The following is a 111,655-nucleotide window of genomic DNA, read 5'->3' as shown; positions in this document are numbered from 1 at the left end:
AACGGGAGCGGCGGCTGACCGACCAGATCGCGGCGTTCCGGGTCGAGAAGGAGACGATCAAGGCCACCTACACCGCCTCGGCCGCGCAGGTGCGCGCCAATGAGGCGGTCGCGGGCCTCAGCGCCAACATCGACGACATCGGCACGAGCCTCGACCGCGCCCGTGACCGGGTCGCCCAGATGCAGGCGCGGGCCGCGGCCACCGACGAGCTGCTCTCGAGCGGCGTGCTCAAGGACCTGACGGCGGCGCCCGACGCCGACATCGAGCGGCAGCTCGCGGCGATCACGGCGCAGGCCGAGGTCGAGCGGCGCCTGCAGTCGATGCGGGATGCCACCGGCTCGGACGCGTCCGGATCGGTCGACCGTGCGGACCAGGGGCCCGACGGCTGGCTGAGCATCGGACAGGGGCCGACGACCTGAGCCCGCGTACGGGCTGAGCTCAGGAGGGCTCGGGCGCGCCGCCGCCTGCTCCGGCCGCCGCCCGGGCCGCCGCTGCCGCCTTCTCGACCCACTTGGGCGTCGCGCCGTACTGCTGGAACGGCACGAGCCGACCGGTCGCGCTGTGCTCGAGGAGCTGCGACATCCGTCGTTCTCGCGTGGCCTCCTGCTTCGCCGACAGCACCCAGTGGACGACGATCTTCCGGTAGCTCGGCGTCGCCGCCTGCCAGAACGCGGATGCCGCGGCATCCGCCTCGAGCACGGCCGTGAACTCGGGCGGGAGCGCTCCCTCGGGGTTCTCGAACGAGTAGATCGCCGAGCGGTCGTCGCTGCGGCGCTCGTACGCCGCGACGCCCGCCGGCCGCATGCGCCCCTCGGCGGTGAGGCGTTCGACGTGCGCGATGTTCACCGCCGACCAGTTGCTCTTCGGCTTGCGCGGGGTCCACCGCTGGCGCCGAGCGACGTCGTCGATGCGCTGCGACACCGAATCGATCCAGCCGAAGCAGAGCGCCTCGGGCACCGCCTCCTCCCAGGTGAGCCCGCGTTCGGGCGCGCCCTTCTTGTACAGGCCCATCCAGAGTTCGGTCTCGGTCTCGTGATTGGCCTCGAGCCAGGCCCGGAATTCGGCGGGGCCGGAGAAGAACAGTGCCGGTCGATCGGGCGTGCCGCCCGGCGTGCCGATGGAGCCGCTCATGCCTCGAGTCTGGCAGGGGCCACCGACGTCCGCGGCGCCGCGTCCCGATCGGGAACCGGCTGCGGGTCCGCGCCGATCGTCCGCCGTGGCATCCGCTGAACGTGCAATTCGTCCCGACTACTTTTGACATTGTTGACGCGAAAGTTGCCTGACCGATAGACAGAGCCCACGCTCGGCCCGGTCCGCACCCGCGGCCCGGGTCGGCCGGCCGGGACGCGGGGACGGCGACGAGACATGCGAACCCCTCCGGCGCAGGCTCCATCTCAGGGTCACCGCAACGAGGGGGAAGACATCGATGTCCACGACCAGACGCAGGGTGCTCGGAGGGTCGGCGGCATTCGCCGCGCTCGCCGGGCTCATCCTCACCAGCATGACGCCCATCAGTCCGGCGAGCGGCACCGAACCGGTGCCCGACCTCGTCCGGAACGCCGGTGACGAGGTCGCCGTCGTCGAGGTGATCGTCGCCGACACTGCGGAGCTCGACCGCCTGGTCGACACCGGCGTCGACCTCGACCACGCCGCGCACGCGAACCCCGACGGCACGATCACGGCTCACGCCGTGATCAGCGACGACGAGGCGGAGGCGCTGCGCGCTCGCGGGTTCGCGGTCGGCACATCCCTCCACGACGAGGACGACACCGCCGAGGTGCTCGCCGAGCGCGACGCGACGATCGCCGAGGCCGTCGCCGCGAACGCGGAGTTCGCCGAGGCAGCGGAGGCCGCCGACGTCTCCGACGTCAAGATCATCCGCGCCGACTACTACACCTCGTTCGGCGTCGGCTACCTCTCCGTCGAGGCCAAGTGGGCCGACGGCCAGACGAACTCGTCGCAGCTGACGGTGGAGCGCGACAGCGGAGCCGGCACCGACCTCGGATCGGGCGGCACGCAGAACATCAGCCGCTTCGTCGACGCGGGCGTCTACCTCTACCACCGGGGTGCCGCCGTCGTCGAGACGCGACCCGACACCATCCGCATCGTCAGCCCGACCGGCGACGTCGCCACGGCGAAGGTGAACGACTGGCTGCCGATCGACGGCGACGATGCGTACGGGCCGAACTACCAGTCCGACTTCATCACGTCGTACCTGACGCCGACGGAGCTCTACGACCGCATCAAGGACCTGGCCGCCGAGTTCCCGCAGATCTCGGAGATCGTCGAGCTGCCGCACAAGACCAACGGCTACCGGCGCCTCGCGCAGGCCGTGCTCGGTTCCGGCAGCAGCACCCGCGTCGCGGTCGACTCGATCGCCTGGGGCCACGAGGGCGGCAACGACCTCAGCATCGTGACGGTCGATCCCGGTGCGCCGAACTCGCCGCTCTCGGTCGCCGTCTCCGGCGACGAGATCACGGTGTCGCTCGCGACGGACTCCTCCGGCGTGGTCACGAGCACCGCGGCGCAGGTCGTCGCGGCGATCAACGCCTCGCCCGCGGCATCCGCCCTCGTCGTCGCGTACACGTACCGCGGCAACGCCGGGTCGGGCGTCGTCGCTCCCGCCGCGGCGGACCTCACCGACGACCTGTCGGCACCCGAGACCGTCTCGCGCGACCCGCACCCCGTGTACGCGATCCGCATCGGCAAGGTCCGCGACGGCTCCAAGCCCGGCGTGCTCGCCTATGCGCAGGAGCACGCGCGCGAATGGGTGCCGCCGCTCGTCGCCGTCGAGACCGCGGAACGCATGCTGCGCAACTACGCGCAGGATGCCGAGACCAAGCGCCTCGTGAACAACCTCGACATCTGGATCGTGCCGTCGGTCAACCCGGATGGCGGTCACTACTCGTTCTACGACTTCAACTCGCAGCGCAAGAACATGTTCAACCACTGCGAGCGGACGGGCAGCGCCGACTTCCTCGCGAGGGACAGCTGGGGCGTCGACAACAACCGCAACTACGACACCTACAGCCTCTTCGACGGGTACAACGGCGCGTCGACCTCGTGCACGAGCAGCACGTACGCCGGCCCGAGCGAGCTGAGCGAGCCGGAGAGCGCCAACATCGACTGGATCGCGGCCGAGAACCCGAACATCGAGTTCTCGATGAACCTGCACAGCTCGGGCAACTACTTCATGTGGTCGCCCGGTGCGTACATCACGCCGGGACGCATCTCGGCGCCGCGTCCGACGGTCGAGGACGAGGCCTACTTCTGGGGCGCCTCGTCGCGGATCCTGTCCGAGATCAAGCGGTACCGCGGCATGTCGGTGACGCCGGCGCGCACGGGCCCCGTCTCCGACGTGCTGTACTCGGCGGCCGGGAACTCCGGTGACATGCTCTGGTACAAGTACGGGATCTACGCCTGGAACTTCGAGGTCGGCACGCAGTTCCAGCCGCCGTTCGAGAGCGCGAACCCGTCCGGGGCCTCGGCCCATGCCGAGTCGCAGGAATTCGCGAACGGCCTCGTCGAACTCATGCGCGTGGCGTACGACTTCGACAAGGACTCGCAGCGACCGTCGAGCTCGATGGTGGTCTCGGCGAGCGCCGAGGCGGGGATGGTCGACCTCGTGTTCGAGACGTCGGAGCCCGCATCGGTGTTCTACACGATCGACGGGTCCAAGCCGACGTTCGCCTCGACGCTGTACGCGTCGGCGGGCATCCGCGAGGCCGGCGAGACGGTGACCGTGCCCGCGGGCACCGTGGTCAAGTGGTTCTCCGTCGACGCCGCGGGCAACGTCGAGAAGAACTACAAGCCCGGTGGCGGCGGGTCCAACTTCAGCACAATGACGGCCGTCGCGCCGAGCTGATCCGGCCCGACCCGAACCGGCTGCGGCCGCGGCGTCCGAACGGATGCCGCGGCCGCGGTCGTCGGCGTAGGGTGTGCCCATGTCCGACACCGCCATGCCCGACGCCATCCGGGCGTTCGTCGACACCACCAACGCCGGTGACTCCGCGGGGTTCGTCGCCGCCTTCACCGAGGACGCCTACCTCAACGACTGGGGGCGGGAGTTCCACGGCCGCGACGGCGTCGCGAGCTGGAACGAGACCGACAACATCGGCAAGCAGTCCCACTTCGACGTGCACGGCATCAGGGCCGGGCGGATGCCGGAACAGTACCTGCTGACGGTCACCGTGTCGGGCGAGGGCTACAACGGTCCCGGCACCTTCACCTTCGACCTCCGCGACGGGCTGATCGCGCGGTTCCTCATCGCATGACCCGGCCCTGAGCCTGCCGCGCGGCGCATGCACGCGAGGTGAACGGGTCTTCACATCGTGACATCGGATGCGCGGCCCTGCCGTCCGCGGTCGCGAACTCCGAGCGCCGCCCGCGCGATCTGCTCGCGCCGGTCCTTCGGCCTGACTCGGCGGACGTCCGTTGCAGCGGTCGGCGTCGCTCCCGGCGTGTCCATCAGCGCAGATTACTGCAGCAGGTCGGCGCGTTCGCGTGAACGCACGTTCACAAGAAGTCTCGGTCGCGATTCCCTGCGCTTGCACAGGGCGACTCGACGGCGCACACTGCATCCATGACCACTGAAGCCGATGAACAGCAGGCCGTCGAGCACGTCGTCGCCCGCCTGCTGGAGCGCTTCCCCTCCCTCGCCGAGGATCACGTCCACGCGATCGTCGACGAGGAGCACCACCGGTTCGACGGTCGACCGGTCCGCGACTTCGTCCCCGTGCTCGTCGAGCGGGAGGCGCGCAAGCGCCTCGCCGCCGAGGCGCCGAGCGTCCGCGTCGATCCGGATGCCGCGGAGCTCGCGGCCGCGGACCAGGTCCGACGGACCGGCGGAGCCGAGGCCGATCCGTCGGAGGTCGCCCGTCGGAGCGACGTGGAGGGCAGCGACTTCCTGTTCGGCGACCTGGGCGGCCGGGCTTCCTGACCGCCCGCTCGCCGAAGGCCGACCGCACGGTCGGCGGGCTCCGCGACGGGACCTTCCGCCGGTGGCCCGACGCCCCCGGACGTACCATGGCAGGACCACGCCCCGACCCGCAGACGGGAGTCGCCATGGTCCAGGTCCGCGTCCTCGGGATCGCGCTCGACGCGGCCCGGCAGCACATCGTGCTGCTGAAGCCGCTCGGCGAGGAGGCGGCCGAAGGGCGCGTGCTGCCGATCTGGATCGGCGAGCAGGAGGCGACGTCCATCCTGATCGCGCTGGGCGGCGACCACGCCCCGCGTCCGCTGACGCACGACCTGATGGTCACCCTCATCGAAGCCGTGGGCGGCAGCATCGAGCGCATCGACGTGACCCGCATCGAGGAGGGGACGTTCTACGCCGAACTGACGCTCGTCACACCGACGGGCCCTCTCGTGATCGACTCGCGGCCGTCGGATGCGATCGGCATGGCCGTGCGCGTGGATGCGCCGGTGTTCGTGGCGGAGGCCGTGATGGATGACGCCGGCATCCCCGCCGAGATGGTCGAGCACCACGACAGCGAGGACGAGGAGAAGCTCGAGGAGTTCAAGAAGTTCCTCGAGGACGTCGACCCGGAGGACTTCCAGGGCTGACCCGTCGCCCGTCGCGATGCGCGACGACGTCGGCTGCGGCGCCCTCGTAGCATGGGCGCGTGAGCGTGGTGTCGGTCGTCGCCGGAGTGGTCCTCATCGGCATGGGCCTCAACGAGGTCTTCCACACGGTGCTGCATCCGACCGGTCGCGGGCGGCTCTCCCACGTCGCGGCGAGCTCGACCTGGGCCCTGACCTCGCGGTTCGGACGACGAGGGCGCACGGTCGCGGGGCCGATCGCCGCCGTGGCGGTCGTGACGGTGTGGGCCCTCCTGCAGATCACCGGCTGGGCCCTCGTCTACCTGCCGTTCGTTCCCGACGGCTTCGCCTACAACGAGGGGATCGACCCGGAGTCGTACCCGCCGATCATCGAGGCGCTGTACTTCTCCGTCGTGAACATGTCGACGCTCGGACTCGGCGACGTCTACCCGACCGACCCGTGGCTGCGCGTCTTCGCGCCGTTCCAGGGGCTGATCGGCTTCGCCCTGCTCACCGCCGCGGTCGCCTGGTTCCTCCAGCTCTACCCCGACCTGGGGCGGCGCCGCACCCTCGCGCTCCGCATCGCGCTCATCCAGCGCGCCGACACGGCCGGACACCTCCTCAACATGGAGTCGGCGAGCTCGACCGGCCTGCTCGATTCCCTGACCGCCGATCTCGCGCAGTCCCGTGTCGACGTGTGGCAGAACTCCGAGTCGTACTACTTCACCGAGTCAGAGGCGACGGCGTCGCTCGCCGCGCAACTGCCCTACGCACTGCACCTGGCCCGGCTCGCCCGGAGCTCGTCGGACCGGACCGTCCGCAACAGCGGGCAGATGCTCGAGGAGGCGATCGACGACTTCGCCGACGTGCTCCGCGATCGGTTCATGCCGTCCGCCGGCGACACCGCCGCGGTCCTGCGCGAGTACGCGCGGCAGCACCGCCAACAGCCGACCGTCCCGGAGGGACCCGCCGGACCGCCGCGCGACTGAGGGCGAGCCCACGACGGCGTCGGCGCGGCAGAATGGCCGACATGGATGCCGCGTTCCCCGCCCTGACCGACATGCCCGCGCCGCAGTTCGTCATGTCGGGCGAGGGGCGTCGGATCGCGACCTACTCGTGGGGTGAGGAGGATGCGCCGACCGTGCTGTGCGTGCACGGCTTCGCCTCGAGCTGCCGCGACAACTGGGCGAGCACGGGCTGGATCCGCGACCTGCTGCGCGCCGGCTACCGGGTGCTCGGCGTCGACCAGCGCGGTCACGGGGCCAGCGACACGCCGCACGAGGCATCCGCCTACGGGATGGACGCGTTCGTCGGCGACCTCGTGACGGTGCTCGACACCTACCTCGTCGACACCGTGCGCTACGTCGGGTACTCGCTCGGCGCCCGGGTCGGCTGGCAGGCCGCCGTGCAGGTGCCCCAGCGGATCGAGCGTGCGGTGCTCGGCGGCATCCCCGACGGCCGGCCGCTCGCGCGGATGCAGATCGAGCAGGCGCGCGCGTACGCCGAGCGCGGCACGCCCGTCGACGACCCGGTCACCCGCAACTACGTGACGCTCGCCGAGCGCGTCGCGGGCAACGACCTGCTCGCGCTCGTCGCGCTCGCCGAGGGGATGCGCGCCGGCGACGCCGACCCCGACCCGACGAACCCCCCGCCGCAGCCGATCCTCTTCGCGACCGGCACCGAGGACGCGATCATCGAGCAGTCGCGCGCACTCGCCGCGGCCACGCCGAGCGGGTCGTTCGCCGAGATCCCGGACCGCCACCACTTCAACGCGCCGGGGTCGCGCGAGTTCCGTCGCGCGGCGATCGAATTCCTGTCGGCCTAGGCCCGCCGTTCGGGCTCCGGCTCGGTCGGCACGGCCCGTCAGCCCTCGGTCTCGAAGTACAGGTGCGTGTGCAGCCGGCAGCCGGGGTTGAAGGCGGCGGCGCACTCGGGGCACGCCTCGACCTCGAGGTAGGTCGCGATGGGCAGCTCGGCACCGCAGGCGCCGCAGAGGACGGCCCGTGCCCCGCGCTCGGCGAGCGGCCACTGCCGAGCCGGATGCCCGGCCGATTCGGCATGGCAGAGATGGCACGGGTAGTACTCGCCGCAGCACGCGAAGCGGATCGCGACGATGTCGAGCTCGGTGCGATAGTGCACGCAACGCGTCTCGTCGTCGACGACCGCGCCGAGCACGCGCGGTCGGGCCGGAGGAGCGGTGCGCGTCATGTGATCCATCATCGCCGATGCCGCACCCCGCGAGCCCCCGAGGCTCACCCGCGGAACACGAGGATCGGCAGCAGCACGAACGCCGACCAGAACAGGCCCGCGACGAGCACCGTGCCCGTGAGCGCCACCAGCACCAGCCCCCACGGCCGCACGCGCAGCGCGCCGACCACGAGCACGATCGCGCCGGTCGCGACCTGCATCCACCACCACGCCGGGCTCGTCGTGTCGGCCACGACCGTGAGCCCGTAGATCCCCTCGCCGATGAGCACGCCGGCGAGCACCGACGTGCCGAGCGCGAGCTGCATGCCCCGGCGCCGGAGCGCGTGCGCCGCACACCCGATCACGGGCCCGGCGAACGCTCCCACGATCGCCCAGGTCGTGGGGTCGAACGCGATGCCGCGCCATCCGGATGCCACGCCGTAGCCGAGCGTGAGCGCGATGAAGCCCGCACCGCCCGCGATCGCGGCCTCGGGGTACCCGCGTGCGAGCAACAGGACGAGGATCGCGGTCGGGATCGTCCAGCCGCCGGCCGAGTTCGCCAGCGACGCCGTCTCGGGCGGCAGCAGGAGCTGACCCCACGAGGTGAGTCCGCCGAGCACGAACGCGACGGCGGCGACCAGCAGGATCCGGCGCGCGGCCGAGAACCACGGATGCCGCGGGGCGCGGACGAGCACGGAGGGGGCGCCGGTCGCCCGCGCATCGACGGGCACCGCGTGCGCCCCCGGGACCACGCCGCCGGGGGCGACCATGCCGGGGACTCCCGCACCGGCCGGACCCGGTCGAGGCGCCCGACGTGTCGTTCGTGCCATGCACCGCACGCTAGACGCGAAGCGGCCGCCCCGCGTCATCCGCTCGGCTGACTCGCAGCAGGTCGTGACCGTGCCGTGACCGAGGCGACCGACCAGCCCGCGCTGCGCGCAGGCGGATCCCGTCAGGCCCGGAGCACGAGCAGGCTCGTCAGGTAGGCCAGGTACGCGACGACGAACAGCCCGCCCTCGATCCGCTGCATCCGCCGTCCGGTGAGGAAGACCGGGATGCACGCGAGGGTCGCCGCGACCATGACCGGCAGGTCGACCGTGAGGATCCCCTGGTCGACGTCGATGCCGCCCTCGGGGATGAGGCTCGTCACCCCGAAGATGAACAAGATGTTGAACACGCTGCTGCCGAGCAGGTTGCCGACGGCGATGTCGCGCTCGCGTCGGATGGTCGCGACGATCGCCGTCACGAGCTCGGGCGACGACGTGCCGATCGCGACGATCGTGAGGCCGATCACCGAGACCGGGACCCCGAACCCCTCGGCCAGCGTGACGGCGCCGTCGACGAGCCAGTCGGCCCCGAGGACCACGATGACGACGCCCACCGCGAGCTCGATCGCGTCTCGGACGGCGCGGGTGCGCGCTGCCGCGACCGGGGCGCGCGGCTCGCCGAACTCGCGCGCGAACTCGGCTCGGGCGGCGAGGCCCTCGCGGTGCGCCGCGCGGACGATGATCGCCGTGTAGACGACGCCGAGCACGATGAGCAGGGCGCCGTCGAAGGGCGTCACGACGCCGTCGGCGCAGAGCAGCAGCAGCGTGACGGCGGCGGCGACCATCGCCGGCAGGTCGAGCCTGATCGCGTGGGACCTGAGCGTGAGCGGCCTGATGAGCGCGGCGATGCCGAGGATGAGCAGCACGTTCAGCGTGTTCGTGCCGACGATGTTGCCGAGCGCGAGCGAGCCGGTGCCCTGCGCGGCCGCATCGATGCCGATCGCGAGCTCGGGCGCGCTCGTGCCGAGCGAGACGACGGTCACGCCGATCACCATGGGCGAGACGCCGAGCCGGGCCGCGAGGCGCGTGCCGCCGCGGACGAGCAGTTCTGCGCCGCCGATGAGGGCGAGAAGGCCCGCGACGACCAGCCAGCCTCCGGTCATGCCGATCCCTCCGCCGCGCCCGGTGGTCCTCCCGTCGTTCGACAGTAGGGCCTTTCGCAGCGGATCCGCAGGTGCGCCGACGGCATGAGCGCTTACCGTCGAAAGCATGGCAGAGGCAGGTCGGGGCGCCGGAGCCGACGCGGGGCGCCCGCGCTGGAGCCCCCTGCGGCGTCGCGACGAGGAACCCCCGGCGTGGACGCGGGCGCTCGCCGAGGGCGAGGACGCCGGGCTCTTCGGGCCGGGCAGCGCCGTGTGGGCGGTCAACGGGGCCCTCCCGACGCTCGTCGCGGGCATCCGGGCGCTCCTCCTGCAGACCCTGCATCCCGGGGCGATGGCCGGCGTGCACGACCACTCCCGCTATCGCGAGGATCCGCTCGGACGGCTCGACGGCACGGTGCGCTGGGTCGCGACGACGACGTTCGGCGACCGGCGGGCCGCGGCGGCCGCCTGCGCCGCCGTGTCGCGCCTGCACGAGCGCGTGACCGGCACCTACGTCGACGCGCGCGGCGAGCTGCGCCCGTACGCCGCCAATGACGAGGACCTGCTGCGCTGGGTGCACGACGCGTTCACCGAGGCCTTCATCGGCGCGCACGAACGGTGGGGCGGGCCGATCCCGGGTGGGGCCGACGCGTACGTGCGCGAGTGGGCGGAGGTCGGCCGTCTCATGGGCGTGCGCGAACCGCCGACCTCGCTCGCCGGTCTGCGCGCCGAGCTCGACGGCTTCCTCGGCGACGCCCGGCCCGACGAGCGGGTCGCCGAGGCCGTGCGGTTCCTCCGGCGCCCGGGACTGCCCGGAGTGGTCGGCCGGATCTACCCGATCCTGTTCGGCGGCGCCGTCGCCTCGCTCGGCGCCCGCGAGCGCGACCTGCTCGGCCTCAGGCGGCCGTGGTGGCCGGCGATCACGCTCACCCGTGCGGTGCTCGCGATCGGGGTTCGCAGGTTCGGCCGGATGTCGCCGAGCGAGCGCAACGCGCGAGCGCGCATCGCCCGGCTCGCGGGCGCGTCGGAGTCGGCGTCACGCACCTGACCTGCGCCGACCGACCCGGGCTCAGCCGCTCGGGTCTGCTCGCCGGTGCAGGCTCGGGTCGCCCCCGGGCTCGACCATGGCGCCGAACTCCTCGGCGGCGAGGGTCGCGATCACGCCGGTGTCGGCGCGCCCTTCATCGTCGACGGCGCTGCCGGCCGCGACGCGCGCGGCCGCGCCCGCGGTCGGACCCGCGCCTGTCCCGCCGGGTCCGGCAGCGGCGGCGCTCGCCGCCGCCCGCTCGTCGGCCGCCTCCTGGAGGGCCGACTTCGCCCGCAGCGGCGGCGTCCGGAAGAACAGCGACAGCACGAACGCGATGAGCACGACGACGAGCGCGACCCAGTACACCTGGACGGCGGACTCGTTGAAGCCGACGAGGAACGGCTTCGTCAGCCGCGGGTCGGCGCCCGTGAGGAACGACGTGTCGTCGAGGGCGCCGGTGCCGACCGAGGCATCCTCGCCCTCGCCCGACTGCGCCTCGTCGAAGGCCTGCTGCACGGCCGGCAGCGCCTGCTCGACGACCTGCTGGCGCGCCGCGTCGTCGCTCAGGTCGACCTGTGGCGGCAGGTTCGCCGTGATGGGCTCGACGATCGGGGCGTAGATGGTCGCCATGATCTCCGCGTTCGCGGGCGCCTCGGCGACCGTCGGATCGAGGGCGGCGTCGAGTGCGTCCGACAGGGTCGCCTCGTCGGCGAGCGAGCCCGTGACGTTCGAGGGCACGAGGGTGAACAGCAGCGACAGCAGCACGGCCGTGCCCGCCGTGCCGCCGATCTGGCGGAAGAAGGTCGAGGCGCTCGTGGCCACGCCCATGTCGCGGAGCCCGACCGAGTTCTGGCTGGCGATCGTGAGCGTCTGCATGAGCTGGCCGAGCCCGAGGCCGATGAGCACCATGGCGCCGGCCATGACCCAGTACGACGAGTCGTACTCGAGCGTCGTGAGGTCGAGGAACCCGGCCGCGAGCATGGCCGTGCCGATGATCGGGAAGATGCGGTAGTGGCCGGTGCGCGCGATGATCTGCCCGCTGAGGATCGACGCGGTCATCAGGCCGAGGATCATCGGGAGCATCTGGAAGCCGCTCTCGGTCGGGGTCGACCCGAACACGAGCTGCAGGTAGAGGGGGATGGTCAGCATCGCGCCGAACATGCCGAATCCGACGAAGACGCCGATGATCGTCGCCATGGAGAACGTGCTCGAGCGGAAGAGCTTCAGCGGGATCAGCGCGTCGTCGCCCATGGCGCGCTCGACGAGCACGAACGCGGTGAGGCCGGTCACGCCCACCGCGTAGCAGGCGATCGCGAGCGGGCTGGTCCAGCCCCAGTCGCGGCCCTCCTCGGCCACGAGGAGGAGCGGCACGAGGCCGATGATGATCGTCGCGGCGCCCCACCAGTCGATCCGGACGCCGGGTCGGGCGTGCTTCGGCAGGTGCAGGAAGCGCAGCACGATCGCGAGGGCGACGATGCCGATCGGCACGTTGATGAGGAACACCCACCGCCACCCCGCGATGCCGAGGATCTCCTCCGCGCCGGCGAACAGGCCCCCGACGAGCGGACCGATGAGGCTCGAGATGCCGAACACGGCGAGGAAGTAGCCCTGGTACCGGGCGCGCTCGCGCGGGGCGAGCATGTCGCCCATGATCGCGAGCGGCATCGACATGAGGCCGCCGGCGCCGAGGCCCTGGATGGCGCGGAAGGCCGCCAGCTCGAGCATCGACGTCGAGAACGTCGCGAGGAGCGAGCCGACCATGAAGATCACGATCGCGGCGATGAAGAGCGGGCGGCGGCCGAAGATGTCGGAGAGCTTGCCGTAGATCGGCGTCGAGATCGTCGAGAGGATCAGGTACGCCGTCGTCACCCAGGCCTGCTGGCTGAGGCCGTTCAGGTCGTCGCCGATGGTGCGGATCGCGGTGCCGACGACCGTCTGGTCGAGGGCTGAGAGGAACATGCCCGCCATCAGGCCGAAGATCACGAAGAGGATCTGCCTGTGCGACATCAGCGGCGTGGATGCCGGAGCTGGATTCGTCATGACAGGTCGATGCTAGCCCTCAGGGAGATCCCTGTTGCCGGCACGGTCGCGGATCGCTAGGTTCGGCCCTGCACGGCAGCATCATGCGTTCCAGCCTTGTCGAGGAGGCCTGCGATGCTCTCCACTCACAACGTGCCCGCCGTCCAGGCACCCGATCGCCGCCGCCTGCGCGCGTTCGCGTTCGACCCGATGAGCTCGCGGCTCAGCGGCCAGTTCCTCACGGTCGACATCCCGTTCGAGACCGGCCTCCGACCGGGTCCCGACGGCGAGCTCGTCCAGGTGGTCGACTACGACGCCACGCGGCGCCGCTGGTACCACCCGGTCGACCTCGACGATCCACCGGTGCTCGCGCAGGATGGGCTGCGCCCGTCGGAGAGCGACCCGCGCTCGCACCAGCAGATCGTCTACGCGATCACGATGAGCGTCATCGAACGGTTCGAGCGGTTCACCGGGCGCCGGTTCCGCTGGCGCGGCGAGGACCGGCTCCGGCTCGTGCCGCACGCGTTCTACGGCCGCAACGCCTACTTCGATCCGGACCGGCGCGCGGTGCTGTTCGGCTACTACCGCGCCGACGACTCCGACTCGCAGGCGAGCCTGCCGCACCAGCTGATGTTCACGTGCCTCTCGGTCGACATCATCGCGCACGAGGTCACGCACGCGATCGTGCACCGCATGCGACCGATGTTCACGATCGCGACGAACTCCGACGTCTTCGCGTTCCACGAGGCGTTCGCCGACCTGGTGGCGCTGTTCCACCACTTCCTCTTCACCGACATCGTCGAGGACTTCGTGGCCGGCTCGCGGAGCGAGTTGGCGGATGCCACGGCGCTGCTCTCGCTCGCGGACGAGTTCGGGCGGTCGACCGGCCGCGGCGGGCCGTTGCGCTCGGCGGTGGGCTCGGCGCCCGACCCGGCCGACTTCCAGTCCGCACGCGAGCCGCATCGCCGCGGGGCGATCTTCGTGGCGGCCGTGTTCGACGCCTACCTCGCGACCTACCGATCGCGGATCGCCGACCTCCGCCGACTCGCCACGGGCGGCTCGGGCGTGCTCGCCGACGGCGAGCTCTCGCCCGACCTCGTGAGCCGCATCGCCGGGGAGGCCGTGAAGAACGCCGACCGGATCCTCGGGATGGTGGTCCGCGGCTTCGACTACCTGCCCGCGGTGGACGTCACGTTCGGCGACGTCGTCCGTGCCGTGATCACCGCCGACCGCGACCTCTTCCCGGACGACCGGATCCACCTCCGCGGCCACCTCGTCGAGGCGCTGCGGCGTCGCGGGATCTTCCCGCCCGGCGTGGTCTCGCTCGCCGACCAGGCGCTGCTGTGGCGTGGCCCCACCGCGCCCCTCAGCCTCACCGCGGGCGAGGCGACCGTCGACCTCGGGCAGTTGATCCTCGACTCGACCATCAAGCTCGACCCCTCCGCCTCGTCGGTCACCGCGGCCGGCAACGCGGCACGGGAGCGCTCGCGCGCCGTCTACGCACAGACCGTGAACTGGGCGAAGGCGCATGCCGTCGAACTCGGCCTCGATCCTGACGCCGGCCGGATCCGGGTGCTCGGCATGCACGTCGGGTTCCAGACCGGAGCCGACGGGCAGCCGCGTCCGAGGATCTTCATCCAGATCGTGCAGCGCCGCGAGGACCTCGAGTCCGGTGCCGATCGCGACACCCGGACCCGGATCCACGCGGCCTGCACCGTGATCGCGAACGTCGACGGGCGGGTCGCCTGGCTCGTCCCGAAGCCGTTGCCGTTCACGCGACCGGAGGCGATCGCGAAGCTGCCGGAGCCGCTTCGGGCGCAGGGCCGAGAGCAGCATGCGGCCGGGGGCGCGCGGCTCGCGGAGATCCGCGAGTGGTTCGGCGAGGTCGAGGACGGCGATCCGCTCGCGATCTGGCTCGACGAGCCGGCCGTGGGTCGGTTGACCTTCGCGAGCCTGCACGCACCCGAGGAGGGCTGAGCCGTGTCCGAGGCGACCGTGACGATCAGGATGTACAACCCCGGGTTCGGCGACTGCTTCCTGGTGACCGTGGCCGACGACACGGCGACGTGGCGACTGCTCGTCGACTGCGGCGTGCACAGCCACGGCCGGGCGCGCGTGGGCGACGTGCCGCGCAAGATCGGCGACGTCGTCGACGCCGTCATCGGCCAGCTCACCGCCGAGAGCGCCGACGGGACGCCGAGGCTCGACGTCGTCGCGGCGACCCACCGGCACTCCGACCACGTCTCCGGGTTCGCCGACGACGCCTGGGCCGCGGTCGAGGTCGGCGAGGTATGGGTCTCGTTCGTCGAGGACGAGCACGATCCCGACGCGATCGGACTTCGTCAGGGGCTCTCGGCCGCCGCGACGACCCTCCAAGGGCTCGTCGAGCAGGCGGCGGGCGGGCGGCCGATCGAGTCGCTCGGCCGCTCGATGGCGCTCGCGATGGACTTCGCGGTGAACTCCGGTCCGAACCTCGAGGCGGCGAAGCGGCTCGTCGACGGCGGGTTCAAGGGCGGCGCCGAGCATCACGACGTCAGGTTCCTGCCCCGGCGCGAAGCCGCGGAGAACCGCGTCGAGCTTCCGGTCGAGGGCGCGGTCGTCCACGTGCTCGGCCCGAGCCGCGATCCCGACGACCTGAAGCGCATGGACCCGCCCGCGGCGGTGCACTGGCTCGAGGAGGCGGCCGCCGAGAACGGACGCGACGAGGAGTTGGACATCTTCGACCGCATGTACGAGGTGCCGCGCGACGAGGTCTCCGGCCGGATCCCGATCCAGCTGGTGCGCGCCCGGGACGCCATGCGCCTCGGCCAGCTGGCCCTCGACGAGGAGGCGCTCCTGCGCGCGGCATCCGTCCTCGAGCGCTCCGTGAACAACACGAGCCTCTTCTTCGTGCTCGACGTCAGGGGCACGAGGTTCGTCTTCGTCGGCGACTCGCAGCAGGGCGCGTGGGACCACGTGCTGGGCGATCCCGAATCACGGGCGCTCGTCACGGGCGCCGCGTTCTACAAGGTCGGCCACCACGGCTCGCACAACGCGACCCCGAAGCCCGTGGCGCACGAGCTCGTCCGCTCGGGCGGCGTCGCGATGGTGCCGGTCGGCACGGTGAAGGCCTGGCAGGAGACCATCCCGAAGTCGGAGATCCTCGAGGCGCTGCACGAGAGCGGGGCGCACGTGATCCGCGCGGACGATCCCGCCGCCGATCCCGCGGGCGATGCCGACCTCGACTTCGAGGTCGGCCCGGACGGGCTCTGGAGCGAGGTGCGCTTCCGCGTGCCCTGATCGACGGGCCCGAACCTCGGGGCGTGCGCGCCTAGCCCGGCCGCACCGTCGCCCAGTCCTCGTCGACCCACGTCGCGTCGGCGGGCAGGCGCGGTCGGTAGTCGGTCGCCGACATCCGGTCGCGCACGCTCGCGTGCACGCGGACCCCGGGTGGGATCGGACGGCGACGCGGGACGAGCAGGCCCCAGACCGCTCCGTTGCGGTGCGCCGCACCGGCGGCGTGGGCGGGGGAGAAGCCCTCGAACGCCTTCGCGGTGCGCTTGGCGTCGATCTTCAGGCCGTGGTCGAGCGCCCCCTCGAGCACCCACTTCAGCGCGATGGTCGAGAGCTTCGGGTCGTCGGCGAAGGTGCCGCCGACATCCGAGTGGATGCCCGCGAACCACGCCTCCTCGAGCGTCTCGGGGGCCTTGGTGCGCACCTCGTACTCCCGGAACGGGCGTCGCCGCTCGTCGATCGAGATCGCGTGGCGGATGTGCTGCGCGTTGGGCAGCTGCCGCGTGTAGGGCCAGTCGGGCGCGACGCGCACGACGCCGAGCGCCTTCACCGTGTCCCACAGCCCGAGGTACTCGACCGGGATCGTGCTGCGGCCGTCGACCTGCTGCGCGAACAGCCGCGAGAAGCGGTGGATCTCGTCCCACGGGATCCGAGCCTCGCCGCCCCGGCGGGCGTACTCCGCGACGGCGTACTGCAGCTGGTTCTCAGAACCCGGCCGCATGAGCCCGATGAGCCGGAGCATCCCGGTCAGCGCACGCGCGGTGAACGCCCCGCGGCTGAAGCCGAACACGAAGATCCGGTCGCCGGGCCGCCAGGTCTGCATGAGCCAGGCGTACGCCTCGCCGAGGTTCTGCCGCATGCCCGCGCCGTAGACCAGGCCCCCGAGACGCGACAGCCCGCGCGCGAGCGGCGTCCACGCGCCCGGCGACGCGAACGTGCCGACGCCGGGGTCGTAGTACGCGACCTGCGCGGCCTCGTCGTCGAGATCGAGCAGGTCGTAGAGCCGCACGCAGTTCGAGTCGCCCTCGCCCCGCACCCGGCCGGCCGTCCCATCCAGGCAGAGCACCAGATTCCGCGCCATGATCGCGTCCCCCCGGACGACACGGCCCCCGCCGGTCCGCCCGAACGTCACGGTACTCCGATGCGCGCTCCTCGCGGAAGGGCGGGCCGGGCGCGTCCTCGACCCGCGGTCGGCCGGGCGGATGCCTCGTCGTCGCCGAGCCCCCGGAACGCGCCCCGACCGGCCGACCTCCGCGAAGTACGCACTGCCAGGAGGTCGGGGACGGCGAACGAGTCCCATGCGCAGCCGCCCCACCAGAGCATGCGCTCGCCCATGGCCGAGAACCCCAGGTCGATGCTCGCGAACGGGTGGGCCATCACGATCCGTCCGGGTTACGCCGGGCCGGCGCGCGGGTGCGGCCCCCGAACGGGTCGCGGGACCGATGGCCCGGGTTCGGCGCGCGGGTGCGCCTAGCATCGGGCGCGACGGTCGCCCGCCGGGGCCGTCGGCACCGCACGAGGGAAGGGCCGCAGCATGAAGATCGTCGTCGTCGGAGGGGTAGCGGGCGGAGCCTCCGTCGCGGCACGTGCACGTCGCCTCGACGAGTTCGCCGAGATCGTCGTGCTCGAGCGCGGCGACTACGTCTCGTTCGCGAACTGCGGCCTGCCGTACCACATCGGCGAGGTCATCACCGATCGCAGTCGGCTCCTGCTGCAGACGCCCGAGAGCCTGCACGAGTCGCTCGCGATCGACGTGCGCGTCGGCGCCGAGGTGACGGCGATCGACCGCGCGGCGAAGACCGTGACCGTGCGCGAGGCCGCCTCCGGTCGCGAGTACGTCGAGCCGTACGACCGGCTCGCGCTCTGCCCGGGCGCCGATCCGCTCCGGCCGCCGCTTCCCGGGATCGACCTGCCCGGCGTGCACGTGCTCCGCAACGTCACGGACATGGACGAGATCAAGGCGCAGCTCGACGAGGCGCTCGCGGCCGCGGCATCCGCGCCCGGACGGACGGGTGCCCCCGTGAGGGCGGTCGTCATCGGCGCCGGCTACATCGGCGTCGAGATGGCCGAGAACCTGCAGCACCGCGGCGCGTCGGTGACGATCGTCGAGCTCGCCGACCAGATCCTGCCCCCGCTCGACAAGGAGGTCTCGGTGCCCGTCGAGCAGCACCTGCGCAGCCGGGGCGTCGAGCTGTTCCTCTCGACCGGCGCGGCGGCCTTCTCGGAGCGCCGCGGCGGCGGGCTCACGGTCGAGCTCACGAACACCCGGTTCGTCGACGCCGACCTCGTGATCCTGTCGGCCGGCGTACGGCCGAACGTGGGCCTCGCGGCGGATGCCGGCCTCGAGCTCGGGCCGCGCGGCGGCATCCGGGTCGACACGCACATGCGCACGTCGGACCCGTCGATCTGGGCGGCGGGCGACGCCGTCGAGACCCCGCACACGGTGCTCCCCGGGTCGTGGATCACGCCGCTCGCCGGCCCCGCGAACCGCGAGGCGCGCGTCGCCGCGGAGAACATCTGCGGGCGCGACACCGAGTACCGCTCGACGCAGGGCACGTCGATCGTCAAGGTGTTCGACATGGTCGCGGGCGGCACCGGAGCCACCGAGCGCCAGCTCGTCGCCGAGGGCATCGAGTACCGCGCGATCCACATCCACCCCTCCGGGCACGCCGGCTACTACCCGGGCACCGCGCAGATGCACCTCAAGCTCCTGTTCTCGCCGGTCGACGGGCGGATCCTCGGCGCGCAGGTCGCCGGGTTCGACGGCGTCGACAAGCGGCTCGACGTGCTCGCCACCGTGATCCGGCTCGGCGGCACCGTGCACGACCTCGAGGAGCTCGAGCTCGCCTACGCGCCGCCGTTCGGGTCGGCGAAGGACCCGGTCAACATGGCCGGATTCGTCGCCGGCAACGTGCTGCGGGGCGACCTCGTGCTCTGGTACGCGAGCGACTGGCCGGAGCGGGTCGAGGGCGCGCGGCTGGTCGACGTGCGCACCCCCGAGGAGTTCGGGATCTGGCACATCCCGGGCGCCGAGAACGTGCCGCTCGCCACGCTGCGCGCGGCGAGCGAGGAGTGGGACCGGTCCATCCCGGTCCGCCTGTACTGCGCGGTGGGGTTCCGCAGCTACCTCGCCTACCGGCTGCTCGTGCAGCGCGGCTTCGCGGATGTCGCGACGCTGTCCGGAGGCTCGAACACCTTCCGCTTCCGGCACGAGGTCGAGCCCGCCTCGACCGTCGCGCCGCCGCCCGAGATCGCCTACGCCGAGGCCGTCGACCTCATCGCGGCGACGAAGGGGACCGGGAAGTCGGTCGACCTCGACTGCACCGGGCTGGCGTGCCCCGGCCCGATCATGCGGCTCTCCGCGACGATGGGCGACCTCGCCGCGGGCGACCAGGTGGTCGTGCGCGTCTCCGACCCGGGCTTCGTCAGCGACGGCCCGGCCTGGGCGGCGAGCCACGGGCACGAGGTGCTGTCGATGACGCCCGACGGGCCGGGCTTCGTCGCGGCGTTCCGCAAGGGCGGCGCCGCGGCCTCCGGGACCACGGCCGTCGTCGAGCGGAGGAACCAGACCTCGTTCGTGGTGTTCTCGGGCGACCTCGACAAGATGCTCGCCGCGTTCATCATCGCCAACGGCGCCCTCGCGATGGGGCAGCAGGTGTCGATGTTCTTCACGTTCTGGGGGCTGAACGCGCTGCGGCGCGACCACGCGCCGAAGCGCGACCACAGCGCGCTCGAGCGGATGATGGGCATGATGATGCCCTCCGGGGCGGATCGACTGCCGCTCTCGCAGATGAACATGGCGGGCGCCGGCCCGGCGATGATCAAGCACGTCATGAAGGAGCACGACGTGCAGTCGGTGCCCGAGCTGATGAGCGCCGCCCGCGAGGGCGGGGCGCGGCTCATCGCCTGCACGATGACCATGGACCTCCTCGGCATCGCCGAGACCGACCTGATGGAGGGGATCGAGTTCGGCGGCGTCGCGACCTTCCTGGGCGAGGCCGAGAAGTCCGGCACGACGCTGTTCATCTGAGGCGGCGGGTGCTCGACCCCCGAACGGGGTCCGGAGGGCGTTCCCCGTGTTCTCCCGCGTTCGGGGCATCCGCCCCTAGCATTGGCGCATGAGTGCGCCCGCCTCAGCACCCGACACCACGACGAGCACGGCCCGTCGCAAGGTGCGCCTGCGCCGCGGATCGAGCGACCGTTCGGCGGCCGCGCTGCTGCTCGTCGGCACGATCCTCGCCATCGTGTGGGCGAACTCGCCGTGGGGCTCGACCTACGAGGCGTTCTGGGAGGCCGAACTCGAGATCGGGCTCGGCGGGTGGCAGGTCCACGCCACGCTGCACGACGTCGTGAACGACGGGCTCATGACGCTCTTCTTCTTCGTCGTCGGCCTCGAGGTGAAGCGCGAGTTCACGATCGGCGAGCTCACCGACCGATCGCGCGCCATCGTGCCGATCGTCGCGGCGATCGCCGGACTCGTGGTCCCCGCGCTGCTGTTCGTGGTCATCGCGCTGCCGACCGGCGAACTCGCGGCCTGGGGCGTGGTCATCTCCTCCGACACGGCGTTCCTCCTCGGGGCGCTCGCGATCATCGGCCCGCCGTTCCCGGCACGGCTCCGCACGTTCCTGCTCACGCTCGCCGTCGTCGACGACGTCGGCGCGCTCCTCGCGATCGGCATCTTCTACAACTCGGGGCTCGACCCGGTGCCGCTCGCGGTCGCCGCCGTGCTGATGGTCGCGATCGCGCTCGTCCGCTACCTCCGAGCGGGCCGCGGCCTCGCGTACGGCGTGCTCGGCATCGCGCTCTGGATCGCCATCGCCATGGCCGGCATCCATCCGACGCTCGCCGGGGTGGCGGTCGCGCTGCTCATCCCGGTGTTCCCACCGCGCCGCAGCGAGGTCGAGCGCACCGAGGAGCTCACCCGCGCCTTCCGCGAATCGCCCAGCGCCCAGTACGCGGCGGCCGTGAACCGGAGCCTCCGCGAGTCGCTGTCGATCAACGATCGGCTGCAGGCCGAGTGGGGCCCCTACATCGCCTTCCTCGTGCTGCCGATCTTCGCGCTCGCGAACGCCGGGGTGCACCTCGACGCCGAGACGCTGGCATCCGCGTTCACGTCGCCGCTCACCTGGGCCATCATCGCCGGACTCGTCGTGGGCAAGTTCGTCGGCATCACCGCCGCGACCGCGATCGTCCGCGCCACCGGCATGGGCAAGCTGGCGCCCGGACTCGGCATGCCGCGGGTCGCGGGCGGCGCGGCCCTGTCGGGCATCGGGTTCACGATCTCGCTGTTCATCGTCGGCATCGCGCTCACCGATGGCGAGTCGCAGGACCACGGACGGGTCGGCGTGCTCACAGCCTCCCTCATCGCATTCGGGCTCGGCTGGGCGATCTTCGCGATCGCCGATCGGCTGAGCCCTCCGCGCGCCGTCGGCAAGGTGCTCGCGAGGCCGTTCGATCCCGACCGCGACCACTATCGCGGCCGCCCCGACGCGCCGTACCAGATCGTCGAATACGGTGACTTCGAGTGCCCGTTCTGCTCTCGCGCGACCGGCTCCATCGACCAGGTGATCCGCCGGTTCGGCGACGAGGTGTGCTGGGTCTGGCGCCACCTGCCCCTCGAGGGCCTGCACCCGCACGCGAAGCTCGCCGCCCAGGCGTACGAGGCGGCGGCCCTGCAGGGCCGCTTCCTCGACATGGCGCGCACGCTCTTCCAGCACCAGGACTCGCTCGAGACCGACGACCTGTGCCGGTATGCGGAGGAACTCGGCCTCGACGTCTCGAGGTTCCTCGAGGACCTGCGATCGCCCGCGGTCGTGCGACGGGTCGAGGACGACCAGATCGACGCCGAATTGATGGACCTGCACTCGACGCCGACGTTCTTCGTCAACGGCCGCCGTCACATCGGGCCGTGGGATTCGCGAAGCCTCATCCGCTCGCTCGAGGCGTCGGTCGCGACGCCGCCGGAGACTGCAGCCGAACGCTGACCGACCGGGCCGGTCGGGTCACCGGGCGCCACCGCGCGACGCCGGCTCAGCCCACGGCGGTACGGTGCCGGGCGACGCCCAGGACGACGAGCGCGGCGCCGATCGCGGCGTAGACGACGAGCGCCACCAGGTCGCCCCAGCCCGAGCCGACGCCGAGTCCGGCGAGCAGCAGGCTGTGACCGGGCCCGGTCGGGATGAGGTTCGCGGTGCCCGCGATCACGGCGGGAACGGTCGAGGACACGCCGGCGGCCAGGCCGATCACGCCGGCGATGGCGGCCGCGGTCCGTCCCGGCCCGCCGAATCCGGCCGCGAGGCCGTGGTTGACGAGCGCGAACACCGTGCCGACGAACACCGCGGCGGCGGCGAAGCCGACGCGCGCGGCGACGTCCGCGTCGAGGGCGGGTTGCAACGCGAGGCCGACGAGCAGCCCCTGGCCGGCCCCGAGCGCCGCACCGGGCCAGATGGAACGCCCCGTGATCGACACCGTCGATGAGGAGGTGAGCAGTCGGCGCTGGGGCACCGCGCGGCGTGCGAGCGCCAGCACGATCGCGCCGACCCAGAGTGCGAAGGTCGCGAACAGCGGCACCGACTGGGTTCCGCTGGCCGGAACCGCGATGTCGGTCCGTGCCGGCTGGGCCACGACCGACGAGAGCGTCGAGATGTCGGAGTCGGAGTAGGTGGGGATCTGCTCGACCGCCTGCGCGAGCCCATCGGAGAGCTGCGCGGCGCCGGATGCGGTCTCGTCGGCGCCGGATGCCACCTCTTGGGCGCCCTCGTTCACCTGCTCGCCGCCGGCGGCGCTCTCGGCGGCACCGGCGGCCACCTCGTTCGCACCCGCCGCCGACGCGTCGACCCCCGCCACGAGACCGGGCATCCCGGCGGCGAGTTGCGCGTTGCCCGCGGCGACCTGGTCGGCCCCGGAGGCGAGCGCATCGATGTCGCCGTCGACCGCCTGCACGCGAGCGAGCACGCTCCGCGCGCGATCGCAGGCAGGTCCGGGGCGAGCCGCGCACAGGTCGTCCACCACCCGCGCGACGTCGGCGGTCGCACCGTCGAGCGCTCCGGCGATCGCGTCGAGCGCCGCGGCGACCTGGGCCGAGCCGGCCGCCAGCTGGGCCGTGTCCGACGGCAGCGCCTGCACCGACGCGTCGAGCTGCGCGAGGCCCGCGGCGAGCGCTGCGGCCCCGGCGTCGAGCGAGTCGAGCCCGGTCGCGAGCTGCGAGGTGCCCGCCGCGAGCGAATTCGCACCGCTGGCGAGCGAGGACGCGCCCGACGCGAGTTCGGCGGCGCCGTCGGCGGCCTGGCCGATCTGTTCGTTGATCGTGTTGAACCCCTGGTAGACGTTCCCCAGGTAGCGCTCGGTGAGCTGGGCGTTGAACGTCGCCACGGCCGCCTGCGTGATGACCTCGGTGAGTGCGGGGTCGAGGTAGGCCGACGAGGGCGTCGTCTGCACGTGCAGCGTCGCGTGCACGGCATCCGCCGCCGGCCCCGAGATCGAGGTCGCGTCCGCCGAGAACGACGGCGGGATCGTGAGCACCGCCGCGTACCGGCCGTCTCGGAGCCCGGTCGCGGCGTCGCCGTCGTTCGTCAGGATCCACGTGAAGTTCGGTCCGCTCGGGGCGGGCGTCGCGGTCGCGTCGGCCCCGGGGTCGTCCGGCGCGCCCTCGCCCGCGATGCCGCCGATGAGGCCGGCCGCGAACTCGCGGCCGAGGGGCACGGTCTGGCCGTTCAACTGCACGGGCTCGTCGTCGTTGACGATCGCGGCCGTGACCCGGTCGAAGTCGCTCACCGGCGCGGCGAGCCCCCACGCGAGCAGGCCTGCGATCGCCAGCGGAAGGAGCAGGACGCCGACGATCCCGAGGGCGCCGAGCCGCTCGGCGCCGTCCGTCGACGAGAACGAGGGATCGGTCACGTGATCGCCCCCGTCGTCGTCGTCGTCGCGGTGCGGCCGGATGCCGCGGGCTCGAGCACCGTCCGACCCATGCCGTTCGGCAGCACGGCCTCCGCGGCCTCCGCGTGCTCGCATGAGACGAGCACGGTCAGCGGATGCCCCGTCCGGCGCTCCGCGCCGCCCGCGGCGCCCGTGAGCACCTCCCGGAGCTCCTCGCGGGACGCCGGGTCGGCGAGCAGGTCGACCCCGTCGATCGCGAGAAGCCCCGGGCCGTCGGCCGCGGCATCCACCACGGCGGCGATGGGATCGCGGACCGCCGCGACCTCGACGACGGCGCTGTCGGCGCGCACGCTTCGAGCGCGCACGGGCAGCACCAGGCCGAGGCACTTGAGCCGGCCGTCGACGACGGGGCGCCGGCCCGTGAGGGCGAGCAGCATGGCGCGGCGCTCCTCGGGCGTCCCGCCGGCGACCACGAGCGCGCCGCCGGCCGGCACGCGCACGTCGATTCCGACGAGGCGAGGCTCCCGCCGCACGGCGACGCCCTCGCCGACGATCGCGTGCGCGTCGCCCGGTTCCGGCCAGTCGGCCAGCTCGTCCTCGCGAGCGAGCCCCTCGCCCTCGACGTCGAAGTGGGGGAGCACCCGGTCGAGCCCGGCCGGGAACCACCACGCGTGGCGCCCGAACCATGCGAGCACCGCCGGCGTCAGCGTCATCCGCACGATGAACGCGTCGATCGCGACGCCGGTCGCGAGCCCGAACGCGATGGGCTGCATCGACGCCTCGCCGTTCAGGATGAAGCCGCTGAAGACCGTGAACATGATGATCCCGGCCGCGGTCACGACGCGCGCGGACGCATGGAAGCCGCGCTCGATCGACGGTCGCGGTTCGCCGCTCTTCAGGAACTCCTCGCGCATGCGGCTGACGAGGAACACCTCGTAGTCCATCGCGAGCCCGAACAGCACGCCCATCACGATGATCGGCATGAAGCTCGTCACCGCCCCGACCGACTCGACGTTCAACGGGCCGGCGAGGAAGCCGTCGACGAACACGAGGCTCGTCAGGCCGAACGCCGCGCCGATCGAGAGCACGTAGCCGAGCGCCGCCGTGATCGGGACCACGATCGACCGGAACACCATGGCGAGCAGCACGAGCGAGAGCCCGACGACGAGCAGCCCGAACGGCAGCAGTGCGCTGCCGAGGCGTTCGGAGATGTCGATGCCCAGTGCGGTGTAGCCCGTCACGGCGAGGTCGACCGCGTAGTCCTCGAGGAACACGTCGTGCATCGCTCGCAGCCGCTGCACGAGCTGCTCCGTCGCCTCGGAATCCGGCGCGCCGTCGGGGATCACCTGGATGACCGCCGTGTCGCCGGTCTCGTTCGGCGTCGCGAGCGGCACGGCCGCGACGCCCTGCACGTCGGCGACGTCGGCGCCGATGTCGTCGACGAGGGTCACCGGGTCGGTGCTCTGGATCACCGAGCCCGTGAGGATCAGCGGCCCGTTCGCCCCCGCCCCGAAGTACTCGGCGATGAGGTCGTAGGTGACGCGGCCCGGAGCGCCCTCGGGCAGCGACCCAGAGTCGGGCAGGGCCAGTCGGAGGTGCGCTGCGGGCAGCGCCGCGAGCGCGAGCACCGCGGTGATCAGGACGACGGTCACCGGTGGCCAGCGGATGGCGCCGCGCACCCAGTGGCCGAAGAACCCGCCGGGTCGGGCGGGCGCCTCGCGATCGGATGCCGCGGGGTCGGATGCCGCGGGGTCCGCGACCTCCTCGTGGGGCGCATCGGCCGCGCCCGGGTCATCCGCCCGGCCCGAGGCCGTCGCGTCCGCCCGGTCGGCGTCTGCGGCGTCCGCTCGGTCGCCCGGGGCCTCGCCCGAGGCATCCGTCGTGCCCTCGGGTTCGCCCTTCCCGTCCGCTCTCGCCGCCGCGTGCCCCGGGCGGTACCGCTTCGGCACGACGTGCCAGCCGGCGAAGGCGAGCAGCGCGGGCGTGAGCGTGAGGGCGACGAGCGCCGCGGTCGCCACCGCGAGCGCCGCGCTGATGCCGGTGATCGTGAGGAACGGGATGCGGGCCACGCTGAGGCCCAGGAGCGCGATGATCACGGTCGTGGCGGCGAACATCACGGCCGACCCGGCCGTCGCGACCGCGCGCGGCGCGGACTCCTCCGGCGGCATGCCGCGCTTCACCTGGTCCTGGTGGCGCGACACGATGAAGAGCGAGTAGTCGACGCCGACGGCGAGCCCGAGCATGACGGCCAGCAGCGGGGCGGTCGAGGTGACCGTCAGCCAGCGGGTCGCCGTGAGCACGACCGCGACCGCGGCGCCGACGCCGACGAGCGCGGTCGTGATGGGCATGCCCGCGGCGACGAGCGAGCCGAAGGTGATCACGAGCACGCCGAGCGCGATGAACACGCTCGTGAGCTCGCTGAGGCCAATGCCGGGGTTGACCTGCGAGTAGAGGGCGCCGCCGACGCTGACCTGTGAGCCGTCGGGCAGGTTCCCCTGCAGGGTCCGCCCCTCCGACTGGAGGGCGTCGGAGGTCGACGGGAGGACGTCGACCGCCTCCACCGTGAGCTGGATCGTCACGAGCACGGCCGCGGAGTCCGACGCGATGTCGAACGACGACGTGTCGTCGTACGGCGAGCTGACCCCGGAGACCTGCGGGATGTTCCCGATCGCCGTGATCGCGTCGTCGACGGCCGACTCAAAGTCGGGGTCCGTGACGTCGCCGCCCTTCGGGGCGACCGCGATGAGCTGCGCCGACGTCCCGGAGAACTGGGGGAACGTGCGCGCCAGCGAGTCGAGCGCGTCCTGCGACTGCGTGCCGGGGAACGCGTACGTGTTGTTCGGGCCCGTGCCGAGCAGGCCCGCGAAGGCGAACAGCACGGCGAGGATGCCGACCCACAGCAGGACGACGAGGAGGCGGGCGCGGTAGGCCCATCGACCGAGCGCATGCAGTGCCGAGGACACGTCCCACACACTCCCCCCGAAGCGGAGTCGAATATCCCTCAACCTAGCCACGTCGCCTTGCGGCGCGCAACGATCCGGACGGCGCGTGCCCGGATCGTGATGCCGAGGAATCGGCGCCCGATGGGCGAGCGGGTACAGTGGCACGTCGGCCCGAGCCATCCGCTCGGCCGATCCGGCCCACGACGGCCACGCGCGACGGGGCGCCCACTCGACACCCACACGGCTCGAGCCGAGCCCGCCGAACGGAGACCCCCATGTCCGCGCCCGCGCGCCCCGACGCCCAGACCGACGCCCGCGAGCGGACCCGCGACCAGCCGTCGGTGCTGACCGCGCTGCGGACACCGCGGCTGCTCACGCGCGAGGTCCTCGCGGGCCTCGTCGTCGCGCTCGCCCTCATCCCCGAGGCGATCTCGTTCTCGATCATCGCGGGGGTCGACCCGCGCGTCGGCCTGTTCTCGTCGTTCGTGATGGCGGTCACGATCGCGTTCCTCGGCGGGCGGCCGGCGATGATCAGCGCCGCCACGGGCGCCGTCGCGCTCGTGATCGCGCCGGTCGCCCGCGAGTACGGCATGGACTACTTCATCGCGACCGTGATCCTCGCCGGCGTGTTCCAGCTCGTGCTCGGAGCGCTCGGGGTGGCCAAGCTCATGCGGTTCATCCCGCGCAGCGTCATGGTCGGCTTCGTCAACTCGCTCGCCATCCTGATCTTCGCCGCCCAGCTGCCGCACCTCATCGGCGTGCCGTGGCTCGTCTACCCGCTGGTCGTGGCCGGACTCGTGATCATGGTCGGCGTGCCCCGGCTGACCAGGGCCGTGCCGGCGCCGCTCATCGCGATCGTCGTGCTCGCGGTCGTCGTGGTGGCCACCGGCTGGCAGGTCCCGACGGTCGGCGACGAGGGGGAACTGCCGGAGAGCCTCCCGGAGCTGTTCATCCCGAACGTGCCGCTCACATGGGAGACGTTCGCGACGATCGCGCCGTTCGCGCTCGCGATGGCACTCGTCGGCCTCCTCGAGTCGCTGATGACGGCGAAGCTCGTCGACGACCTCACCGACACCCGCTCGGGCAAGACCCGTGAGGCGCTCGGCCAGGGCGTCGCGAACATGCTCTCGGGCCTCTTCGGCGGCATGGGCGGGTGCGCGATGATCGGCCAGACCATGATCAACGTGAAGGTCTCGGGTGCGCGGACGCGCATCTCGACGTTCCTCGCCGGCGCGTTCCTGCTCATCCTCGTGGTCGGGCTCGGCGACCTCGTCGCGATCATCCCGATGGCCGCGCTCGTCGCGGTCATGGTCATGGTCTCCGTGGCGACCTTCGACTGGCACTCGGTGCGCTGGTCGACCCTGCGGCGGATGCCGAAGTCGGAGACGACCGTCATGGTCGCCACCGTCGCCGTGGTCGTCGCCACCCACAACCTCGCGATCGGCGTCATCGTCGGGGTGCTCGTGGCGATGGTCGCCTTCGCGCGTCGCGTCGCGCACTTCGCGACCGTGACCCGTCGGCTCGCGCTCGACGAGTCGGTGCCGACCGCCCACTACACGGTCGACGGCGAGCTCTTCTTCGCCTCGTCCAACGACCTCACCACGCAGTTCGAGTACGCCGACGATCCGGAACGGGTGGTGATCGACATGTCGGGCTCGCACATCTGGGACGCCTCGACCGTCGCGGCGCTCGACGCGATCACGACGAAGTACGAACGACACGGCGCGCGCGTCGTCATCGAGGGGCTGAACGAGGCGAGCTCGGCGATGCACGCGCGACTCGCGGGGCAGCTCGGCGCGGGCCACTGACCGTCCGGCCGCGAGCCCCTGCAGCGAACACGACGAGAGGCGGATGCCACGCGGCATCCGCCTCTCGGCCGATTCAGGAGGTCAGACGCTCAGGTCGACGTCCTTCGTCTCCGTGACCATCGAGACGCCGATCAGGGAGATGACCGCGGCGATCGCGATGTAGAGCCCGATCGTCCACGACATGCCGGTCTCGCCGAGCAGGGCCGCGGCGATCATCGGGGCGAACGCGCCGCCGAGGATCGCGCCCAGCGCGTAGCCGATCGAGACGCCCGAGTAGCGCACCTTCGCCGGGAACATCTCGGCGTAGAGGGCCGCCTGGGGGCCGTAGGAGAGGCCGAGGCCGAACGTCATCAGGAACAGCGCCGTGAAGTACCAGACGATGTTCCCGGTGTCGATGAGGAACCACATCGGGATCGCCCAGAGCGCGAGGAACACGTAGCCGATCTGGAAGGTGCGGATGCGGCCGAGGCGGTCGGAGAGGCGGCCGCCCCACAGCGTGAAGACGAGCCATCCGAACGACGCGAACGTCGTGGCGAGCAGCACCGACGGGCGGTCCATGCCGAGCGCGGTCACGGCGTAGGTCGCGAAGTAGGCGATGAGCAGGTAGCCGGCCGCGTTGTTCGCGATGAAGATGACCGCGGTGAGGATCACGTTCTTCGTGTTGCCCCGGAAGAGCTCCTTGAGCGGCGCCGAGGACTCCTGCTTGCGCTCCTGGAGCTCCTTGAAGACCGGGCTCTCCTCGACCGCGCGGCGGATCAGGTAGCCGACGACGATCAGGACGATCGAGAGCATGAACGGGATGCGCCAACCCCACTCCATGAACGCCTCGGGCGACATGGTCGAGGTGATGATCCACAGCGTGAAGGTCGCGAGGATCATGCCGACGGGCACGCCGATCTGCGGGAACGCGCCGAAGAAGCCGCGCTTGCCCTTCGGGGCGTGCTCGACCGACATGAGCGCCGCGCCGCCCCACTCGCCGCCCGCGGAGAAGCCCTGCAGGATGCGGAGCAGGATCAGCAGGATCGGCGCCGCGATGCCGATGGCGGCATAGGTCGGCAGGAAGCCGATGAGCGAGGTCGACAGGCCCATGAGGATGAGCGTGAAGACCAGCATCCGCTTGCGTCCGAGCTTGTCGCCGAGCCAGCCGGCGACGACGGCGCCGAGCGGGCGGAAGAGGAACGAGATGCCGATGGTCGCGAAGGCGAGGACCTGCGCGAGCGTCGGGTTCGACTCGGCGAGCGGGGCGAGGAAGAGCGGCGCCAGGACGAGGCCGGCCGCCTGGGCGTAGATGAAGAAGTCGTACCACTCGATGGACGTACCCACGAGGGTGCCGGCGAGGACCTTGCGTTCCTCGGGGGACATCGCCCCGGCGCGCTTGGTTTCCTGGACGGTTGAGGTCATGCGAACTCCGTTGTTCTGTGCAGGGTGTGGAACGGGGGGGTCGGCGCGGGGGTGGTGCGCCGTTGCGGGTTTACCGACCGATCGTTCGGTTGGAAACTCGACCATAGCGCACCGGCGGCGTCCGGCGGTAGCCCCCGTGCGATGAGCGGCGGTTCCGGCGCGACGAACGGATGCCTCGCGCGTAGGGTGTGCGGCATGCCGACGCCCGACTTCGTCCTCGACCTCCGCCGACATGTGGGAACCGCCCCCCTTCCGCTCGTCGGCGTGACCGCGGTGATCCTCCGGGGCGGACGGGTGCTCCTCGGCCGCAGGTCGGACACCGGCGCGTTGACGCCGATCACGGGCATCGTCGACCCCGGCGAGGAACCCGCCGTCGCCGCCGCCCGCGAGGCGGTCGAGGAGGCGGGCGTGCGGATCAGCGTGGACCGGCTCGCGTGGGTGCACCAGGTGCCGCGGGTCGTCTACGCAAACGGCGACCAGGCCGACTACCTCGACCTCACGTTCCGATGCACCTGGGTCGAGGGCGAGCCATACGCCGCAGACGGGGAGATGACCGACCTCGGATGGCAAGACCCCGACGACCTCGGCGAGATGGGCGACGAGCACCGGCGCCGCGTCGAGGCGGCGCTCGCGGCCGGCGACGGACCGGCGCGGTTCGAGGTCAGCTGACGGCGAGCGACGAGAGCGTCGCCGGCGCAGGCGCCCCGGGGCGCTCAGCCCTCGAACGCGAGGAGGGCGGCTCCCACGAGCGGCGCGTCGTCGCCGAGTCGCGCCGGGACCACGCGCACCTCTCTGGCCGCGGGCAGCACGGCGGACCGGTGCGCCGCCGCCTCGACGAGCGGGAGGTAGTCGTCGGCGACCCGCGAGAAGCCACCGCCGATCGCAACGGTCGTGATGTCGAGCAGCGCGCCGAACGACGCGATCGCCTGGCCCACGCCCTCCGCCGAGCGGTGCACTGCTCGCACCGCGACCGGGTGGCCCGCCCGGTAGTCGGCCGCGAGGGCGGGCCCGTCGGCACCGGCCCACCCGTGCGCATTCGCCCACCTGACCGTCGCCGGGCCGGATGCGACCGCCTCGACCGTCGCCGCGACCGGATCGTCCGGCGACGGCTGCCGCACCCACGACTGGCCGACGTGCCCCGCGTTGCCGGTGTCGCCGCGGATCACGCGGCCGTCGACCACGATCCCGCCGCCGATCCCCGTCGACACGACCATCGCGATGCCGTTCCGCACCCCGCGGAGCGCGCCGTACCGCACCTCGGCCAGCGCGATGCACGTGCCGTCGAGTGCCACGTGCACGGGCACGCCCCCTGCGAACCGCTCGATGGTGGGCACGAGCGGCAGGTCGCGGATCCCGGGCATGTTCAGAGGGGAGACGTGAGTGCCGTCGCCGAGGAGCGGACCGGCCGTGCCCAGGCCCACGCCGACGAGCCGATGCGCCGGCCCCGCGGCATCCGTCGCCCGTTCGCACACCGACCCGATCGCGACGGCGAACGTCTCGGGGGTCTGGCCGGCGCCGGTCGGGGCGCGGTGACGACTGCCCGGGACGATGCGGCCCTCGGCGTCGACGAGGGCCGCATCGACCTTCGTGCCGCCGATGTCGACGGCGAGGGCGACGGGGGTCTCGGGTGCTGCGGGAGGCATGCGTCGATCATGCCGCGGAGGGCGGGTCGACGCACGGCGACGCGGCCCGCCCGGTCAGGCGTCGGGCGCGAGGTCGACGACCACCGTGTGCAGGTCGCCCCCGAACCGGAACGGCACGTCGTAGTCGCGGACGACGGGCGTCCCCGAATCCTCACCGACGTCGAGGGTCTCGTCGGCGGAGTAGCGAACCGGCACGGTCTCGTCGATCCGCCCGCGCGCGACCTCCATGCCGTCGAGGACCAGCACGGCGGTGCCGCCGCTTCCTGGAGCCCCGCCGTCGTAGTCGAAGTCGAGCACGAGCTCGTGCTCGCCCGGCGCGACCGGATCGGGCGCGGCCACCACGTACTTGTGCTCGGGGTAGTGCGAGCGCGCGTACGCGAAGGTGGGCCGGCCGTCGCGCAGGTACAGGGCGTAGCCGCCGAACCACCCGCCGTGCGTGATGAGCATGCCCTCTGCGGCGCCTTCGGCCACCGCGAACCTCGCGGTGATGCGGAACGAGGTGTTCTTGGTGTCGGGCGCCATCCCCTCCGTGATGCGCGACGTGCCCGGGTAGTAGGTGAACGAAGTCCGGCCGGCGTTGTGCTGCGGCCGGTTCTCGGGACGCACGCGCTCGATGTACCGATCATCGAGCGGAAGCACCTGGTTCCGGCGTGCCTCGTCGAGGAAGATACCGCGGAGCTCCTCGAGCTTGTCGGGATGCTCCTCCGCGAGGTTCCTCGACTGCGTGAAGTCCTCGTCGAGGTGGTAGAGCTCCCACTCGTACTCGTCGAAGGGATCGGCGGTGGACTCGCCCATGCCGACCCAGGGCAGCCGCTTCGGCGCCGTGTTCGCCATCCATCCCTCGTGGTAGACACCCTGGTTGGCGATCACCTCGAAGTACTGCGTCGTGTGGTGTTCGGGCGCCGTCGCATCCTCGAACGAGGCCGTCAGGCTCGCACCGTCGAGCGGCACCTGCTCGATGCCGTCGATGGTGTCGGGCATCGGGATGCCGGTCGCCTCGAGGATCGTCGGGACGACGTCGGTGATGTGGGTGAACTGGCTCCGGAGTCCACCGGCGTCGGCGATGCGCTTCGGCCACGACACGACCATCGACGTCCGGCTGCCGCCGAGGTGGCTCGCGATCTTCTTGTCCCACTGGTAGGGGGAGTTCATGGCGTGCGCCCACCCGTGCGAGAAGTGGTTCTGGAACCAGCGGCCGCCGAACTCGTCGATCTGCTCGACCATGTAGTCCTCGCGGTCGACGACGCCGTTGACGAGCGTCGCGATCTCGCTCGTCATCCCGTGGCCGGTCGGATCCTCGGCGCTCGAGCCGTTGTCGCCCTGGATGTAGATCACGAGCGTGTTCTCGAGTTCGCCGAGCTCCTCGATGGCGTCGACCACTCGACCGATCTGGTGGTCGCAGTGCGCGAGCGCAGCGGCGTAGCACTCCATCTCGCGCGCGCAGACGCGCTGCATCTCCTCGCTCAGGTCGTCCCAGCGCCGGTAGTGGTCGGGCGTCGGGTTGAGCACCGCGTCGGCCGGGATGACGCCGAGCTCGCGCTGGCGGTCGAACGTGCGCACGCGCTGTTCGTCCCAGCCGTGGTCGAACGCGCCCCGGAATCGCTCGATCCATTCCTTCGGCGCGTGGTGCGGCGCGTGCGCGGTGCCCGGCGTGTAATACGCGAAGAACGGCTTGTCGGGGGAGATCGCCTTCTGGCGGCGGATCCACGAGATCGCCTTGTCAGCGAGGTCGGCGTCCAGGTGGTAGTCCTCCTCGCGTCCGATGTAGGGGTCGACGGGGATGGTGCCCTCGAAGACCGCGGGCCGGAACTGATGCGCGTCGGCGCCGAGGAAGCCGTAGAAGTACTCGAACCCGAGCCCGGTCGGCCAGAGCGTGAACGGCCCGGCCGGCGTCGTCAACCAGTCGGGCACGTTGTGGTTCTTGCCGAACCAGGCGGTGCCGTAGCCGTTCGCGGTGAGGACCTCGCCGATCGTGCCGACGCTCTTCGACACGATCGAGTGGTAGCCGGGGAAGGGCGTCGAGAACTCCATGATGATGCCCGTCGACGCCACGTGATGGTTGCGCCCGGTGAGCAGTGCGGCGCGGGACGGCGAGCACAGCGCGGTGGTGTGGAAGCGGTTGTACCGCAGCCCGCCCTCGGCGAGTCGGGCGTACGTCGGGGTCGGGATGGGGCCGCCGAAGACCTCGCTCGCGCCGAAGCCGACGTCGTCGGTCATGACGAGGAGGACGTTCGGCGCCCCCTCGGGGGCGGCGACCTCGCGCGGCCACTCGACGGGGTCGGACCCGGCGACCGTCCGGTCGATCCTCCCGACTCGCTGGTGCGGCTGGATGGGGAGTCGGGTGCGGTCGGGCCAGGTCGCGTCGTGGTCGGTCACATGGTCATGCCTAACCCCGCGGGGTGGATCGCGCAATGCGCCACGTCGATGTCGGAGCGGGTGTTCAGCGCAGGTCGAGTCGCATGAGGATGCGCGGGAACCCGTTGAGCACGCTGGTCGTGTCGGCGGCCTTCTCGAAGCCGGCGCGCTCGAACGCTGCACGGGTGCCGACGTAGGCCATGGTGAGGTCGACCTTCTCGCCGCGGTTGTCGACCGGATAGGCCTCGACCATCGGGGCGCCGTGTTCGCGGGCGAACGCGACGGCGCCACCGATGAGGTGGTGCGAGATGCCCTGCTTGCGGTGCCCGGGCCGGACTCGGATGCACCACAGCGACCACACGTCGAGGTCGTCGACGTGCGGGATCCGCCGATTCGTGGCGAAGCTCGTGGCGGCGCGCGGGTGCACGGCCGCCCAGCCGACGGGTTCGTCGCCGTCGTAGGCGATCACGCCGGGCGCGGGCTCCTGGCCGCAGAGTTCGCGCACGCGGTCGCCGCGGGCCGGCCCGTGGAGCGCAAGGTTCTCCTTCGACGAGGTGAGTCGGTAGCTGAGGCAGAAGCACACGTTCGCGTCGGGACGCTTCGGCCCGAGCACCGCCGCGACGTCGTCGAAGTCGGATGCCGCCCGTACCTCGATCGCCATCGTCAGTCGATCGAGGCGGGGTCGGCCCATCGCAGCACGCGCATCGCGCGAAGCGTGTTCCACGGGCTGGGTTCGCCCTCGGGAGCGTCGAGCTCGTACCGGTTGCCGCCGGGCCAGCGCCGGCCCGCGCGCCAGCGCCCGTCGTCGTCGCGCTGCTCGAGGACGAGGTCGAGCGCGGGTCGAAGACGCGAGTCGGCGCGACCGCCCGCCGCACGGAAGTGGTCGAGCGCACGGAGCACGTCGTAGAACCAGTACGTGGGGAAGGAGAAGTTCGTGTACCGCGGCTTCACGAGCTCGCCCGTCGACTTCCGACGGAAGAGGCTGCGCTCGAGCAGGTACTCCTCGCCGCCGCGTCGCGCCTCGGTCACCGCGGCATCCGCCGACCCGGTCGCTCGCTCGTACTCGAGGAGCCCCTCGAGTACGCACAGGGTCGAGTCGAACGAGGAGCGCTGGGATTCGTCGGCCGGTTCGCAGTTCCACCCGCCGTCGGGCAGCACCTCGTCGAGCAGGCGCGCGATGATCCGGTCGCTGCCCGCGCCGAGCACGCCGAAGTACGCGGCGTTCGCCAGGACGCCGCCGTTCACGCACTCCTCGACCTCGCCGCTGAAGTACGGTAGGTCATCGAACTCCGCCCAGACCACGCCGGCGACGACGCGGTCGATCGCCGCGCGCACCGGCTCCGCGTCGGGCGGCGCGCCCAGGTTGCGCAGGACCTGCAGGGTCCACATGACCGAATCGCGCTCGCGACTCGGCCCGTAGACCTGGCCGCCCCAGCAACCGTCGTCGGCCTGCTCGGACAGGAGCCGGGCGCCCCAGCCCTCGGTCGCGACCCGGGCGCGCTCGGTCGCGACGGCGTCGTGGGGCGCGTCGTGCAGGTCGCGCATGACCTGCCAGCGCACGCTCGGGTCGCCGTTCAGAAGCCAGGTGATGACATCGTCGCGCATGCCGTCATGCTCGCCCATGCCACCGACGCGGGCGAGGGGTTGACGGACGCCGCCGTCGGGTCCGCCCCGGTGACGGTCCGCGGCGACGACCTCAGCGGTCGGCGGCCTCGGGCGGCCAGGCGACCTCGAACCGCTCGAACACCACGTCGAGGTCGTCGTGCCACTCGACCCCGATTCCGGGGCAGACCCGCTGCCAGTACCTCCGATGGTTGTCCTGCCAGGATCCGAGGGTCCGGTCGTCCTCGCCCTCGTCGTACGCGAACGCCGCGTCGACGCTCGAGAACGGCCCGATCCGGAGTTCGGTGCTGCGCAGGATCGCACGAGGGCTGCCGGACGAGTCGCATGCGATCCAGTGGCTGCCGACACGGGGGAGCGGCTGCCCCTCGTGGCGGAACTCGGCGACGAGCGAGGCCGTGGCGCGCTTCGTGCCGTCGAGGACGAGCCCGAGCAGTTCGTCGGTGAGCGCCGGGTGGTCGCCGAAGACCTCGACGCTCGGCGGCTCGATGTCGAGCGCACGATCGGGGCGGGCGGCTCGGTACTCCTCCCAGAGCGCCGCCGCGGCGGTCTGGTCGACCGGTGCGTTCCCGGCGCTCATGCGCGCCTCGCGAGCAGGCTGCCCGCCCAGCCGTGGCCGGTCGGCACGTACCCGGCGGGGAAGGCGCCCGTGCGGGCGAACTCCGCCCACGCCGCGCGGAGCGCAGCGCCCGCGGCGACGAGGTTCCGTGCGCCGTCGGGCGCGAGCAGCGGCGCGCCGCTCCAGGCCTCGGTCGCGGGGAACAGCAGCGCGACCTCGATCGCGTGCGCCGACCCGATCCGGCTCCCGTCGGGGTGCCCGTCGAACTCGGCGACCCGCACCTCGGCGCCGCCCTGGCCGACGACCCGGGCGAATCGACGTGCCCCCGAGCGGTACACCGCGTCCGTCGTGCGCGACACGATCAGCCGGCGCAGCCACGACCCGACGACCGGTCGTGCCGCGAGCGCCGCGAGCTTCGGGTCGACCTCGAAGAAGAACGCCGTCTCGTCGCGGTTCCAGGTGACGAGCACGTCGAGGCCGGCGGCGTGCTCGCGCCAGGCCGCCTCGATGCGGTCCTCGGGCGGGAGCGGCGCGGCGCCGGCGCGCGGCCCGAACGGCATGGCCGAGCGGAGTCCGGACCCCGCGGCGGCCTCCTTCGCCCGCGCCTGCGCGGCGAACACCTCCTCGAGCGGGGCCTCCCGCGACAGGCTCCCCACGGCCTCCGCCATGCGTCGCTGCATGTCGGCGCGACCGGTGCGGATGCCGAGCGGCGCGCTCTGCAGGATGACACGGTGGAACAGCCCGCGGGCGTCGTCGGCGGCGATCAGGTGCGCGAGCGCGTCGCCGCCCGACGACTGGCCGACGGCGGTGACCCGGTCGGGGTCGCCGCCGAAGGCGGCGATGTGCTCGCCGATCCACCGGAATGCCGCGATGAGGTCGAGCAGGCCGAGGTTCGCGGGGTGCGCGGCATCCGTCGGGTAGCCGAGCAGCCCCAGGCGCGAGGTGACGGACACGACGACCACTCGCTGCTCGCGCACGAGGGCGGCGGGGTCGTAGCCCGCGAGGTCGCCGGCGCCCGAGACGTGCGAGCCGCCGTGCACCCAGACGAGCACCGGCATGGCCTCGTCGGGCGCGCCCGACGGCACGGTGATGGAGAGCCGGAGGCAGTCCTCGTCGAACAGGGCCCCGCGGAGCGGGCGCCCGAGCAGTTCGTCGCTCGGGCTCGGCGGCTGCGGGCACGCGATCCGGCGGTCCTGCAGGGCGGACGCCTCGTCGGGCCGGATCTCGGCGGCCACCGGCTCCTCGAACCGACCGGCCGTCGCGTAGCGGACGTTGCGCACGCGCACGACGCCGTCGCCGGCGACGGCCGGGAAGGTGCCGAGCGGCGTCGCGAACTCCGTCGGTTCGCCGAAGGGCGCGGCATCCGCGTGGTCGGTCGGGTCGGTCGGGTGCAGGTCGGTCGGGTTCGGGTCGGTCGGGTTCGGGTCGGTCTGCGTCATGGGGTCGACTCCAGCTCGTCCCGCCCGGACCGTCCGAGCGGGGTGCCTCGCCAGCGTAGCCGGAGGGCCGGACGGGGACGGGGTCGTCGAGGCACCGACCCCGCCCGATCGATCCCGCCGGGCCGACGCGGTCGCCGTGGTCGGTCGGGTCAGCGGTTCGGGTTCGTCGCCGCCCCGTCGAGCCAGAGCTCGTCGGTCGGGTCGCTGTGCGTGCCGCCGCTGTCGACGTGCTTCGCACTGATCTGCGGGCCCTTGGTGATGACGTGGACGAGCGCCATCGCGTGGCCGCGCCCGAGGCCGTAGTCCTCGGCCAGCCACTGCACGATCGGAGTGGCCTTGGTGCCGGGCCCGAAGCCCCTCTCGTCGGCGAGCGCGACGAACTGCCGCGGGGTGATCCCGGTCTTGGCCTCGATGTTGTCGAGGTACGCCTGGAACGACATGGTCTTCTCCTTCGATGGTGGGGACGGTTCAGTCCTCGTCGGCCCAGGTCTGGACGATGACGGCGGACGCGTGGATGCAGAGCACCTTCAGCCGACCCTCGCCGACGTTCTCGAAGCGGTGCCAGACTCCGGCGGGCACGGTCGCGGTGTCGCCCGCCGCGGCGACCAGGCGGCGCTCGCCCATGGTGATCTCGGCGGTGCCCTCGAGCACGACCCACGTCTCCGTGTAGGGATGCCAGTGCAGCCCCGGGCCCTCGCCGGGCTCGTTGTCGACGAAGAAGTACGAGATCCCGGCGCCGTGGTCGAGCCCGACGAAGCGGCGGGTCCGGCCCGTGCCGATGCGCAGGGCGTCGGCTGGGACGATCCCGGCGTCGGGCGACGTGGCGGTGGTCGGCTTCAGGGTGATCTCGGCGGCGTTCATGGGTCCCTCGTTCCGTGCGGGCGGTGCGGATGCCGCGACTCGCGGCGTGCGGCGGATGCCTGCCGACAGCGTGCTCCCGCGGCATCCGTTCGGGGAACTGTTTCGACGGAGATCGAAACGCAGGACGCCATCCACAGCTCAGGGCCCGCCCCGACGCGGGCGGTGGCCGACGTCGCTATGGTGCCGAACATGCGCCCGAACGCTGCCGTGGGCGCTGCCACGGCCACCCTGCTCGTCCTCGCCCTCTCCGGGTGCACGTTCGCCGCAGCCGATCCCGCGCCGTCGCCCACGGCGCCGCCGACCGCTCCGGCCGCCGAGCCGACGACGGCCGACGCGCTGGACTGCGACGGGATCGTGCCGACGAGCCTAGTCGCCGACGCCCTGCAGGGCGCCGCGGCGGAACCCGTCCCGCCCGTCCGGGCGACCCACTGGGACCACGATGCCTTCGAGGCGATCCTGGTCGAGGGCCTGGGCGGACTGGACTGCTCGTGGCGCGTCGGCTCCGGCATGCCCGTCTACAACGACCCGAGCGACTGGGCGTACCTGCGCGTCGCGGTGCTCCCGGACGCCGCCGACGAGTGGGTCCCGCTCGCGACGTACGAGAACAGCCCGTCGACGATGACGCGCCGGATCGGCGGCCTCGACGCGTCGTTCGAGGGCGGCGACCTGGGGTGGACGTACTCGGCGCCCGTCGGTGACGACTGGGTGCTCGTCACCGTGCGCGCCGCGGGGCTGACCGCCTGGGGCGGCCGCTTCCGGGGCATGGACATCGGGATCGAGCTCGACCGGATCGACGAGGTCGCGGCGGCGGCGTTCGCGAGCGTCGCCGCCGCCTTGCCCGGCGAGCTCGGCACCCCGCTCGTCGAGGTCGGCGACCGGCGTGCGGAGTGCCGGGGCGGGCTGGATCCGAAGGGGCTCGCGATGGCGACGGGCGCCTCGGTGGAGGACGTCACGGTGAGCGAACCGAGTGCTCCGGCCCGCTCGTTCGAGGAGGCCGTGGCGCTTCGCGCCGGCCTCTTCACCTGCACGGTCGACGGAGGCGAGTGGGCGAACCGGATCACGACCGTCCGCGGCTTCGATGCCCTCATCGACCGCTTCACGGAGCCCGACACCGATGTCGCCTTCTCGCCCATGCAGCTGGACGCCGTTCCGGAGGGTCACGAGGTCACGGCCTACGTGGCGAACGATGCCGAGGACCCCGCTCGGTACGCCGTCCTCGCCATCCCTGGATCGCTGTACTGGATCGACGGCGAGGACCCGGGGGCGATCGCGCGGGCGATCGTGGCGCAGACGTACTGACGGGGTGTGGCAGGGTGTCGACGTGACCCTCGCGACCCTCGAGGCATCCGATGCCACCTACACGCTCCGCCGCGCTCGCAAGACGGACGTCGACGCGCTCGTCGCGCTCATCGCGGCCGACTCGCTCCGCGCCGCCGAGTTCGGCTTCGCCGAGGCCGACCTCGCCGGCTACCGCCGCGCGTTCGCGGCCATCGACGCCGATCCCGCGCAGCTCCTCGTCGCAGTCGACGACGCCGAGGGGCGCCCGGTCGCCACGATGCAGCTCACGTTCATCCCCGGGCTCTCGCGCGGCGGCGCGACGCGCATGCAGGTCGAGGCCGTGCGCGTCGCCGAGTCCGAGCGCGGACTCGGACTCGGCTCGGCGATGATCGCCTGGGCGATCGAGCACGCGCGGGAGCGCGGTGCCAGGCTCGTGCAGCTGACCTCCGATGCGCGCCGCGACGATGCGCACCGGTTCTACGAGCGCCTCGGGTTCCAGGCGTCCCATGTCGGATTCAAGCAGTACCTCTAGGAGATCGCGGGTGGAGCGCGGTACGTCGACTTCCGTCTCGCGCCGGGCGACGTCTCGGCGATCCGCTTCGGCGTCTCGCCGGGGCACGAGGTGTGCCACGCGGTGCGCGTGCTGCAGCGTCCGGCGGAGCATCCGCTCCAGTGGGGCTGGCTTCGCGGCGTGCGCGACCGCGTGCCGCGCGAGGCGTTCGAGCTCGTCGCCGTGCTCGTGCGCGAGTCGGGCTACTTCCCGGATTTCTTCACGACGACGCCCACGTGGGACCTGGAGCCCGCCGACGAGGCCGCGCGGCTCCGCGAGGTGCCCGACGAGCTCATGCGCGTCGACCTCGGCAAGGTCGTCGTCCGCTCCACGGGCGCGCGGCGGCAGGCGGTGCTGCGCATGCTCGACGACCTGCCGCGCACCCGCGACCTGATCGCCGAGGCCTGGCTCGAACGGTGGTCGGCCCTAGTCGAACCCGTCTGGCTCCAGCTCGAGCGGATCCTCCGCGCCGACATCGCGGTCCGCGCCCGCCGCATCGCCGCCGACGGGATCGCCGAGATGGCCGCGGGCCTGCACCACACGGTCGAGTGGCACGAGGGCGCGCTGCGCGTCGAGCTCACCCAGCACGCCGAGGTGCTCGACTGCCGGGGCTCGGGCGTCGTGCTCGTGCCGTCGGTGTTCTCCGGCGGCAGGTGCATGGTGCTCACCGAGCCGCCCGCGCAGCCGACCCTGTTCTACCCCGCGCAGGGCGTCACCGAGAACTGGGCGACGGATGCCACGGCGCTCGCCGAGGCGCTCGCGTCGCTCCTCGGCCCGGCCAGGGCCGGCATCCTGCTCGCTGCGCACGAGGCGCGGACCACCTCGCAGGTCGCCGCCGACTCGGGGCTCGCCATCTCGACGGCGTCGCACCACCTCACGGTGCTCCGCGACGCGGGCCTCGTCGCGAGCCGCCGCGACGGTTCGCAGAGGCTCCACCAGCGCACGCCGCTCGGCGAGGCGCTGGTCGGGGCCGCGATCTGAGCCCATGGGGCGCGGGCAACCCCTGTCCGCACCGTCGGCGGACGGGTAGGTTATCCCGCATCGACGCCCCCTCGCCCCCGATCCTCGGGCGCACCGACGAGCTCGAACGGCTCGGTGCCCTGCTCGCCGGCGCGCGCAACGGGCACGGCGGCGCCCTCCTCATCCGCGGCGAACCGGGCATCGGCAAGAGCACGATCCTCGACGGGGCGGTGGGTGCGGCGCGCGGTCTGCGCGTCGTCCGCGCCGACGGCTACGAGGCCGAGGCGGCCATGCCCTTCGCCGGGCTGCAGCGGCTCACGGCGCCGCTCGCCGGGCACCTCGCCTCGATCCCGCCGCGGCAGGCCGAGGCGCTCCGGATCGCCGCCGGCCTCGACCGCGGGGCACCGCCCGACCGCTTCCTCGTCGGGCTCGGCACCCTCTCGCTGCTCGCCGCGGCAGGGGAGGACGAGCCGCTCGCCTGCCTCGTCGACGACGCGCACTTCCTCGATCCGGAGTCCTTCGACGTGTTCGCGTTCGTGGCCCGGCGCCTGCAGGCCGAGCGTGTCGCGCTCCTCCTCGCGGCGCGGGCTGACGCGCTTCCGGAGGCACGGACCGCGGGTGTGGCCACGCTGCGGCTCGATGGTCTCGCCCCGCTCGACGCCGTGCAGCTTCTGACGCGCTCGGCCGACGAGCCGATCGACCCCTACCTCGCGGTGAGGATCGCGGCGGACACCGGCGGCAGCCCCCTCGCGCTCGTCGACCTCGGGCGCGAGCTCACGGCCCGCCAGTTGATCGCGTCGTCGCTCTCGGAGGAGCCGCTGCCGATCGGCGAGCGACTCGAATCCCACTACCGGGAGCGCCTCGCCACCCTTCCCGGGCCGACACGGCTCTGGCTGCTCGCGGCGGCGGCCGAGTCGACCGGGGATCGAACCGTCATCGATGCCGCGGCGCGCGGGCTCGGTCTGCCGGGCGACGCCTCGACGGCCGCAGAACAGGCCCATCTCGTCTCCGTCCAGGACACGATCCGGTTCCGTCACCCGCTGGTGCGGCTGGCCGCCTACCACGGCATGCCGGCCGCCGACCGACGTCGGGTGCACGAGGTGCTGAGTTCGCTGCTGGCCGATCGCGGTCGCGAGGACCTCGGCGCGTGGCACGCAGCATCCGCCACGCTCGGTCCCGACCCCGAGGTCGCGGCACGGATGGAGCGGGCGGCCGATGCCGCCGGTGGCCGCGGAGGCATCGTCTCGCGAGCACGGCTTCTCGCGCGCGCGGCCGAGCTCACACCCGATGGCCCGGAACGCGACCTCAGGCTGCTCGCCGCCGCCGAGACCGCCACGGCCGCAGGTGCCGCGCAGCTCGCGGCCGAGCTCGTCGGCCGCATCGACGTGGACCGTCTCGACCCCGTGAGCCAGGGACGCCTGCTCATGCTCCGCGTCGGGATGGCGCTGTTCCTCGGCGACGCCGAAGGCGTCCTCACTGCGTCGGCGACCATGCTCCGCGCCGCGGAGCTCTTCCACGGCCTCGTCCCGGACCTCGAGCAGCGCGCGCTGCTCGCGGCGTTCGAAGTCCTCCTGACGGCCGAGTGGGCGGCGCGCGACGTCACCCTGCCGGACCTCGGGCGCCGCGTGACCGAGGGGGCCGAGCTCGTCGACGGCCCGCGTGCGATCGCCCTGCGCGCCATCGGCGCCCACATGCTCCTGCCGTATCCCGACGCCGTCCCGATCATGCGCAGGGCGGTCGACCTGCTCGTGGACGCCGACGACGCCGAGCTGCTCGAGTTCGGCAACTTCGGCGTCGCCCTCACCATGGGGCTGTGGGATGTGGAGACCTGCGTGCGGCTGCTCGAGCGGACCGCGGAAGCGGCGCGCGATGCCGGCGCGATCCAAGTGCTCGACACGACCCTCTGGCTGCTCAGCCTGCTCGAACTCATGCACTCCGGGCCGGCGGCGTCGGCGCAGTACACCGCTCAGGTGCGCGATCTGCGGCATGCCATCGGCTACGACAGCGAGCAGGTGGTGAACGTCTCCTACCTCGCCTGGTCGGGTGCCCCCTACGACGTCGTCGAGCAGGTGGCGCAGGAGGCGCTCGGGGCGGGTTTCGGCGGCGTCTGGTCGCTTGCGATGACCGGTCTGGGCATCCGGGAGATCGCCGACGGGCGGTACCGTGACGCCTTCCATCGGTTCGAGCCCATGGTCGCCCGGGCGTTCCTCCAGGTCACGTACCAGCAGCTCCCCGAATTCGTCGAGGCGGGCGTGCGCGCCGGTCGCCCCGACGCCGTGCGTGCCGCCGTCGCACGCCTGCAGCTCTTCGCCGCGGAGAGCCGTACGCCCTGGATCCTCGGCGTCGCCGAACGCAGTGCGGCGCTGCTCGCCGGCGACGACGAGTGCGAGCGCCACTACCTCGCGGCCATCGAGCATCTCGCCGAGTCCACGGCCCGCGCCGACCTGGGCCGCGCCCACCTGGTCTACGGCGAGTGGCTGCGTCGGATGAAGCGCCGTCGCGAGGCGCGCGAGCAGCTGCGCATCGCGCTCGACCTCTTCACCCGAATCGCCGCCCCGGCGTTCGCGGCACGGGCACGGCGCGAGCTGGAGGCGACCGGCGAACACGTGCCCCACCGGGAGCCCGGCGGCTCCGCTGCGGAGGCGCTCACCCCGCAGGAGGAGACCGTCGCCCGCATGGCGGCCGAGGGCCGGACCAACGCCGAGATCGGCGCCACCCTCTTCATCAGCGTGAACACCGTCGACTACCACCTGCGCAAGGTCTTCCGGAAGCTCGGGGTCACGTCGCGACGACAGCTGGCCGATCGCCTCCCATCGACCTGAGCGGTCACGACTACGCGCCGCACGTGGTTCGGACGCGTGGGCGCCGGCGGGAGCATCGAGGCATCCGCTCGTCTCGACGCAACGAGCTCGATGCAACCGGGAGGCCGCCATGCCCTACGTCACCGCCGATGACGGCGCCGAGATCTTCTACACCGACTGGGGGAGCGAGGGCACGCCGGTCCTCCTCAGCCACGGCTGGCCCTTGAACTCGGATGCCTGGGCCGCGGCGGCGCGGTTCCTCGCCGAGCACGGGCACCGGGCGATCGCGCACGACCGGCGCGGCCACGGGCGTTCGAGCCGCACCTGGAACGGCAACGAGATGGACACCTACGCCGACGACCTCGCCTGCCTCGTCGACCACCTCGACCTCACGGACCTCGCGCTCGTGGGCCATTCGACCGGCGGCGGCGAGATCGTGCACTACCTCGGCCGGCACGGCAGCGCGCGGGTCGCGAAGCTCGTGCTCGTCTCGGCCGTGCCGCCGCTGATGCTCCGCACCGCCGACAACCCGGAGGGCCTGCCGATCGACGTGTTCGACGGCATCCGCGCCGGCGAGGCATCCGATCGGGCCCAGCTCTACCGCGACCTCGCCGACGGGCCGTTCTTCGGCCACAACCGCAACAACGACGTCTCGCAGGGCACGCGCGACGCGTTCTGGCTGCAGTCGATGGCGTGCGGGCACCGTGCCGCCTACGAATGCATCGCGGCCTTCTCGGCGACGGACTTCCGCGACGACCTGGCGAAGGTCGACGTGCCGACCCTCGTCATCCACGGCGACGACGACCAGATCGTGCCGTTCGAGGTCGGCGGCAAGCGCTCCGCCGCCATGGTCGACGGCGCCACGCTCCTCGTGTACGAGGACGGCGCGCACGGCCTGCCCGACACCGAACGCGACCGGCTGCACGCCGACCTGCTCGCGTTCATCGACTCCTGACGCGGATGCCGCGGCATCCGCTCGACTCCGAACACCCCCGACCCACGGAAGGACCGATCATGACCGACCAGACCGCCCCCGACCCCGCCGCCCCCGACACCGTCGTGCTCGTGCACGGCCTCTGGATGACCCCGCGAAGCTGGGGGAACTGGAAGGAGCGCTTCGAGGCGAAGGGCCTCACCGTGATCACGCCGGCCTACCCGGGCTTCGAGATCGAGGTCGAGGCGCTCCGCGAGAACCCCGACGTCATCGCGAAGCTCACCGTGCCCGAGACCGTCGACCACCTCGCGGGCGTCATCGAGGCGCTGCCGAGACCGCCCATCATCATGGGGCACTCGTTCGGCGGCACGCTCACGCAACTGCTCCTCGCCCGCGGGCTCGGCGCCTCGGCGGTGGTGATGGACTCCGCACCCACCGAGGGCGTTCGCGTCAGCCCGCTGTCGCAGGTGAAGTCGCTCTTCCCCGCACTGAAGAACCCCGCCAACCGGCACAAGGCCGTCGGCTTCACGCCCGAGGAATTCCACTACGCGTTCGCGAACACGCTCTCGCGCGAGGAGTCCGACGCGGTGTGGCAGGAGTTCGCGATCCCCGCACCGGGCAACTGGGTGTGGGCGTACGGCCTCATCGCGAACTACAAGCCCGGGCGCCAGGAGACCTGGGTCGACTACGCGAAGGACCGCGCTCCGCTGCTCTTCATCGGCGGCGAGAAGGACCACATCATGCCGCCGGCGGTCAACAGGTCGAACGCGAAGCACTACGCGAAGTCGCCCGCAGTGACCGAGTACGTCGAGTTCCCCGGCCGTTCGCACTGGATCTGCGCGGAGCCCGGCTGGGAGGAGGTCGCCGACCACGCCCTCGAGTGGGCGCTCGCCCACGCCCGGCCGGTGACGGTGCCCACCTCGTAGGCGGGCGTCCCCCGGCCCGGCGAGGCTAGTCGGGCCGGTTGCCCGACTCGGGCCCGATCGTGAACGGCGTCGTGACGCCCTCGTACATGACGTGTGTGATGAGGCCGTCCACCGCGTGCTGCAGCGTGTGGCAGTGGTCGCTCCAGATGCCGGGGTTGTCGGCGAGGAACGCGATGTCGTAGCTCTCACCGGGGTGCACGTCGAGCGAGTCGACGATCCACGGGCTGCCCGAGGTCGCGACGCCGTCGCGCGCGAGCACGACCACGTGGTGCCCGTGCAGGTGCATCGGGTGCACGTCGCCCGAATCGTTGCGGATGCGCATCGCGACGACGTCGCCCTCGGCGACCTCGAACATGGGCACGTCGGGGAACAGGCGGCCGTTGATGGTCCAGAAGTACCCGGGCCGGCCGTCGATGATGCCTGGACGCCTGGCGATGACGTACTCGTAGCTGCGGTCGGGCGCGGCCGGGTCGAAGCCGATCGCCGCCGGGTCGGGCGTGCCGTAGTCGAGCAGGTCGAGGCTCTCCGAGGGTTGGGGGGCGGATGGCGCGGCGGCGCCGGGATCCCCGATGAGGAGGCTCCGGGCACCGCCCGTGCGCAGGCGCACCACGGTGCCGTCGGGCGGCGCGGCGACCGCGACATCCGCTCGGCCGCCCGCGGGCACCAGCAGTCGCTCGCCGTCGACGTCGGTCGGTCCGTTCACCTCGCGACCGTCGATCGCGACGACGCGGAACGGCGACGACGACCAGACGGCCGCCGTGCCGGAGTCGGTGTTGATCACCCGGACGCGCACGGTCGAACCGGGCTCGGCGGCGACGCGCTCGTCCCGGACGGCGCCGTTCAGCGTGTGCTGCCCGCCGTAGACGTGCAGCACCGCGGTGACGTCGAGGTCGGCCGGGGCGGCATCGGCCGGATCGGCCGGGTCGATCACGACCGCGCCCAGCAGGCCGCGGACGACCTGGTCGTGCGAGACCTGGTGGGAGTGGTACCAGTAGGTCCCCGCGTCCTCCGCGACGAAGCGGTACGTGAACCGGCCGCCGACGGGCACCGCGTCCTGCGTGATGCCCGCGACGCCGTCCGACGAGTTCGGCACGTCGATGCCGTGCCAGTGCAGCGTCGCGCCCGCGGCCACCGACTCGTTCTCGAACGTCACCTCGACGAGGTCGCCCTGCGTCGCGCGGATCTCGGGTCCCGGCGACGTGCCGTTCACGGTGAAGCCCTCGATCGGTCGACCGCCGGCGACGTCGATGCGCTCGGCGCGCGCGACGAGGTCGACGTGCACGTCGGCCGGGCGGTCGGGATCCGCCACGAGTTCCGTCACGTCGACCTCGCCGCCGGCTTCGAGGGCCGAACCGGTGCCGGATGCCGCGGTGCCGTGCGCGTGCGCAGCATCGCCGGGTCCGCCGGCACCCATGTCCATGACCGAGTATTCGCCGAGCAGCGTGGAGCTCCACGCGAGGGCGCCGGCGCCGAGCGCGGTCACGACCGCGACGGCGACGGCGCCGCACCGCACGAGGTCACGCCGCGACGGCATCCGACGTCGCCCCCTCGTGGGTGGTCGGCGCGGCGGCGGCGGGGCTTCCGCGCCGGACGCGCAGCGCCGCGATCGACGCGGCCGCGACCACCGCGAGCGCGTTCGCGCCGTGGATGAGGCCGAGGTACGGCACGTCGGTGATCGAGAACCCGAGCACGACCTGCAGCGCGACGAGGCCGAACGTGATCGCCGCCCACAGCTTCGCGCCGCGCACGCGGACGAAGAACGAGACGACGAGCAGCACGAGTGCCACGAGCGGGATCACCATCCCCCCGACGAGGCCGTGGATCATGAAGCCGGCCTCGCCGACCCCGGCGGCCTGGAAGCCCTCGAGCAGCGCCTTGTCGACGACGCCGCCCTCCGAGACGAGGTTCAGCATGCCGCCGAACGCGAAGGCGATCGCGGAGGCCTGCACGACGACGGCGCCGGCGATGGTCCAGGCGAGGCCGGTGTAGAGCTTCTGCATGGTCCCACTCCCTGTTCGTGCGGGCCGCCGGATGCGGCATCCGCTCGAGGGACAGGGTCGCGCTGCCGGTCGTCCGCCGGATCGAGGCGAACCGGAGCCTGCCACGCGGCGGCCCGCAGGACGTGTGGGGGCCAGCCTCCAAGGGCGCATGCGGAGGACCCCCTCCCACGGACGGGCCGACAGGAGGACCATGGAGGCGTGGAGCGCAGGTGGGTGTGCCTGGCCGTACTCGGCCCGATCGGGGTCGCGTCGCTCGTGTACGTCGTCATCGTCCGCGGGGTCATCGAGGCGAACGTCGATCACGGCCTCGGCTGGCCGCTCATCGGCATCCTGCCGTTGTTCGTCTTCGGGATGTGGCTGCTGACGGTGTCGTCGTCGCGAACGGCCGTGTTCATCGCGCTCGCCGCGACGGCGCTGCTCGCGGGGTCGGCGTACGAGACCTTCGTGCAGCGGAACACGGAGGTCATCGCCGAGGACTGGTTCCCGCTGTTCAACGTCCTCGGGCTGACGGCCGACGGCGTGGCGACGGCGGCATTCCTCGTCGTGTTCGCGACCTTTCCCGACGGCGTTCCCGAGCATCGGTGGCAGCGCGCGGTGATGCCGCTGCTGTGGCTGCCCGCGTTGGCCGGCCCGCTCACGCTCCTGACATCGCCGTACGTCGTGATGTCGCCGTACCTCGGCCTCGGCGGCGAGGCGATCCCGAACCCGTACGCGGTGCCGTGGCTGGAGTGGGCGGCCCCCGTGGTGCTGGTCGCATCGGTCCAGGCGTGGGTCGCGATGGCGCTCGGGCTCGCCGTCATCGGGACGCGCGCGCTGTTCGGAACCCCGGAGGTCCGCGCCCGGACCCGTGTCATGGCCCTCACCATCGCGGTCTCCGTGGTCGCATTCGCCCTCTGGGCCTTCGCGCCCTGGATCCCCGGCATCGAAGCGCTCGTCTACGCCTCGCTCATCGCCCTCCCGATCGCCGCGATCCACGGGATCCTCCGCTACGGCGCGTTCGAGATCGCGCCCGGCGATCGCGGGAGGCTCGTCGAGCGCTCCTCCAACCTGCTCATCACCGTGGTCTATGCGGCCGCGGTCGCGACCCCGGCGGTGCTGCTGACGCCCCCGCTCCGGACGATCCCGGCGATCCTCCTCACGACGGGGGTCGCGGTCGCGCTGCTCCCGGCCCGCACCTGGCTCCGACGCCGGCTGCACCGCGTGCTGTTCGGCGACCGCGACCGCCAGGTCGCGATGCTCGCGGAACTCGGCACGCAACTCGAGCACGCCGGCGAGCCGAGCGACCTGCTCGCCAGGCTCGCGGAGGCCGTGCGCACGGGGCTGGACGCGACGTGGGTGCGCATCCGCACGTCGGCGACGGATGCCGCAGCCGCGCCGGTCGACGGGATCGCCGCCGGCGACGACATGGCCGACCTGCCCGACGTCGTCGCCGGTCGCCTCGACGCCGCCGCGCCCGACCCGGTCGAGTCGTGCGACCTGGTCCACGGCGACGCGGTGCTCGGACGCATCGAGCTCGGACCTCGTCGACGCGGCGACTACTCCGACGACGAGCGGACCCTGCTGCGCACGGTCGCCGGCCAGGCCGCGGCCACCGTGGCGACCCTGCGGCTGACCGCGCAACTGGCCGCGCAGCTCGACGAGTTGACCGCGTCGCGCCAGCGCCTCGTGGCGGCGCAGGACGACGAGCGGCGTCGGCTCGAACGCGACCTGCACGACGGCATCCAGCAGGACGTGGTCGCGCAGATCGCGGGCCTCCGGCTCGCACGCAATCGCCTCGGGCGCGGCGAGCTGACCGCGGCCGAGCTCACGGAGCTGCAGGACCAGGCCCGTGCGACGCTCACCGACCTGCGCGAGCTCGCCCGCGGCATCCACCCGCCGGTGCTCAGCGACAACGGCCTCGTCGCCGCGGTCGAGTCGGGCGTCGCGCGATTCCCGATCCCGCTCGCGGTCGAGGCGGATGCCGCGATGCGGGCCGAGCGGTTCCCCGACGACGTCGAGACGACGGCGTACTACGTGGTGCGGGAGGCCCTCGCGAACACCGCGAAGCACGCGCACGCGACGCATGCGAGCGTCGCCCTCACGCGTCGGAACGGCACGCTGCGCATCGCCATCAGCGACGACGGTTGCGGGATCGACGAGGCGGCGGGCGAGGGCGGCGGGGGCTCTGCGACGGCGGTGCTGAGCGCGTCGCACGGCGGGCTCGCGAACATCCGCGATCGCGTCGCCGCGCTGCGCGGCACCGTGCGGGTCGGTCCGAACTCGCCGTCGGGCACGCAGGTGCTCGTCGAACTGCCCGTGGTCGCACCACGTGGACCGGGTGATCCGCGTGGATGAGCGCCAGACGCTGCGCGTCGTGATCGCCGAGGACAACTACCTCGTGCGCGAGGGCGTGCGGCGACTGCTGGAGGATTCGGGCGAGGTCGATGTCGTCGCCTCGGTCGGCAACGGCACTGAGCTCCGCGATGCGGTGCGTCGGATATCGCCCGACGCGGTGCTCACCGACATCCGGATGCCGCCCGGCCACCACATGGAGGGCATCGAGGCCGCGCACGACATCCGGGCCTCCTCGCCGGAGACCGGCGTGGTCGTGCTCTCGCAGCACGCCGACGAGAGCTACGCGATGGCGCTGTTCGCGAACGGATCGGCCGGGCTCGGCTACCTGCTGAAGGACCGGATCGGCGACCTCGAGGACCTGGTGCACGCCCTGCGCGAGGTGCGTGCGGGCGGTTCGGTGATCGACCCGCAGATCGTCGACACGCTCGTGCGGCGCCGCAGCGCAACGGCGTCGAGCCCGATCTCGGCCCTGTCGCCGCGCGAGCTCGAGGTGCTGCGCGAGATGGCGCGCGGTCGCACGAACGCCGGCATCGAGCAGGCGCTCTTCCTCTCGTCGTCGACCGTCGAGAAGCACGTCAACGCGATCTTCACGAAGCTCCGGCTGCCCGAGACGGGCGTGCACCGAAGGGTCGCGGCCGTGCTGGCGTTCCTGCAGGACGGCGGCGAGTCGGACGTCTCGCCGTAGCGGACGCCGCGCCGGGCTCAGCCGGCGAGGACCGCGGCGAGGCTCTCGCGCACGATCGCGAGGCCGCGACGGAGCTCGTCCTCGGTGATCGTGAGCGCGGGCAGGAACTTCAGCACCTCGTCGTGGGCGCCCGAGGTCTCGATCACGAGGCCGCGCTCGAACGCCGCCTTCGAGATGCGACCCGCGAGGGTGCGATCGGCGTCGCAGGCGATGCCCTGGAAGAGGCCTCGGCCGCGGACGACGAAGCCGAGGTCGGCGTGCTCGGCGGCGATCGCGTCGAGCTCGGCGCGGAGGAGGGCCGACTTCGCGGCGACGTCGTCCATGAACGCGCCGTCGGCCCAGTAGGTCTCGAGTGCGACGCGCGCCGACACGAACGCGAGGTTGTTGCCGCGGAAGGTGCCCGTGTGCGCGCCCGGCTTCCAGACGTCCACCTCGGGCCGGAGCAGGACGAGCGACATCGGCAGGCCCGACCCCGAGATCGACTTCGAGACCGTCACGATGTCGGGCACGATGCCCGACTCCTCGAACGCGAAGAACGCGCCGGTGCGGCCGACGCCCGCCTGGATCTCGTCGAGGATGAGCAGGATGCCGCGCGCCTCCGTGATCGCGCGCAGGCGCTGCAACCACGCGGGGCTCGCGACGTTGATGCCGCCCTCGCCCTGCACCGCCTCCACGATGACGGCCGCGGGCAGGTCGAGCCCCGAACCGGGGTCGTCGAGCATCCGCTCGAACAGGTCGAGCGTGTCGACGTCGGGGCCGAGGTAGCCGTCGAACGGCAGGCGGGCGACGTCGTCGAGCCCGACGCCGGCCGCGGCGCGGTAGTGGCTGTTGCCCGTCGTGGCGAGGCCGCCGAGGCTCAGGCCGTGGAACGCGTTCGTGAACGCCACGACGTTGGAGCGACCGGTCGCCTGGCGGGCGACCTTGAGCGCCGCCTCGACGGCGTTCGCGCCGGTCGGGCCCGTGAACTGGAGCTTGTGGTCGAGGCCGCGCGGCGCGAGCACGAGTCGCTCGAACGCCTCGATGAACGCCTTCTTGGCCGAGGTGGCCATGTCGAGGCCGTGGATGATGCCGCCGTGCTCGAGGTACTCGATGAGCGCGCTCGTGAACGCGGGGTTGTTGTGCCCGTAGTTCAGCACGCCGGCACCGGCGAAGAAGTCGAGGTACTCGCGGCCGTCGGCGTCGACGAGCGTCGAGCCCGACGCCCGGTCGAACACGGTCGGGAAGGCGCGGACGTAGCCGCGCACCTCGGACTCGCGACGGTCGAAGACATCCAGGGCGGTGGCGCTGCTCATGACAGGGCGACTCCTCTCGAGGAAGGGACGGTGAGATGAGACTACGTCCTCAGGCCGGGAGTCCCGTGCACGCCGCATCCGTCGCGATTCAGCGGGAAGTGGGCGCCTGCCATGGGTCGCCGGGGCCGAGCAGCATGCGCCAGAGCCAGCCCGCCGCGGTCTCCACGGACGGACGCGGCTCGCGCGCGAGCCAGGCCTCGATGACGCCGAGGGCCGAGCCCGCGATGCCCGCGCCGACGACGTCGAGGGGGAGGCCCTCGAAGGCCGGGGGGCTCGTCTTCGCGATGCCCTCCTGCACGATCGACTCGAGGCGGCCGCGCAGCCGGGCCATGACGACCGCTGAGCCGTGCGGGCCGAGCACGCGGCGGTACACCTCGGCGTTCTCGTCGAGGTGGACGAGGTAGTCGAAGAGTGCCTGCGGCGGGTCCGTGAGGGGTTCGGTCATCTCGGGCAGGTCGGCGTCCACGAGCTCGGCGGCTGCGTCGAGCGCGTCGGCGAGCAGCGTCTCCTTGTCGGAGTAGTGCTGGTAGAAGCTGCTGCGGTTCACGCCCGCTCGGGTCGCGATGTCGGCGACCGTGACGTCCTCGAGCGGATGCTCGCGCGCGAGCGCGAAGAGTGCCTCCTGCAATGCGCGCCGCGTGCGCTCGACCCTGACGTCCACAAGTGGGATTCTGCCAGCCGTCATCCGCGGGGTCCTGCGAGTTCACCGACGAATGTCGGATTTCCGACATACGTCGGTTATTCTCGAGGCGGCTCGACGGTGCGCCGATCTATTCACGCGACCCGAAAGGCAGCCCGGCATGGCTGAACTCCTGTACCGCCTCGGCAGGTTCTCCTCGCGGCGATCGTGGACCGTGATCACCGGGTGGATCGTGGCGCTCGCACTCGCCGCCGGCGCATTCCTCGCGTTCGGTGGCACGGTGACCACCACCATGAGCATTCCCGGCACCGAGACCGAGCGGGTGAACGCCCAGCTCACGGACGAGCTCGACGGCCTGGGCGGTGCGGCCGGCACCGTCGTGTTCCGGACCGAGGACGGCTCCGCCTTCACGGATGCGCAGGTGGAGCAGATCGGCGAGCTGCTCGGCGACCTCGCCGGAACCGACCGCGTCGACGACGTCGTGAACCCGTTCGACGCGGCCGCCGACCGCGCCGACCAGGAGCAGCAGCTCGCCGACGGCGTCGCCCAGCTCGACGCCGCCGAGCGGCAGGTCGCCGACGGCACGGCGCAGCTCGACGCCGCCGAGGCGCAGCTCGACGCCGGACAGGCCCAACTCGACGCGGCGATCGCGCAGGCGCAGGCGGACGGCACCTACGCGTTCGCGGAAGCGCAGTTCAGCGCACAGCAGGCCGAGCTCGACCGGAACCGCGCCGAACTCGACGCGCAGCGCGCCGAGCTGGAGGCCGGGGCGGCCGAGCTGCCCGACCAGCGCGCGCAGCTCGAGGACGGCCAGCGGCTCGTCGACGCGGCATCCGAGATCCGGACCGTCTCGACCGACGGCGCGACCGCGACCGGCGTCGTGATGTTCGAGGACGACCTCTTCGCGCTCCCCGCCGAGACCAAGGCGGCCGTCGCCGAGGCCATCGACGCCGCCGGCATCGACGGGGTGCAGGTCGACTACTCGTCCGAGATCGCCTCGAACATCGACGGGCTGCTCGGCCCCGGTGAGATCGCCGGCGTCGTGCTCGCGCTCCTCGTGCTCATCGTCATGTTCCGTGCGCTGCTGCCCGCGGTGCTGCCGATCGTCTCGTCGATCATCGGCGTGGGGGTCGGCGTGGCCGGCTCGCTCGCCTTCTCGGGTCTCGTCGACATGACCTCGGTCACCCCGGTGCTCGGCGTCATGCTCGGGCTCGCGGTCGGCATCGACTACGCGCTGTTCATCATGAACCGCCATCGCAGCCAGGTGCTCGCCGGCATGGAGGTCCGCGAGTCGATCGCGCTCGCCAACGGCACGTCGGGCAACGCGGTCGTGTTCGCCGGCTCGACCGTGCTCGTGGCGCTGCTGGCACTGAACATCACCGGCATCCCCTTCCTCGGCGTCATGGGCACCGTCGGCGCGGCGTGCGTGCTCATCGCCGTGCTGCTCGCGGTGAGCTTCACGCCCGCCGTGCTCGGGCTCCTCGGCATCCGGATCGTCAACCGCCGCGCCCGCGCGCAGGTCGGCCACGAGGCGCACGCGCGGCCCGACCTGAAGCCCATGAAGACGGGGCGCGCGCTGCTCCGCGCCGCCCTCGCGATCATCGTGCTGCTCATCGTCGCGATCCCCGCGCTGTCGATGCGCCTCGGCCTGCCCGACGGCTCCTCCGAGGCCACGGACTCGACGCAGTACCGGGCGTACACGGCCGTGGCCGACGCGTTCGGCGCCGGGCAGAACGGTCCGCTCCTCGTGACCGCCGCCCTCCCCGCGGGGGTCGCCGAGGACGACGTGCTCGCGACGCAGGCGGACCTCGCCGACCTGCTCCTCGAGCAGGACGGCGTCGTGGCGGTCGTGCCGGTCGGCGTCTCCGACGACCGCGACTTCCTCGCATTCCAGGTGGTGCCGGTCGACGGCCCGTCGAGCGAGTCGACCGAGCAGCTCGTGCACGACCTCCGCGACCTGTCGCCCCTGCCACGCGCCGCCGCCGGCGGCATCGCGGGCGTCGACGGCGACATCGACCTCGGCGTCGCCGGCCAGGCGAGCGGCAACATCGACATCTCCGAGAAGCTCGCCGGCGTGCTGCCGGTCTACCTCGCGCTCGTCGTCGGCCTCTCGCTTCTCATCCTGATCCTGGTGTTCCGCTCGATCCTCGTGCCGCTCGTCGCGACCGCCGGCTTCGTGCTCTCGCTCTTCGCCGCGTTCGGGGCCATCGTCGCGATCTTCCAGTGGGGGTGGCTCGGCTCCGTGTTCGGCGTGCACGACCCGGGCCCCGTGCTGAACTTCGCGCCGATCATCATCATGGGGGTGCTGTTCGGCCTCGCGATGGACTACCAGCTGTTCCTCGTCTCGGGCATGCGCGAGGCGTACGTGCACGGCGTTCCCGCCCGTACCGCGGTCGTCGCCGGCCTTCGCAACGGCCGGGTCGTCGTCGCGGCGGCGGCGATCATCATGACCGCGGTGTTCGGCGGGTTCGTCTTCTCGCACCTCACGATGGTCCGGCCGCTCGGCTTCGGCCTCGCGATCGGCGTGCTGTTCGACGCCTTCATCGTGAGGATGCTGCTCATCCCCGCCGTCATGCACCTCCTCGGCGAGTCCGCCTGGTGGCTGCCCAAGTGGCTCGACCGGATCCTCCCGAACGTCGACGTCGAGGGCGCCGCGCTCGAGCGGACGCACCCGGTGCACGGGGCGGAATCGGATGCGTCGGTCGCCGCGGGCGGCGATGCGACGGACGGCTCGATCGCTGCCGTCGACCCCGGTGCGGTCGAGGGCCGCCGCCAGCCGATCGGGTAGTTCCGTCCGTCGGGGCTCGGCTCTTCCGACCGACGGTCACCGCGGTCGCTCGGGCGACGTCAGGCGATCACGGTCTCCAACGGCTGCGCGCGCAGCGCGGCGACGTAGGCACGGGCCTGGTCGACGCTCCGGGGTCGCCGGATCCGCATCGCGTACCGGAAGCGCTCGCCCGGCGCGGCCGGGATCACGTTCGGCTGCGCCGCGCACGACGGACCGCCGAACCGGATGCTGATGCTGCCGTCGCCGTTCCGGACGAGCTCGCGCCCGGGGTAGCCGCCGATGACCGGATCGAGGCGACCCGCGTCGTCGAACTTCAGCACCGAATAGGAGCCGTGCGCGGGATCGACGGGGGGAGGCTCGAACGTCCAGATCTCGCATCCGCTGCTCGTCGCCGACGCCTCGAAGTAGACGCCGTGCTCGGCCGGCAGGCTGCCCCAGCCGACCGCCGTGCCGACGAGGTGCGCGTCGCGGTCCGTCTCGCGCTTCCTGCCGAACGCGCGCGTGAGGTCGACCTCGCCGACCCGGCGGGCGAGGCTCGCGGCGACCGATCGTCGGGTCGCCTCGTCGTAGGCCTTCGCACGATACGGATGCGACGAGGCCGCGCTGATCCGCCGGAGGTCCTGCAACTCGCGTGCGCGCGCGAGCCCGCCCTCGAGGCCGGTGCGCCCGAGCACGTACACGTGCGTTCCGCGGCTGAGGTCCGCGTTCGCGACCGTCACCGACTCGCCGGGGCCGACGACGGCGAGCAGGGCGTGCGCCTCGTCGACGAGCACGTCGGCCTGGTACTCGTCGGACGGCGCGAGCGAGACCGTCGCGCGTTCGCTCACGTCGACGAGCGCGTACGAGTGGAGCACGTCGGGGTCGGGACGTATCGCCGGACCGGCTCCGAGGGGCTCGCGTTCGTGATGGAACCGGTTCACGGGCGTCCGCCGCGCCTGCTCGGCGAACTGATGGGCCGACTCGGCGCGGATGAAGTTCCGGGTGGTGACGCGACGCGGCATCGGCGGCCTCCCTGCCTGGTGGGCTCGCGTGCAGTCTGGCAAGAATGCCGCTGTTGCGATAGGCCTTGCGGTCCGCGCCGACGTCAGCGTCGGTCGGGTGCGCAGACGGATGCCGCGGGGATCCCCCTCCCCGCGGCACCCGTGGCCTGTGGTCCTGGCGACGTGGACGCGCCCCTCAGTTCGCGACGCCGCCGCAGAGCACCGGCACCGTCGCCTCGAGCGGGATGCCGGCGCCGAGCGACGACGAGCGGCTCGAGAACGGGTCGGCCGGGTTGAACGCATATGCGCCGTTCCGGTCGAAGTCGATGCCGTGCACGACGACCTGCACGGTACCGGCGTCGGTGTAGCCGGGAACGTCGGTGAACGTGCGCTGGTAGTACAGGTGGCCGTCGGCGTCGGCCATCGCGAATCGGTCGAGCGCGAGCGCGCTCGCCGGCGACACGTCGCCCGTCGAGGTCAGCGAGGTCAGGATGCCGCCGTAGAACGGCGCGCCGTCGAGGACGGTCACGACGCCGTCGGGACCGGCGGCGGCGGGCCCGGGGCAGGCCATGTCGGTCGCGTCGCCAGGGACGCCGTGCAGGTGCATCGCGTGCGGCAGGTTCGGCGAGAGCCCCCACGCCTCGACGGTGACCTGGAGCTTGCCGTTCGGCAGCGCCTTCACGCGGGTCGTGCCGCTCGCGCGGCTCTCGGGCACGTCGGCGGGCTGCACGGCGTTCAGGTCGTAGCTGTAGCTCGCGACCTTGTCGGAGGGGTTGGCGTCGTGGCCGGCGTAGGCCGCGGTGGCCCCGCCGAGTGCCAGGGCGAAGCTCGCCGCGGTGGCGGCGATGGTGCGTGTTGCGTTCCTCATGTCGTACTCCCTCGTGCGATCGGGCGTCGGGTCCGCGCCCGTGCAGGGAGTTCGGAGCGGACCCGCCTCCGGATGGGATCGGATCCGGTGCACCGATCGCGGTCGCACGTCATCCCTGAAGCTGCAACCGCAAGGTTGCTTAACTCTTGCCAGCATGCAACCATGGAGTTGCATTTCGACTCGAAAGGAACCATCATGGTGAACATGACCGACAACGAGCCCTCCATCGTCGACGAGGGCACGTACTCCGTGCGACGCACCATCCGCATCGCCGCGCCCGTCGAGAAGGTCTGGGCCGCCGTCACCGAGCCCGAGCACATCTCGCGCTGGTTCGGGCGGACCGTGCTCGAGGGCACCGGCGTCGGCGCCGAGGGGACGATGACCTTCGACGGGTACGGTGCCGTGCCGATCCGCGTCGAGGCGATCGACCCTCCGCGCTCCGTCACCTACCGCTGGGGCAACGACGATGCGCTCGGGCGGCTGCCCGACCGGGTCGAGGAGGCCACCTCGACGGTGTTCACCTTCACCCTCGAGCCTCTGGCAGGCGGAGCAGGAACCGATGGTGCGGCGAGCGGCCGCACCGAGCTCACGGTCGTCGAGACCGGCTTCGACCGCACGTCCGACCCCGCGACGAACATGGCCGAGCACGCCAAGGGTTGGGTCGGCGAGCTCGACAAGCTCGTCGCGCTGCTCGAAGGTGAGGCGGCCGCCGACGCGCTCGCCGGCGCCGAGGGCGCCGCATGACCACGGGGACGCTGGTCCCGGTGTTCGCCGCACTCGGCGACGAGACCCGGTGGAGCATCCTGGCCGCACTCGGCGAGGGCGACGCATCCGCGTCGGCCCTCGCCGGGCGCCTGCCCGTCACCCGGCAGGCGATCGCCAAGCACCTCGCCGTGCTGCAGGAGGTCGGCCTCGTCGAGCCGATCCGCGTCGGCCGCGAGGTGCGCTACCGCGTGCTCGGATCGCAGCTCGGCGAGACCGCGCGCCGGCTCGAGGCCATCGGCGCGGAGTGGGATCGCCGCCTGGCCGCGATCAAGGAGATCGCGGAGGGGCTGTAGGCCGGAGGGCACCTGGCGTGCCGCCGCGCCGATTCCAGTGCTCGAACTTCGGCGGCGCCGTCTGGAGCCAGAGCTCGGCGACCATGCCCTCGTCGCCGACGGGCGCGTCAGCGTCGGAGCGCCCGACGACCTCGAGCGCGAGCACGCCGATCACCGCACCGTCGGCGCGGCGGAGCGCGAGCCCGGGGCATCCGTTCACCGCTGACGGTTCGAGTTCGGCATCGCTCCGGCCGACGAGCAGCCGTTCGAGCGCGCGGACGACCCGGGCGCGTCCGCGCGCCGAGCCGCCACCGGAATCCCCGGTGTCGACGGTCGCGAGGAAGGGGGGCGGATCCTCCACCACGCTCCGGTCCGTGCGCTGCCAGCGCAGCCACGCCTCCTGCACGATGTCCTCGGCGTCGGTCGCGCTGCCGAGCATGCGGTACGCGATGCCGAAGAGCCGTCCGCGCACGGCGGAGAACACGGCGAGCGCGCCCTCGAGTTCGTCGCCGTCGTCCATGCGGTGATCCTCTCGCTCAGGTGGCGAGCCACGCCGGCCCCTGGAAGCTCCGACCGGAGCACCCGCCGGCGTGTGACCGATCAGTCCTCGCCGGCGTGCTGTTCGCGGGCGGCCGCAGCCTCGATCCCGTCGAGGATGAGGTCGAGGCCGAAGTCGAAGGACCGCCCGAAGTCGTAGCCCGGCTGCAGCACGTACTCCTGCGTGAAGCGGACGAGGTGCGGGTGCTCGCCGGTCGGAAGCGGGAGGATGATCTCCTCGGCGGCGTCGGTCAGGTCGCCCTGGTGGTCGCCGAACGGCAGCGCCGCCTCCTGCAGCGCGAACCCGTAGACGAACGCGTCGACGACGGCGAGGCCGTGCGCGATGAGCTCGATCGGGAGCCCGGATCGGTACCAGCAGGCGAGCACGGCGTCGTGGTGGCCGAGCGTGGCGGCGCCCGGGTTCGTCCGCGACTCCATGAGCGGCGTCGCCCAGGGGTGGCGTCGCAGCACCTCCCTGAGGGAGGCGGCACGCGAGCGGATGCCCGCTCGCCAGGCGCCGTCGGCCGGCGGCCGCTCGATCTCGTCGAAGACGAGGTCGATCATGCCGTCGACGATCGCCTCCTTGTTCGGGACGTAGTGGTAGATCGTCATCGGCTTGACGCCGAGGTGGTCGGCGAGCCGACGGATGGTGAGGGGCTCGATGCCCTCCCGGTCGGCGAACTCGAGCGCGCCGTGCAGCACCCGGTCGCGGTTCAGCGAGCCGCGGACGTGGGTGCGCTCGGCCGTCGTGGGGTCGGTCATGGCATCCATTCTCTCGTTCGGTCTTGACTCATCGTACTAAGTACGAGTAGCGTGTCGCACGTTCCGTCGTACTAAGTACGATTTTGACTCGAGGAGAAGGACATGCAGACCCAGACCGACACCACGACCACGACGACGCTCACGCCGATCGCCGCCACCGAGGCCGGCCGCGTCGCACCCGCGACGATGGCGGCCGTCGTGCAGCGCGCCTACGGCGACGTCGACGTGCTCGACGTCGACCGCATCGAGGTGCCGCGCCCCGGGGCCGGCCAGGTGCTCCTCGAGGTCCGCGCCGCCGGGCTCGATCGCGGCACCTGGCACCTCATGACCGGGCTGCCCTACCTCACGCGCCTCATGTTCGGCCTCCGCCGGCCGACCCAGCCCGTGCCCGGCTTCGACGTCGCGGGCGTCGTCGTCGCCGTCGGCGAGGGCGTCGACCGGTTCGCCGTCGGCGACGAGGTGTTCGGCATCGCCGACGGCAGCTTCGCCGAGTACGCGCTCGCCGAGGCATCCACCCTGGCTCGCAAGCCGCGGTCGGTCTCCTTCGAGGAGGCCGCGGTGGTCCCGGTCTCCGGGCTCACCGCGCACCAGGCGGTCCACGGCAGCGGCCGCGTCGCCGCCGGCGCGCGGGTGCTCGTGATCGGCGCCTCCGGCGGCGTGGGCGGGTACGCGGTCCAGCTCGCGGCACGCGCCGGCGCCGAGGTCACCGGCGTCGCGAGCGCCGCGAAGGCCGAGCACGTCCGCTCGCTCGGCGCGGCTCGCGTCATCGACTACCGCACGACCGACGTCTCGAGGGGTGCCGAGCGATACGACCTGATCGTCGACATCAACGGCCGGCTGCCCGTGCGACGCCTGCAGCGGATCCTCTCCCCGAGGGGAACGCTCGTGATCGTCGGCGGCGAGGGGGGCGGGCGACTGACCGGCGGCCTGCAGCGTCAGCTCGGCGCTCCGCTGCGCTCGCTCTTCACGCGCAAGCGCCTCACGTTCTTCATCTCGAGCCACGAGCAGCAGGGCATCGAGCGCCTCGCCTCGCTGCTCGCCGACGGCGAGCTCACCGCGACCGTCGGTCGCACCTACCCGCTCGCCGACGTGCGCGACGCCATGCGCGACCTCGTCGCAGGGCGCATCCCGGGCAAGGCCGTCTTCCGCGTCGGCCGCTGACCCTCGATCCGATCCACTCGAACCCCACGACCGTCCGAACCATGCAATCCCATCTGGAGGACCCCATGCCCACCACCGAACTCACCCGGCCCGAGGTCGCCGTCGACGACGTGCGGTCCCGCCGTCGCGCCGCCCGCATCGCGGGCCTCGGCTACCTCGCCATCTTCGTGCTCGCGATCTTCGCCAACTTCGTCGTCCGCGAGTCGCTCGTCCACCCGGGCGACGCCGCGGCCACGGCGGCGGATGTCGCGGCATCCGAGTCGCTCTTCCGCGCCGGGCTCGCCGCATTCGTCGTCGTCTTCCTCATCGACGTGCCCATCGCGTGGGCGCTGTACGTGCTGTTCCGGCCCGCGGGGCGCGACCGCTCGCTGCTGGCCGCGTGGTTCCGCCTGGTCTACACCGTGATGCTCGGCGTCGCCGCGGTCTTCATGTTCCTTGGCCTGCAGCTCGTCACCGGCGGCCCCAGCACCGGCACGATGGGCCCCGAGGCCGGCCTGCTCATGTTCGAGGCGTTCGACTACGCGTGGCTCGTCGGCCTCTTCGCCTTCGGCGTGCACCTCGTGCTCCTCGGCCGGATGATCGTCGCGTCGCGCATCGCCCCCGTCTGGCTCGGGTGGACGCTCATCGTCGCCGGCGTCGCCTACGGGCTCGACACCCTCGCCGTGACCCTTCTTCCCGACTACGCGGCAGTCGCCGACGTCATGCTCATGGTCGTCCTGGTCCCATCGGTCGTGGCCGAGCTGTCGTTCACGGTCTGGCTGCTCGTCACCGGATGGCGTCGAGCGCGCGTCGCAGCCACCTCCGCATAGCCCGCTCTCCGCAGCCCGCGGCGACCAGCGCGACGCGGAACGTGCGGCGCCGGTTCCGGGCATTCATGGCGTGCATCAGGGGACCTCTCCTCGCATTCGGCGACGGCGTGGTGGGCCCGGATGGGCACGGCCGTCGGGATCGACCCTCGTGCGGCGTGCGGGCGCGCCGAACCGCGTGGGGCGCGTCGTCGTGGCGGCCCTGCGTCCTCAGTCGGGCATGACCCGGCGTTCGCCGACCGGCCCGCCCGCCTGCGGGAACGCGACCGAATCCGCGGCGACCCACCACTCCATGACGTCGTAGGAGAGGCGTCCGGCGATGACCGACGGGTCGCCGTCCGAGAGCCGCGCGGCCTCGGCGGGATCGCACGCGAAGACCGACATGCCGCGGTACGACGGGTCGCTCTGCTCGCCGAACGGGCCGTTGGCGACGATCACGCCGCTCCGGCGCAGTTCGGCCCGGTAGGCGAGGTGGCGCGCCTGCAGGGCGTCGAGGTCGGCCTCGGGCATCTCGGGGGCGTCGGCAGGTCGCCGCAGGACGACGACGGTGACGACGTCGAACGCGTCGGGGATGTCGGGGTTGCGTGCCATCCGTCGCTCACGCGCCCTCGAGCTCGGCGATCACGATCTTCCTCTGCCGCATCATGACCTGGAGCTGCTCCGGTCGGCGCGTGAGCTCGCCCATGTTCGCCGGGACGACCTGCCAGCTGACCCCGTAGCGGTCCTTGCACCAGCCGCACGCCTCGGCGGCCGGCACGTGCGAGAGCTTCTCCCAGTAGTGGTCGATCTCGGCCTGGTCGGCGCAGGCGACGATGAACGAGATCGACTCGTTGAAGGTGAACAGCGGGCCGCCGTCGAGGCAGGTGAACGGCACGCCGTTCAGGGTGAACCGCCCGTTCAGCACCTTGCCCGACATGCCCTGGAAGTGCTCGTCGAGCGACTCGTCGGGGTACTCGTCGATCCCGTCGATCGAGGAGTTCGGGAACACCTCGACGTAGTACTCCATCGCCTCGCGCGCCTGGGCGTCGAACCACAGGCACGGCTGGATCGCCGCGAGCTCGGCCATCGGAACCCCCTCGTCCGAATCGCGCGGGCGCGCGATCGGGGTCAGCGTACGCCGATGGCGCACCGTCGGCGACAATGGATCGTGACGCGGACGGCGACGACGAGGGTGATCGACATGGGTGAGCGACAGGCGGATGCGACGACGGATGCCGCGACGGATGCCGCTGTCGGCATGCACACGCCCGGACACCATGCGATCGGCTGCCCCGAGTGCTTCGTCGAGCTGCAGCAGAACCACGACTGGTGGAAGGCGCGGCCCGAGGGTTCGCGTCTCGTCGGCCTCGTCGTGCCGCGCGACGACATGCCGCCCATCCTCGAGCAGCGCACCGCGCTGACCCGCTTCGGCGTGCAGATCCTCGACTTCCGGTACCCGACGCCCGACATGCCCGAGACCTGGGAACAGCGCCTCGGCCGGCTGTTCGCCACGCTGCAGGCGGGCGACGTGCTCGTGGTGGTGAACGAGCAGGCCCTCGGCCGGTCGCCCGAGGAGGTCGCCCGCACGATCCGCACCCTCCGCCGTCATAACCTCGTCGTCAAGGTGCTGGGCCGCGGCGCGCCGCACCTGGAGGACGCGCGGGGCTGACTGCGCGGGCAGGCCCTGGACCGACGTCGGCCTGGCACGCGGTGCCGGGGGACCGGGCGGCCGGGGTCTTGACGCACGCTGATCGGCGGAGTAGCTTCGAGGTGAAATCGGTCGATCGACCGAACGAATTGGAGGAAGGCGTCATGCCGACGAACACGACCGTCGCCAGCATCCTCGACGCGACCCGCCGGCTCGTCGTCGAGCAGGGCTATGCGGCCCTCTCGACGCGCAAGGTCGCCGATCTCGCCGGCGTGCCGCTCTCGCAGATCCATTACCACTTCGGCTCGAAGGAGCTGCTCGTGCTGAGCATGCTCGACGCCGCGAACGCGCAGTTGCTCGAGCGGCAGGGCGCGATGTACGCCGAGGACGAGCCGCTCTCGCAGCAGTGGGCGACGGCGTGCGACTACCTCGACGACGACCTCGACTCCGGCTACGTGCGGGTGCTGCTCGAGATGATGGCGGCGGGGCTGTCGAACGAGCTCATCGGCGAGCGCGTGCACGACATCATCCACGGCTGGTCCGAGGTGCTGACCACTGCGGCCCGGCGTCACGCCGACCAGGGCTTCTCGTTCGGGCCGCTCAGCATCGACCAGGTCGTGGCGCTGACCTCGGCGGCGTTCATCGGCGCCGAGCTCCTGATCCTCTCCGGCCACGAGGACGAACTGCCGCTGCGCGAGTCGCTGCGGGCGATCGGCACCCTCATCGAGGCCGGCGAGCGGGCCATGGACCGGGTGGTCGCCTGATGGAGGTCGCGACGCCGACGGTCGAGGGCGACGTCGAGCGGGCCGGCGCGACCATCCACTACGAGGTCTACGGCGAGGCCGGCCCGACGATCCTGCTCCTGCCGACGTGGGAGCTCGTCCACGAACGCGTCTGGAAGATGCAGCTGCCCTACCTCGCGCGGCACTTCCGCGTCGTGATCTACGACGCGGTCGGCGCCGGTCGCTCGTCGCGACCGCTCGAGCCGGCGCGGTACAGCTTCGGACACCGGATCGCCGACGCGGTCGCCGTGCTCGATGCGACGGAGACCGAGGCGGCCGTGGTGGTCGGCTACTCGATGGGCGGCGAGATCGCGATCAACCTCGTGGCGACGCATCCGGAGCGTGTCCTCGGGATCGTCTCGATCGCCGGTCACCACCCGTGGATCGTGCCGCTGACGGCGCGGAGCCCCGGCATCCCGTACGACCCCCGGTCGAACCCGCAGCCCGAGGGCTGGGCGAAGTTCGACGCCGACTACTGGAAGCGGGACTGGCCCGACTTCGTCGAGTTCTTCATGTCGCAGGTCGCCTCCGACCCGCATTCGACGAAGGCGTGGGACGACCTCGTCGACTGGGGGCTCGACCAGCGACCCGACGTGCTGGCGTGGTCGATCACGGACGACTACGACGAGCTCACGGTCGATGAACTCCGGAGCCGCCTCGAGACGGTGACGACCCCGACGCTGCTCATCCACGGCACGGAGGACCGCATCACGTCGTTCGCGTCCTCCGGCGTGATGCAGCAGATCCTCCCCGGCGCCGAGCTGCTCGAGATCGAGCACGCCGGGCACGCGCCGCACGTGCGCTTCCCGGTGCGCGTGAACCACGCCATCCGCGCCTTCGCGGACCGCGTCTTCGGCACGACCCGGCTCGACGCCACCTGGTGGGTGGGTCCGGGCCGCGAGCAGACGGTGCTCTACCTGTCATCGCCGATCGGGCTCGGTCACGCACGACGCGACCTCGCGATCGCACGGGAGCTCCGCGCCCTGCATCCGAACGCGCGCATCGACTGGCTCGCCCAGGACCCGGTGACCCGGGTGCTCGCGGCCTCGGACGAGCGCCTGCACCCGGCATCCGCCGCGCTCGCCAGTGAGTCCACCCACATCGAGCACGACAGCGGCGACCACGACCTCGCGGTGTTCCAGTCGCTCCGCGACATGGATGAGATCCTGCTGCACAACTTCATGGTGTTCGAGGAGGTCGTCGCGTCGGGGGAGTACGACCTGGTGATCGCCGACGAGGCGTGGGACGTCGACCACTACCTGTTCGAGAACCCGAACCTCAAGCGAGGCGCGTTCGCCTGGATGACCGACTTCGTCGGCTACCTGCCGATGCCGTCCAGGGGCCCGCGCGAGGCGGCGGTCGCAGCCGACTACAACCTCGAGATGATCGAGCACGTCGACCGCTTCGGGCGCGTGCGCGACGCCGCGGTCTTCGTCGGCTCCGCCGACGACATCGTCCCCGACACGTTCGGCCCCGGCCTGCCGCGGATCCGGGACTGGACCGAGGAGCACTTCGACTTCTCCGGCTACATCACCGGTTTCGACCCGGCCGCACTCGGCGAGAAGGGCGAACTGCGGGAGCGCTTCGGCTACCGCCCCGACGAGCGCGTCGTCATCGTCGCGGTCGGCGGCTCGGGCGTCGGCGTCTCGATGCTCCGCCGCGTGGTCGCGGCCGCGGACGCCGCGCACCGGGTCGTCCCGGACCTGCGGATGATCGTGGTGACCGGGCCGCGCATCGACCCGGCGACCCTCCCGCAGGTGCCGGGCGTCGAGTACCGCGCGTACGTCCCGAACCTGCACGAGCACCTCGCCGCGTGCGACCTCGCGATCGTGCAGGGCGGCCTGACCACGACGATGGAGTTGACCGCCGCCAAGGTGCCCTTCATCTACGTTCCGCTGCAGGAGCACTTCGAGCAGCGCTTCCACGTGCGCGCCCGGCTCGACCGGTACCGCGCGGGCCGCTTCATGGAGTACGACGACCTCGAGCCCGAGCGGCTCGCCGCGGCCATGGCCGAAGAGCTCGGGCGCACGGTCGACTATCGCGACGTCGAGACGGATGGCGCGGCGCGCGCGGCGCGCCTGATCGGTCGACTGCTCTGACGGAGGTCAGTTCGCCGTCGTCGACCCGATCACCCGCCGGTGCACGTCGGCCGTCGCGTCGGCGGGGATCGCCTCGGTGATCCACGGGCCGGTGCCCTCGCTGGGGTCGAGGATGCCCTCCTCGAGCCAGGCGTAGTCGCCGGCGAGCACGTGGGATGCGAGGCGCTCGTCCGCGGCATCCGTGTTGTGCCAGAGCTCGTCGAGCAGCCGATCGGTGCGGTGACGCGACTGCTCGGCGAACGTGTGGGCGAGCTGGAACGCGGCCCTGCCCCGCTCGGGCGTGTCGGCCGCGATCATCGCCGCGCGCACGCACGACGCCGAGACGGCGAACAGCTCGGCACCGATGTCGACCACGCGGCCGAGGAAGCCCTGCTTGCGTTCGAGCCCGCCCTGCCAACGGGCCATGCCGTAGAACGTGGCGCGCGCGAGCTTGCGGCTCGTGCGTTCGACGTGGCGCAGGTGCGGCGCCAGTGCGCCGAACTCGTCGTAGGCGGTCGGCAGGTCGCCCCGGCCGGCGACGAGCTTGGGCAACCAGCGCGCGTAGAACCCGCTGGCGGACGCCGCGGCCTTGAGCTTGTCGGCGATCTCGAGCTTCGGGTCGATGAGGTCGCCGGCCGCGGTGAGGTGGGCGTCGACGGCCTCGCGGGCGATGAGCAACCGCATGATCTCGGTCGAGCCCTCGAAGATCCGGTTGATGCGGAGGTCGCGCAGCAACTGCTCCGCGCCGACGGCTCGCTCGCCGCGTGCCCGGAGCGACGCCGCCGTCTCGAAGCCGCGGCCGCCACGGATCTGGACGAGCTCGTCGGCGATGCGCCATCCCATCTCGGACGCCCAGAGCTTGGCGAGCGCGGCCTCGATGCGGATGTCCTTGCGGTCCTCGTCGGCGAGCATGCCCGAGAGGTCGACGACCGCTTCGAGCGCGAACGTCGTCGCGGCGATGAAGGCGACCTTGTGCGCGACCGCGGCGTGCTCGCCGACCGGACGACCCCACTGGACGCGCGCCGTCGACCATTCGCGCGCGATCTTCAGGCTCCACTTGCCGGCGCCCGCGCAGATCGCCGGGATGGCGAGCCGCCCGGCGTTCAGCGTCGTGAGCGCGATCTTCAGCCCCTGGCCCTCCTGGCCGACGAGGTTCTCCGCCGGCACGCGCACGCCCCTCAGCGACGTGAGCCCGTTCTCGAGGCCGCGGAGGCCCATGAAGGCGTTGCGACGGTGCACGGTGATGCCCGGGGCATCCGCCTCGACGATGAAGGCGCTGATGCCGCCGCGGTGACCGTCGGCCTTCGGCACGCGGGCCATCACGACGAGGAGCTCCGCGACGACGCCGTTCGTCGTCCAGAGCTTGGTGCCGTCGAGGACGTACTCCGAGCCGTCCTCGCTCGGGATCGCCGTCGCCTGCAGGCGTGCCGGGTCGGAGCCGACCTCGGGCTCGGTGAGCAGGAACGCGCTGACCGCACCGGCGGCGCACCGCGGGAGCCAGCGCCGCTTCTGCTCCTCGGTTCCGGCGAGCATGAGCGGCTCCGGCACGCCGACCGACTGATGCGCCGACAGCAGCGCGCCGATGCTCGCGTTCACCGATCCGACCATCACGAGCGCACGGTTGTAGAAGAACTGCCCGAGGCCGAGTCCGCCGTACTCGACGGGGATCTTCATGCCGAACGCGCCGAGTTCGGCGAGCCCCTGGAAGACCGCGTCGGGGATGCGCGCGTCGCGTTCGATCTCGGCGACGTCGACCGTGCGGAGGAACGCCTCGAGGTCGGCGAGGAACGCCTCGCCGCGCTCGACGCGATCCCCGGCCGGTCGCGGGTGCGGGCTGATGAGCGACAGGTCGAACTGCCCCAGGTAGAGGCCCTTGGCGAAGCTGGGCTTGCGCCATTCCTGCTCGCGGGCGGCCTCGGCGACCGCGCGCGACTGCTGCTCGTCGACGTCGACCTCGGCGGGGGGCGGTGCGGACGCGGCGGCATCCGCAGGGGAAACGGGGGCGACGGCGGAATCTCGGGTGGCGCTCACGCGAACCTCCTCGTTCTGCCACCAACGTACGCCGGGCCTGCGGGGCGGGCCAGCCCTTGCGTCGTGCGTGTCCGGGCCTCCGGCGCATGGATTCCGAGGCGGATGTCACACCGGCGGTCCGCCCGGTGTCTCCATGTCATCGACCCGTACCGAGACGTTGGAGAGCCCGTCATGACCATCACCGCGGATGCCTGCGGCCTCCCGCCGCTCACGACGCGCTCCTCGCTCGCCGGGGCGGCGTAGGGTGGCGCGCATGAGCCCGCACGCCGGAGCCGGCCCCGACGTCGATCCGTTCGTCGAGCACCGCAACCTGCTCTTCACCGTCGCGTACGAGATGCTCGGCTCGGCCGCCGACGCGGAGGACGTGCTGCAGGAATCGTGGCTGCGCTGGGCCGACGTCGACCGGGCCGCGGTGCGTGACCCGCGCGCCTACCTCGTGCGCATCGTGACGCGGCAGTCGCTGAACCACCTGCGCACGCTGTCGCGGCGGCGCGAGGAGTACGTGGGGGAGTGGCTGCCCGAGCCGCTGCTCACGAGCCGCGACGTCGCTGACGACATCGAGCTCGCCGAGTCGCTCTCGATCGCGACGCTCACGGTGCTCGAGACCCTCGGCCCCGCGGAGCGGGCGGTGTTCGTGCTGCGCGAGGTGTTCGACCTGGGTTACGACGAGATCGCGGAGGCGGTGGGCAAGACGCCGGCGGCGGTGCGGCAGATCGCGCACCGGGCGAAGGAGCACGTCGCGGCCCGACGCCCGCGGATGCAGGTCGAGCCCACCGAGCAGGAGCTGGTCGTCGAACGGCTCATGGTCGCCTTCAACACGGGCGACGTGCAGGGCCTCATGGACGTGCTGGCGCCCGACGTCGTCTCGATCGGCGACGGGGGCGGCAAGGTCAAGGGGGCCGCCCGCCATCCGATCCGGGGCGCGCGCAAGCTCGTCTCCTACCTCATGGGCGCGACCGCGAAGTGGGGCGTGCACCCCGTCGCCTCGATGACCTGGATCAACGGCGCGCCCGCGCTCCGGGTGGAGGTCGACGGCGAGTTGGCCGGCGTGATCAGCGTGGCCATCGACGACGGCCTCGTGACGCACCTGTACTCGGTCGCGAATCCCGACAAGCTCGCGCGGCTCGACTCGGAGGCGACGCTCGCGCGGTGAGCACCGCCTACGCGGCGGCCTCGGCGACCCGTCGGCGCTCGATGCCCTCGAGCAGCAGGTCGAGCCCGAACTCGAACTCGACCTGGTCGTCGCACCAGCCGAGCGTCGACTCGGGGTCGACGTGCGCGACTTCGGCGAGCATCGCGGCCAGGTGCGGCGCGAACGCCTGCATCTGCTCGAGCTGCCCGGGCGGTGGCGCCTGCCCGTCGTCGGAGAGCTCCTGCACGTACCCGTAGATCCGGTTGCCGATCGCGTGCAGCGAGTGGTGGATGAGGTCGTGCGACATCCCCGCCGCGCGCATGACGCCGACGATGCCGTCGACGTGCTGCACCATCGCGGGCGAGAACGACTTCCGCTGGTCGATGACGACGGGGGCCCACGGATGCCGCAGCAGCACGCGGCGCGCCCCGAGGATCCGTTCCCGGACCTCGGCGGCCCAGCCCGCGGCATCCGCCTGCGTCCCGGTCGTGCGCGGTTCGCGGGCCGCGGTCGCGCTCGCGACCTCGGCGAACGTCAACTCGACGACCCCGTCGAGGATCGCGTCCTTGTTGGGCAGGTGGTAGTAGATCGACATCGCCTCGACGCCGAGCGACTCGGCGAGGGCGCGCATCGTCAGGGCCTCGATGCCGTCGTGGTCGGCGAGGTCGGAGGCGGCCTGCAGCACGCGCTCTCGGGTGAGCGGCGTGCGAGTGCGTGCGTCGGCGGCCCTGGGTCCCACCTGGCCACCTTACAACGTGAGGTTTCTTGATCGAGGCTCTCGACACCAGCGCGATCGAGGCGTATCTTACGGTGTAAGACTTACAAGGTAAGGGAGAGCAGCATGACCACCACCGGGACCCTCGCGATGCGCGCCGCGGTCGTCGACAGGTTCGGCGGCCCCGACGCCGTCGCCGTGCTCGACCGACCGCGGCCCGAGCCCGCCGACGACGAACTGCTCGTGCGCGTGCACGCCTCGACCGTGAGCATCGCCGACCACCGTCTGCGCTCGCGTCAGGTGCCGCGTGGGCTCGGCCTGGTCGTCGGCCCGGCGATCGGGTTCCGCCGGCCGAAGCACGCGGTGCTCGGCATGGAGGCGGCGGGAGTGGTCGAGGCCGTCGGGCCGCGCGTCACCCGCTTCGCGCCCGGCGACGAGGTGATCCTCATGCGGGGTGCGCGATTCGGATGCCACGCCGAGTTCGTCACCGTACCCGAGGGCGGAGAGGTCGCGCGGAAGCCCGCGAACCTCTCGTTCGAGGAGGCCGCGGCCGTCGTCTTCGGCGGGCACACCGCGCTGCGCTACCTCGACCTCGTCGACGTCGGCCCGGGCACCGAGGTGCTCGTGAACGGCGCCTCGGGTGCGGTCGGCACCGCCGCCGTGCAACTCGCCGCCGGACGGGGCGCGCGCGTGACGGCGGTCACGAGCGGGGGCAACGCCGAGCTCGTCCGCTCGCTCGGCGCCGCGCACGTCATCGACTACACGCGCGAGGACTTCGCCGCGCACGCACCCGACTCGTCGGGTGCCGAGCCGCGCTACGACGTGATCGTCGAGTGCGTCGGCAACGCGCCGTTCGGCCGCGTCGCGCACCTCATCCGTCCGGGCGGCGCGCTGCTGCTCGTGATCGCCGACCTCGCCGGCATGATCGGGGCCGCACTCCGTCCGCGCCGTCGGGGCGTCCGGGTGAACCAGGCGGGTGGTCGAATGGGCGCCGAGGGGATGGCGAGGCTCACCGCGCTCGCCGAGGCGGGCGACCTCCGACCCGTGATCGACCGCGCCTACGACCTCGACGACATCGTCGAGGCGCACGGGTACGTCGACACCGGACGCAAGCGGGGCAGCGTGGTGGTCAGGGTCGTCTGAGTGCGGCGACGCGGCGGGTGCCGTTCGGGCACCCGCCGCGCCATGGTCGGTTCAGCTCGCGAAGCGGTCGGCGAACGCGTCGCCGCTCTTGCCCGCTCCGTGCGACTTCCCGGGGACCCGGACGCCGTTCACCGTCGACGTGTCGAACGCGAAGGTCGCGACGGCGGCCGCGACCGCGTCGGCGTTCACGTCGAGCGCGTCGACGTTGACGTTGCCGACGAGCTCGTAGTCCGCACGCAGCGCGTCGTACAGCGCCACGTCCTGACCGTCGCCACGCAGGTTGTCGCACGGGTCGTGGTAGCACGGGTCGTACGAGGCCCCGGCGACGCCGCCGTAGAGTGCCGCCTCATCCGCGGTCTTCACACCCTCGGCACCGGTGAAGAGGCCGCCGGCCGGAATGCCGACCGCGATGAAGGGACCGTAGTCGCTGCGCCCCGAGAACTCGCTGTCCTGGTAGGGGAGCCCGCGACCGTCGTAGAACGACTCGAACACGTCCTCGATCTGGGCGGAACCCTCCGGGATGAACCCGTCGGGAGCGGTGCCACCCGAGTTGTCACCGTCGTAGATGCCGAACATGTAGTTCGGCGAGGCGATCATGTCGAAGTTGAGGTAGAGCGCGATGTCCGCGGCCTCCTCCTCGGTGAGCTGCTCGACGTAGTGCTCCGATCCGAGCAGTCCCTCCTCCTCGGCACCCCACCACGCGAAACGGACCGCGTTGTTCGGCTTCGTCTTCTGCATCTGGATGGCGGTCTCGAGCAGCGCTGCGCTGCCGGAGCCGTTGTCGTTGATGCCCGCGCCGTCCTGCACGCTGTCGAGGTGGGCGCCCGCCATGACCACGTTCGACGTGTCGCCGACGGAGGTCTGGGCGATGACGTTGTAGGCGGTGCGTTCCTCGGCCTCGTAGTCGACGGTCACGGTCACGACCGTGCCGGGCGACGTGGAGTACAGGTCCTCGCCCACAGCCGAGGTCGCGAAGACCACGGGGATCGTGAGGCCGGTGGCGTCGCCGATCATGTTGATCAACCCGGTCCGCCCGGACTGCCCCTCGTTCATGATGACCGCACCGGCCGCACCCGCAGCTTCGGCGTTCAGGGCCTTGACCGCGAACGCGCACGATCCGCGCTGCATGAAGGCGATGGCACCGGCCGGGAACCCGGCGAAGTCGGCGGCTTCGCAGCCGCTCGTGTTGCTGTTGGCCGGGAGCCCTCCGGCGGGGACGTTCATGTCGACCGGGACGAGCGTGCCGGTCGCGGTGCCCTTGGGCGCGGCCGGGTCGAAGGCGTTCCGGACGAAGTCCCGGCTTTCGACGTAGGTGGTGGGAAGCGGGCTGACGCGGATGAGCTCGCTGTTCTCCTCCGAGTACTGGAAATCGAATGCCTGCACCTCGGGGCTGTAGCCCGCCGCCTCGAGCTGGCCGACCACGTACTCCACGGATGCGCCGTACCCGTCGCGGCCCGCCGCGCGGTCACCGCCGTTCGCGTCGGCGATGTCCTGGAGTGCGTCGAGGTGCTCGAGGACCGCCTCGGCCGTGACGGCCTTCGTGAGCTTCTTGACCGAGTTCGTGTTCGGTGCCGCGTACGCGGGTGCGGCCGCGATCGTCGCCGCCGCGAGTGCGGCGATCGTGGCCACGCCCCAGATCCGCCTGTTCCTGTGCTGCATGCCGACCTTCCCGCCGGTCACGCCGTCGTGCCGGCTCTCCGTAGCGGATGCTTCCATACGGATGACGTGCGGTCCAGCCCTGATCGGGGGTCCTGTGCGACCGAGCCTCAGATCGGCAGGGGCCGGTCGTCGACGATCGTCTTCATGACGAGCGTCGAAGCGACCCGGCGGGTGCCCGGCAGGCCCGAGAGCTTCTCGTCCCACAGGCGCTGGTAGGCGGGCAGGTCGCGGACCGCGACGCGCAGCAGGTAGTCGGGGTCGCCGAAGAGCCGGAGGGCCTGGATCACCTCGGGGATCTCGGCGACGGCGGCGTCGAACGCGGGAACGGTCGAACGGTCGGTCTGCTCCATCGTCACGAACACGAGCGCCGTGAATCCGAGTCCGATCGCGTCGGGATCGATGACCGCGCGGTACCCGGTGATGGCCCCGGATGCCTCGAGCGCGCGCAGTCGGCGGTGCGTCGGCGACATGCTGAGCTGCACGCGCTCGGCGAGCTCGGTGAGGCTGAGGCGGCCGTCGCGTTGCAACTCGGCAAGGATTCTCCGATCGGTGGCATCCATGAGGTGGATTCTTCCACGATGGCGGCGCGGCGAGGCGGAATTCGGCAGCGACTTCCACGTCGTCCTGCCTACGTTCGTTCCATGGACGTGCAACTGCTCATCGCGTGCTCGGTGATGATGACCCTGATGGTGATGCTGCCCGGGCCGGACTGGGCGTACCTCATCGCCGCGGGCACGCGCGAGCGCACCATCCTGCCGTCGCTCGCGGGCATCCTCGTCGGCTACCTGGCGGTCGTCGCGGCGGTCGCCGTCGGCGTGGGCGCCGTGGTGGCGACGCTGCCGTGGTTCATCGTTGCGCTCACGCTGGCGGCGGCGGCCTACCTGACGTACCTCGGCGTGCGCGTCCTCCGCGAGCCGCCGGTCGTCGCCGCGGTCGTCGCGGGCGGTGCCGCAGGCGGCCCTGACGGCGCGCACGCACCGCTCGACCGGACCGCCGTCGCCGGCGGACCGACCGCGGCATCCACGCGCCCGTGGCTCCGGCTGGTCCAGGGCGCGGGCGTCTCGGGGCTGAACCCGAAGGGGCTGCTGGTGCTCGTCGTGCTGCTGCCGCAGTTCACGGATGCCGCCGGCAGCTGGCCCATCCCGGTGCAGCTCGCGGTCCTCGGCCTCATCTTCGTCGCGGCCTGCGCGGCCGTGTACACGGTCGTCGGCTACGGTGCACGGACGGTGCTGCGGCTCCGCCCGTCGGCGATGCGGATCGTGTCGCGCGTGTCGGGCGCGGCGATGATCGTGCTCGCGGGCGTGCTCGTGATCGAGCAGGCGACGCACCTGGTCGGGTAGCGCGCAGCGCGCGCCACCCGACCGGCGGGTGCCTCACCCCAGGCTGAAGCCGCCGTCGCTCGTCAGCACCTGGCCGGTCACCCACGCGCCGGCCGGAGTGGCGAGCCATCCGATGAGGTTCGCGACGTCTGCCGGGCGCCCGACCCGGCCGAAGGCCGTGGTCGCGAGGTAGGCCTCGAGCTCGTCGAGCGGCCGGTCGGCCGTCTCGGGGTCGAGGTACCCGGTGTTCACGGGGCCCGGATCGATCGTGTTCAGCAGGATCCCGAGCTCGAGCAGCTCGGCGGCGACGGTCGCGGTGACGCCCGCGAGCGCGGCCTTGCTCGTCGCATAGGCGACCTCGCCCCGCATGGGGCCGTGCACCTGACCCGAGGTCATCCAGAACACGCGGCCCTGAGGTTCGACGAACGGGGCGTCGCGGCGCCGGCGCTCACCCGGGTGGAGCGGCGCGGCATCCGTGTCGGACGCCGGTCGCTTCGTCCGCGCGAACGCGGCCGTCAGGAGGAGGGTCGACCGGGTGTTCACAGCCCAGAAGGCGTCGAGGCGCTCGGGCGTCATGTCGAGGATGCCGCCGTCGCCGCCGCTCTTCGCATGGTTGCAGACGAGGAGGTCGAGCTCGCCCGTGAGGCCCCGAGCGGCCTCGATCACCGGTTCGACCTGCGCAGGGTCGGCGAGGTCGGCGTCGAGGTCGTGCATGACCGCGCCGGGCGTCAGGGCCGAGCGGATGTCGCGGCGCACCGCATCGAGGTCGTCGCCGCCCCACGGCTGGTCGAGGTCGTGCGGGCGGTGGTGGTGGATGACGACGTTCGCGCCGAGCTCTGCGAGCCGGGTCGCGACGGCGAAGCCGATCCCGCGGCGACGCGAGACGCCGGTGACGAGCGCGGTGCGGCCGGCGAGTGGAAGGGATGCGTGCATCGGTGAGCCTTTCGAAGGCGCGAATGGCGCGCGATGGCGCGCGGCGCGCAGGGATCAGGGAGGTGCGGAGGCGGCTCACCGGCAGTGCATTGCGCCACCGTAGCGCATCGGTCGGATGCACCGCGACGGGGATGGCACGCCCGCGCAGGCCCCGTACCCTGTCCGGGTGGATGCCTGCGCCGCCCTCGCCGACTCGATCGACCGGCTCGCCGCACGCGGCTACGCGAACCGAAGGTTCCTGAAGGAACTCGGGCGCGCCGCCGGAGTGCGTCGGGGTCCGCTCTGGCTGCTCGACGCGGCATCCGGCGGCCGCAATCGCCTGAGCGGGCGCGGATTCCGGCGACGCGTCGACGACCGCACCGACGGCCAGGCGAGGCACTTCGCGGGCACGGTGGCGGTGGCGGTGCGCCTCGGCGGACATCTCACGAGATGGCTCACGACGGTCGTGCTCCGCGACCCGCCGACGACGCCCGACGGCCGGCTCAGCGACGAGGCGATCGAGTTCGCCCGGCTGGTCCGGTCGGGCGAGCTCGCGCAGGCGGATGCCGCGGAGTGGGTGCGCGACCGCCTCTGCCGCGCCGCGGGGTGAGGCCGCTGAAGCGCGGCGTCGCCGGCCGGGCGTATCGTGCACGCATGGCACCGGATGGCACTGCGCCGGAGAAGTACGACGTCAAGCGAGCGCACCGCGACCTCTACGCCCCGTCGTCGAAGGACTTCGCGCTCGTCGACGTTCCGCCGATGCAGTACCTCGCGGTCGACGGGCACGGCGACCCGAACACGACGCCGGCGTACGTCGAGGCGATCGAGGCGTTGTACGGCGTCGCCTACGCGGTCAAGTTCGCGAGCAGGAAGGCGCTCGGGCGCGACTTCGCGGTCGCGCCGCTCGAGGGCCTGTGGTGGGCCGACGATCCCGGCGCCTTCGCGGCGAACGACCGCACCGCGTGGAACTGGACGATGCTGATCGCCCAACCCGACTGGATCGACGAGGCGGCCGTCGCGGTCGCCGTCGAGGCGACCCGTGCCAAGGGTCGCGGGTCGGCGTCGCTCGATGCGCTCCGGCTCATGCGCCTCACCGAGGGCCGGTCGGCCCAGATCCTCCACCTCGGGCCGTTCGCCGACGAGGCGCCGACGCTCGCCCGGCTGCACCACGAGTGGATGCCGGAGCATGGGCTCACGTTCAACGGCCCGCATCACGAGGTCTACCTGAGCGACCCGCGGCGCACGGCGCCCGAGAAGCTGCGCACGGTGCTGCGACAGCCGGTTCGGGAGACCTGACGTGCCGTGGCCGTCGGGTGGGGCTCGTCAGGCCGGCGTCACGTCGATCAGCACCTTCCCGATCGTTCCCGCCTCGACCGCGTCGTGCGCCTCGGCGGCGCGCTCGAGCGGGAAGCGCGTGAGCGGCAGGCCGGCGTCGCCGCCGACGGGCAGCGCGCCGTCCTCGAGCGCCCGGGTGAGGTCGTCGGCGGCCGCTGCGAGGGCCGCGTCGCCGACGGTGTAGAGCAGGAGGAACTGGTAGCGCGCGTTGAGCGAGAAGTGGTGGCGCACGTCGAGCGTCATCTCCGGCCCGCCGTCGGTCGCGTAGACCGAGATCGAGCCGTGGTTCGCGATGACCTTCGCGTTCAGGGCGGCGTTGCGCGCAGGCGAGACCTCGACGACCTGGTCGACGCCGGCCGGTGCGATCGCACGGATGGCGCGAGCCGCGTCCTCCGCCCGGTAGTCCACGACGTGGTGGGCGCCGGCCGCGGTCGCGAGCGCGGCCTTCTCGGGAGAGCTGATCGTGGTGACGACCCGGGCGCCCGCCCAGCGGGCGAGCTGGATCGCGGCGTGCCCGACCGCGCCGGCGCCGCCGGCGACGAGCACGGTGCGGCCGTCGAGCGCACCCGGAGCGAGCCGGGTCGGACCACCCTCGTGCGCGGTGAGCGCGCGATGCGCGGTCATGGCCGGCACGCCGAGCGACGCGCCGAGGTCGAAGCCCGCGGCATCCGGGAGGTGTACGACACGGCTCGCCGGCAGCACCGCGAACTCCTGCGCGGTGCCCGTCGGCCGCTGGTGCGCGGCGAGGAACACCCAGACCCGGTCGCCGATCGCGAATCCGGCCACGTCGTCTCCGATCGCGTCGACGACGCCTGCGCCGTCCTGGTTCGGGACGACCTCGGGGAAGGGCGTCGCGCGGCCCGGCGCAGCCCCGGCGCGTGCCTTCCAGTCGGTCGGGTTCACGCCGGAGACGACGATGCGCACGCGCACCTCGCCGGGCCCAGGCTGCGGGATGTCGCGCTCGAGGAGCTGCAGGACGTTCGACGGGCCGGTCTCGGAGTACGCGATCGCTCTCATGCAGGGGGTCAACGTTCCGGAGGCGACGGATCTTCCGAAGCGGGCGGCGCTACCGGACGCGTTCGAGCAGGTTCCGGCGCGCCGGTGACGTCGTGTCGCAGCACGCCGGCGGGGTGCGCTTCGAGCTCGCGCCCGATGTCGATCGCGTCGGGGTCGTACCCCCGCTGCTGTTGCAGGCCGTCCCACAGCGCGATGAGGTGGATCGCCTCGGCGTGCGGATCGACGCCGTGGCGACCGTGCCGATCGAGGAGCCGCCGGCGGCATCCGCACTGCGGTCGGGGGTACGCTCCAAGCGTGCCCCCGACACCCGTGCCCGGTGCGGCCGTGACGCAGTTCGCGGTGCTCGACGCGCTGCTCGCCGGAGCCTACGAGTCCGGGCTCCGGGTCGGCGAGGCGTGCGCGCTCGGCGACTTCGGGCTCGGCTGCCTCGAGGAGCTCGGCGGCGAGGTCGTGATCCTCGACGCGTCGGCCATCGAGTGCACGCTCGACGGACCGCCGGCCGTCATGCGCATGGACGAGACGCTTCCATTTGCGATCGTCTGCCGGTTCCCGGAAGTTCCCGCGATCGACGTCGTGGCGCTCGACCTGGCCGGATTCGCGGCATCCGTCGGCGACGCGCTCACGAGCCGGAACCTGTTCCACGCCGTCCGCTTCGACGGGGTGCTGTCGGAGGTCCGCGTCCGCGTGACGCCGCGGCAGCGGCATCCGCTCCCGCCGCTCGCCGAGGTGACCGAGCACCAGGTCGAGACGGTGGCGCACGGCATCAGCGGCACGCTCGTGGGTTTCTGGACGCCCGCGATCTACCAGGGGATCGCGGTCGCGGGCCTGCACCTGCACTTCCTGAGCGACGACCGCGGCCTCGGCGGGCACGTGCTCGACCTCGCCGTCGACTCGGGCGAGCTGCGCGTGGCGGCCTTCGCGCGCTTCGACCTGCGGCTGCCGACCGACGAGCTGTTCCTGCGGACTGAGCTCACGCACGCCGAGGACCACCGCATCGTCGCCGTCGAACGCGGCGCCGCGACCGGATGATGTCGGGGCGTGCCGGACAGGGGGAGTCGAATGGTGCACATCTCGGATGACGACTTCGAGCGACTGCTCGGCGAGGTCTTCGACGCGCTGCCCGACGACATGGTCCGCGGGCTCGAGAACGTCGCGATCTCGTTCGAGGACCAGCCGATCGCGCAGCGGCCGCGACTCTTCGGCCTGTACCGCGGCCACCCGCTGACCACGCGCGGCGTCTACGGCTTCGGCGAACTGCCCGACCGCATCACGCTCTACAAGAACAACCTCGAGGAGCACAGCCCCGACCTCGACGCGCTCCGCGCGCGCGTGCGCATCACGCTCGTGCACGAGATCGGGCACTACTTCGGGCTCGACGATGCGAAGCTGCGCGAGCTCGGTTGGGCGTAGCCCCTCCGAACCCGCGCAGCAAGGTTTCGTGCGAGCGCAGCGTGGTTTCAGTGCGAGCGCAGCGTGCGCGATGCGCGAATCGTGCGCGGTACGCCCGGCGCGCTCAGCGCCAGAGGACGGCGATCGCGGCGTTCGCGAGCGTCAGGATGCCGATCAGCCAGAAGATCGCCGCCGGGACCGAGCCGGTCTTGCGCTGGCGGCCGGCCCCGATGCCGAGGAGCGCACCGATCACGATCAGGATCACCAGCTTCGTGCCGATCTTCGCGTAGTTCAGGTCGTACTCGATGCCCCACGGGGCGGCGAGCGCGAGCCCGGCGACACCGGCGATCGCGAGACCCCAGTTCATGAGGCGCGTGATGCCACGCTTGCCATTCACCAGCTCGACGACCCAGGCGCCGAAGAGCACGGCGAAGCCGATCAGGTGGATGAGCACGACGAGGTGGCGGAGGAATTCCATGTCGTCAACCTACCGTGCGGCCCGGTCGCGCGCGGCCCGCGATGGTCAGGCCGTGGGCGCCGTGACGCGCTCGAGCTCACCCTCGGCCGCACGGCCGTGCGCGTGGCCGCGGATGAAGATGAGCAGCACGAGCGCGCCGACGACCAGCAGGATCGTCGCGGGGGAGACGAAGCCGATGAACACGTTCGTCGTGGCGGAGTTCAGTTCGTCGACGCCGCCGCTGGCGAGCATCGTCGTCGGATCGGTGAGTCCGTGCAGGACCATCGCCCAGACGATGCTTCCGGTCGCACGCATGACGAGGTACATCAGGATGCCGAAGCAGAACGTGTAGAAGATCGTGAAGCTCACGGTCGCGACATCCTGGCCGGTGAAGAAGTTCGAGCTGTGCAGCGCGGCGAACAGGAGCGCGGAGAGGGCCGCGACGACCCACTCGTTGTAGCCCGCACGGCGGAGGAGCACGACCGCGATGCCGCGGGTGAGCAGCTCCTCGGAGAATCCGACGAACGCGCCGGTGACGAAGACCATCAGGATCACCGAGACGGAATACCGACCGTAGTCCGTCCCGAGCGCGCGAAGCACGATCGGGATGAGCACGAGCACCACGGCGATCCACATCCACCACCGGCCGCGCACGGGCTGGCGCGCGAAGAGCGGCGACGGCAGCCAGCGAACGGTCAGCGCGAAGGCGATCAGCAGCACCGAGCCGACGACGAGCGAGAACGTGATCGCGACGAACACGCTCTGCGGGGTGGCGAAGACGTTCTCGCGATCGATCGCTCCGCTGAGGAGCGGCGAGGCGAGCAGCGGCAGGAACTGGTACGCGGCGAGGTAGACGGCGAGGAATCCGAGCGCCTTCCACCACCCTCCGCGATCCCAGAACGCCTTCCAGGCATTGGTGCGGGCGGGGGTCGTGGTCTGCTCGGTCATCGTTGCTCCACTGGTCGAGGGTGCAGGGCTGGACGATCGGTGCTCGGCGGGGTGTCGACTCCGTCACGGTAGCGCGCGGCGCCCGCGACCGGGAGGGACCGCGCGGTGCGTCCGGTTCGCGAGCCGACGATCGGATTCCGCGCTCGACCCGCGCGAAGGGGACCAAGGTCACTCCAGCGGCTCGCCGACCGCGCTAGGTTCTGGGGCCGTACGCGACGACCGGTCGTGTCGGCGGGGGGCGCCGACGACAGACGAGCGCGCCCCGCAGATCTCAATGGGGTGATCTGATGAAGTCCTCGTCGATGCAATTGGCCGCGCAACTCGCGCTCGTGGGGCTGGTGCTCACGACCGCAGCGATCGATACCGGGGCGAGATCCGGCGCATCGGCCGACGCGGCTCAGGCGGTCGCCACCGGCGCCCAGACCAAGGTCGGGAACTCGTCGACGAAGGTGCCGGAGGGAACGGGCGACCTGGCCGAGGACATCCGCATCATGCTCCTGAGGTCCTACGTTCCTGCGGATGGCCGCATGTCCATCAACGACGATCCGCCGGAGATCACGATCGTCAAGCGCGATCCGAGCTCGGGCGACCTGACGCGCTTCGACCTGCCGGACTGCCCGACGCGCATCACCGACACCGACGCGTTCACCGATCTCTTCAACGACACCAAGAGCGAGACGGTCGAGGAGCACTTCCGCGACATGGCCGCCGACCTCGGGTTCAAGAAGAAGGACCTCGCGCGGGCGGGCACCGCGTTCCCGTACTGCAGCTGGTGGGCGCGCATCAACACCAAGGTGTACGACACGCGCGACTACACGCGGAACACGACGCCGGTGCAGGACGGCATGGACATCTTCCTCCCGGACTCGGATGCCACGTACTGGGCCGTGCCGTTCGACGCGAGCACCGAGCCGGATCGCCGCGGACTGGTCCTCGATCACGTCGAGATCCACGGCCAGTTCCAGGAGCAGTTGTTCATGTCGTACGTGCTCTACGACTCGAACATGGACTTCTACTACTACGAGAACGGCGCCGGCACGACCTGCCAGTCGTACAACACCGACTTCCAGATCGAGCCCGATCCGGGTTCGGTGAACCCGTGGCAGACCTCCAGCACGGCGTACGACGACACCTACACCATCCAGCTCGTACCCGACCCGCAGGGCACCGACTGCAGCGGCGGCGGACCCGGCGCGTTCGCGAGCGACGGCACCGACTTCAACGTGCTGCCGCTGAACCGCACGGGTTCCGGCTACGGGCCGTCCGCGCCGAGCGGCAGCCCGGTGCAGGGCGACTTCTTCGGTGCGGCCGCCGACGGGTCGGTCCCGCGCGCCTCGAACGCGTGCGCCTACGTGGGCGCCGACCTCACGCCGTGCTCGACGCCGCTGATGTTCGTCGCCCCGACGGCTGCGGCGCAGAACAGCGTCTGGTCGAACCCCGTCGCCGGGTACCTCGCCGCCGGATTCATCCCGGCCCCCGACGAGGTCTACGTGTTCCGCGGGAAGGCGCCGCGGGTGCCGCAGGGTGCGAGCCCCGTCCCGTGGAACGACAACGATCCCGCCGCGTACGACATGCGGTACTTCTCGATCTGCCTGGACAAGAAGGTCTGGCCGTACCCGGCGCAGGATGCGAACTGGTCGTGCGCGAACGGCTCGTTCGGCAGTGGCGTCTGGGATCAGGACACCAATCCCGACGGCCTGACGCAACTCGCGGTCGGCGCCGACGGCTATTGGACCGTGATCGTCACGTCGGCGGACCTCACCGATAGCCCGATGGTCGGCGATGCGACCGTCCTCCACGTCTCGGCCGGCGTGCCGGCGGCGATGATCATGCGCCACATGGTGGTGAGCGACGCCTTCCACAGCGCGGTGCAGGACGTGCCGCGCAACGGCGCGTGGACGTCGGCGTTCGCGACCCTCGGCGAGTACTACCCGGTGAACTCGGTCGTCTGCAACCTCGGACAGTTCGAGCAGCGGGGCTGGCAGGAGGGCGGATGCTTCGTGCCTCCGGTCGGTTGAGTCGACTCGGCGCGAGCGCGCGGCCCGACGGCGGCCGGCGCTCGCGCCGGGAACGATCAGGTCAGCCGACCTGCTCGGCGAGCGCCACGATGATGCCCGCCGGCCCGCGGAGGTAGCAGAGGCGGTACTCGTCCTGGTAGTTCCCGATCTTGCGCAGCAGTTCGGCGCCGTGCGGGCGCAGGCGAGCGAGGGTGTCGTCGAGGTCGTCGACGGCGAACATCACGCGGTGCAGGCCGAGCGTGTTCGGCGGGGGCACCGCGGGTGACGGGGCGGATGCCGCATGACCCGAGGCTAGGGCGACCCACCGACGGATGCGTCGCCCCGAGGGGATCCGATCCGTGCCCGAACGGCCGGAGGCATCCGCCCGCCCGTGCATTGCCGCCCCCATCGGGCGGGGCTAGACTCGCGCCGCCGATTTCAGGTGCCGTCGGGATCGCCGCCCGTGCCGGACCCGGTCCCGTGACCGAGAGCGCGAGGGCCAGCCATGCCGAAGATCACGATCAACGGAATCACCGTCGACACGAGCGCTCCCCAGCGCGACCTCCAGGCGTTCGGCCTCGATGCCGGCGAAGTGGCGAGTTCGGACCACATCCTCATCCACACGACCGAGCCGATGACGGCCGAGCAGCGCGCAGCGGTGGCCGACACCGGGGCCGAGGTGCAGGAGTACGTCTCGGACAACACCTACCTCGCGACGTATCCGCCGAGCGACATCACGCCCGTGTCCGACCTCCCGTTCGTCGACTGGGCTGGGCCGTATGCGAAGGCGTTCAAGGTCCCGCCGTCGCTCGTCGGCGCGAACGTCGACGCGGCAGGGCCACGCGACTTCGGGTTCGACACGCCGCATCCGTCGCGGGCGTTCACTCCCGTCGACCTGCTGCTGCATCCGGATGTCACGCCGTCCGACGAACTCGTCGCGCGCGTCGCCCGAGCCGCCAAGGTGGACCCCGACCAGGTCGAGGTGACCCCGGCCAAGCTCCGCGTCACGACCGAGCAGGGCCGGCTGCCGAGGCTCGCGACGATCGACGAGGTCCGGGAGATCCAGCCGGTGCCCGAGCGACGTCTGTTCAACAACGTCGCGCGCGGCATCCTGCACGCCGACGTCACGGTCGGCGGCACGACGTATCGCGGCGACGGCGAGGTCGTCGCGGTCGCCGACACCGGGTTCGACACGGGCGACGCGGGGAACCCGCACCCCGCCTTCGCCGGGCGGGTGGTGAAGCTGCATGCGCTCGGCCGCACCTCGCCGGCGCGCGCCGACGATCCGCACGGGCACGGCACGCACGTCGCGGGGTCGGTGCTCGGCAGCGGCAACTCGGCCACGATGGGCGGCGTGATCGAGGGCACCGCCCCCGAGGCGCAGCTGATCCTGCAGAGCCTGATCGATTCCGCCGGCCGGCTCGGCGGCATCCCCGCCGACCTGACCGACCTGTTCCAGCCGACCTACGACGACGGCGCGCGCGTGCACACGAACTCGTGGGGCTCGACGATCCCGGGCCTGCCGTACAGCCCGTCGTCGCGCGAGATCGACGCGTTCGTCTGGAACAACCCCGACCAGGTGATCTGCTTCGCGGCGGGCAACGACGGCGTCGACGGCGATGCTGACGGGGCGATCGATCCGAGCCAGATCGGCTCCGAGGGGGCGGCGAAGAACTGCATCACCGTCGGCGCCTCCGAGAGCGTGCGGAAGTTCGGGTTCACCTACGGCGACTACTGGCCGTCCGACTACCCCGCCGACCCGGTCGGCAGCGACCTGCAGGCCGACTCGTCGGTGGGCATGGCGGCGTTCTCGAGCCGCGGACCGACGCAGGAGGGGCGCATCAAGCCCGATGTCATCGCGCCGGGCACGTGCATCCTCTCGACGCTCTCGCGCAACGCGCCCGGCGGCACCGACTTCGGCGTCTCCAGTGATCCGCTGTTCTTCTTCGACACGGGGACCTCGATGGCGACGCCGCTCGTCGCGGGCTGCGCCGCGGTCATCCGCGAGACGCTCGTGAAGAACGGGCTGGCGACGCCGAGCGCCGCACTGGTGAAGGCCCTGCTCGTGAACGGCGCGGTCGAGCTGCCCGGGCAGTACACGCCCTCCGAGGCGGGGGAGTCGCCCAACACGAACTCGGGCTGGGGTCGAGTGGACCTCGCCGGGTCGATCATCCTGCCAGGGCCGGCCGGCGACGGCGGCTTCGGCGAGGGCGGGCCGCTGGAGCAGGGCGACGAGGAGTCGTTCGAGGTGGAGATCCCCGAGGAGGCGCCGAAGCACGACGACCAGGGCCTGCTCGCCGTCGGCGGCGCGACGTTCAAGGTGACGCTCGTCTGGTCCGACCCGCCCGGTGCGCTGCTGCAGAACGACCTCGACCTCATCGTGATCGCCGCCGACGGCACCGAGCGCCACGGCAACGTCGGCACCACCGCCGGCTTCGACCGCGCCAACAACGTCGAGCAGGTCCGTTGGGTCGGCATGCCGCCCGGCACCGCGAAGGTCGTCGTTCGCGCCTTCCGCATCACCCAGTTCGCGCAGCCGTACGCGTATGCGTGGCGGATCTCTTAGAGGATCGGCCGCGCGGGGGAAGCGGGGAGCGTCGAGGCACGAGACTTCGGCCATCCCCCCAGTTCGGGTGAACTCTCTGCTCAGGTCCTGTGATGGATATGCATCCGGGCGTAGCGTTGGCCCGTCTTGAGTCCTGGGGGGACACATGGACGATATGCTGCTGCGCTGCTCCGTTCCAAGAACAGATCGCCGGCCGAAGCGCCCGCTACGCCTGTCGATCGCGACGTCCGTGGCGTTCATGCTCGCTGCGATCATGGCGATCGTTCCGTCGGCGACGGCGAGCGCAGGCATCCAGTCGAGTTGCCCTTGGAACGCCCCGATCCTGTATCGGTTCGCCATCGATGATTATCGACTTCAGCAGGAGGTCGACAAGATCGGAGTGTGCGGGGACTATTCCGACACATTCTTGGTGATTCAGAACACATCGAGCCAGCCGATCAGGTTCTGGTCATCGACCCCCGGTTCCACCTACGAGCCGGTACCTGTCAACACCTCTCCACTGATTGAGGTGAGGAACCGCTTCATGCGGGAATCCCTCGCCGACATGGGATCCACCGGCTCGTACGTTCTCGCCGGCGAAGCGATGAGAGTGTCAGGACGCGCCGCGGACTTCACGTGGGACTTCGACACTGCTCTGTCCCTCTCCGTGCTCGCCGTCGACGTGGCGGGATCGATGGCGTTCAACAAGTTGAAGCGGTGGGCGACGTCCGGCTCGAAGACGAGAGCCGCGGTTGCGACGTGTGCCTTGGCGGCCACGGAGGCAGGGGCCACCGCAACGACGATGGACGAGGTGATGTCGAAGCTCATCCTCGGCGCAACTCCATGCGCCGCTGCCGTGGAGTCGGCTGGCACCGCAGTCGAAGCAGACACGCTTCTCCGACGTGCGAACACCTTGCAGTCTCGGATCAACTCGGTGAACTCGCTCGTGAAGCGCTTCGACCTCGGTGACCTGCTCGGCCGGATCATTCGACGCGGTCATTGACCCTACGAGGGGTGGTGGGCGTGCGAGGGCGGATGCCGCGGTGCAGATGCCGCTCGATGCGCAGGCCCGATCGGCCTGGGACACGCGCCATCCGACCGACGACACTTGACGTTCGTCGTCATCCGGGTGATCGTGAACTCGTCAACCGCAATGGCGCGGGATGCCGCGCGATGGGAGCGAGCCGCATGGAGACCACGACCGACCTCACCACCGAGCAGATCGCGCGGGCGTTCTCGGGCCACCGTTTCGACCTCGCCCTGCAGCATCTCGCGGATGACGTCATCTGGACCTCCGTCGGCGGTGGCCCGCTGGTCGGGCGCAAGGCGGTGGCGAAGGCGATCGAGCGCACGTCCGCCGACCTCGCCGACGTCACGACGGAGTTCCAGCGGTTCCGGTCGGTCGTCGGCGAGGAGAGCGTGGTCGTCGACGCCCTCGCCCGCTATACCGACGCGGACGGCGGGGTGTCGATCGTGGCGTCGTGCGACGTCTTCGACTTCGCGGCCGACGGGAGGATCACGGAGATCGTCTCGTACATGATCGAGCTGCCGAGCTGATCGGCGCGACGGCATCGGGCCGGCTGCAAGACTGACCCGATGCCCCTGCACCACGACGAGCTCCCGATCGACGCCGACCTCGCGGCATCCGTCGTGCGGCGGGAACGCCCCGACTGGGCGGACCTGCCGCTGACGGCCGCCGGAGGCGGTACCGACAACGTGATGTTCCGGCTCGGCGACGACCTGCTGGTGCGGATGCCGCGGACGCCGGGAGGCGCGGCGTCGCTGCGCAAGGAACGCGAGTGGATGCCGCGGCTCGCGCCCGGCCTGCCGGTGCGCATCCCCGAGCCGGTGCACGCGGGTTCGCCGTCGCCCGCGTATCCCGTCGAGTGGTCGGTCTACCGATGGATCGAGGGCGCTCCGCCCGCATCCGACACCGTCGACGACTGGACCGTGTTCGGAGCCGACCTGGCCGGGTTCGTCGGCGAGCTGCATCGCATCGACCTCATGGGCGGTCGGCGTACGGGGGAGCTGAGCTGGTACCGGGGCGGGAGCCTCGGCGGAGCGGCGGAGTGGGTCGAGCCCGCGTTCGCGGCATCCCGCCCCCTGATCGGCGAGCGGGTCGACGTCGATCGCCTCGAGCACTGGTGGCGCGAGGCCCTCGCACGGCCCGACTCGGCCGCGCCGCACGTGTGGCTGCACGGCGACCTGCGCCCGGGCAACCTGCTCGCGCACGAGGGTCGCCTGAACGCGGTGATCGACTTCGGCGCGCTCTCGGTCGGCGCACCCGACGCCGAGCACGCCCCGGTCTGGGACCTGCCCGGCGACGCGCGGCACGCCTATCGGGACGCGCTGCGCCTCGACGAGGCGACCTGGCTGCGCGCCCGCGGATGGGCGATCGCGGTGGCGATCAGCGGCATCCCCTACTACTGGACGACGTTCCCGGAGTTCGTCGCCGAGTGCACGGCACGGCTCGAGGCGATCCTCTCCGACGACTGAATCCGCCCCGGCACGGCTCGAGGCGGATGCCACGGGGGGACGACGCGCGGGAACGCCGCCGTCGTCCCCTGCCCGCTCAGCGCCGGCTCGTCGTAGCCGGCGCGCCGTCGACCACGGCGAAGGATGCCTCGAGCAGCGCGTCGTCGCGTGAGGACGGGCCGACCAGCAGCTCGAACGTGCCCGGCTCGACCACGCGCGCGCCGTGCGCGTCGACGAGGGTGCAGTCGGCGACGTCGACGTCGATGGGAACGACGCGCGACTCGCCGGGCTCGAGGTCGACGAGCCGGTACGCCTTGAGTTCCTTGTCCGCCCAGCTCACCGACGTCACCTCGTCGCGCACGTACGCCTGCACCACTTCGCGTGCGGGGCGGTCACCGCTGTTCGTGACCGTCACCTCGGCCCGAACGGTGCCGCTCGGTTCGACGGCCGCGTCGAGGATGCGGAGGCCCGAGTACTCGACGGTCGTGTACGTCAGCCCTTCGCCGAACGCGTACGCCGGGCTCTGCGTGAGGTCGGCGTAGCGGGTGCCGTGCTGGCCGCGGATCTGGTTGTAGTACGTCGGCTGCTGCCCGGCGTGGCGGGCGAACGAGATCGGCAGGCGCCCGGTCGGCTCGACGAGTCCGAGCAGCAGCTCGGCGATGGCCCGCCCGCCTTCCATGCCGGGGTTCGCGGCCCAGACGAGCGCCGACGCGCGCTCCGCCGACGGCGGGAGCACGAGCGGCTTCGAGGCGAGCAGCACGACGACGAAGGGCGTGCCCGATGCGGCGACCGCGTCGAGGAGCGCGACCTGGTCGCCGACGAGTTCGAGCGTCGCGGTCGAACGGCCCTCGCCGACGAGCTCGATGCGGTCGCCGACCACCACGACCGCGAAGTCGCTGCGGCGGGCGGCGTCGGATGCCCCGGCGATGAGCTCCGCGTCGGGGGCGCACGGGACGACCACCTGCGGTCGCGGCTGGCCGTCGGGGAAGAACGCGCCCTCCGGGTCCTCCTCGAGGGTCAGGATGCGTGCGCCCTCGGCGTGCTCGACCGTCCAATCGGCCGGCGCCGTGCGGCGGAGCCCGTCGAGGACGGTCGTGATCATGCCGCGCGGGTGGCCGTCGGGGAGCCAGTCCGCTTGGCCGGACGAGCCCGCCCAATCGCCGAGCTGCGTCTGCGCGTCGTCGGCGAGCGGGCCGATCACGGCGACGCGGCGGGGGGTGCCGTCCGAGATCGCCCGGCCCGCGGCATCCGGCGCCCGCCCCTCGAGGAGCGGAAGTGCGCCGTCGTTGCGCAGGAGCACCAGCGAGCGCCGGGCCGCCTCGAGGTTGAGCGAGGCGTGCGCCCCGTTGCCGACGACCGCCTCGATGCGCGCGAGGTCGGGCTTCCGCGCGTTCTCGAAGAGCCCGAACTCGAACTTCAGCAGGAGGATGCGCGAGACCGCGCGGTCGAGGTCGGACTCGGCGAGCAGCCCGCGTTCGATGGCCTCCAGGGCTCCGTTGAAGAACCCGGGCGTCGTCATGACCATGTCGTTGCCGGCCTTCACCGCGGCCGCGGCCGCATGGGCATAGTCGGGCTGCACCTTCTGCTCCCACACCATGCGGCCGACGTTGTCCCAGTCGGTGATGAGCGTGCCCGTGTACCCCCACTCGCCGCGGAGGACGTCGTTCAGCAGCCAGTCGTTCACCGTGATCGGCACGCCGTCGGTCGTCTGGTAGCCGAGCATGAAGGTGCGGCAGCCCTCCTTCGCCACGCGCTCGAACGGCGGCAGGAACCAGGAGCGGAGCTTGCGGCGCGAGAGGTCGGCCTCGCTCGCGTCGCGACCGCCCTGCGTCTCGGAGTACCCGGCGAAGTGCTTCGCGGTCGCGAGGATCGCCGTGTCGTCGTCGAGCCCTCCGCCCTGGTAGCCGCGCACCATCGCCGAGGCGAGCTCGCCGATGAGGAACGGGTCCTCGCCGAACGTCTCGTCGATGCGTCCCCAGCGCAGGTCGCGCGCGATGCACAGCACGGGAGAGAAGGTCCAGTGCACGCCGGTCGCCGCGACCTCCTCTGCGGTCGCCCGCGCGACGCGTTCGAGCAGGTCCGCGTCCCACGACGCGGCCATGCCGAGCTGCGTGGGGTAGATCGTCGCGCCCTCGAAGAACGAGTGCCCGTGGATGCAGTCCTCGCCGACGAGCAGGGGGATCCGCAGCCTCGTCTGCGCGACGAGTTCGTGCGCGAGCGCGATGCGCTCGGGGGACGCGTGCAGGATCGACCCGACGTGCTGGCGCAGCACCTGGTCCTCGAGGTCCTCGCGGGCGTCGAGCTGCAGCATCTGGCCGACCTTCTCCTCGACGCTCATCCGCCCGAGGAGGTCGGCGATGCGGTCGGCGACTGGTCTGCTGGAGTCGAGGTACATGGGGCTGACGATATCGGCAGTGGTCACGAGGTCTCCTCGGTCGTGGTCGTCGTGCTGGAGGCGGGGCGGACGGCCGTCACGGTGTCGTTCACGTTCAGGCCCTTCCTCTTCATCGCGCGGGCCCGTTCTCCGGCGGACCGCAGGCGCGGGTTGACGTACTCGTCGATGCCGAAGTTGATCAGCGAGAGGGCGACGCCGATGGCCGCGATGCAGAGCCCGGGCGGCAGGTACCACCACCACTGGTTCTGCCGGAACGCGCCCTGCGCGCCGGCCCAGTTCAGGATCGTGCCCCAGTTGTAGGTCGTGACCGGGATCACGCCGATGTACGAGAGCGTCGTGAGGGCGATGATGGCGGCGGTCACCGTGCCGACGAAGCTCGCGGCGATGAGCGCCATGAGGTTCGGGAGCATCTCGACGGTGATGATGCGGCGCAGCGGCTCGCCGTTGGCGCGCGCGGCCTGGATGAAGTCGCGGTTGCGGAGCGACATCGTCTGGGCGCGCAGCACGCGGGCGCCCCACGCCCAGCCGATGAGTCCGAGCACGGCGGCGATGACCCACAGCGGCGGGTCCTCGAACATCGACGCCACGATGATGATGAGCGGGAGGCCCGGGAGCACGAGGAAGACGTTCGTGAGCGCCGAGAGGCTCTCGCTGCGCCATCCGCGCACGTAGCCCGAGACGACCCCGACGGTGATCGCGATGAGCGTCGCGATGATCGCGGCGAGGAAGCCGACCACGATCACGCCGCGTGTGCCGTGGATGACCTGGCTCAGGACGTCTTCGCCGATGTGGGTCGTGCCGAGCCAGTGCTCGGCCGACGGGGGCTGGAAGCGCGCGGCGTGGTCGACCGCGGTGGGTGAGTACGGCGCGAGCACGTCGGCGAGGATCGCCACGAGGACGAAGAAGCCGAGGATCGACAGGCCGGCGATCGACTTGCCGTTCCGGAACATCGCGAAGGCGGAGCCGAGCTTCGACCGGAACGTCGGTCGAGTGCGGTGCGCGCTCGCCGCCCGATCGTCCGCGGTTCGGATCTTCGCGGTCGCGGGCACGCCCGCCGGTCGGGCGGTCGTCGGGTCGGCGACGCGGTCGTTCGTGAGGATGTCCATGGCTCAGGCCTCCGTCTGGCGCGTGCGCGGGTCGAGGAATGCGTAGGCGACGTCGGCCAGGAGGTTCGCCAGCAGCACCGAGAGGGTGATCACGAGGAAGACGCCCTGCATGAGCGCGTAGTCCTTCGCGTTCGTGGCATCCAGCAGGAGCTTGCCGACGCCGGGGTAGCTGAAGACCATCTCCATGACGATCGTGCCGCCGACGATGAACCCGATCGACAGGGCGAAGCTCTGGATCTGGGGGAGCACGGCGTTGCGCGCGGCGTACCCCCAGAGCACGCGCTTCCGCGGCATCCCCTTCGCGTCGGCGACCATGACGTGGTCCTCGTCGAGGACCGTGAGCATCATGTTGCGCATGCCCAGCATCCAGCCGCCGAGCGAGGCGATGATGATCGTCGCCGCGGGCAGCGTGCCGTGGTGGATCACCTGGCCGATGAACTCGGGCGTGAACTCGGGCGTCATCCCGACGCCGTAGGCCTTGCCGATCGGGAACCAGCCGAGGTTCACCGAGAACACCGCGATCGCGAGCAACCCGAGCCAGAAGTACGGGATGGTGCTGAGGAAGGTCGTGATCGGGATCAGCGCGTCGAGCCGACTGCCGCGCCGCCATCCGACGATCGCGCCGCCGACGGTGCCGATCGCGAACGAGACGACCGTCGCGAAGCCCACGAGGCCGATGGTCCAGGGCAGCGACTGCCCGATGACCTCGGTCACCGGGCGCAGTCCGTGAAGCAGGGAGACGCCGAGGTCGCCGCGGAGCAGGAGCGCCCAGTAGTCGAGGTACTGCTGCCAGAGGCTCTTGTCGGTGTCGAGGCCCAGGAGCGTGCGGAGCGCGTCGGCGGCCTCGGGGCTGACGTTGCGATTGCGCGCGAGGTACTGCGTGACCGCGTCGCCCTTCATCATCCGGGGCAGGAAGAAGTTGATCGTGATCGCCGCCCAGAGCGTGAAGAGGTAGAACGCGGCGCGGCCGCCGAGGAACCGCCACGGGATACGCGAGCGGCCCTTCACCGCACGCGTCGCCGTGGTGCCGGCCTCGACGGCGTCGGTGCCGCCGGCGATGCCGGTGCGGTCGGTGACGGCCGGGTCGTCGGCGAGCGCGGCGCCCTCGGGGTCGTCGGGAACGCCGGCGTCGGCGTCGGTGGGGATTCGGGGCTGGATCGAGGTCATTGCGCACCTCCACGGATGCCGGATGCGGATGCTGATGCCGACGCGAAGTGCGCGTCGGGGTCGGGGGATGCCGCGCGCAGCGCCTGCGTGTACGGGTCGCGGGGTCGGAGGATGACGTCGTCGGCGGGGCCGCGTTCGACGACACGGCCCTGGTTGAGCACGAGGATCTCGTCGCTGAAGTGCCGGGCCGTGGCGAGGTCGTGCGTGATGTAGAGCACGCCGAGCCCCTCCTCGCGCTGCAGGTCGGCGAGGAGGTTCAGCACGCCGAGGCGGATCGAGACGTCGAGCATCGAGACCGGCTCGTCGGCCACGAGGAGCTTCGGGCGGGATGCGAGGGCGCGGGCGATCGCGACGCGCTGGCGCTGGCCGCCCGAGAGCTCGTGGGGTCGTCGGTCGATGACGGCGTCGGGATCGAGTCGGACTCGCTCGAGCAGGCGCCGCACCTCGTCGTCCTCCTCCGCCTTCGGCACGACGCGATCGAGTCGGAGCGGACGCTGCAGGTGGTATCGGATCGAGTGGTACGGGTTCAGGGAGGCGAACGGGTCCTGGAAGACCATCCGCAACTGCTGGCGGTAGGCGCGCAGGCCCTTCCCGTGACGCGGAATCCGCTCGCCGTCGAGCCGCACCTCGCCGCTCGACGGCGTCTCGAGCTGGGTCAGGATCTTCGCGATCGTGGACTTGCCGCTGCCCGACTGGCCGACCAGGCCGATCGTCTGCCCCGACCGGAGCGTGAAGCTCACCTCGTCGAGGGCCGTGATGTGGCCGGCGCCACGGACCGCGTAGACCTTCGTGACGGCGTCGAACTCGAGGACGGTCATCGGAGCACCATGCCTTTCTCTCCGGTGAGGCGCGGGAAGGACGACAGCAGCGTCTTCGTGTAGTCGTCCTGGGGGTCGGTCCAGATCCGCTCCGCCGTGTCGAGCTCGACGATCTCGCCGGCGCGCATGATCGCGATGCGATCGCTGATCTCGAGGAGGAGCGGGAGGTCGTGCGTGATGAAGACGACCGAGAAGCCGAACTCGTGGCGGAGGGCCGAGATCTGCGTGAGGATCTCGCGCTGCACGAGCACGTCGAGCGCCGTGGTCGGCTCGTCCATCACCATGAGCTGGGGGCGCAGCGCGAGGGCCATGGCGATCATGACGCGCTGGCGCATGCCGCCGGACAGCTCGTGCGGGAAGGAGCGGGAGCGCTGCGCGCCGACCTTGACGATCTCGAGCAGCTCGACGACCTCGGCCCGGCGCTCGGCGCGGCTCATGGAGGGGCGGTGGACCTCGAAGACGTCCTCCAGCTGCGAGCCGATCGTCGCGACCGGGTTCAGGGAGTTCATCGCCCCCTGGAACACCATGGAGATCTTGTCCCAGCGGAACCGGCGCATCTGGTCGGCATCCAGGGCGTTGACGTCGATGTCCTCGCCGGATGCGTCGTGGAAGACGACCGAGCCGCCGGTGATCACGGCGGGCGCCTTGAGCAGGCGCTGCACGCCGTAGGCGAGCGTGGTCTTGCCGCAGCCGCTCTCGCCGGCGAGGCCGAGGATCTCGCCGCGCCGGAGGTCGAGGCTGACGTTCCTGACGGCCGCCACGGGCGGCTCGACGTCGTACACGACCGAGAAGTCGCGGACGGAGAGCAACGTGTCGCTCATGGGTGGGGGTTCCCTTCGTGATGCCTGAGGTGCCGGGTGATGCCGACGAACGGGTGGGGCGGATGCACCGGATGCATCCGCCCCACCGCGTCCGGGTCAGCCGGCGGGCTGCAGGCTGGTCAGGATCTGGACGATCCCGGGCTGCGTCGGGTCAGCCGAGGCGTACTGGTCGTCCTCCGTCGGCCAGCCGACGTAGTTGCGGGTGTTGTACTCGCCGAGGAGCGGGTGCGAGCCCAGCGGGATGGCCGGCACGTTCTCGACGAACGCGCCCTGCATGACGGCCAGCGCGGCCTCGCGCTCGGCGTCCGACGATGCGTTGGCGTAGGTGTTCAGCGCGTCGGTGACGGCGGGGTCGTCGAAGCGGCCGAAGTTGAACTGCGCGCGGTCGTCGACGATCCACTTCTGGTCCATCGTCGAGGTGTAGAGGCCGTAGGCGTTGCCGCTGTCCTCGAGCCAGTGGATGATCGCCTGGAAGGTGCCCTCCTGGCGAGCGGCGTCCCAGCCGCCCCAGTCGGGCTGGTCGACCTTGACCTCGATGCCGAGGGCGGAGTCGAGCTCCTCGGCGATGAGGGCCTGCTCGGTGTTCCAGTCGCTCCAGCCGGCCGGAACCGAGATGGAGAACGAGACGGCCTCGCCGTCCGGGTCGACGAGCTTCTCGTCCTTCCAGGTGTAGCCGGCGTCCTCGAGGATGCCCTTGGCCTTGTCGACGTCGACCGAGTACACGTCGTCCGCGTACTCGGGCAGGATCTCGTCCGAGAGCAGGTCGCCGAGGCCGGTCGCGCTCCAGATGGCCGTGCTCGCACCCTCGCGGGCGATGTCGACGTAGGCGTCGCGGTCGATCGTCCAGGCCAGCGCCTCGCGGAGGGCGGGGTCGTCGAACGGCTTGGTCTGGAGGTTCATGAAGAGCGTGCCGGCGCCCGCGGTGGGGGAGGCGAGGAAGTGGTTGTCCTCGTCGGCGGCCAGGTAGCTGTCCTCGACCTGCGGGATGAAGGCCTGCGCCCAGTCGGCCTCGCCGGAGACGAGCGCGGTGGTGAGGGCGGCGTTGTCGCCGTAGGAGACGTAGTTCAGCGTGGGAACGGCGAGCTCGCCGCCCCAGTAGTCCTCGTTCGCGGTGAGGGTGACCGACTCGGTCGACCAGGTGTCGAGCACGTAGGGGCCGGTGCCGACGGCGAGGCCCTCACCGGTGAGCGGGTCGGTGTTCGGGTCGTCGATGTTCTCCCAGATGTGCTTGGGCACGATCGGGGTGTGCAGGACGCGCGCCTGCGAGACGTACTTCGAGTCGCCGAACTTCAGGGTGATCGCGTCGCCGTCGACGGTGGCGCCCTCGTACTTCAGGCCCGACGTGTCGGCGAGCTTGCCGGTGAGGAACTGGTCGAAGGTGAAGACGATGTCGTCACCGGTGAACTCGGTGCCGTCGCTCCAGTTGACGCCGCTGCGGGGGACGACGGTGAGCTCGGTGTAGTCGTCGTTCCACTCGACGGACTCGGCGAGCCACGGCGTGGTGCCGAGGTCGCCCGTCGGGTTCACGAGCGCGAGCGGCTCGAAGATGACCTTGGCGTAGCCGTACTTCGAGGCGGACGAGTCGCCGAGGTACGGGTTGTGCGATTCGGTGGTGATCGCGCCGTCGGGCTTGGCGATCGTCAGCGCCGCGCCGCTCCCTGCCGGGGTGCTGGCGGGGCTGGCACCGGCGCAACCGGTGAGCGCCAGGGCCGCGGCGATGCCGACGACGCCGAGGGACGTACTGAGCCTCATTGCTTCTCCTTCGTGTGGGGGCACGACGCCGCGCTTCCCGAAGGACGACGCCGGCGTCGAGTGACTGCGGAGTTAACTTACTATCAAGTAAGTAAGTTAATCAACGCGTCGATTCCGGAGCCGCAGAGGGCCTGCGTAGACTCGGTTCCGACAGACGGAGAAGGGGGTGTCGGCGGATGTCAGGAGCGATGACCGGTCAGCGTCGGCAACCGCGTTCGCGGCCCGAGACGCTGGCGCGTCGGCGCGATATCCTCGATGCCGCCGTCGAGATCTTCGGCAACAAGGGGTTCGCGGGCGGAACGCTCCAGGAGATCGCCGATCAGGTGGGGATGACCCACGCCGGGATCCTCCACCACTTCGGATCGAAGGACCAGCTCCTCCTCGAGGTGCTGAGTCATCGCGACGAGACCGACGTGGCCGACCTCGAGGAGCAGCACATCCCCGGCGGGATGGCCCTCTTCCGGCACCTCGTGCGGACGGCGTTCGTCAACGCGCATCGGGCGGGCATCGTCCAGGCGTACGTCGTGCTGTCGGCCGAGTCGGTGACCGACGATCATCCCGGGCGCGCGTTCTTCCAGAAGCGGTACGAGACCCTGCGGGGAGAGGTCGCCCGCGCCTTCGAGGTCGTGTGCGAGGAGCACGGCGTCGCCGCTCCTGAAACGATCGAACTCGCTTCCGCGAGCATCCTCGCCGTGATGGACGGGCTGCAGGTGCAGTGGCTCCTCGATCCCGACGCCGTCGACCTCGGTCGCGCGTCGGAGTTCGCGATCGAGGCGATCGTCGACTCGGTGATCTCGCCGTCGGCGTCGCCCCTGGCCTGAGCTGCGGAGAGGTCGCCGGTTCGTTCGCCGGGCCGTCCCAGGCGTCCGCCGCCGAGCCGGTCAGTCGAGCTCTCGGACCTCCGTCGTCCGCTCGCTCGGGGTGTCCCCGGTGTTGACGACGCCCTCGGGCTCGATCAGGATCGCGGAGACCTCGCCGTCGGCCCTGGGGCAGTGCTCGACGCCGCGGGGGACGACGAAGACGTCGCCCGGGCCGAGCTCCGCGTCGCCGTCGCGCAGCTGGATGACCAGCTCGCCCGAGAGCACCATGAACAGCTCGTCCGTGTCGGGGTGCGAGTGCCACGTGAACTCGCCGAGGAGCTTCACGACCTTCACCTCGTAGTCGTTCACGCTCGCCAGTCGCCGCGGCTGCCACGGCTCGGAGAACGAATCGAGGGCGGCCTGCACGTTGCGAACCCGGGCGTCCATGGTGCGATCTTCGCGCCGCCTCGCGGCGTGCGCAATGCCGGGCCTGGGATCCGGCGGCGTGAGTCCGCGAGCGCGCGACGGCCGACCGCACCGTCGGCCTGATCAGGGCGGCCCGCGCCGCCCGAACGCGCCCGCGAACACCGCGTGCAGCAGCGGGATCACCGACACCCCGAGCAGGATCCCGCCCCACACCGGCTCGTCGAGCCGCAGGAGGATGCCGCCGAGGAACAGCCCCACGAAGACCACCGCCGACACGATGCGGCCCGCTGTGCGCTCGAGACGCGACATCCGTTGCTCGATCTTGGGCGAGCTGGCGACGAGGCGGCCCTGCTCGATGCGGTCGACGACCTTGTCGAGGCGCTGCGGCAGTCGCCAGGCGGTCCCGACGACCGACACCGCCTCGCGACCGAGCGCCTGCACGATGTTGCCGCGCTCGTCGCGCAGCAGCTGGGCGGCGTAGGGCTCGACGGCGTCCCAGATGTTGAACTCGGGGTCGAGGGAGCTGCACATGCCCGAGGTCAGGGACATGGCGCGGATGATGAGCAGGAAGTTCTCGGGCAGCTGGAACGGCAGCGTCCGCATGACCTCGCCGAACTCGATCGCGAACCGCCGCAGCTCGCGCTCGTCGACCTGCGCGAGCTCGGCGAAGCCCATGCCGCCGAAGCGGGCGAACAGCTCGGTCATGGCGCGCTCGAGCTCCGCGGTCTCGGCGGTCGGCAGCAGGAACCCGACGCTGCGGAAGCTCTCCACCAGGCGCTTCCCGTCGCGCGCCGCGACCGCGATCATCAGCTGCTGCAGTGCCTGCCGCAGCCCGTCTGGCACCTGCCCCATCATCCCGAAGTCGATGAACGTGAGCTTCCAGGCAGCGGATGCAGCGTCGGGCGCCGGCCCCGCGGCATCCGTCGCCGTCGCCGTCGCCGTCGACTCCGCCGCCGCAGCATCCGTCTCGCCCGCGAGCACCCCGACCGGCGTGACGAAGATGTTGCCCGGGTGCGGGTCGGCGTGGAAGTACCCGTCGCGGAACAGCTGGTCGAACATGACCGTCGCGAACTGGGCGGCGACGGCCTTCGGGTCGATGCCCGCGGCGACGAGGGCGGCGCGGTCGTTGATCTTGATGGCGGTGACGTCGGCGAGGGTGAGCACGCGGCGGGTGGTGCGCTCCCAGACGACCTCGGGCGCGGCGACGCGCGGGTCGCCGGCGAAGCTCGCGGCGAAGCGCTCGGCGTTCTGCGCCTCGTGGAGGTAGTCGATCTCCTCCAGGCTCGTGGTGGCGAACTCCTCGACGAGCCCGGGCAGGTCGACCCGGCTCGCGACGAACCGCACGCGGCTGAGCCAGTCGGCGACGCGGCGCAGCGCCTTGAGGTCGACGTCGACGATGACCTCGATGCCGGGCCGCTGCACCTTGACGACGGCGTCGTCGTAGCCCATGTCGGCCGCGTCGACGGGGGAGAGGCGGGCGCGATGCGCCTGGCCGAGGGATGCCGCGGCGACCGGGGTCGGGTCGAACGAGGCGTACGCGCGCTCGAGCGGCATGCCGAGCTCGGCCTCGGCGAGTCGACGGATGTCGTCGAAGGGCACGGGCGGCACCTCGTCCTGCAGCCCGGCGAGTTCGCGCGTGATCTCGGGCGGGAGCACGTCGAGCCGGGACGAGAGGTACTGGCCGACCTTGATCATGAGCCCGCCGAGGTCGACGGCGAGGATGTGGAAGCGCTCGGCGATGCGCGTCAGACGCGCCGCGCGACCGCGCGCCGCGAACCGGGCGAGCCCGAACCGGGGCAGCACGATCTCGAACCACCAGGTCTGGACGATGTACCTGGCGGCGAATCGGAGGATCCGCCGGTAGCGGGCGCGCGTGTTCCCCACATCGGGCATCCTGCCTGCCGGATGCCGACGTGTCGAGGGCACTCGGTCAGCCCTGGGCGAGGATCGAGTAGAGCTTGCGGCGTGCGTCCTCGAGGACCTCGACCGCTTCCTTCACCTGGTCGGCGGTGCCGGAGCGGCCGACCTGCGCGGCGGCCTGGGCGAGTTCGATGCCCGCCTTGGGCAGCGCGCCTGACATGCCGAAGTCGCGTCCGCGCCCGCCGCCGGCTCCGCTGCCGGGCGGGGTCGGCCAGGGCGGGGTGCGGTCGGCGGATGCCTCGGCCTCGGCCCTTCCCGCCTCGGTCAGCGTGTACGTCTTGCGTCCGCCCGATTCCTCGGCGCTGATGAGTCCCTCGTCGGCCAGCAACTGCAGGGTCGGATACACCGAGCCCGCGCTCGGCTTCCACGCCCCGCCGCTGCGATCGGCGATCTCGTTGATGATCTGGTACCCGTGCATGGGCTGCTCGGCGAGGAGCGCGAGCACCGCGGCGCGGACGTCGCCCTTGCCCATGCGGGGTGCGACCTTCTGCTCGAACATGCCGCGCAGTTCCTGCATGGCATCCCACAGGCCCTGTCCCGGGTTGCCCCGGCCCCGGTTGCCCGGACCGCTGCCGAAGCCGCCGCCCATGTACGAACCTGAATCGCTCATGATGACCTCCCTGAAGCGGGGCCCTGTTCGGGTCTCGACGATATGTCAACGATATATCGCCGATCGGCATCCGTGGTCGGGAATCTGCTGTGAGCAATCGCGTGCGCCAGAATCGGATCACTATGAGGAGCCCCCGCGCTGACGACGTGATTCCCGCCCCGGCGCGCATGCGCATCGCCGACCTCCACCCGGAGCTCCGGCGGGCCTATCGGTGGTTCCCGCGCCCTCGCGTCCGTCACTCGTGGCAGCGACGGATGGCGCAGGCCGCCCTCGGGCTCATTCCGGCTCCGAAGCCCGCCGAGGGCGTGCGGTTCGAGCGGGTCGACTTCGACGTTCCCGGCACCGGGGTGCGGGTCTTCACGCCCACCGGCGAATCGGCGTCGGTGGCGCCCGGCCGCGGCGCGCTGCTGTGGATCCACGGCGGCGGCCTCGTGATCGGCGCCGCCGCGCAGGACGACACGTGGTGCGCGCGGCTCGCGGAGCGCCTCGGCATCGTGGTCGTGTCGGTCGAGTACCGACTCGCCCCGGAGCATCCGTTCCCTGCGCCGCTCGACGACTGCGCGGCGGGGTGGCAGTGGCTGCAGGATGCCGCAGCGGCGCGCGGCATCGACCCGGCCCGCGTCGCCGTCGGCGGGCAGAGCGCCGGCGGCGGGCTCGCGGCCGCGCTCGCGCAGCGCCTACTGGCCGACGGCGCGCAGCAGCCCGTCGCGCAGCTGCTGTACTGCCCGATGCTCGACGACCGAACCGCGGCGCGGCGCGACCTCGATGCGGTGCGGCATTTCGCCTGGACCAATCGCGACAACCTCGTCGGCTGGTCGTCCTACCTCGCGGCGGCGCCTGGTGCCGAGGCCGGTGCGGTGCCCGACTTCGCCGTTCCGGCCCGACGTGCCGACCTCGCCGGGCTGCCGCCGGCGTGGATCGGCGTGGGCGACATCGACCTGTTCCACGACGAGGACCTCGCCTACGCCGCGGCGCTCGGTGACGCCGGCGTGGACTGCACGGTCGACGTGGTGCTCGGGGCCCCGCACGGCTTCGAGTCGATCGCTCGCGGTGCCGACGTGACGCGCGCGTTCCACGGGCGGGCGCGGGCCTGGCTGGGGGAGCGGCTCGCGGCATCCGCCGACGTCTGAGGCGCGGGCTGAGGCGTCCCGCAGACGTCGTCCGCTGCGCCTTCGGGCGTCGCCCGTTGCCCGTTCGGGCAGGCCGGGTGCGCCATGGTCGCGCCGCAGGTAGCGTCCGAGCATGGGAGGCGCGTCTTCCGCGGTCGCCAGCGCAAGCCCGCGGAGCCCCGGCCTGCATCGGGCACTCGGACGCGCCCAGCCGCGCCCGGCGTCGACGTCGGCCCGGAGGCCGGCACCCGCGACGCTCTCGACGGCGGCGCCGGCCTCCGCATCGGCCCGCATCTCGGTGAACCCCGCGACCGGCGTCATGCGCGTTCCCGGCGGCGAGCTGATGGAGCTCCAGCGCGCCGGCGGGAACGCCGCCGTCGCACGGCTGGTCGCGGCATCCGCCGCTGCCGGTGTCGGTGCGATGGGCCCGATCACCGTCGCCCGGCAGTCGACCCTCACCGTGCCACCCGAGCTCACCCTCAGGCCGACGGCGCCGTCGAACCCGAACATGAGCATGGCGCCGTGGGCCTCGCCCGGAGGCGGCGCGCCGCCGAAGCCCGCACCGGTGGGGGCCGATGGGATGCCGCTGCCCGACCGGTACTCGACGTTGCTGCGCCCGGCGCTCGACGAAGCCGACGCGAAGAGGTTGCGACAGGCCACCGGCGGCAGCGACGTCGTCGGACTGATCGAGCGCCGCGACGCGGCGCGGCGGGCGCTCGCCGACATGGAGGCGAGGGCGCGAACGGCCGGCGGCGATCAGGGCGGACTGTTCGAGGAGTACGCCACGGCGCACGGCTACGAGGAGGATCTCAGCCGGCGCATCCGGGCGCGACTCGCGGAACTCGGCGTCGCGGACGAGGCGGCGCTGCTGCGGCTCGTGAACGAGGAGTTCCCTCGCATGTTCCTCCGCGAGGCGAAGCTCGTTGCCGACGGAATGCTCACCGCCAACGAGAACGAGGCCAAGGCGGAACAGGAGCGGTACTCGAAGCAGGTCTGCAGCCCCGACATCGACGGGTTCCTCGACGCCGACCGCACGCTCGCCGAACTCGACCCGCACCCCGCGGAGTTGTCGATCCGCGTCGCGGAGGATGCGCTGCGCCGATTCGCGCCTCCGGCCGGCGTGCCGACGCCCGAGGAGTTCGCGGCGATGGTTCCGGAGAACGAGAAGAGCGTGCTGGTCGACATCGCCAACCTCGACAAGAACCGCCAGATCGCGCCGAAGCGTCGCGCGGTGTACGACGCGGCGCGGTTCGGCTTCGGTCGGGAGTACCCGATCCTGCTGAACTCGACGTACCGCCCGGGCATGTTCGCGATGGCGCCGTACGACCAGCTCGGCGAGATGGTCCGCGGACCTGTGGCCGACATCCTCGAGAACATCACCCGCGTGCGGCGCGCCATCGCCGACGACGAACTCAAGGTGTGGAACCTGCGCAATGTCCTGCAGATCACGCTGCAGCGCCTCGGGGTCGACGACCCGGTGCTCATCGGGGCGGTGCAGCGTCGCATCGCCGAGATCGAGTCGGACGAGTCGTTCCTCAGCTGGGTGAAGGTCGCGCTGGCGATCGTGACGTCGGTCGTCGCGGGGCTCGTCTTCACTCCGGCCGCCGGCATGGCGGTGGCCGCCGCCTGGGGCGCCGGGAACCTCGCCGGGAGCATCACGGAGTACCGCAACGAGAAGGCCGCCGAGAATGTCGCGCTCGAGGAATCCGAGGCTGACATCTCCCTGAAGGAGCCGACGCTCGCGTGGGTCATGATCGACGCGCTGGCGCTCGGACTCGAGCTCGGGCCGTTGGCGCGCGCGGTTCGGCCGAGTGCACGGGCGCTCGCGGCGTTGCGCACGCCGGAGGCGCTGGTCGCGTTCCGCGCCCGTGCGGTCGCGGTCGTCGGCGAGGATGCCGCGGGAGAGCTCAGCCGCAAGGCGGCGACGCGATTCGGCGTCGCGGCGGATGCTGCGACATCCGCCGAGAGCACGACGGCCGGAGCGGTGGGCGACGTCGCCGCAGGCGGAGAGCGCGCGCGGTTCTACAAGCCCACCGTCAAGGGGGATGCCTCGAAGGGCGCCGGCACCGGAGGCACCAACAGGTACGGCGACTACTGGTATTCGACGAAGGGCACCGTGACCGAGCAGAACCTCGCGAAGTTCCACGAGCAGGTCCACTCGATCCTGAGCCCGAAGCTGCTGGCGTTTCGCGAGTTCCGCGCGGCCGTCGGGATGACGCTCTACAAGAAGTCGTACATCTTGCGCGGGCTCGAAGAGGCGCTCGCCGAGACGGTCGCTCAGCTCCGCGTGCACGGCATCAAGGGCCTGCCGACCGGCCTCATGTTCCCGATCAAGAACGGCTACCTGAGTGTGTCGACGCTGGGCCAGGCCGCTCAGCTCGGTGCTGAGATCGCGCTCGGAACGGTGGTCGTCGCCGGCTACTCGTACACGGTCTACTGGATCGCGACCAGGGAGACCTCGCCCGCGGGCGGGGAGTGACGGGAGTGGGGCCGACGCCCTGCCGGCATGCGCGGAGCGGCGGGGTGGCGTCGCCCGACAACGCGGAATTCCGTCGCCGCGCTCCGAGGTCACGCCGCGAGATCGTCGCGCAGCTCGAAGCGCGCGCGTCCGCCGAGTCGGGGGACCCGGGCCGGGTCGATCTGCGGTGGCGGGATGAACCACACGTCGGTCGGGCCTGCGTGGATGCGCCATCCGTCGCGGTGGATCATGTGGTGACAGAAGGAGCACAGGAGCACTCCGTTCGAGAGGTCGGTCGGGCCGGCGTCGCGTTCCCACCAGTCGATGTGGTGCGCTTCGACGTAGCCGATGTTCTGCCCGCAAGAGGCGCAGCCGCCGTCGCGCTCGCCGAGGGCGAGCCGCTGGGCCTTGGTGAAGAGGCGGGCGGCCCGGCCGAGGTCGAGGGGGAGGCTTTCGCCGCCGAGCACGGCGGGGATGATGTCGGCATCGGCGGCCATACGACGGGCGGTGGCGGGGGAGATCGGCTGTTCGAGGCCGTCGATGCGCGCGTGGCCGATTCCTTCGACCAGCGCATCGAGGTCGACGCGCACGATCACGGTGGTCTTCGCGAGCGGAGTGAGCGTCTGGGTGCAGCCGAGCGTGTGGCGGGCGAGCGTGGCGAGCGCGTCGGCCTGGACCTGCGGGATCGTGCGGTGGTCGTCGACCACCGGGCGCAGTTCGCCGCCGCCTGCGCCCCCGCCGACCGGGCCTGTGCCGACCGGGCCTGTGCCGACCGCGCCTGCGCTGACCGCGCTTGCTCCGACGGATCTCGCACCCTGCTCGCGCCGGCGCAGCACGTCGCTGACGAGCGCCTCGATCGCGGCCTTCACCGGAGCAGCGCTCTCCGGGTCGAGTCGTGCGGTCAGGTGCACCATCCCGCGCCGGTCTTCACGGATGGTCAACGACCGCTCCATCCGGAGCTCGTCTTCGCGAGGCTCGACGCCGTCGGGATCGAGCCTCGCCTCGGCCTCTCGCACGCCGCGCAGGAGGGTCTCGAGCGGGACCTGCCCTGCGAGGTCGACCAATGCACGCTCGACGACTCGGGCGCGATCTGGGTCGGATCGCATCGACGCCCGGTCGAGCATCGTGGTGATCGCCGATGCCGCCTCGATGCTGATGGCGGCCGCCTCGAGCGCTTCGGCGACGTACTGGCGCCGTGACGGCAGCCGCTCACCGGTGAACGTCTGCCGTTCGGCGGTGGCGGTGCCGACGGTGATCAGCCGGCGTGCGTCGCCGAGCGACCCTCCGGTGGCTGAGGCGATCAGGCGCGTCGGGTTGTGGAAGCCCTGCGCCTTCGCGAACCCCGTCTCGCCGAACTCCGGCCCCGACCGCCTCGAGACCTCCGCGGCCACCCTCGCGAGGGCCGCATCGACGTCGCGCTGGACCTTCGCCAGCGCATCGGTGACCCGTTTGAGCCCGGCATCGCTCAGCCGCTCGACCTCGACCTGCGCGCCACGCGCGGCGCCCGTCGCGGGCGAGCCGCCGCGCCAGACCTCGCGCAGCGCCGCGACATCACGCAGCAGCGCTGCGAGCGCGCCTGGCGGATGCTGCGGGGTCGGCGACTGTTCCATGCTTCGATCCTGCACCCACCCACCGACATCCGGTTGGCGTCAGAAAAAAGCCCTGATCAGGAAATCTGACTGTGGATGAGCTTCTCTGACGACTCTCTGGGGAGGACAGGTCGTGGCATGTTACCCGGTCCGGGGCGCCACGGCTTCCGGAGCGGGCGCCTCCGGCTCCGGCGCAGTCCGTACGGCTGCGGCCACCACCGCCGCGGGCGTCCCAGTCTCCGGCACGGCCTCCGCCGCGGCCGGCGCTCCCGCCGCCGCCGCGACCCCCGGCGCAGCCCCGGGCCCCGGCGCCGCCACGACCCTGGGCGCAGCCCCGGCCCCCGCCGCCTTCCCCCGCCGCCGCCCCGGCGCATTCGCCACGAACACTCCTGCCACGAGCACCGCCCCGCCCGCGGTCTCCCATACGTTCGGCACCTGCCCGAGCAGCACCGCAGCCGACGCCATCGCCACGACCGGCGCGAGCAGCACCCACGGCACGACCGACGCCGAGCGATTCCGCGCGAGCAGCCCGTTGAAGATCGCGTACCCGACGAGCGTGCAGAGCCCCGCGGTGTAGAGGGTCGAAAGGATGGGCCGCCATCCGAATGCCGCGACGCCGGCCGCGATCGCGGAAGGCCCCTCGATGAGCGCCGACAGTCCGAGCGCCGGCAGCGGCACGACGAGCGACGACCACACCGTGAGCGACAGCGCACCGAACCGACGCGCCGGGGCGACCGGCCCGGCCCGGCGCGCCACCACGTTGCCGATCGCCCACGAGAGCGCGGCGAGCAGGCACAGCACGACCGCGATCGCGGGCGCGTCGCCGCCGCGCCCGAGCGCCACGACGCCCAGCCCGACCGTGCCGAGCAGCACACCCGCGACCTGCAGGCGCGTGGGCCGCTCGCGCAGCGCCAGCGCGGCGACGAGGATCGTGAGCACGACCTGCGCCTGCAGCAGCAGCGCCGCGATGCCGGGCTGCAGGCCGAGCGCGATCGACGTGTAGAGCAGGGCGAACTGGCCGAGGCTCATGAAGAGTCCGACGCCGACGACGGTCTTCCAGCTCGCGAGCGGGCGCGGCACGAGGACCACGGCGAGCGCGACGACCGCGAACCGGATGGCGACGAAGAACAGCGGCGGGATGCCATCCATGCCCCAGTCGATGACGACGAAGTTGAAGCCCCACATCGTCGCCACCAGCGCGGCCAGCAGCATGTCGCGTCTCGTCATGGGTCAAGGTTCGCCCGCGGTATCCGGAAACACCAGCGACCATTTCTGTTCATGAATCGGTAGCATCACTGCATGATCGATCTCGAAGCCGTGGTCGCGCTGCGCGCCGTGGCCACGAACGGCAGCGTCGCGGCGGCGGCGGACGCGCTCGGGTTCACGCCGTCGGCGGTGTCGCAGCAGATCAAGCGCCCCGAGCGCGGCACCCGCGTCGCGCTGCTCGAGCGGGCGGGTCGCGGGGTCGTGCTGACGGATGCCGCCCGCCAGCTCGTCACGTCGTCGGCGACCGTGCTCGCCGACCTCGAGCGCATCGAGGCCGACCTGCACCTCGCGGGCCGGGGGCCGGGGGCGGATGGCGCGGCCTCGCGCCGCATCACGGGCGAGGTGCGCATCGGGGCGTTCTCGACCGCGGTGCGGGGCTTGCTGGTCGACGTGCTGCCCAGGCTGCGTGCGGAGCATCCGGAACTGCGGGTGCCGATGCGTGAGAGCGAGCCGTGGGAGACGATCGCGCTCGTGGCGTCGGGTCAGCGCGACCTCGGCATCGTGCACCGGTGGGGCGGCGTCGCGCTGGCGATGCCCGATCACCTCGTCGAGACGCCCCTGTTCACGGATGTCGCGGACGTGATCCTGCGCCGCGAGCACCCGCTCGCGTACCGCACCGAGCTGACCCCGGCCGACCTCGCCGACGAGGAGTGGGTCGCGACGTTCGACTCGACCATCTGCCGCCAGTGGCTGCGTCGCCTCTTCGACGGAGTCTCGAACGCGCCGCGCATCGTGCACGAGTCGATGGAGTTCGAGAACCACCTCGAGCTCGTGCGCGCCGGGCTCGGCGTGGCGCTGGTGCCGCGTCTCGGTCGCTCGCCACTGCCCGACGACCTCGTGGCGATCCCGACCGTGCAGCCGGCGTCGGTGCGCGGGGTCGCGGCGGTGCACCGCCGCAGCCAGGCCGACTCGCCCGCGCTGCAGGCGGTGCTCGATGCGGTGCGTGTCGGGGCGGCGGGTCTCGACGCCGACTGAGGGTGCGCTCAGCTCAACCGATCTCCGGGGCGCCCGTCAGCCGGTCCGCGAGGATCGCGGCACGCGCCAGCTGCACGCTGCGCGCCTGGCCCGCCGCGAAGCGCATGAGTCCGAACGGCGCCCGCAGGTCGAGCTCGTCGACGACGTGCGCGCCGGCGCCGCCAGCGGTGATGTCGTAGCGGTAGCGCATGCGCACCCAGCCGGGGCTGCGCACGTCACCGCCGACGATAGGCCCGGCCGGGTCGCCGTCATCGCGGCGCAACGTCACACGGATGTGGTTGTCGAGGTGGCGCCCGAACGGCAACGGGAAGCGCTCGACCGCGGTGTACTGCGTCGTGCCATCGACGTCGGCGATGTCGCGCACCTCGACGATGAGCGGCGACAGGCCCAGGTAGTTGCGGGGCTCGGCGAGGTGGCCGGCGATGATCTCGGGCGCGACGGCGAGGTCGAACTCGTGACGGATGATTCGGCGGGGCATGCGGGTCCTCTCGGTGGATTCACCGTAGTGGGTGCCGTCGCCGACGACGGTTCATCTCGGCGCACCTCGACCGATCTCGGGCCTCGGCGGCCGCGCTGGCCTCGGCGGCAGACCGACGTCGATGATCCTCGTCACCATCCGAGCGGCTCGATCGGGCAGCGCTTCGCCCGAGTAGAAGTCCTCGTACAGTCCCTCGGCGGCGTCGACGGTGCCGATGTCGCAGATCACCATGAGCTTGGCGATGTCGGTGTCGTCGCGGCCGGGTCGGTTCGCCCTGAGTTTCATCGCGAGCAGCGCCTCGGCGGAGGCGACCTGGATGACGACCAGACCGTCGTCGTAGAGCGTCTCCCACTCGGTGGTGCGGCGACCGTAGCTGGGGATGAAGCCCGCGGCCTGGTCGTTCAGCCAGTCCTCGGGCCATCCGTTGGCTTCGGCGATGGTGCGACCGGCCTCGAGGACCAGCTCGTGATCGCCGATCAGGTGTGCGTCGATGTCGACGGTGGACTCGCGATCGAAGTAGCGGAGCGCGAGCGCAGCGCCGCCCACGATTCCGATGCCGCTGCGTTCGCCGCATTCGGTGAGCGTGCTGACGAGCTGGCTCATGCCGACGACGAGGTCGTCGCGTTCGAAGCGGATCATGCGCTGACGAGCGTGTCCGCGTCGACGAGCACCCGGCGCCGAGCGAACTCGGGCGGCACCCGATCCGGCGACGGCGTCAGCGTGTACGGGCCCTCGCCGAGCACCCAGGGGCGTCGAAGCGAGCGTTCGGTGCTCACGGCCCAGTCGGGAACGGGCAACTGCTCGGCGACGAGGTGGTGGGCGACCAGCGCGGCGAGCGCGGCATCCCACTGACGACTGCCGGTCGGCTCGGGCGGTGAGATGGCCAGGGCGAAGCGGGCCGCGCCGTGCTCGGCGCTGAGGTTGTCGTTGAGCTGGATGAATCGGCGCAGTGCGGTTCCCTCACGGCCGTCGGCGACGGCGAAGCGGATGTCTGCGGCGATCGCCGCCGCGTCGTCTCGAACGGTCGGCACCGACACGAGTCGATGGCCGGCAGCGCGGAGGGCTCGCTCGACCGCGTCGAACGAGGGGTTCTGGTGCCCGCGCTCGATCAGGGAGAGGTGCGACTGCGACAGCCGGGCGCGCCGACCGAGCGCCTGCTGCGAGAGCTTGCGGCTCCGCCGCGCGGCGCGGATGAGGGTTCCTGCGCTCACGGTGGCCTCCCAATATTCGATCTACCTCATAATAGCTCCGATTCCCTCGCAGGCAACGGGTCGGATCCCCGGCGGGCGGCATGCACATCCGGGACCAACGACCCCTCGACGCCGCCGCCGCCGCACGCAAGGCTGGGCAGCGAAGCCGACAGAACGGAGCACTCCGATGAGCATCACGAAGTCCGACCGCAGCACCGGTGACACCCTCGGGTTCGTCGTGTCCGGCGAGGTGACGAAGGCCGACTACGACGTGATGACGCCCGCGGTCGAGGCCGCGGTCGAGGAGCACGGCACGGTGAAGCTGCTGCTCGACGTCACCGAATTCAAATGGGAGAAGGTCGGCGCGTGGGGTTCCGACCTGCACTTCGGTCGCGAGTTCCACGAGAAGGTGGCGCGCTTGGCGCTCGTGGGCAACAAGAAATGGGAGGAGTGGCTCGCCCATCTCGCCACCCCGTTCTACGCGAAGGAGGCAGCGTACTTCGAGGACCCGGATGCCGCCTGGGCCTGGCTGCGCAGCTGAGACCCGGGTCGGTGGCGGGCGTCAGAGCTCAGCCGTGAGTCCACCGTCGATCACGACGTCCGCGCCGGTGAGGTTGCCGGCGACGCGGTCGCTCGCGAGGAACGCGACGAGCGCCGCCACCTCCTCGGAGGTCGTGAACCGGCCGGTGACCATGGATGCCTCGGCCCCCGCGACCACGTCCGCCCGGGAGGCCCCGGCTCCGCCGCCGGCCGCGGCCGAGACCGTCGCCGCCACTCCTCCGTCGCCGAGCCAGAGGTCGGTCGCCACCGGACCCGGGCTCACGGTGTTGACGCGGATCCCCTCTCGACCGACCTCCTTCGAGAGCGACTTCGAGAAGTTCACGACGGCCGCCTTCGCGGCGCTGTAGTCGATGACGGCGGGGTCGGGCAGGCGTGCGTTGACCGAGGCGACGGTCACGATGGCCCCGCGTCGGGCCGCCCGCATCGGCGCCAGCGCGGCTCGGGTCATCCGGATCGCGGTCAGGGCGTCGAGCTGGAACGTGCCGATCCATTCCTCGTCCGTGACTGACGCAAAGCCCCCCGTGCGCGGGCGCACCCCACCCACGTTGTTCACAAGGACGCGGAGCGGCCCGAGCCCTGCGGCCTGCTCGACGAGCGCGTCGGGGACGGCCGGATCGGTCAGGTCCGCGGCCACCGGCACCACCGCCCCGTTCTCCGCGAGCTCCAGCAGGGCCGGGGTGAGCGTGCGGGATGCCGCGAGCACCCGCGCACCCTCGGCGACGAGCGTCGAGGTGACGGCGAGCCCGATGCCCCGACCGGCGCCCGTGACGATCGCGACGGCACCATCGAGCGCGAGGTCCACGTCACAGGTCCTGGGTCTTGAGCCACGCGAGCACGGCGTCGGCGACCTCGTTCCATCCGCTGTCGATCGTCAGCGAGTGCCCGCGCCCTTCGAACTGCTGGAGCTCGTTGATCGTCATGGCATCCCGGTACTGCTTCAGCGTGGACCGCGTGACGACATCGGGAACGGTGTGGTCGGCGGTGCCGGAGATGAGCAGCAGCGGACCACGCGGATGGCGATTGGTGTCGACCGCGGCGGGTGAGTGCATCTGGAAGTTCGCGGCGGCGGCCTGGAACAGCGGCCGGGCGGGCGACGGGATCGTCCACCGCTCGAACAGCGCGTCCGATTCCTCCTCGCTGACGGCGTTGCCGAATCCGTACCGGAACTGCGGCTTCGTGAGCGCCACCGACTTGTGCAGGTTGGTGGGGTTGCCGAGCGCGGGGAAGCCCGACCGCAGCTGCGCGAGCGGCAGCGGCAGCACGCCCTTGATCTGGGCGGGATCGATCGCGACGGCCCCCGCGCCGACACCCTCGCCGAGGAGCTTCTCCGCGATGAGGCCGCCGAACGAGTGGCCGATGAGGATGGTCTCCTCGCCGAGCCCGTTGGCGACCTCCGCGAAGTGGGCGGCGATCTCGTCGATGCCCTTGTCGGCGACGGCATCCGGATTCGCGCGGGCCGCCTCCACGGTGTCGGGCTCGTCGGGCCACCCGGGGGCGACGGGGTCGTAGCCCGCTGCGCGGAACTTCTCGATCCACGGCTCCCAGCTCGTGGCGTGCAGCCACAGGCCGTGGATGAAGACGACGGGACGGTTCTCGGCCATGATCAGGCTCCTTGCATTCGGGGACAGGATCAGCACACACCCGCCGCACCCCTCCCGTCCAAGACCGATCGAACGCGGATCGATAACCGATCTTGCATGGATCGCGGAAGAGGGCCACGCTTCGGGGGAGGAGGGCGGATGGACCTCGATCTGCGATCGGTGCGCTACTTCGTCGTGTTGGCCGACGAACTGCACTTCGGGCGCGCCGCCGCGAAGCTGCACCTCAGCCAGCCCGCGCTGTCGAAGCAGATCCGCCGCCTCGAATCCGACCTCGGCTTCCGGCTCCTCACCCGCGACAGCCGGCACGTCGCGCTCACGGCCGAGGGCGTGCGATTCCTCCGCGATGCGCGCGTGCTGATCGCGCAGGCGGAGCGGATGACGCGTCCCGACGATCCCGGCATCCGCATCGCGCACATCTTCGACCTCGACTCGAGCCGGGTCGTCGCCGACGCCTTCGCGGACCGGTTCCCGGCGGTCCCGGTGATCGCCAATTCGATGGACAGCAAGCGTCAACTGGACGCCCTGCTCAACGGACAGCTGGATGTCGCGATCATCCGCATCACCCCGGCCATGACGGCCGACCACCCCAGCGGGTGGTCGCACCGCCTGCTGCGCCTCGAACCGTTCTGGCTCGTGGGCCGACCGGGCGATCCGCCCGCTGACTCGGTCTCCCTCCACGACCGGCCGCTGGAGGTCTTCGGGGATCCGACGGGATCCGCGACCTTCAACGTCCACGGCCAGTACCTCGCCGCGCTCGAGCACCGGCTCGGCACCACGTTCCGGTGGCTCGGCAACCCCGGAACCTTCGAGCAGTGCCTTGCCAGGATGCATCGCGTCACCGACGCGGCCCACCTTCTCGAGTTCGAGTCGTACGCCATTCGCTACCGTGACCACGGCCTGCCGATCCACCGCCCCGAAGAGCTGCAGCCCCTGTATCCGTGGTCGATCGCGTGGCGCGACGAGCCGCTCAGCCCCGCGGTCGCCGGCTTCCTCGACGTGGCCGCCGAGCAGTCCGCCGAACGGGAGTGGCTCTACCCGGAGGGCGTCGGCCCGGCGTGGCAGCCCGACGGGGCGTGACGACGTCGGGAGCTCTTGGTGAAGCCTCGCGATTTCGCCTGTGGTGCGAGGAACGCTTCGAGCGCCGAATGCCCGTGCAGGATCACCACCCCGCCAGTGAATAGGACACCCTGAGGGTCACGAAGATGATCACGGGTCCGATCACGATCAACGCGAGAGATCCGATGAGGCTGATCT

102 protein-coding genes (2 of these 102 only partly in view) are annotated in these 111,655 nt (G+C 71.9%); 48 read left to right on the top strand and 54 right to left on the bottom strand.

The features are described 5' to 3' along the window. Positions 1–419: the 3' portion of a PspA/IM30 family protein gene (locus tag ACSJD1_RS06360; RefSeq protein WP_438854468.1), read on the top strand. Its footprint begins 361 nt before the window's first position; only the last 419 of its 780 coding nucleotides appear in the window; its start codon lies beyond the left edge, outside the window; it ends in the stop codon at positions 417–419. A gap of 19 nt (positions 420–438) precedes the next feature. On the opposite strand, the gene ACSJD1_RS06355 is transcribed toward ACSJD1_RS06360, so the two are convergent. Beyond that, positions 439–1,131, bottom strand: coding sequence for a YdeI/OmpD-associated family protein (locus ACSJD1_RS06355; protein ID WP_438854467.1), 693 nt, complete (start codon positions 1,129–1,131; stop codon positions 439–441). A 295-nt stretch (positions 1,132–1,426) separates the two neighbouring features. On the opposite strand from ACSJD1_RS06355, the gene ACSJD1_RS06350 reads away from it, so the two are divergent. The 6 genes from ACSJD1_RS06350 (at position 1,427) to ACSJD1_RS06325 (ending at position 7,366) form a co-directional block, all read left to right on the top strand. Further along, entirely contained in the window at positions 1,427–3,865 is a 2,439-nt protein-coding gene (locus ACSJD1_RS06350) for a M14 family metallopeptidase (protein WP_438854466.1), read from the top strand. Positions 3,866–3,944: 79 nt separating this feature from the next. Next, the gene (locus tag ACSJD1_RS06345; RefSeq protein ID WP_438854465.1) at positions 3,945–4,274 is read left to right on the top strand and encodes a nuclear transport factor 2 family protein; all 330 of its coding nucleotides are present in this window, start codon (positions 3,945–3,947) and stop codon (positions 4,272–4,274) included. 308 nt (positions 4,275–4,582) lie between these two features. Continuing rightward, positions 4,583–4,939: a three-helix bundle dimerization domain-containing protein gene (locus ACSJD1_RS06340; protein WP_438854464.1), complete on the top strand. Its 357-nt coding sequence runs from the start codon at positions 4,583–4,585 to the stop codon at positions 4,937–4,939. 86 nt (positions 4,940–5,025) lie between these two features. Then, entirely contained in the window at positions 5,026–5,565 is a 540-nt protein-coding gene (locus ACSJD1_RS06335; protein ID WP_438854463.1) for a bifunctional nuclease family protein, read from the top strand. Positions 5,566–5,624: 59 nt separating this feature from the next. Further along, positions 5,625–6,530, top strand: a complete 906-nt coding sequence (locus ACSJD1_RS06330) for a potassium channel family protein (RefSeq protein WP_438854462.1) — start codon at positions 5,625–5,627, stop codon at positions 6,528–6,530. Between the two features lie 41 nt (positions 6,531–6,571). Further along, entirely contained in the window at positions 6,572–7,366 is a 795-nt protein-coding gene (locus ACSJD1_RS06325; protein ID WP_438854461.1) for an alpha/beta fold hydrolase, read from the top strand. 38 nt (positions 7,367–7,404) lie between these two features. On the opposite strand, the gene ACSJD1_RS06320 is transcribed toward ACSJD1_RS06325, so the two are convergent. The 3 genes from ACSJD1_RS06320 to ACSJD1_RS06310 all read right to left on the bottom strand — a co-directional run bounded on the left by ACSJD1_RS06320 (position 7,405) and on the right by ACSJD1_RS06310 (position 9,658). Further along, on the bottom strand, positions 7,405–7,749 hold the full coding sequence (locus tag ACSJD1_RS06320; protein WP_438854460.1) for a CHY zinc finger protein: 345 nt from the start codon (positions 7,747–7,749) through the stop codon (positions 7,405–7,407). Positions 7,750–7,793: 44 nt separating this feature from the next. Next, on the bottom strand, positions 7,794–8,558 hold the full coding sequence (locus ACSJD1_RS06315) for a DUF6518 family protein (protein ID WP_438854459.1): 765 nt from the start codon (positions 8,556–8,558) through the stop codon (positions 7,794–7,796). 122 nt (positions 8,559–8,680) lie between these two features. Beyond that, complete coding sequence (locus ACSJD1_RS06310; protein WP_438854458.1) at positions 8,681–9,658, bottom strand: calcium/sodium antiporter; 978 nt, start codon at positions 9,656–9,658, stop codon at positions 8,681–8,683. 106 nt (positions 9,659–9,764) lie between these two features. On the opposite strand from ACSJD1_RS06310, the gene ACSJD1_RS06305 reads away from it, so the two are divergent. Next, entirely contained in the window at positions 9,765–10,685 is a 921-nt protein-coding gene (locus ACSJD1_RS06305) for an oxygenase MpaB family protein (RefSeq protein WP_438854457.1), read from the top strand. 21 nt (positions 10,686–10,706) lie between these two features. Here ACSJD1_RS06305 and ACSJD1_RS06300 read toward each other — a convergent pair whose 3' ends face one another. After that, on the bottom strand, positions 10,707–12,704 hold the full coding sequence (locus ACSJD1_RS06300; RefSeq protein WP_438854456.1) for an MDR family MFS transporter: 1,998 nt from the start codon (positions 12,702–12,704) through the stop codon (positions 10,707–10,709). A gap of 114 nt (positions 12,705–12,818) precedes the next feature. On the opposite strand from ACSJD1_RS06300, the gene ACSJD1_RS06295 reads away from it, so the two are divergent. Beyond that, a complete protein-coding gene (locus ACSJD1_RS06295; RefSeq protein ID WP_438854455.1) occupies positions 12,819–14,660 on the top strand; it encodes a gluzincin family metallopeptidase in 1,842 nt (613 codons plus the stop codon). A 3-nt stretch (positions 14,661–14,663) separates the two neighbouring features. Further along, positions 14,664–15,962 (top strand): ComEC/Rec2 family competence protein, encoded by a 1,299-nt coding sequence (locus tag ACSJD1_RS06290; RefSeq protein WP_438854454.1) that lies wholly within the window; start codon positions 14,664–14,666, stop codon positions 15,960–15,962. A 31-nt stretch (positions 15,963–15,993) separates the two neighbouring features. Here ACSJD1_RS06290 and ACSJD1_RS06285 read toward each other — a convergent pair whose 3' ends face one another. Together ACSJD1_RS06285 and ACSJD1_RS06280 are read right to left on the bottom strand one after the other, a co-directional pair. Continuing rightward, complete coding sequence (locus tag ACSJD1_RS06285) at positions 15,994–17,037, bottom strand: DUF2235 domain-containing protein (protein WP_438854453.1); 1,044 nt, start codon at positions 17,035–17,037, stop codon at positions 15,994–15,996. Between the two features lie 47 nt (positions 17,038–17,084). Continuing rightward, complete coding sequence (locus ACSJD1_RS06280; RefSeq protein ID WP_438854452.1) at positions 17,085–17,333, bottom strand: hypothetical protein; 249 nt, start codon at positions 17,331–17,333, stop codon at positions 17,085–17,087. A 157-nt stretch (positions 17,334–17,490) separates the two neighbouring features. Here ACSJD1_RS06280 and ACSJD1_RS06275 point away from each other — a divergent pair, with 157 nt between their 5' ends. Together ACSJD1_RS06275 and nhaA are read left to right on the top strand one after the other, a co-directional pair. Beyond that, positions 17,491–19,986, top strand: a complete 2,496-nt coding sequence (locus tag ACSJD1_RS06275) for an FAD-dependent oxidoreductase (protein ID WP_438854451.1) — start codon at positions 17,491–17,493, stop codon at positions 19,984–19,986. Positions 19,987–20,074: 88 nt separating this feature from the next. Next, a complete protein-coding gene (gene nhaA, locus ACSJD1_RS06270) occupies positions 20,075–21,940 on the top strand; it encodes a Na+/H+ antiporter NhaA (RefSeq protein ID WP_438854450.1) in 1,866 nt (621 codons plus the stop codon). Between the two features lie 46 nt (positions 21,941–21,986). Here nhaA and ACSJD1_RS06265 read toward each other — a convergent pair whose 3' ends face one another. Then, positions 21,987–23,852, bottom strand: a complete 1,866-nt coding sequence (locus ACSJD1_RS06265) for a YhgE/Pip domain-containing protein (RefSeq protein WP_438854449.1) — start codon at positions 23,850–23,852, stop codon at positions 21,987–21,989. Then, a complete protein-coding gene (locus tag ACSJD1_RS06260; RefSeq protein ID WP_438854448.1) occupies positions 23,849–26,794 on the bottom strand; it encodes an MMPL family transporter in 2,946 nt (981 codons plus the stop codon). The genes ACSJD1_RS06265 and ACSJD1_RS06260 overlap by 4 nt, the downstream gene beginning before the upstream one ends. Before the next feature lie 254 nt (positions 26,795–27,048). Here ACSJD1_RS06260 and ACSJD1_RS06255 point away from each other — a divergent pair, with 254 nt between their 5' ends. Then, a complete protein-coding gene (locus tag ACSJD1_RS06255) occupies positions 27,049–28,581 on the top strand; it encodes a SulP family inorganic anion transporter (RefSeq protein ID WP_438854447.1) in 1,533 nt (510 codons plus the stop codon). An 81-nt stretch (positions 28,582–28,662) separates the two neighbouring features. On the opposite strand, the gene ACSJD1_RS06250 is transcribed toward ACSJD1_RS06255, so the two are convergent. Further along, positions 28,663–29,982: an MFS transporter gene (locus tag ACSJD1_RS06250; RefSeq protein ID WP_438854446.1), complete on the bottom strand. Its 1,320-nt coding sequence runs from the start codon at positions 29,980–29,982 to the stop codon at positions 28,663–28,665. A 195-nt stretch (positions 29,983–30,177) separates the two neighbouring features. On the opposite strand from ACSJD1_RS06250, the gene ACSJD1_RS06245 reads away from it, so the two are divergent. Continuing rightward, positions 30,178–30,651, top strand: a complete 474-nt coding sequence (locus ACSJD1_RS06245; RefSeq protein WP_438854445.1) for an NUDIX domain-containing protein — start codon at positions 30,178–30,180, stop codon at positions 30,649–30,651. A gap of 44 nt (positions 30,652–30,695) precedes the next feature. Here ACSJD1_RS06245 and ACSJD1_RS06240 read toward each other — a convergent pair whose 3' ends face one another. From ACSJD1_RS06240 to ACSJD1_RS06205, 8 genes are all read right to left on the bottom strand, one after another. After that, complete coding sequence (locus tag ACSJD1_RS06240) at positions 30,696–31,625, bottom strand: ROK family protein (RefSeq protein ID WP_438854444.1); 930 nt, start codon at positions 31,623–31,625, stop codon at positions 30,696–30,698. Between the two features lie 54 nt (positions 31,626–31,679). Continuing rightward, complete coding sequence (locus tag ACSJD1_RS06235; protein ID WP_438854443.1) at positions 31,680–34,001, bottom strand: arylsulfatase; 2,322 nt, start codon at positions 33,999–34,001, stop codon at positions 31,680–31,682. A gap of 64 nt (positions 34,002–34,065) precedes the next feature. After that, positions 34,066–34,641: a GNAT family N-acetyltransferase gene (locus ACSJD1_RS06230; RefSeq protein ID WP_438854442.1), complete on the bottom strand. Its 576-nt coding sequence runs from the start codon at positions 34,639–34,641 to the stop codon at positions 34,066–34,068. A 2-nt stretch (positions 34,642–34,643) separates the two neighbouring features. Next, a complete protein-coding gene (locus ACSJD1_RS06225; protein ID WP_438854441.1) occupies positions 34,644–35,585 on the bottom strand; it encodes a hypothetical protein in 942 nt (313 codons plus the stop codon). Between the two features lie 91 nt (positions 35,586–35,676). Next, on the bottom strand, positions 35,677–36,180 hold the full coding sequence (locus ACSJD1_RS06220; RefSeq protein WP_438854440.1) for an ASCH domain-containing protein: 504 nt from the start codon (positions 36,178–36,180) through the stop codon (positions 35,677–35,679). Beyond that, complete coding sequence (locus ACSJD1_RS06215) at positions 36,177–37,598, bottom strand: carboxylesterase family protein (protein ID WP_438854439.1); 1,422 nt, start codon at positions 37,596–37,598, stop codon at positions 36,177–36,179. The genes ACSJD1_RS06220 and ACSJD1_RS06215 overlap by 4 nt, the downstream gene beginning before the upstream one ends. A gap of 149 nt (positions 37,599–37,747) precedes the next feature. Beyond that, entirely contained in the window at positions 37,748–38,038 is a 291-nt protein-coding gene (locus ACSJD1_RS06210; RefSeq protein ID WP_438854438.1) for a DUF4287 domain-containing protein, read from the bottom strand. A 28-nt stretch (positions 38,039–38,066) separates the two neighbouring features. Then, the gene (locus ACSJD1_RS06205; protein ID WP_438854437.1) at positions 38,067–38,459 is read right to left on the bottom strand and encodes a cupin domain-containing protein; all 393 of its coding nucleotides are present in this window, start codon (positions 38,457–38,459) and stop codon (positions 38,067–38,069) included. Positions 38,460–38,648: 189 nt separating this feature from the next. Between ACSJD1_RS06205 and ACSJD1_RS06200 the strand changes: the two genes are divergently transcribed. The 6 genes from ACSJD1_RS06200 to ACSJD1_RS06175 all read left to right on the top strand — a co-directional run bounded on the left by ACSJD1_RS06200 (position 38,649) and on the right by ACSJD1_RS06175 (position 45,908). Further along, positions 38,649–39,758 (top strand): hypothetical protein, encoded by a 1,110-nt coding sequence (locus ACSJD1_RS06200; protein WP_438854436.1) that lies wholly within the window; start codon positions 38,649–38,651, stop codon positions 39,756–39,758. A gap of 22 nt (positions 39,759–39,780) precedes the next feature. Beyond that, positions 39,781–40,269: a GNAT family N-acetyltransferase gene (locus ACSJD1_RS06195; RefSeq protein ID WP_438854435.1), complete on the top strand. Its 489-nt coding sequence runs from the start codon at positions 39,781–39,783 to the stop codon at positions 40,267–40,269. Between the two features lie 102 nt (positions 40,270–40,371). Beyond that, complete coding sequence (locus ACSJD1_RS06190; protein ID WP_438854434.1) at positions 40,372–41,268, top strand: ArsR/SmtB family transcription factor; 897 nt, start codon at positions 40,372–40,374, stop codon at positions 41,266–41,268. Further along, positions 41,265–44,069 carry a helix-turn-helix transcriptional regulator gene (locus tag ACSJD1_RS06185; protein WP_438854561.1) on the top strand — a complete coding sequence of 935 codons (2,805 nt, stop codon included), beginning with the start codon at positions 41,265–41,267 and terminating at the stop codon, positions 44,067–44,069. Before ACSJD1_RS06190 ends, ACSJD1_RS06185 begins: the two co-directional genes overlap by 4 nt. A gap of 109 nt (positions 44,070–44,178) precedes the next feature. Further along, the gene (locus ACSJD1_RS06180) at positions 44,179–45,003 is read left to right on the top strand and encodes an alpha/beta fold hydrolase (protein ID WP_438854433.1); all 825 of its coding nucleotides are present in this window, start codon (positions 44,179–44,181) and stop codon (positions 45,001–45,003) included. Positions 45,004–45,062: 59 nt separating this feature from the next. After that, entirely contained in the window at positions 45,063–45,908 is an 846-nt protein-coding gene (locus ACSJD1_RS06175; protein ID WP_438854432.1) for an alpha/beta hydrolase, read from the top strand. A gap of 25 nt (positions 45,909–45,933) precedes the next feature. Here ACSJD1_RS06175 and ACSJD1_RS06170 read toward each other — a convergent pair whose 3' ends face one another. After that, positions 45,934–47,442 (bottom strand): multicopper oxidase family protein, encoded by a 1,509-nt coding sequence (locus tag ACSJD1_RS06170; RefSeq protein ID WP_438854431.1) that lies wholly within the window; start codon positions 47,440–47,442, stop codon positions 45,934–45,936. Continuing rightward, positions 47,426–47,908, bottom strand: coding sequence for a hypothetical protein (locus tag ACSJD1_RS06165; protein WP_438854430.1), 483 nt, complete (start codon positions 47,906–47,908; stop codon positions 47,426–47,428). The genes ACSJD1_RS06170 and ACSJD1_RS06165 overlap by 17 nt, the downstream gene beginning before the upstream one ends. Before the next feature lie 198 nt (positions 47,909–48,106). Between ACSJD1_RS06165 and ACSJD1_RS06160 the strand changes: the two genes are divergently transcribed. Further along, a complete protein-coding gene (locus tag ACSJD1_RS06160; RefSeq protein ID WP_438854429.1) occupies positions 48,107–50,242 on the top strand; it encodes an ATP-binding protein in 2,136 nt (711 codons plus the stop codon). Beyond that, positions 50,235–50,927 carry a response regulator gene (locus ACSJD1_RS06155; protein ID WP_438854428.1) on the top strand — a complete coding sequence of 231 codons (693 nt, stop codon included), beginning with the start codon at positions 50,235–50,237 and terminating at the stop codon, positions 50,925–50,927. The genes ACSJD1_RS06160 and ACSJD1_RS06155 overlap by 8 nt, the downstream gene beginning before the upstream one ends. Positions 50,928–50,944: 17 nt before the next feature. Here ACSJD1_RS06155 and ectB read toward each other — a convergent pair whose 3' ends face one another. Together ectB and ACSJD1_RS06145 are read right to left on the bottom strand one after the other, a co-directional pair. Beyond that, on the bottom strand, positions 50,945–52,219 hold the full coding sequence (gene ectB / locus ACSJD1_RS06150) for a diaminobutyrate--2-oxoglutarate transaminase (RefSeq protein WP_438854427.1): 1,275 nt from the start codon (positions 52,217–52,219) through the stop codon (positions 50,945–50,947). A gap of 88 nt (positions 52,220–52,307) precedes the next feature. Further along, positions 52,308–52,904 carry a TetR/AcrR family transcriptional regulator gene (locus tag ACSJD1_RS06145; protein ID WP_438854426.1) on the bottom strand — a complete coding sequence of 199 codons (597 nt, stop codon included), beginning with the start codon at positions 52,902–52,904 and terminating at the stop codon, positions 52,308–52,310. A gap of 115 nt (positions 52,905–53,019) precedes the next feature. On the opposite strand from ACSJD1_RS06145, the gene ACSJD1_RS06140 reads away from it, so the two are divergent. Beyond that, complete coding sequence (locus ACSJD1_RS06140) at positions 53,020–55,647, top strand: MMPL family transporter (protein ID WP_438854425.1); 2,628 nt, start codon at positions 53,020–53,022, stop codon at positions 55,645–55,647. 59 nt (positions 55,648–55,706) lie between these two features. Here ACSJD1_RS06140 and ACSJD1_RS06135 read toward each other — a convergent pair whose 3' ends face one another. Beyond that, positions 55,707–56,648, bottom strand: a complete 942-nt coding sequence (locus tag ACSJD1_RS06135) for a hypothetical protein (protein WP_438854424.1) — start codon at positions 56,646–56,648, stop codon at positions 55,707–55,709. Positions 56,649–56,823: 175 nt separating this feature from the next. After that, positions 56,824–57,495, bottom strand: a complete 672-nt coding sequence (locus ACSJD1_RS06130) for a hypothetical protein (protein ID WP_438854423.1) — start codon at positions 57,493–57,495, stop codon at positions 56,824–56,826. 204 nt (positions 57,496–57,699) lie between these two features. Here ACSJD1_RS06130 and ACSJD1_RS06125 point away from each other — a divergent pair, with 204 nt between their 5' ends. After that, positions 57,700–58,239 (top strand): SRPBCC domain-containing protein, encoded by a 540-nt coding sequence (locus ACSJD1_RS06125; RefSeq protein WP_438854422.1) that lies wholly within the window; start codon positions 57,700–57,702, stop codon positions 58,237–58,239. Continuing rightward, positions 58,236–58,553 (top strand): ArsR/SmtB family transcription factor, encoded by a 318-nt coding sequence (locus ACSJD1_RS06120; protein WP_129233485.1) that lies wholly within the window; start codon positions 58,236–58,238, stop codon positions 58,551–58,553. The genes ACSJD1_RS06125 and ACSJD1_RS06120 overlap by 4 nt, the downstream gene beginning before the upstream one ends. Here ACSJD1_RS06120 and ACSJD1_RS06115 read toward each other — a convergent pair. Both ACSJD1_RS06115 and ACSJD1_RS06110 read right to left on the bottom strand, forming a co-directional pair. Next, the gene (locus ACSJD1_RS06115) at positions 58,528–59,052 is read right to left on the bottom strand and encodes a sigma factor (RefSeq protein ID WP_438854421.1); all 525 of its coding nucleotides are present in this window, start codon (positions 59,050–59,052) and stop codon (positions 58,528–58,530) included. The two genes, ACSJD1_RS06120 and ACSJD1_RS06115, sit on opposite strands and share 26 nt — an antisense overlap. 80 nt (positions 59,053–59,132) lie before the next feature. Next, positions 59,133–59,831 (bottom strand): TetR/AcrR family transcriptional regulator, encoded by a 699-nt coding sequence (locus ACSJD1_RS06110; RefSeq protein WP_438854420.1) that lies wholly within the window; start codon positions 59,829–59,831, stop codon positions 59,133–59,135. Positions 59,832–59,933: 102 nt separating this feature from the next. On the opposite strand from ACSJD1_RS06110, the gene ACSJD1_RS06105 reads away from it, so the two are divergent. Then, the gene (locus ACSJD1_RS06105; protein ID WP_438854419.1) at positions 59,934–60,992 is read left to right on the top strand and encodes an NAD(P)-dependent alcohol dehydrogenase; all 1,059 of its coding nucleotides are present in this window, start codon (positions 59,934–59,936) and stop codon (positions 60,990–60,992) included. Positions 60,993–61,057: 65 nt separating this feature from the next. Further along, positions 61,058–61,801: a DUF4386 domain-containing protein gene (locus tag ACSJD1_RS06100; RefSeq protein ID WP_438854418.1), complete on the top strand. Its 744-nt coding sequence runs from the start codon at positions 61,058–61,060 to the stop codon at positions 61,799–61,801. A gap of 207 nt (positions 61,802–62,008) precedes the next feature. Here ACSJD1_RS06100 and ACSJD1_RS06095 read toward each other — a convergent pair whose 3' ends face one another. Both ACSJD1_RS06095 and ACSJD1_RS06090 read right to left on the bottom strand, forming a co-directional pair. Then, positions 62,009–62,389 (bottom strand): YciI family protein, encoded by a 381-nt coding sequence (locus ACSJD1_RS06095; protein ID WP_438854417.1) that lies wholly within the window; start codon positions 62,387–62,389, stop codon positions 62,009–62,011. Positions 62,390–62,396: 7 nt separating this feature from the next. Further along, positions 62,397–62,864, bottom strand: coding sequence for a VOC family protein (locus ACSJD1_RS06090; protein ID WP_438854416.1), 468 nt, complete (start codon positions 62,862–62,864; stop codon positions 62,397–62,399). 114 nt (positions 62,865–62,978) lie between these two features. Between ACSJD1_RS06090 and ACSJD1_RS06085 the strand changes: the two genes are divergently transcribed. The 3 genes from ACSJD1_RS06085 to ACSJD1_RS06075 all read left to right on the top strand — a co-directional run bounded on the left by ACSJD1_RS06085 (position 62,979) and on the right by ACSJD1_RS06075 (position 66,306). Next, positions 62,979–63,446 (top strand): recombinase family protein, encoded by a 468-nt coding sequence (locus ACSJD1_RS06085; protein WP_438854415.1) that lies wholly within the window; start codon positions 62,979–62,981, stop codon positions 63,444–63,446. Between the two features lie 143 nt (positions 63,447–63,589). Further along, entirely contained in the window at positions 63,590–64,189 is a 600-nt protein-coding gene (locus ACSJD1_RS06080) for a TetR/AcrR family transcriptional regulator (RefSeq protein ID WP_438854414.1), read from the top strand. Next, on the top strand, positions 64,189–66,306 hold the full coding sequence (locus tag ACSJD1_RS06075) for an alpha/beta fold hydrolase (RefSeq protein WP_438854413.1): 2,118 nt from the start codon (positions 64,189–64,191) through the stop codon (positions 66,304–66,306). The genes ACSJD1_RS06080 and ACSJD1_RS06075 overlap by 1 nt, the downstream gene beginning before the upstream one ends. A 6-nt stretch (positions 66,307–66,312) precedes the next feature. On the opposite strand, the gene ACSJD1_RS06070 is transcribed toward ACSJD1_RS06075, so the two are convergent. After that, complete coding sequence (locus tag ACSJD1_RS06070; protein WP_438854412.1) at positions 66,313–68,316, bottom strand: acyl-CoA dehydrogenase family protein; 2,004 nt, start codon at positions 68,314–68,316, stop codon at positions 66,313–66,315. 253 nt (positions 68,317–68,569) lie between these two features. Between ACSJD1_RS06070 and ACSJD1_RS06065 the strand changes: the two genes are divergently transcribed. Then, positions 68,570–69,469 carry an RNA polymerase sigma-70 factor gene (locus tag ACSJD1_RS06065; protein WP_438854411.1) on the top strand — a complete coding sequence of 300 codons (900 nt, stop codon included), beginning with the start codon at positions 68,570–68,572 and terminating at the stop codon, positions 69,467–69,469. A 7-nt stretch (positions 69,470–69,476) separates the two neighbouring features. Here ACSJD1_RS06065 and ACSJD1_RS06060 read toward each other — a convergent pair whose 3' ends face one another. After that, the gene (locus ACSJD1_RS06060; protein ID WP_438854410.1) at positions 69,477–70,187 is read right to left on the bottom strand and encodes a TetR/AcrR family transcriptional regulator; all 711 of its coding nucleotides are present in this window, start codon (positions 70,185–70,187) and stop codon (positions 69,477–69,479) included. 102 nt (positions 70,188–70,289) lie between these two features. Here ACSJD1_RS06060 and ACSJD1_RS06055 point away from each other — a divergent pair, with 102 nt between their 5' ends. Next, positions 70,290–71,306 (top strand): NAD(P)-dependent alcohol dehydrogenase, encoded by a 1,017-nt coding sequence (locus ACSJD1_RS06055; RefSeq protein WP_438854409.1) that lies wholly within the window; start codon positions 70,290–70,292, stop codon positions 71,304–71,306. A gap of 51 nt (positions 71,307–71,357) precedes the next feature. Here ACSJD1_RS06055 and ACSJD1_RS06050 read toward each other — a convergent pair whose 3' ends face one another. After that, the gene (locus tag ACSJD1_RS06050) at positions 71,358–72,965 is read right to left on the bottom strand and encodes a M20/M25/M40 family metallo-hydrolase (RefSeq protein WP_438854408.1); all 1,608 of its coding nucleotides are present in this window, start codon (positions 72,963–72,965) and stop codon (positions 71,358–71,360) included. Between the two features lie 107 nt (positions 72,966–73,072). Further along, entirely contained in the window at positions 73,073–73,525 is a 453-nt protein-coding gene (locus ACSJD1_RS06045) for an Lrp/AsnC family transcriptional regulator (protein WP_438854407.1), read from the bottom strand. An 81-nt stretch (positions 73,526–73,606) separates the two neighbouring features. On the opposite strand from ACSJD1_RS06045, the gene ACSJD1_RS06040 reads away from it, so the two are divergent. Next, complete coding sequence (locus ACSJD1_RS06040) at positions 73,607–74,305, top strand: LysE family translocator (protein WP_438854406.1); 699 nt, start codon at positions 73,607–73,609, stop codon at positions 74,303–74,305. 33 nt (positions 74,306–74,338) lie between these two features. Here the strand turns inward: ACSJD1_RS06040 and ACSJD1_RS06035 are convergent, their stop codons facing one another. Then, on the bottom strand, positions 74,339–75,217 hold the full coding sequence (locus ACSJD1_RS06035) for an SDR family oxidoreductase (protein ID WP_438854405.1): 879 nt from the start codon (positions 75,215–75,217) through the stop codon (positions 74,339–74,341). A gap of 166 nt (positions 75,218–75,383) precedes the next feature. On the opposite strand from ACSJD1_RS06035, the gene ACSJD1_RS06030 reads away from it, so the two are divergent. Continuing rightward, positions 75,384–75,806: a hypothetical protein gene (locus tag ACSJD1_RS06030; protein ID WP_438854404.1), complete on the top strand. Its 423-nt coding sequence runs from the start codon at positions 75,384–75,386 to the stop codon at positions 75,804–75,806. A 44-nt stretch (positions 75,807–75,850) separates the two neighbouring features. Continuing rightward, on the top strand, positions 75,851–76,492 hold the full coding sequence (locus ACSJD1_RS06025; RefSeq protein ID WP_438854403.1) for a GyrI-like domain-containing protein: 642 nt from the start codon (positions 75,851–75,853) through the stop codon (positions 76,490–76,492). Between the two features lie 27 nt (positions 76,493–76,519). Here ACSJD1_RS06025 and ACSJD1_RS06020 read toward each other — a convergent pair whose 3' ends face one another. Beyond that, entirely contained in the window at positions 76,520–77,548 is a 1,029-nt protein-coding gene (locus ACSJD1_RS06020; protein ID WP_438854402.1) for an NADPH:quinone reductase, read from the bottom strand. A 294-nt stretch (positions 77,549–77,842) separates the two neighbouring features. Between ACSJD1_RS06020 and ACSJD1_RS06015 the strand changes: the two genes are divergently transcribed. Next, positions 77,843–78,577 (top strand): acetolactate decarboxylase, encoded by a 735-nt coding sequence (locus ACSJD1_RS06015; RefSeq protein WP_438854401.1) that lies wholly within the window; start codon positions 77,843–77,845, stop codon positions 78,575–78,577. Positions 78,578–78,607: 30 nt separating this feature from the next. After that, a complete protein-coding gene (locus tag ACSJD1_RS06010) occupies positions 78,608–78,958 on the top strand; it encodes a metallopeptidase family protein (protein WP_438854400.1) in 351 nt (116 codons plus the stop codon). A 103-nt stretch (positions 78,959–79,061) separates the two neighbouring features. Here the strand turns inward: ACSJD1_RS06010 and ACSJD1_RS06005 are convergent, their stop codons facing one another. After that, complete coding sequence (locus ACSJD1_RS06005) at positions 79,062–79,415, bottom strand: Fe-S protein (RefSeq protein WP_438854399.1); 354 nt, start codon at positions 79,413–79,415, stop codon at positions 79,062–79,064. 45 nt (positions 79,416–79,460) lie between these two features. Then, the gene (locus tag ACSJD1_RS06000; RefSeq protein ID WP_438854398.1) at positions 79,461–80,342 is read right to left on the bottom strand and encodes a CPBP family intramembrane glutamic endopeptidase; all 882 of its coding nucleotides are present in this window, start codon (positions 80,340–80,342) and stop codon (positions 79,461–79,463) included. A 287-nt stretch (positions 80,343–80,629) separates the two neighbouring features. Between ACSJD1_RS06000 and ACSJD1_RS05995 the strand changes: the two genes are divergently transcribed. After that, positions 80,630–82,360: a hypothetical protein gene (locus ACSJD1_RS05995; protein WP_438854397.1), complete on the top strand. Its 1,731-nt coding sequence runs from the start codon at positions 80,630–80,632 to the stop codon at positions 82,358–82,360. A 61-nt stretch (positions 82,361–82,421) separates the two neighbouring features. Here ACSJD1_RS05995 and ACSJD1_RS05990 read toward each other — a convergent pair whose 3' ends face one another. After that, entirely contained in the window at positions 82,422–82,748 is a 327-nt protein-coding gene (locus ACSJD1_RS05990; RefSeq protein WP_438854396.1) for a VOC family protein, read from the bottom strand. A gap of 96 nt (positions 82,749–82,844) precedes the next feature. Here ACSJD1_RS05990 and ACSJD1_RS05985 point away from each other — a divergent pair, with 96 nt between their 5' ends. From ACSJD1_RS05985 to ACSJD1_RS05970, 4 genes are all read left to right on the top strand, one after another. Next, the gene (locus ACSJD1_RS05985) at positions 82,845–84,905 is read left to right on the top strand and encodes a S8 family serine peptidase (RefSeq protein WP_438854395.1); all 2,061 of its coding nucleotides are present in this window, start codon (positions 82,845–82,847) and stop codon (positions 84,903–84,905) included. Between the two features lie 145 nt (positions 84,906–85,050). Next, positions 85,051–85,887 carry a hypothetical protein gene (locus ACSJD1_RS05980; RefSeq protein ID WP_438854394.1) on the top strand — a complete coding sequence of 279 codons (837 nt, stop codon included), beginning with the start codon at positions 85,051–85,053 and terminating at the stop codon, positions 85,885–85,887. A 185-nt stretch (positions 85,888–86,072) separates the two neighbouring features. Next, on the top strand, positions 86,073–86,441 hold the full coding sequence (locus tag ACSJD1_RS05975) for a nuclear transport factor 2 family protein (RefSeq protein ID WP_155842879.1): 369 nt from the start codon (positions 86,073–86,075) through the stop codon (positions 86,439–86,441). A 39-nt stretch (positions 86,442–86,480) separates the two neighbouring features. Further along, complete coding sequence (locus ACSJD1_RS05970; protein WP_438854393.1) at positions 86,481–87,380, top strand: aminoglycoside phosphotransferase family protein; 900 nt, start codon at positions 86,481–86,483, stop codon at positions 87,378–87,380. A 76-nt stretch (positions 87,381–87,456) separates the two neighbouring features. Here ACSJD1_RS05970 and ACSJD1_RS05965 read toward each other — a convergent pair whose 3' ends face one another. The 6 genes from ACSJD1_RS05965 to ACSJD1_RS05940 all read right to left on the bottom strand — a co-directional run bounded on the left by ACSJD1_RS05965 (position 87,457) and on the right by ACSJD1_RS05940 (position 95,418). After that, a complete protein-coding gene (locus ACSJD1_RS05965; protein WP_438854560.1) occupies positions 87,457–89,754 on the bottom strand; it encodes an exo-beta-d-1,3/1,6-glucosidase in 2,298 nt (765 codons plus the stop codon). A gap of 23 nt (positions 89,755–89,777) precedes the next feature. Beyond that, complete coding sequence (locus ACSJD1_RS05960; RefSeq protein ID WP_438854392.1) at positions 89,778–90,860, bottom strand: ABC transporter permease; 1,083 nt, start codon at positions 90,858–90,860, stop codon at positions 89,778–89,780. Between the two features lie 3 nt (positions 90,861–90,863). After that, positions 90,864–92,027, bottom strand: coding sequence for an ABC transporter permease (locus ACSJD1_RS05955; protein WP_438854391.1), 1,164 nt, complete (start codon positions 92,025–92,027; stop codon positions 90,864–90,866). Next, positions 92,024–92,845 carry an ABC transporter ATP-binding protein gene (locus tag ACSJD1_RS05950; protein ID WP_438854390.1) on the bottom strand — a complete coding sequence of 274 codons (822 nt, stop codon included), beginning with the start codon at positions 92,843–92,845 and terminating at the stop codon, positions 92,024–92,026. The genes ACSJD1_RS05955 and ACSJD1_RS05950 overlap by 4 nt, the downstream gene beginning before the upstream one ends. Further along, positions 92,842–93,666 carry an ABC transporter ATP-binding protein gene (locus ACSJD1_RS05945; RefSeq protein ID WP_438854389.1) on the bottom strand — a complete coding sequence of 275 codons (825 nt, stop codon included), beginning with the start codon at positions 93,664–93,666 and terminating at the stop codon, positions 92,842–92,844. Before ACSJD1_RS05945 ends, ACSJD1_RS05950 begins: the two co-directional genes overlap by 4 nt. A 96-nt stretch (positions 93,667–93,762) precedes the next feature. Beyond that, entirely contained in the window at positions 93,763–95,418 is a 1,656-nt protein-coding gene (locus ACSJD1_RS05940) for an ABC transporter substrate-binding protein (protein WP_438854388.1), read from the bottom strand. A 188-nt stretch (positions 95,419–95,606) separates the two neighbouring features. On the opposite strand from ACSJD1_RS05940, the gene ACSJD1_RS05935 reads away from it, so the two are divergent. Next, positions 95,607–96,239 (top strand): TetR/AcrR family transcriptional regulator, encoded by a 633-nt coding sequence (locus ACSJD1_RS05935; protein WP_438854387.1) that lies wholly within the window; start codon positions 95,607–95,609, stop codon positions 96,237–96,239. A gap of 60 nt (positions 96,240–96,299) precedes the next feature. Here the strand turns inward: ACSJD1_RS05935 and ACSJD1_RS05930 are convergent, their stop codons facing one another. From ACSJD1_RS05930 to ACSJD1_RS05920, 3 genes are all read right to left on the bottom strand, one after another. After that, entirely contained in the window at positions 96,300–96,665 is a 366-nt protein-coding gene (locus ACSJD1_RS05930) for a cupin domain-containing protein (protein WP_438854386.1), read from the bottom strand. Positions 96,666–96,767: 102 nt separating this feature from the next. Continuing rightward, positions 96,768–98,537, bottom strand: a complete 1,770-nt coding sequence (locus ACSJD1_RS05925) for an ABC1 kinase family protein (RefSeq protein ID WP_438854385.1) — start codon at positions 98,535–98,537, stop codon at positions 96,768–96,770. A gap of 37 nt (positions 98,538–98,574) precedes the next feature. Next, the gene (locus ACSJD1_RS05920) at positions 98,575–99,174 is read right to left on the bottom strand and encodes a PadR family transcriptional regulator (RefSeq protein WP_438854384.1); all 600 of its coding nucleotides are present in this window, start codon (positions 99,172–99,174) and stop codon (positions 98,575–98,577) included. A 122-nt stretch (positions 99,175–99,296) separates the two neighbouring features. Between ACSJD1_RS05920 and ACSJD1_RS05915 the strand changes: the two genes are divergently transcribed. Together ACSJD1_RS05915 and ACSJD1_RS05910 are read left to right on the top strand one after the other, a co-directional pair. Further along, positions 99,297–100,304 carry an alpha/beta hydrolase gene (locus ACSJD1_RS05915; protein WP_438854383.1) on the top strand — a complete coding sequence of 336 codons (1,008 nt, stop codon included), beginning with the start codon at positions 99,297–99,299 and terminating at the stop codon, positions 100,302–100,304. 277 nt (positions 100,305–100,581) lie between these two features. Beyond that, complete coding sequence (locus tag ACSJD1_RS05910; RefSeq protein ID WP_438854382.1) at positions 100,582–102,762, top strand: hypothetical protein; 2,181 nt, start codon at positions 100,582–100,584, stop codon at positions 102,760–102,762. Positions 102,763–102,851: 89 nt separating this feature from the next. Here ACSJD1_RS05910 and ACSJD1_RS05905 read toward each other — a convergent pair whose 3' ends face one another. Beyond that, on the bottom strand, positions 102,852–104,351 hold the full coding sequence (locus tag ACSJD1_RS05905) for an HNH endonuclease signature motif containing protein (protein ID WP_438854381.1): 1,500 nt from the start codon (positions 104,349–104,351) through the stop codon (positions 102,852–102,854). A gap of 120 nt (positions 104,352–104,471) precedes the next feature. Beyond that, positions 104,472–105,557: an EamA family transporter gene (locus tag ACSJD1_RS05900; protein ID WP_438854380.1), complete on the bottom strand. Its 1,086-nt coding sequence runs from the start codon at positions 105,555–105,557 to the stop codon at positions 104,472–104,474. Between the two features lie 72 nt (positions 105,558–105,629). Here ACSJD1_RS05900 and ACSJD1_RS05895 point away from each other — a divergent pair, with 72 nt between their 5' ends. Then, complete coding sequence (locus ACSJD1_RS05895) at positions 105,630–106,571, top strand: LysR family transcriptional regulator (RefSeq protein ID WP_438854379.1); 942 nt, start codon at positions 105,630–105,632, stop codon at positions 106,569–106,571. A gap of 13 nt (positions 106,572–106,584) precedes the next feature. On the opposite strand, the gene ACSJD1_RS05890 is transcribed toward ACSJD1_RS05895, so the two are convergent. The 3 genes from ACSJD1_RS05890 to ACSJD1_RS05880 are packed head-to-tail and all read right to left on the bottom strand — an operon-like array spanning position 106,585 to position 108,260. After that, positions 106,585–107,049: an SRPBCC family protein gene (locus ACSJD1_RS05890; protein ID WP_438854378.1), complete on the bottom strand. Its 465-nt coding sequence runs from the start codon at positions 107,047–107,049 to the stop codon at positions 106,585–106,587. A gap of 51 nt (positions 107,050–107,100) precedes the next feature. Continuing rightward, on the bottom strand, positions 107,101–107,688 hold the full coding sequence (locus ACSJD1_RS05885; RefSeq protein WP_438854377.1) for a hypothetical protein: 588 nt from the start codon (positions 107,686–107,688) through the stop codon (positions 107,101–107,103). Beyond that, positions 107,685–108,260 (bottom strand): helix-turn-helix domain-containing protein, encoded by a 576-nt coding sequence (locus ACSJD1_RS05880; RefSeq protein ID WP_438854376.1) that lies wholly within the window; start codon positions 108,258–108,260, stop codon positions 107,685–107,687. Before ACSJD1_RS05880 ends, ACSJD1_RS05885 begins: the two co-directional genes overlap by 4 nt. A 166-nt stretch (positions 108,261–108,426) precedes the next feature. On the opposite strand from ACSJD1_RS05880, the gene ACSJD1_RS05875 reads away from it, so the two are divergent. After that, a complete protein-coding gene (locus ACSJD1_RS05875; protein WP_438854375.1) occupies positions 108,427–108,780 on the top strand; it encodes a SpoIIAA family protein in 354 nt (117 codons plus the stop codon). Between the two features lie 21 nt (positions 108,781–108,801). On the opposite strand, the gene ACSJD1_RS05870 is transcribed toward ACSJD1_RS05875, so the two are convergent. Next, a complete protein-coding gene (locus ACSJD1_RS05870) occupies positions 108,802–109,602 on the bottom strand; it encodes an SDR family NAD(P)-dependent oxidoreductase (RefSeq protein ID WP_438854374.1) in 801 nt (266 codons plus the stop codon). A gap of 1 nt (position 109,603) precedes the next feature. Next, entirely contained in the window at positions 109,604–110,401 is a 798-nt protein-coding gene (locus tag ACSJD1_RS05865) for an alpha/beta hydrolase (protein WP_438854373.1), read from the bottom strand. Positions 110,402–110,539: 138 nt separating this feature from the next. Here ACSJD1_RS05865 and ACSJD1_RS05860 point away from each other — a divergent pair, with 138 nt between their 5' ends. Continuing rightward, positions 110,540–111,478 carry a LysR family transcriptional regulator gene (locus tag ACSJD1_RS05860; RefSeq protein WP_438854372.1) on the top strand — a complete coding sequence of 313 codons (939 nt, stop codon included), beginning with the start codon at positions 110,540–110,542 and terminating at the stop codon, positions 111,476–111,478. Between the two features lie 82 nt (positions 111,479–111,560). Here the strand turns inward: ACSJD1_RS05860 and ACSJD1_RS05855 are convergent, their stop codons facing one another. Continuing rightward, positions 111,561–111,655, bottom strand: the 3' portion of a protein-coding gene (locus ACSJD1_RS05855; protein WP_438854371.1) for a hypothetical protein. Its footprint extends 289 nt past the window's final position; the window shows 95 of its 384 coding nt (coding positions 290–384); its start codon lies beyond the right edge, outside the window; the stop codon is at positions 111,561–111,563.

The organism is Agromyces excoecariae (genome assembly GCF_051715505.1).
GTDB lineage: Bacteria > Actinomycetota > Actinomycetes > Actinomycetales > Microbacteriaceae > Agromyces.
This window is presented reverse-complemented; position numbering and strand designations above follow the sequence as displayed.

Coding starts and splice junctions, on each gene's coding strand:
- ACSJD1_RS06325 (WP_438854461.1), top strand. CDS start 6,572: ATGGATGCCGCGTTCCCCGCCCTGACCGACATGCCCGCGCCGCAGTTC.
- ACSJD1_RS05920 (WP_438854384.1), bottom strand. CDS start 99,174: ATGAGCGATTCAGGTTCGTACATGGGCGGCGGCTTCGGCAGCGGTCCG.
- ACSJD1_RS06045 (WP_438854407.1), bottom strand. CDS start 73,525: ATGGATGCCACCGATCGGAGAATCCTTGCCGAGTTGCAACGCGACGGC.
- ACSJD1_RS05885 (WP_438854377.1), bottom strand. CDS start 107,688: ATGATCCGCTTCGAACGCGACGACCTCGTCGTCGGCATGAGCCAGCTC.
- ACSJD1_RS06295 (WP_438854455.1), top strand. CDS start 12,819: ATGCTCTCCACTCACAACGTGCCCGCCGTCCAGGCACCCGATCGCCGC.
- ACSJD1_RS05890 (WP_438854378.1), bottom strand. CDS start 107,049: ATGCCCCGCCGAATCATCCGTCACGAGTTCGACCTCGCCGTCGCGCCC.
- ACSJD1_RS06135 (WP_438854424.1), bottom strand. CDS start 56,648: ATGCCGCGTCGCGTCACCACCCGGAACTTCATCCGCGCCGAGTCGGCC.
- ACSJD1_RS06255 (WP_438854447.1), top strand. CDS start 27,049: ATGTCCGCGCCCGCGCGCCCCGACGCCCAGACCGACGCCCGCGAGCGG.
- ACSJD1_RS06230 (WP_438854442.1), bottom strand. CDS start 34,641: ATGGCGATCGAGGTACGGGCGGCATCCGACTTCGACGACGTCGCGGCG.
- ACSJD1_RS05985 (WP_438854395.1), top strand. CDS start 82,845: ATGCCGAAGATCACGATCAACGGAATCACCGTCGACACGAGCGCTCCC.
- ACSJD1_RS05955 (WP_438854391.1), bottom strand. CDS start 92,027: ATGACCTCGATCCAGCCCCGAATCCCCACCGACGCCGACGCCGGCGTT.
- ACSJD1_RS05930 (WP_438854386.1), bottom strand. CDS start 96,665: ATGGACGCCCGGGTTCGCAACGTGCAGGCCGCCCTCGATTCGTTCTCC.
- ACSJD1_RS06125 (WP_438854422.1), top strand. CDS start 57,700: ATGACCGACAACGAGCCCTCCATCGTCGACGAGGGCACGTACTCCGTG.
- ACSJD1_RS06040 (WP_438854406.1), top strand. CDS start 73,607: ATGGACGTGCAACTGCTCATCGCGTGCTCGGTGATGATGACCCTGATG.
- ACSJD1_RS05970 (WP_438854393.1), top strand. CDS start 86,481: ATGCCCCTGCACCACGACGAGCTCCCGATCGACGCCGACCTCGCGGCA.
- ACSJD1_RS06100 (WP_438854418.1), top strand. CDS start 61,058: ATGCCCACCACCGAACTCACCCGGCCCGAGGTCGCCGTCGACGACGTG.
- ACSJD1_RS06200 (WP_438854436.1), top strand. CDS start 38,649: ATGCGCCCGAACGCTGCCGTGGGCGCTGCCACGGCCACCCTGCTCGTC.
- ACSJD1_RS05960 (WP_438854392.1), bottom strand. CDS start 90,860: ATGGACATCCTCACGAACGACCGCGTCGCCGACCCGACGACCGCCCGA.
- ACSJD1_RS05935 (WP_438854387.1), top strand. CDS start 95,607: ATGACCGGTCAGCGTCGGCAACCGCGTTCGCGGCCCGAGACGCTGGCG.
- ACSJD1_RS05945 (WP_438854389.1), bottom strand. CDS start 93,666: ATGAGCGACACGTTGCTCTCCGTCCGCGACTTCTCGGTCGTGTACGAC.
- nhaA (WP_438854450.1), top strand. CDS start 20,075: ATGAGTGCGCCCGCCTCAGCACCCGACACCACGACGAGCACGGCCCGT.
- ACSJD1_RS06130 (WP_438854423.1), bottom strand. CDS start 57,495: ATGAGGAACGCAACACGCACCATCGCCGCCACCGCGGCGAGCTTCGCC.
- ACSJD1_RS06115 (WP_438854421.1), bottom strand. CDS start 59,052: ATGGACGACGGCGACGAACTCGAGGGCGCGCTCGCCGTGTTCTCCGCC.
- ACSJD1_RS06180 (WP_438854433.1), top strand. CDS start 44,179: ATGCCCTACGTCACCGCCGATGACGGCGCCGAGATCTTCTACACCGAC.
- ACSJD1_RS06245 (WP_438854445.1), top strand. CDS start 30,178: ATGCCGACGCCCGACTTCGTCCTCGACCTCCGCCGACATGTGGGAACC.
- ACSJD1_RS05875 (WP_438854375.1), top strand. CDS start 108,427: ATGAGCATCACGAAGTCCGACCGCAGCACCGGTGACACCCTCGGGTTC.
- ACSJD1_RS06225 (WP_438854441.1), bottom strand. CDS start 35,585: ATGCGCGACGATGTCATCACCTGGCTTCTGAACGGCGACCCGAGCGTG.
- ACSJD1_RS06350 (WP_438854466.1), top strand. CDS start 1,427: ATGTCCACGACCAGACGCAGGGTGCTCGGAGGGTCGGCGGCATTCGCC.
- ACSJD1_RS06075 (WP_438854413.1), top strand. CDS start 64,189: ATGGAGGTCGCGACGCCGACGGTCGAGGGCGACGTCGAGCGGGCCGGC.
- ACSJD1_RS05980 (WP_438854394.1), top strand. CDS start 85,051: ATGGACGATATGCTGCTGCGCTGCTCCGTTCCAAGAACAGATCGCCGG.
- ACSJD1_RS06215 (WP_438854439.1), bottom strand. CDS start 37,598: ATGACGCAGACCGACCCGAACCCGACCGACCCGAACCCGACCGACCTG.
- ACSJD1_RS06220 (WP_438854440.1), bottom strand. CDS start 36,180: ATGAGCGCCGGGAACGCACCGGTCGACCAGACCGCCGCGGCGGCGCTC.
- ACSJD1_RS06090 (WP_438854416.1), bottom strand. CDS start 62,864: ATGGCCGAGCTCGCGGCGATCCAGCCGTGCCTGTGGTTCGACGCCCAG.
- ACSJD1_RS05940 (WP_438854388.1), bottom strand. CDS start 95,418: ATGAGGCTCAGTACGTCCCTCGGCGTCGTCGGCATCGCCGCGGCCCTG.
- ACSJD1_RS06065 (WP_438854411.1), top strand. CDS start 68,570: ATGAGCCCGCACGCCGGAGCCGGCCCCGACGTCGATCCGTTCGTCGAG.
- ACSJD1_RS05915 (WP_438854383.1), top strand. CDS start 99,297: ATGAGGAGCCCCCGCGCTGACGACGTGATTCCCGCCCCGGCGCGCATG.
- ACSJD1_RS06300 (WP_438854456.1), bottom strand. CDS start 12,704: ATGACGAATCCAGCTCCGGCATCCACGCCGCTGATGTCGCACAGGCAG.
- ACSJD1_RS06340 (WP_438854464.1), top strand. CDS start 4,583: ATGACCACTGAAGCCGATGAACAGCAGGCCGTCGAGCACGTCGTCGCC.
- ACSJD1_RS06315 (WP_438854459.1), bottom strand. CDS start 8,558: ATGGCACGAACGACACGTCGGGCGCCTCGACCGGGTCCGGCCGGTGCG.
- ACSJD1_RS06210 (WP_438854438.1), bottom strand. CDS start 38,038: ATGTCGTTCCAGGCGTACCTCGACAACATCGAGGCCAAGACCGGGATC.
- ACSJD1_RS06240 (WP_438854444.1), bottom strand. CDS start 31,625: ATGCCTCCCGCAGCACCCGAGACCCCCGTCGCCCTCGCCGTCGACATC.
- ACSJD1_RS06250 (WP_438854446.1), bottom strand. CDS start 29,982: ATGACCTCAACCGTCCAGGAAACCAAGCGCGCCGGGGCGATGTCCCCC.
- ACSJD1_RS05990 (WP_438854396.1), bottom strand. CDS start 82,748: ATGGGGGCGGCAATGCACGGGCGGGCGGATGCCTCCGGCCGTTCGGGC.
- ACSJD1_RS06050 (WP_438854408.1), bottom strand. CDS start 72,965: ATGCAGCACAGGAACAGGCGGATCTGGGGCGTGGCCACGATCGCCGCA.
- ACSJD1_RS06205 (WP_438854437.1), bottom strand. CDS start 38,459: ATGAACGCCGCCGAGATCACCCTGAAGCCGACCACCGCCACGTCGCCC.
- ACSJD1_RS06175 (WP_438854432.1), top strand. CDS start 45,063: ATGACCGACCAGACCGCCCCCGACCCCGCCGCCCCCGACACCGTCGTG.
- ACSJD1_RS06310 (WP_438854458.1), bottom strand. CDS start 9,658: ATGACCGGAGGCTGGCTGGTCGTCGCGGGCCTTCTCGCCCTCATCGGC.
- ACSJD1_RS06165 (WP_438854430.1), bottom strand. CDS start 47,908: ATGCAGAAGCTCTACACCGGCCTCGCCTGGACCATCGCCGGCGCCGTC.
- ACSJD1_RS05925 (WP_438854385.1), bottom strand. CDS start 98,537: ATGCCCGATGTGGGGAACACGCGCGCCCGCTACCGGCGGATCCTCCGA.
- ACSJD1_RS05950 (WP_438854390.1), bottom strand. CDS start 92,845: ATGACCGTCCTCGAGTTCGACGCCGTCACGAAGGTCTACGCGGTCCGT.
- ACSJD1_RS05905 (WP_438854381.1), bottom strand. CDS start 104,351: ATGGAACAGTCGCCGACCCCGCAGCATCCGCCAGGCGCGCTCGCAGCG.
- ACSJD1_RS06005 (WP_438854399.1), bottom strand. CDS start 79,415: ATGGAATTCCTCCGCCACCTCGTCGTGCTCATCCACCTGATCGGCTTC.
- ACSJD1_RS06020 (WP_438854402.1), bottom strand. CDS start 77,548: ATGAGAGCGATCGCGTACTCCGAGACCGGCCCGTCGAACGTCCTGCAG.
- ACSJD1_RS06000 (WP_438854398.1), bottom strand. CDS start 80,342: ATGACCGAGCAGACCACGACCCCCGCCCGCACCAATGCCTGGAAGGCG.
- ACSJD1_RS06275 (WP_438854451.1), top strand. CDS start 17,491: ATGAAGATCGTCGTCGTCGGAGGGGTAGCGGGCGGAGCCTCCGTCGCG.
- ACSJD1_RS06140 (WP_438854425.1), top strand. CDS start 53,020: ATGGCTGAACTCCTGTACCGCCTCGGCAGGTTCTCCTCGCGGCGATCG.
- ACSJD1_RS06105 (WP_438854419.1), top strand. CDS start 59,934: ATGCAGACCCAGACCGACACCACGACCACGACGACGCTCACGCCGATC.
- ACSJD1_RS06320 (WP_438854460.1), bottom strand. CDS start 7,749: ATGACGCGCACCGCTCCTCCGGCCCGACCGCGCGTGCTCGGCGCGGTC.
- ACSJD1_RS05995 (WP_438854397.1), top strand. CDS start 80,630: ATGAAGTCCTCGTCGATGCAATTGGCCGCGCAACTCGCGCTCGTGGGG.
- ACSJD1_RS05975 (WP_155842879.1), top strand. CDS start 86,073: ATGGAGACCACGACCGACCTCACCACCGAGCAGATCGCGCGGGCGTTC.
- ACSJD1_RS06110 (WP_438854420.1), bottom strand. CDS start 59,831: ATGACCGACCCCACGACGGCCGAGCGCACCCACGTCCGCGGCTCGCTG.
- ACSJD1_RS06010 (WP_438854400.1), top strand. CDS start 78,608: ATGGTGCACATCTCGGATGACGACTTCGAGCGACTGCTCGGCGAGGTC.
- ACSJD1_RS05965 (WP_438854560.1), bottom strand. CDS start 89,754: ATGTACCTCGACTCCAGCAGACCAGTCGCCGACCGCATCGCCGACCTC.
- ACSJD1_RS06170 (WP_438854431.1), bottom strand. CDS start 47,442: ATGCCGTCGCGGCGTGACCTCGTGCGGTGCGGCGCCGTCGCCGTCGCG.
- ACSJD1_RS05895 (WP_438854379.1), top strand. CDS start 105,630: ATGATCGATCTCGAAGCCGTGGTCGCGCTGCGCGCCGTGGCCACGAAC.
- ACSJD1_RS06080 (WP_438854414.1), top strand. CDS start 63,590: ATGCCGACGAACACGACCGTCGCCAGCATCCTCGACGCGACCCGCCGG.
- ACSJD1_RS06335 (WP_438854463.1), top strand. CDS start 5,026: ATGGCAGGACCACGCCCCGACCCGCAGACGGGAGTCGCCATGGTCCAG.
- ACSJD1_RS06345 (WP_438854465.1), top strand. CDS start 3,945: ATGTCCGACACCGCCATGCCCGACGCCATCCGGGCGTTCGTCGACACC.
- ACSJD1_RS06055 (WP_438854409.1), top strand. CDS start 70,290: ATGACCACCACCGGGACCCTCGCGATGCGCGCCGCGGTCGTCGACAGG.
- ACSJD1_RS06355 (WP_438854467.1), bottom strand. CDS start 1,131: ATGAGCGGCTCCATCGGCACGCCGGGCGGCACGCCCGATCGACCGGCA.
- ACSJD1_RS06035 (WP_438854405.1), bottom strand. CDS start 75,217: ATGCACGCATCCCTTCCACTCGCCGGCCGCACCGCGCTCGTCACCGGC.
- ACSJD1_RS06095 (WP_438854417.1), bottom strand. CDS start 62,389: ATGGCACGCAACCCCGACATCCCCGACGCGTTCGACGTCGTCACCGTC.
- ACSJD1_RS06280 (WP_438854452.1), bottom strand. CDS start 17,333: ATGGCCCACCCGTTCGCGAGCATCGACCTGGGGTTCTCGGCCATGGGC.
- ectB (WP_438854427.1), bottom strand. CDS start 52,219: ATGAGCAGCGCCACCGCCCTGGATGTCTTCGACCGTCGCGAGTCCGAG.
- ACSJD1_RS05860 (WP_438854372.1), top strand. CDS start 110,540: ATGGACCTCGATCTGCGATCGGTGCGCTACTTCGTCGTGTTGGCCGAC.
- ACSJD1_RS06145 (WP_438854426.1), bottom strand. CDS start 52,904: ATGACGGCTGGCAGAATCCCACTTGTGGACGTCAGGGTCGAGCGCACG.
- ACSJD1_RS06120 (WP_129233485.1), top strand. CDS start 58,236: ATGACCACGGGGACGCTGGTCCCGGTGTTCGCCGCACTCGGCGACGAG.
- ACSJD1_RS05900 (WP_438854380.1), bottom strand. CDS start 105,557: ATGACGAGACGCGACATGCTGCTGGCCGCGCTGGTGGCGACGATGTGG.
- ACSJD1_RS05865 (WP_438854373.1), bottom strand. CDS start 110,401: ATGGCCGAGAACCGTCCCGTCGTCTTCATCCACGGCCTGTGGCTGCAC.
- ACSJD1_RS06085 (WP_438854415.1), top strand. CDS start 62,979: ATGGGTGAGCGACAGGCGGATGCGACGACGGATGCCGCGACGGATGCC.
- ACSJD1_RS06025 (WP_438854403.1), top strand. CDS start 75,851: ATGGCACCGGATGGCACTGCGCCGGAGAAGTACGACGTCAAGCGAGCG.
- ACSJD1_RS06305 (WP_438854457.1), top strand. CDS start 9,765: ATGGCAGAGGCAGGTCGGGGCGCCGGAGCCGACGCGGGGCGCCCGCGC.
- ACSJD1_RS06285 (WP_438854453.1), bottom strand. CDS start 17,037: ATGGCGCGGAATCTGGTGCTCTGCCTGGATGGGACGGCCGGCCGGGTG.